Below are 111,449 nucleotides of genomic sequence, written 5' to 3'. Positions count from 1 at the left end.
AGGAGGCCACGGCCGCCCCGTCCATGCACAACGCTCAGCCGTGGAGCTTCCGCTTCGTGACGGCCGAGCGTCTCCTCCTGCTGCGTGCCGACCTCGACCGGGCCATGCACCGGTCCGATCCGGGCAACCGGGCCCTGCACATCGGATGCGGGGCGGCGCTGTTCAATCTGCGTGTCGCCGCCGTGCACGCCCGGCTCGCCCCGCAGGTCGTACTGCTGCCGGACCCCGCGGATCCGCTGCTGCTGGCCGCCGTGCAACTGGCCGGTCCCGGCGCACCGGCCGAGGACGACCTTCGCCCGCTGTATCCGGCGATCGGGCAGCGGCACACCAGCCGCCACCCCTTCGACGAGAAGGACATCCCGGACGATGTGCTGGCCGGGCTGCGGGCGGCGGCCGCCCGGGAGGGCGCCGAACTGCTCTTCCCCGGGCCCTGGCACATCGCCACCCTGCTGGAGCTCGTCCGTGACGCCGAGAGCCGCGACATCCTGGATCCCCGGGGCCGCGAGGACCTCGAGCACTGGACCCGGATCGGCCCGGAAGCGGAATCCGCCACCGACGGAGTGCCCGAGTACGCGTTCGGGCCGCGACCGTCGAGCGGCGAGGCTCCGCTGCGCGACTTCGCCGGACGCCGGGCGGTGGCCGAGCGCGACAGCGCCCCCTTCGAGCAGAACCCCCATCTGGCGCTGCTCAGCACCCACACCGACACGCCCGCCGACTGGCTGGTGGCCGGGCAGGCACTGGAGCGCGTCCTCCTGGGAGCCACCCTGGCCGGTCTGGCCACCGCCCTGACCTCTCACGCCCTGGAGAGCCGCGAGCTGCGCCTCCTGGCCCGCGACCCGGTGTCGGGCACGGGCCACGTCCAGATGGTGCTGCGGCTCGGCTACGGCCCGCCCGGCTCCGCCACACCCCGCCGCCCCGTGCGGGACATCCTCGACATCGCCTAGCGAGTGACTTCCCGGGCAGGGGGAGCCCGGCGTGCCGGGGACGCGTGGCATGCCGGGATCACGACCAGGCCCGCGGCGGATGCGCTAGGGCCATCCGGCCCTCATGGGTCGGAATTGCTGGGCCCAAGCGTCCTGATCTGCCGAGCCGTTTGGCCTAGATCGACCAATCAGGCCCGTGAACGGGCCCGGGACTCGGCTTAATGGATTGCAGCTGTGATGCGTGAGCGACCGCCCGCGCACCTCTGTATTTCCGAGGAGAACCATGCTTTCGCCCGAGTCCGCCGCTGTCGTCCGCGCCACGCTGCCCGCCGTGGGCGGTGCCCTCGACGAGATAACGACGCGCTTCTACGGCATGATGTTCGGCGACCAACCCGAGCTACTGGATGGGATGTTCAACCGGGGCAACCAGGCCAACGGCGAACAGCGGCAGGCTCTGGCGGGGTCCATCGCCGGCTTCGCCCAGGCGCTCCTCGCCGACCCCGACGCCCGCCCGGACGCCCTGCTGTCCCGGATCGCGCACAAACACGCCGCGCTCGGTGTGACCGAGGACCAGTACACGATCGTCCACAAATACCTGTTCCGTGCCATCGCCGACGTCCTCGGTGAGGCGGTCACCCCCGAGGTCGCCGGGGCCTGGGACGAGGTCTACTGGCTGATGGCCGGCGCGCTCATCGCCCGCGAGGCGCGCCTCTACCAGGAGGCCGACGTCGACCCGCGGCACCCCTGGCGGCAGTGGACCGTCGTCGAGCGCCGCGAGGAGACCCCGGACGTGGTCTCCTTCCTGGTGCGCCCGGCCGACGGTTCGCCCGTGCCGCCCTCGCGCGCCGGCCAGTACGTCAGCGTGCGCGTCGAAATGCCCGACGGCATCCACCAGTTGCGCCAGTACAGCCTCTCCGGAGCTCCCGACGGCGAGCTGCGCCGCCTCACCGTCAAGCGCGTCGCGAGCGTGGCCGAGGCTCCTGAGGGCGAGGTCTCCAACCACCTGCACCGCACCGTGAAGGCCGGCGACGAGCTGACCTTGTCGAAGCCGTTCGGCGACGTGGTCCTCGACGACGCGGACGCCCCCCTGCTGCTGGTCTCCGCCGGTATCGGCTGCACCCCGATGGTCGGCATGCTCGAACACCTCGCCGCCACCGACTCCTCCCGGCCGGTCTGGGTACTGCACGCCGACCGCGCCCCGAAGGACCACGCCCTGCGCGCCGACACCCGCCGCCTGGTCGAGCAACTGCCCAACGCCCACGCGGAGTTCTGGTACGAGGAGGACGCGGACGGGGAAGCCGGTGCCCGCACCGGACTGATGATCCTCGACGAGCTCGAGCTGCCCGCCGGCGCCGACGTGTACCTGTGCGGCTCGCTTCCCTTCATGCGCGCCGTCCGCAGCCAGCTGCTCCAGGCCGGCATCCCCGCGCGCCACATCCGCTACGAGGTGTTCGGCCCCGACCTGTGGCTGGCGCACGCCGAGGACTGACAGCCACGCGGTGAGCGGCGCCGCCCATGCCTCCCCGGCTGCTGAACCGGGTCCGCGCCGCCTGCCGCTGGACGACACCGGTCTGTCTCATCGGGCAGGCCGGTGTTGTCATACGCCCGGACGGCGGTCGGGCCGAGGCCCGTCGCAGGAGGGCGCCGTCGTCGCCGTACCCCCTTGTCCGCCTGGGCCGAAAGTCCCGGACCGGGAGACCGGCGGGCCCCGAAATCCGGCCGTATCAGAGCCCTGTGGCCCTTGAACCGGGCCCGTCCGGCCGTGGGCGGCGCCCCGGGCCGTCGGTCAAGCTGGGGGCGACCGAACCGGAGGATCACGTGTACGGATCCAACGGGCGCCGACCCGCTCGGCTTCTCCGGCCAGAGCCGGCGCGCGCCCGCACCGGTTCGGTCACCGTCCGGCCGCCCGCCTTGTCTGCCCTGACTCCCGGGCGGCCGGACCAGAGGCTCGGCGCGGGCCGTACCGAAGCGGCCCACGTCCCGGCGGTCGTCAGGAGAAGCGCATGCACGCATCAGGCATATCGGAGATCGATGCCACCGCCCTGGAGACGCTGTTGGCGGCCGCGACGGCGGCACCCTCGATCCACAACACCCAGCCCTGGCGGTTCCGGCTGGACTCCGCCACCGGTGTGCTGCAGGTCCGCGCCGTAGCGCAGAAGGCGCTCTCGCTGACCGATCCGGAGTTCCGGGCCCAGTATCTGTCGGTGGGCGCGGCGCTGTTCAACCTTCGCGTCGCCGTGGATCACCTGGGTCTGCAGGCGATGGTGCGGCTGCTGCCGGACCCCTCCGACCCCGGGCTGCTGGCCGCCGTATGGCCGTGCGGCCGCTCCGACTTCCTCTCGCTCGCGCAGTGGCGGGAACTCGATCTGTACGGGGCCATCGCGCGGCGCCACACGAGTCGTATGCCGTTCACCGGGCGTCCGGTGCCGGAGTCCGTGGTGGCGCAGATGACCGAGGCCGCCCGGCTCGAAGGCGCGAGACTGCGGGTACCGGACTTCGCCGGGACCCGGCGGCTGCTGCATCTGACCGCGGCGGGAGAGGCGCGCAACCACGCCGACGCGGGGCGTGCGGCCGAGACCAGGGCCTGGATCACCGCACCGGGTGAAGGCCAGTACGGCATTCCGGTGACAGCGCTGGGGCCGCGGGACTCGGCCGGACGGCTACCCATGCGGGACTTCGTCGGCACCCAGCGGTCGCGGCACCTGCCCGGGCTCCGCTTCGAGCGTCACACCCAACTGGCCCTGCTGTGTACCGCTCGGGACCGGCGTGTGGACTGGCTCCGCGCGGGTCAGGCGCTGCAGCGTGTGCTGCTGGTGGCCACCGCGCACGGAGTGCGCACGTCGATGCTGCACCAGGCGCTGGAGTGGCCGGATCTGCGGTGGGCGATGCGCAATGGACCTGAGCGGCGCTGCAGTCCGCAGCTGCTGATCCGCTTCGGATACGGCCCGGAGGGCGGCCGGACCCCGCGTGCACCCGCACGGCCCTGAGGCCACGGCCGCATCGGTTCACTCCGCCGGGTGAGCCGTATCGGATCGGTGAGAGCGAAGGAGCAGACAGGATGGCGCAGGTACCGACTCAGCAGGAGGCAGGGCCGGCACCGGTTCCCGGCCGGGCGTGGCTGATGCTGGCGCTGGCCACGATCGGCTTCGCCGTCAATTTCTGGGCGTGGGCGCTGCTCAGCCCGCTCGGCCCCCGGTTCAAGGAATCCCTGGACCTGACCTCCTTCGAGCAGTCGCTGCTGGTGGCGGTGCCGGTCGTGGTGGGCTCGCTGGGCCGCATTCCGGTCGGGGCGCTCACGGACCGGTTCGGCGGACGGGTGATGTTCCCACTGGTCTCCGCGGCCACCATCGTCCCCGTCCTCTACCTCGGGCTCGCGGGCCACTCCTCCCTGGCAACCCTGCTGGTGGGCGGGTTCTTCCTCGGTATCGGCGGCACCGCCTTCGCCGTCGGCGTGCCCCATGTCAACGCCTGGTTCCCGCCCGAGCGGCGAGGGTTCGCCATCGGGATCTTCGGCATGGGCATGGGCGGCACCGCGATCAGCGCGCTGACCACGGTGAAGCTGGTGGACGCCCATGGCATGGCCACCCCCTTCCTGATCACCGCCGCCGTGCTGGCGGTGTACGCGGTCGTGGCGGCGCTGGTGCTGCGCGACGCCCCCGGACGGGTGGTGCCGACGGAGGCGCTCTCCCGTCGCCTGGCCGCCACGCTCAAGCTCGGCGTCACCTGGCAGGCCGCTGCCCTGTACGCGGTGACCTTCGGCGGATATGTCGCCTTCTCGGTCTATCTGCCGGCGTATCTGAGGACGGCCTACGGGCTGACCCAGGCCGACGCGGCGAACCGGATGGCCGGGTTCGTGCTGCTCGCGGTGGCGATGCGGCCCCTCGGCGGCTGGCTGTCGGACCGCGTGGGGGCGGTGCGCGTCCTCGTCGGGGCGCTGGGCGTGGTGGTCGTCGGCGCGTTCCTGCAGTCCCCGACCCCCTCCCTGGCGCCGGTCGGCACGATCGCCTTCCTCGCCATGGCCGCCGCGCTCGGCGCGGCCAGCGGAGCGGTCTTCGCCCTGGTGGCCCTGCTGGCCCCGGCGAACCAGGTCGGCTCGGTCACCGGAGTCGTCGGCGCGGCCGGCGGGCTGGGCGGATTCCTGCCGCCCCTGGTCATGGGCTCGCTGTACGGCGCCTACGGCTCCTACGCGGTGGGCCTGATCCTGCTCGGTCTGGTCGCCGCCGCCTTGCTGGTGTTCACTGCCACCGTTGTCCGCCACGCCGTCGCCCGGCGCACTCAGGTCGGCCAGCCACAGGAGCGGTAACCGCGTTCCTACCGGATCTGATCGTTCCCCTGGCGCCTCTGCCGGGTGAGGGCAAGAATGCGAACAGGCCTGCGCACTTTGGTGCGGATGTTCCGCATGAGGGAACGCGTGCGGCTTGCTCGGCCACGTGCCGGCTGACAGAGAACACCGTCGGGCTCACGCCCGGAAAGAGGTGAGACGGTGGCCGACCGCACCGGTTCCCGCACCCAACAGACGAGCCCTGCCCACCCGGCGGGGCTGGACGGTGAGCTGACGGAGGCGTTGGTGCGCTCCCGCCGGTACTTCACCCGGGCGGAGGTGTCAGGCGATCTGCGCACGCTGCGCAGAGCCGGCGGCCGCCAGGCGGACGACTTCTACCGGGACCGCTGGTCGCACGACAAGGTCGTGCGCTCCACCCACGGTGTGAACTGCACCGGATCCTGCTCGTGGAAGGTGTACGTCAAGGACGGCATCATCACCTGGGAGGCCCAGCAGACCGACTATCCCTCCGTCGGCCCCGACCGCCCCGAGTACGAGCCCCGCGGCTGCCCGCGCGGCGCGGCCTTCTCCTGGTACACCTACTCGCCGACCCGGGTGCGCTACCCGTATGTGCGCGGCGTGCTGCTCCAGATGTACCGCGAGGCGAAGGCCCGGCTGGGCGACCCGGTCGCGGCCTGGGCGGACATCGTCTCCGACCCCGAGCGCGCCCGGCGCTACAAGTCGGTGCGCGGCAAGGGCGGCCTGGTGCGGGCGAGCTGGGACGAGGCGCTGGAGATGATCGCCGCCGCCCATGTGCACACCATCAAGGAGTACGGCCCCGACCGGCTGGCCGGATTCTCGCCCATCCCGGCGATGTCGATGGTCTCGCACGCCTCCGGCGCCCGCTTCTACTCGCTGCTCGGCGGCGTGATGCTGTCGTTCTACGACTGGTACGCCGATCTGCCGGTCGCCTCTCCGCAGGTCTTCGGCGACCAGACCGACGTACCGGAGTCCGGGGACTGGTGGGACGCCGGCTATCTGATCATGTGGGGCTCGAACCTGCCCGTGACCCGGACCCCGGACGCGCACTGGATGGCCGAGGCCCGCTACCGGGGCCAGAAGGTGGTCGCGGTCTCCCCGGACTACGCGGACAACGTGAAGTTCGCCGACGAGTGGCTGCCCGCCCACCCCGGCACCGACGGGGCGCTGGCCATGGCCATGGGGCATGTGGTCCTCAAGGAGTTCTTCGTCGACCGCCGGACCCCGTACTTCGAGGACTACGTCAAGCGGTTCACCGATCTGCCGTTCCTGGTCACGCTCGACGAGCGCGAGCCGGGCAGCTACGCGCCGGGGAAGTTCCTGACCGCCGCGGACCTCGACGGTGAGCATGCCGCCTTTGAGCACGCGGAGTTCCGCACCGTCCTGCTGGACGCCGCCACCGGCCGACCGACGGTGCCGAACGGCACGCTCGGCGACCGGTTCGGGGAGTCCGGCACCGGAAAGTGGAACCTGGACCTCGACGACGTCGACCCGCTGCTGTCCGCCGACGGCGGGGGCGAGGAGCCGGTGGAGGTGGAACTGCCGTGCTTCGACGCCCCCGACGGCAGCGCACGGCAACTGCGGCGCGGGGTCCCGGTGCGGCGCGTGGCCGGACGGCTGGTGACCACCGTGTACGACCTGCTGCTGGCCCAGTACGGGGTGGCCCGCGACGGCCTGCCCGGCCGGTGGCCCTCCGGCTACGACGACGCGAACGAGCCGTACACCCCCGCCTGGCAGGCCGGGATCACCGGCGTCGATGCGGACCGGGCGGCCCGGATCGCGCGCGAGTTCGCCGCCAACGCCGAGGAGTCCCACGGCCGTTCGATGATCATCATGGGGGCGGGCACCAACCACTGGTTCCACTCCGACACCATCTACCGGGCGTTCCTCACCCTGACGACGCTGACGGGCTGCCAGGGCGTCAACGGCGGCGGCTGGGCGCACTACGTCGGACAGGAGAAGGTCCGCCCCATCACCGGCTACTCGGCGATCGCGACCGCGGCCGACTGGAACCGTCCGGCACGGCAGATGATCCAGACGGCGTACTGGTATCTGCACGCCGACCAGTACCGCTACGACCCGTTCTCCGCCGACACCCTCGCCGCGGCCGGCTCCGGCGGGCCGTTCGCGGGCATGACCACCGCCGATGTCATCGCCGCCTCGGCGCGCATGGGCTGGATGCCCTCCTATCCCACCTTCGACCGCAACCCGCTCGACCTGGCCGACGAGGCCGAGGCCGCCGGCCGGGGCGTCGGCGAGCACGTGGTGGACGAACTGAAGGCCGGACGGCTGCGGTTCGCGGGAGAGGACCCGGACGCACCGGAGAACTTCCCCCGCGTACTGACCATCTGGCGGGCCAACCTGCTCGGCTCCTCGGCCAAGGGCAACGAGTACTTCCTCAAGCACCTCCTCGGCGCCGACTCCTCGGTGAACGCCACGGAGGCCGCGCCCGGGGAACGGCCCCGGGACGTGGTGTGGCGGGAGGAGGCACCGGTGGGCAAGCTGGACCTCCTGCTCACCCTGGACTTCAGGATGACCAGCACCACCGTGTTCTCCGACGTGGTGCTGCCGGCCGCCACCTGGTACGAGAAGCACGACCTGTCCAGCACCGACATGCACCCCTATGTGCACGCGTTCAACCCGGCCATCGCCCCACCGTGGCAGACCCGCACCGACTGGGACACCTTCAACAGCATCGCCAAGGAGTTCAGCCGGCTCGCCGCGGACCACCTGGGAGTGCGCAAGGACGTGGTGGCCGCCCCCCTGCTGCACGACACACCGGACGAACTGGCCAACCCGCACGGCCGCGTGCGGGACTGGAAGGCCGGCGAGTGCGAGCCCGTACCCGGCCGCACCATGCCCAAACTGCTCACCGTCGAGCGTGACTACGGCGCCGTCGCGGAGAAGATGACCGCACTCGGCCCCCTGCTCGACACGCTCGGCGCCACCACCAAGGGCATCACCTTCAAGGTCGACCGGGAACTGGAGTACCTGCGGCACAAGAACGGCACCGCGCGCGGGGGAGTGGCCGACGGCCGCCCGGTGATCGCCCGTGACGTGCACGCCTGCGAGGCGATCCTCGCGCTGTCCGGCACCACCAACGGGCACCTGGCCACACAGGGCTTCCACACCCTCGAATCCCGCACGGGCACCCGGCTCGCGGACCTGGCCGCCGAGCACGAGGGCAAGCAGGTCACCTTCGCCGACACCCAGGCGGCCCCGGTGCCGGTCATCACCAGCCCCGAGTGGTCCGGCTCGGAGACGGGCGGGCGCCGCTACTCGCCGTTCACCGTCAACGTCGAACGCAGCAAACCCTGGCACACCCTCACCGGCCGCCAGCACTTCTACCTCGACCACGACTGGATGAGTGCCCTCGGCGAGCAACTACCGGTCTACCGGCCCCCGTTGAACATGCACGCCCTGTTCGGCGAGCCACGCATCGGGGACACCGGCGAACTCGGCGTGACCGTGCGCTATCTGACCCCGCACAACAAGTGGTCCATCCACTCCGAGTACCAGGACAACCTGTTCATGCTGTCGCTGTCCCGGGGCGGCCCGACGATCTGGATGTCCACCGCCGACGCGGCGAAGATCGGCGTCCACGACAACGACTGGATCGAGGCGGTCAACCGCAACGGCGTCGTCGCCGCCCGCGCCATCGTCTCCCACCGCATGCCCGAGGGCACCGTCTATATGCACCACGCCCAGGACCGGCTCATCGACGTGCCCCGCACCGAGACCACCGGACGGCGCGGCGGCATCCACAACTCCCTCACCCGACTGCTGATCAAACCGAGCCATCTGATCGGCGGCTACGCCCAACTGTCCTACGCCTTCAACTACCTCGGCCCGACCGGCAACCAGCGCGACGAGGTCACCGTCGTCCGCCGCCGCAGCGACCAGGAGGTGACGTACTGATGACCCGCGGCGACAGCTCCATCGGGCGCGTGATGGCCCAGATGGCGATGGTCATGAATCTCGACAAGTGCATCGGCTGCCACACGTGCTCGGTCACCTGCAAACAGGCCTGGACCAACCGCACCGGTGTCGAGTACGTGTGGTTCAACAACGTCGAGACCCGCCCCGGCCAGGGCTACCCGCGCCGATACGAGGACCAGGACACCTGGCAGGGTGGTTGGATCCTCAACAGCCGCGGCCGCCTCACCCTCAAGGCCGGCGGCCGCTTCAAGAAGCTCGCCAGTATCTTCTCCAACCCCAAACTGCCCACGCTCGACGACTATTACGAGCCCTGGACCTACGACTACGCGACGCTGACCAACGCCCCGCTGCAGGAGCACACCCCCGTCGCCCGCCCCAAGTCGCTCATCACCGGCAAGGACATGAAGATCTCCTGGTCGGCCAACTGGGACGACAGCCTCGGCGGCTCGTCCGATCACGGCCGCAAGGACGTGTTGCTGAGCGAGGTCTCGGAGAAGATCAAGCTCGAGTTCGAGCAGACCTTCATGTTCTATCTGCCGCGCATCTGCGAGCACTGCCTCAACCCGTCGTGCGCGGCCTCCTGCCCCTCCGGCGCCATCTACAAGCGCACCGAGGACGGCATCGTCCTCGTCGACCAGGACCGCTGCCGGGGCTGGCGGATGTGCGTGACCGGATGCCCGTACAAGAAGGTCTACTTCAACCACCGCACCGGCAAGGCCGAGAAGTGCACGTTCTGCTTCCCGCGCGTCGAGGTCGGCCTGCCCACCGTCTGCTCCGAGACCTGCGTCGGCCGGCTGCGCTACATCGGACTCGTCCTCTACGACGTCGACCGCGTCCTGGACGCCGCCTGCACCCCCGACGACACCGAGCTGTACGAGGCGCAGCGCGGCGTCTTCCTCGACCCGAACGACCCCGAGGTCATCGCCGCCGCCGAACGCGACGGCATCCCCCGCGACTGGGTCGAGGCCGCCCAGCGGTCACCCATCCACGCACTGATCAACACCTACAAGGTGGCGCTGCCGCTGCACCCCGAGTACCGCACCATGCCCATGGTCTGGTACATCCCGCCGCTCTCCCCGGTCGTCGACGCCGTCCGTGAGACCGGCCACGACAGCGAGAACCACCGCAACCTGTTCGCGGCCGTCGACGCCCTGCGCATCCCCGTCGACTACCTCGCCCAGCTCTTCACCGCGGGCGACCCCGCACCCGTCGACGCCGTGCTCAGACGCCTGGCCGCCATGCGCTCCTACATGCGCGACATCAACCTCGGCCGGGAACCCGACGCCGCCATCCCCGAACAGGTCGGCATGAGCGAGCAGCAGATGTACGACATGTACCGGCTGCTGGCCCTGGCCAAGTACGACGAGCGGTACGTCATCCCGCCCGCCCACGCCGAACAGGCCCACAACCTGGAGGAACTCGCCACCGAGTGCAGCCTGGACTACGAGGGCGGGCCCGGCATGGGAGGCTCCGGCCCCTTCGGCGAGACCTCCGGCGGAGCCGCTCCGATCGCGGTGGAGAACTACCAGGCCCTGCGCGACCGCCAGTCCGCCGACACACCCGCCACCCCCACCGACAAGGCCACCCGCGTCAACCTCCTCAACTGGGACGGCAAGGGCACCCCACCGGGCCTCTTCCCACCATCCAACGGTGGGGCCGCCTCCGGCGGCGAGGAGCCCGATGCGGGCGGGGAGGTCGAACCGAAGCCGTGAGAAAGAAGAACAGAGCCACACCGCGCACCGAGCCCTGGCAGCCGCACGCCTGGCAGACCCAGTCCCTGCTGCTCGCCTACCCCGACGACCAGTTCCCCGCCCGGCTCGAACTGGCCCGCCAGGTCGCCACCCACCTTCCGCGGCCCGTCGCCGAACCCCTCCTGGAGTTCGTGGCACACGCCGACCGGACCGCCCCCGCCGACCTGGCCACCGCCTACGTCGCCACCTTCGACCACCGCAAACGCTGCTGCCCCTACCTCACCTACTACGCCCACGGCGACACCCGCAAACGCGGCCTCGCACTGCTCCGCCTGAAGCAGACGTACGCCGCCGCCGGCTGGCGCCTGGCCGACGACGAACTGCCGGACCACCTCGCCGTCGTCCTCGAGTTCGCCGCCACCGACCCCACCACCGGACTCGGCCTGCTCACCGACCATCGCGCGGGACTGGAACTGCTGCGCCTGGCCCTGCAGGACGAGGGCTCCGCCTGGGCCGACGTCCTGCGGTCCGTCTCCGCCACCCTTCCCCAGCTCGCGGGCGACGACCGTGAGGCAGTCGCCCGCCTCGCCGCCGAAGGCCCGCCCGAAGAACAGGTCGGCCTCGACCCGTACACACCCGCGCAGTACCTGCCCGACCCCGCGGGAGGCCCGCGATGACCGCACCCTCACCCGATCTGACCCTGGCGGCCGAGACCAGTACCGGCGCGATCCTGCTGTGGGTCGTCCTGCCGTACCTGTCCCTCGCCGTCTTCGTCCTGGGCCATATCTGGCGCTACCGCTACGACAAGTTCGGCTGGACCACCCGCTCCTCCCAGCTGTACGAGAACCGGCTGCTACGCATCGGCAGCCCGCTGTTCCACTTCGGCATCCTCCTGGTGCTCGTCGGCCACATCGGAGGGCTGCTCATTCCCAAGAGCTGGACCGAGGCGGCAGGCGTCAGCGAGCACACCTACCATGTCACGGCCGTCACGCTCGGTACCGCGGCGGGCGTGTGCACCCTGGGTGGACTCGCCATCCTCATCTACCGGCGCCGCACCGTCGGCCCGGTCTTCTCCGCCACCACCCGCAACGACAAGGCCATGTACGTCTCGCTCACCGCGACCATCGTGCTCGGCCTGGCGGCCACCGTCGCCGCCAACATCGTCGGCGGCGGCTACGACTACCGCGAGACCATCTCCCCCTGGTTCCGTTCCATCTTCTACGTCCGGCCCGACCCGGCCCTGATGGCGGGAGCGCCGATCCTCTTCCAGCTCCATGCGATCAGCGCCCTGCTGCTCTTCGCCGCCTGGCCCTTCACCCGTCTGGTCCATATGCTCACCGCGCCCCTGGGCTACCTCACCCGCCCCTACATCGTCTACCGCAGCCGCGATGTCGGCCTCGGCGCCCGGGCGCCGCGCCGTGGCTGGGAACGCGTCGGATAGCGAGCCCTGTCGGACACGGGTCCGACCGTCAGCCCTTGGGCCACAGGACGAAGTCGGCGAACGCCCGCCGAGTGGGCTCGGGCCCGACCTCGTCCAGGGCCGCGCGCACGGCGTGCAGGTGGTCCGGGGTCATCTCCAGCGCGGGTTCGTCCGGCTGATAGGTGGTCCGGATCGGATAGTCGACGCCGGGCCGGCGCGTCATCTCGATGTGGCAGCCCAGCACATGCGTGACCGGACGTCGGCCGGCGAATGCGATCATCCGGTCGATCGTCCGCGAGAACGCCGGCCAGTCCTCGATGTACAGCCGACCTCGGTAGACGGTGTCTCCGGTCAGCAGGAACCCGGTCCACGGGTCGTAGAAGGTGATCGCCGCGGCGTCATGGCCCGGTGTCGCGAGCGTCTCCAGGACCCGGCCCCCGAGATCGAGCGGCCGCACCGCGTCCGGGTCGTCGGCGAAGCCGAGGAAGGCCCATGCCGCGTCCCGATCGGCACCGACCACGACAGTGTCCGGCCGATCGAGGAACTGGCCGTCGCCCGCGACGTGATCGCCGTGCGCGTGCGTGTGGAGCACGAGCAGCCGATAGTGACGGCGCGGATGACGAGCCAGCCACGTCTCGACAAGATCATCGACGGTCCGGCGCACCGGAAAGAACTCCGGCGACGCCGTGGCACCGGTGTCGATCAGGACCGCCCGGCGCTCCCCGAACAGCAGATACAGAAACGGCGCCTCGTAGTCGATCGCCTTGTTCTGCCGCAGCACCACCGTGTGCTCGTCGTACCGGTGCACCTGAAGATCCGGATCGGTGTTGTGCTTGGCCGACGGCGACCCGTGAATCCAGTCCACACCCAGCGGCTCCGCGCTGAACCTCCGGCCACCCAACTCGCCCGCACCGGACATGACGCCTCCCGAAGTGCGTCGTCTTGGCGGACCGGGTACGGCGCACATCTCGTCCGGGGAGACACGCGTGTGCGCCTCCGGCTGGACGCTATCACCGCATGTCAGACGCGGGCGAGCACTCTTTGACGGCCGTCAGCTCTGGCGCGGGTTCGGCTTCAGTACGGCGAACACCGCCTGGGCCGGGTCCGCCAGCCAGGCGATACGCCCGACGTCCGGTACGTCCGCGGCCGGCATGAGCACCGTCCCGCCGTTTCCCTGAACCGCGGCGACGACGGCATCCGCATCGGCAACGGCGAAGTACGGCACCCAGCGCGCCACTTCGTGCTCCCCCTGAAGCGGAGCCACGCCGCCGAAGGACCCCTCCTCCTGGTCGCCGTCCCTGATGCTCAGGACCCGGTACGTCATGCCGGGCGCCCGCATCTCCCGAGTACGCCAGCCGAACAGCCCGTGGTAGAAGCGGATGGCCGCTTCCGGGTCCGCGACCTGCAGCTCGACCCACACCAGCGTGTTGTCCTCGGACGTCTTCTCCAGGCCCGCCCCGGCTTCGAACACGGCGAACTCCGCGCCCCGGGGATCGGTGAACTGGGCCAGTCGCCCCTCGCCCACGCTCATCGGCTCGACGCGCACCCGGCCGCCGCCGGTGACCACATCACGGGCGGTGGCCTGGATGTCGTCGCTGCGGAAGTACGTCGTCCAGGCCGGCTGGGCGTCCTCCTCGGTCAGCGGCCCGAGGGCGGCGACGGTCTTCCCGTCCTTCTGGAAGAGCCCGTACCCGCCCGCTTCGGGCCCGAGGGACATGAACCGCCAGCCGAAGACGGCGCTGTAGAAGGCGGCGGCCACGTCCAGGTCCGGGCTGCCGAGGTCGATCCAGACGGGTGACCCGGCGCGGAAGTCGGTGCCGAGCATACGTTTCCTCCTGCGCGTCCGGTGCTGAGCCCTCGTCACTATGCCGCCCCCCCCGGGCGGCGCCCGGCGTAACGGCCCGAATGTCCCGACCCTTTCACCCGGGCTGGGGAACCTGACGTGATGATCGCGGATATGGAGGCCGGCAACACCGCGTCGATCCGTCTGCACGAGGGCTTCGGCTTCCGCCACGTCGGAACCAGGGGGTGCGGGGGCGCGCAGTGCGAGAACGCCACCCTGGATCGCTTCTTGGATGCGCTGGCCGCCTGGATCAACGACGCCCCCGGCTGGTACGGGAACTTCCACCAGGAGATGCCCGAGCACGGCGACTGGACGTTCTTCGCCCGCGCGTTGAGCGCCGCCGTCGTCCACGAGTAACCCGAGCAGCGCGTTCGGGCAGTACTGCTCTCCCGCGACCCCCCAATTGAACGCGTTCAAATTTGGCGGCTACGCTTGTGCCCACCGAAGTCGAGGGGGCGCGATGAAGGTAGTGCTACCCGGGGGAACCGGGCAGGTGGGTACGGTCCTGGACCGTGCGATGACGGCCGCCGGGCATGAGGTCGTGGTGTTGACCCGGCGCCCGGAGCGGGAGCGTGAAATCGGCTGGGACGGGCGCACACCGGGCCCCTGGGCGGAGGCGATCATCACGGTCCCCGAACTGTCCTGGACGCGTTTCGAAGCGGCTTCGGACGTCGTACAGGTCGGCCAGCGCGTTTCCGGTGAGTTCCTTCAGTTCGACACATGGAATCTGGAGGCCAGAATGTCCTTGCGGGCGACGCGGCCGGACCCCTTCCAGACGTTCGCCGACCGCACCGCCGTAGGACAGGAACTACGTGGACGTATAACCAAGTTGGTCCCGTTCGGTGTCTTCGTCCAGGTCGCCGATGGCATCGAGGGACTGGTCCACCTGCGCGAACTCACCCCGGAGCCGGTCGAATACCCGTCGGATGCCGTCCAGTCCGGCGACGAGATCACGGTCGTCGTCGCGGCGATCGACCGGGAGCAACGCAGACTGACCCTCTCGCGGCGACAGGGCCCACCCGCACACCGGTGAGAGCACGACGGTGTCGCCGACTCGGATCTCCGCAGTTCTGGGCGGCGGTGCCTACTTGATGTGCTGTACGGGCCGGGTGGCGAGGTGGAGCAGGTGCTCGAAGGGGCCTCGGCGGAACAGGCGGGTCCACACGGTTGCGAGGAGGGCTGCGGCCCCTATGAAGGCGAGCAGAGCGGGGAGCGCGGCCATCGTGTTGTCCTGGACCGCGGCCACGTACCAGACGTCGGTGAAGAACCAGAGGGCGACGATGTGCAGGACGTAGACCGTCAGCGCCATCATGCCGACCGCCGAGACGGGTGTGGCCAGACGCGTGAGCCGTGGCATCCGGTCCGCGACGGTCAGACAGACGACCACGACCAGCAGGGCGACACCGGTGTTGCCGAGTATGGAGAACGTCGTCTGGCTGTGCGGCGCGGCCACCAGCAGCCAGGCCAGCGGGGCGTGACCGTCGGGTTCGCCCACGGTGTCCGACCACCATGCCGACGCTGCCGAACTGCCCGTGGCGTCCGCGACGGCCGTCAGGGCGTGCGGGACCAGACGCAGGGCCAGCCAGGAGCCGCCGTAGCCGAGGAGGCCGAGCATCGCACCGGTGATGGCCAGTCGGGCCCGGACGCCGGGCCGGGTGATATCGAGTTTGGCCACTGCCATGCCGACGAGCAGGAACGGTATCCAGGTGAGGACCGGATACGCGCCGATGAACATCAGTTCGGTGATGCCGTCGGTGCCGGTCATCCGCGCCAGTGGGTCCCAGGCGGTGACGGTGTCCGCCCAGTTCCCCTCCTCGATCGAATTCCGGATCACATGCAGCGCCTGCGGCAGGATCAGCGCCCCCGCGGCGGCGACGAGCGCCAGCGTTCCCGCCCGCAGCCGGTACAGCGGCAGGACGGTCACGAAGAGCAGCGCGTAGAAGCTGAGGATCACGTCGACGTCGGTGCCCAGCGCGGTCAGGGCGTATCCGAGCACCAGGAGGACGGCGGCACGGATCACGACTCGGCCGACCGCCTGGCGGCCGGCGCGCCCGGTCCGGGAGCGGGGCCGTCCGGTGATGATGACCAGCGAGAACCCGGCGAGCAGCGCGAAGAGCGCGGACGAGCGGCCCCGCGCCGTCTCCAGCAGAAACCCCAGGGGTCCGCCGATCGACACGTCCGGGCCGACATGAGCGGAGTACATGCCGAAGACCGCGAGGCCGCGAGCCAGGTCTATGCCGATCAGTCGTCCGGGCGACAGTCGTCCGCGCGACGGCGCATCGGCCGGGGCGGAGGCGCGCTGCGTCTCGAGCGGACGTGACACCGCCGCCGGTACGTCCGGCGATGCGTTCTGGGCCATGTCTCCAGAGTGTGCCGAATACCGCACCCCGCTCACAGGGCACATATCCGAAGACACCCTCCCGAACGGCCTGAACCACCCCGCCGAGCGACCGAAGCCACCCCGGTCGACCGGCCGGAGCGGCGCCGCCAATCGGCGGGAATCGCCTTCGGCCTGCCGACGAACGGCCCCCGCCGTGGTACGGATCGAACGGGAGTATGCGACGAGCGGAGCGCACGTGATCCGGGTCCTGGTGGTCGACGACGAAGCCCTGGTCCGCGGGGGCTTCACGCACATCCTCAACGCGGCGGACGACATCGAGGTCGTGGCAGCCGTCCCCGGCGGCGAGGCCGTCCGAACGGTGCGCGAGTCACACCCCGACGTCGTTCTGCTGGACATCCGGATGCCGGACGTGGACGGGCTCAGCGTGCTGGCCGACCTGCGCCGTATGCCGGACCCCCCGGTGGTGGCCATGCTCACCACGTTCGACGCCGACGAATACGTGGCGACCGCCCTGCGCTCGGGCGCGGCCGGCTTTCTGCTCAAGGACACCGACCCGGAGCAGCTGCCCTACCTCGTACGAGCCCTGGCCGAGGGCGGGACCGTGCTGTCGTCCAAGGTCACACGTACGGTGGTGGACGCCTACCTCGACAAGGACGTGCGTGAGCCCGCCGTCCACCTCACGGCCCGGCTGACCGAGCGCGAGCGCGCCGTCCTCGTGCTCATGGCCCGGGGCCTGGCCAACACAGACATCGGTGAACGGCTGCACCTGAGCACCGGCACGGTGAAGGGCCATGTCAGCGCCGTACTCAGCAAACTGCGCGTGAGCAGCCGCGTGCAGGCGGTGCTGGTCGCCGAGCGAGCGGGCCTGCTCACGCCGTCGCAGGACGAGGACGCCGGGTGAGCCGCCGAGGGGTGCCGGCTCCGCTGGTGGACGCCGTCCTCGTGCTGCTCGCGCTGGTGGACGCGTGGGGCCGTGTCGGCTTCGACTCGCCGTTGCCCATGGCCTGCGCGTTGCTCGCCGCCGGAGCCCTGTCCCTGCGTCGTCGCGCACCACTGGCAACCTTCGTCCTCACCCTGCCCACGGCCATGCTCTCCGACGCGGTGTTCGCCACGATCGCCGCGCTGTACACGCTCTCCTCGCTCAGCCGCCACCGCGTCCTGCTGGCCGGCTGCGCCCTGACCTACGGGGTCATCGACTTCCTGCCCTGGCCCTGGTCGTCCCTGGAGGCCGCCGAACTCGACCAGATCGACACCCTCCTGCACATCAGTTACACCCTGGCCACCGCGGCGGCACCCGTCTTCCTGGGCCAGCTCGTGCAGGCCCGACGCGACCTGTCCCTGCGGCTCGCCGAGATCACCGAGGCACGCGAGCAGGAACGGCAGCTGGCCGCCCAGAGCATCCTCGCCCAGGAACGCGCCCAACTGGCCCGCGAGATGCACGACGTGGTCTCCCACCAGGTCAGCCTGATCGCCGTACAGGCCGGAGCGCTCCAGGTGGGCAGCCAGGACGCGCAGACCAGAAAGGCCGCGGCCACGATCCGGCAGCTCAGTGTGCAGACGCTCGACGAACTGCGGCACATGGTCAGCGTGCTGCGCGCCTCCGGCAGCCGCCCCACAGAACTCACCCCCCAGCCGTCCCTGGCCGACCTGCAGAGCCTCGTCGACAGCAGCGGTATCGAAACAGAGCTGAAGACGGACCTGCCGACCTCCCTTCCGCCCACCGTCCAGCGCGCCGTCTACCGCACGGTGCAGGAAGCCCTCACCAACGTCCGCAAACACGCTCCCGGCGCCTCGGCAAGCGTCCAGATCCGCCAAGAGGACGGCACCGTCCACACCCTCATCACCAACGATGCACCCACCCGGCCCGTACTCGCCCTGCCCAGCGCCCACCACGGCCTCGCCGGCCTGCGCCAACGCGCCGAACTCCTCGGCGGCCGCGTCACCTCCGGCCCCACGGCCGAGGGCGGCTACGAACTCCACCTGGAACTGCCCGTCGAACAGAACGGGTGACAGGGCCGATCACGCGGGAGGGCCCGGCGCGCTGCAGGCGAAGCTGCTCGGCAGTGGCGGGGTCGACCCGGTGGCGCAGCACGTGATCTTCGGCATCCGGCTGCCCCGGCTCGTCGCCGCACTGGCCATCGGGCTGGCGCTGTCCACAGCGGGCGCCGTTTACCGGGGCATGTTCAAGAACCCGCCGGCCCCTGTCGGAGCCTCCGCGGGCGCCGGTTTTGGAGCAAGTCTGGCCATCACCCTGGGACTCGGCAGCACGGGCATCCAGTCGTTCGCCTTCGCGTGCGGGATGGTGGCGGTCCTGGTGGCCTGGTCGATCGGCCAAGCGCTCAGGCGGGACCAAGTGCTGGGGCTGGTTCTGTCAGGCGTGGTCATCGGGGCCCTGTTCAGTGCCGGGACGAGTCTCCTGAAGTACATGGCCGATCCGGACGACACCCTGCCGGCGATCACCTTCTGGCTGATGGGCGGGCTCAACAGGGTGACCGGGGACCAGGCTGGCCGTCGTCTGGCTGCTGCGCTCCAGGCTGAACGTCCTGACGTTCGGCGACGAGGAGGCCCAGGCCCTGGGCGTGCCGGTGAAGGCGCTGCGGGTCGTCCTTGTCGTCAGTGCGACGTTGCTGACCACCGCCAGCGTCTGCGTGGGCGGACTGATCGGCTGGGTCGGGCTGGTCGTCCCCCATCTCCTGGTGGTCGACGACATCGCACGCCTGCTGCTGGACCGCGAGTCGATCCGAGATACCGACACCGCCACCTCCAGCGTCGGCCACGACGCGTGCCGGCCCCGGGCGACGAAGTGGGTGGAAGGCTTCTGCGGGCAGGCAGCCCCGTACTGGCCGACGGAATTGACGCTGGTTCACATCACGATGGAGTGCTCCGAGGGGAACCGGGCCACGATCGTGCACCCCAACGCTGCCGGCCACGCGAACCTGGCGGCCCACGTCGAGGCCGCCGTCCGCGCGGCACTGTGTCCATGGGGGAAGCCATGGGGCGCACGTCCGCCGGAGTGGTGTACGACGTCCACTTGGTGAGGGCGTCGAGCCCCGCCACGTCGTACCGGCAACTCGTGCGCGACCTGAGTATGTGGCATGAGTAGGTGTGCTCATGCCGTGGGGGCCACCGCTGCGCGAGCATGAAGCCGACGCCGCGAACGCGGTGGACACACAAGGTGATTGACCTGTTTACGGGGGCTGGTTTCATGTCCAGGCGCATCATTGTTTCCGGGCTCGCCGCTGTTGCCGTACTGGGGGCGGCCGGTGCCTACGCCTTCGTGGCGCAGGCGTCCGAGGACGGACCGGTGGTGAAGGACAGCTCCGCCGACTACATGGCGCCGGCCACCGGCCACGACGGCTCGATCTCCTTCACGACCCGGGTGACCGATGACTCGGGAGTGCGGAGCGTGAAGGTTCTGGCCTGGCCGGGGAGTATGAAGCCGGCTCCGACGGCGAAGGAGATGTCCGCCGTCGAGTCCGCCACGTGCACGGCAGCCGGGGACGGAGCCGCTACGTGCCGGTACACCGCGAAGGTCTCCGGCACGGACGCCGCCACAGCACCGCGCGGGTCGTGGCACGTCGCGGTCCTTGTCACCGCGAAGGACGGCGACACGGTGTTCGTGCCCAGGGCGGCGGACTTCACTGTGACTCGCTGAACATCTGTCACGCCCTCCTACCCGACGCCGGAGCGCAGGTGAAGGCCCGGGGCAGGCAGGCGACGGGGGGAGGGTACGCCTGCCTGCCGCGGTGGGTGATACCCCTCCGGGAAGCCAGTGTCGAAAGGGGTACCGCGTGCCCCGTGGCGGGGTCATCCCATACAGCGCAGCACGCGCCGACAGTGTCACTGCGGCGGTCGTCCAACTGCGCAAGGGGCGCCGGCGCCGGGGATGAAGGCCGGGGGGCGGCCGGTTACGGCGTCACCACGGTGCCGCCGAAGGTGACGACGAGGTTGCCGTTCGAGGCGAAGGACCAGCCTCCCAGGTTCCCTCCAGGCCGACCGTCGGCCGAGCGGCAGCGCTGGGCGCGGGGCAGAAGTACCCCGCGCCCAGCCGAGCTTGCCGTGTGCGCTCTCAGATACCGGTGGCGACCTTGCCGGAACCGGAACTGGAACCGGGACCGGGCACATTGCGGAAGCGGAACGGCTCCGGCTCGCGGCCGGCCTGGATGAACCAGCACTCCCCGGTGCCGTCGCCGGTGACGATCCGCAGCACCGTGTCCGCGACGACCTGAGCCGGGATGACCGGCAGTCCCTGCTCGGAGAGCATGTCGCGCAGCGGGTCGATGATCCGCGACTCGGCGAACCCCGGGCAGACGGCGTTGAAGCGCACGTTGTCCGGCGCGAGGGCCGGTCCCAGAGAGCGTGCGAGTCCGACGACGGCGTGCTTGTTGGCCGCATACAGGGGATCGAGCGGCACCGCCGCCAGGCCCGCCAGGGACGCGGTCGCCACGATCGAGCCGCCACCGCGCGCCCGCAGTGCCGGCAGCACCGCGTGGGCACCGAAGACGACGCCGTCGAGGTTGGCGCCCATCGCACGGCGGTAGCGCGCCGGGTCGAAGTCCTCGCCGACCCCGCAGCCGGTCGCCACCCCCGCGTTGAGCAACGCGATGTCGACGCCGCCGTACTGCTCCTGGGCGAAGTCGACCAGGGCGCGGTTGGCGTCGAGGTCCGAGACGTCACAGGCGCGGAACCGGCCGCCGACCAGGTCGGCGACCTCCTGGCCGCCCCGCGCGTCGAGGTCGGCGACGACCACCTGGGCCCCGGCCTCGGCGAGCGCCAGCGCCGAGGCCCGGCCCAGCCCGCTGGCACCGCCGGTGACGATGGCCACCTTGCCCTGGAGCGGGCCGCCGTCCGCCTGTGCGCTCCGTGCGGCGACGGTCGCGCTCTCGCCGGCGGTCACGACAGCTCCAGCACGAGCTTGCCGACGTTCTCGCCGCGGAAGAGCATCTGCAGCGTCTCGGGGAAGTCGTCCAGAGTGCCCCTCACCACGTGTTCCTTGACCTTGATGCGGCCGGCGCCGATCAGGGCGGAGATCTCCTGTGCGGCCTCCGCGTAGCGCTTGGCGTAGTCGAAGACGACGAAGCCCTCCATGCGGGCGCGACGCACCAGCAGCGAGAGGTAGTTGGACGGGCCGTGGACCGGCGTGTCGTTGTTGTACTGGCTGATCGCGCCGCAGACCACGACGCGCGCGTGCATCGCCAGACGGGTCAGGGCGGCGTCGAGGATCTCCCCTCCGACGTTGTCGAAGTAGACGTCGATGCCGTCAGGGGCGTGAAGGCGCAGCGCCTTCCTGACGTCCTCGGCGCGGTAGTCGATCGCCGCGTCGAATCCCAGCTCGTCGGTGAGCAGCGCGCACTTCTCCGGCCCTCCGGCGATGCCCACGACCCGGCAGCCCTTGGCCTTCGCGATCTGACCCACGATGGTTCCCACCGCGCCGGCCGCCCCGGACACCACCACGGTCTCGCCGTCCTTCAGTGCCCCTACGTCCAGCAGGCCGAAATAGGCGGTCATGCCGGGCATGCCCAGCGCCCCCAGATAGGTGGAGGGCGGGGCGAGGGAGGTGTCGATCTTCATGGCGCCCCGGGCGTCGGAGACCACGTACTCCTGGACGCCGAACGTGCCGACCACGTGGTCGCCCGGCTGGTAGTCGGGATGGTTGGACGCGGTGACCTCGATGACCGATCCGGCGCGCATCACCTCACCGATGCCCACCGGCGGCAGATAGGAGGGGCGGTCGTCCAGCCACCCCCGCATGGCCGGGTCCAGGGAGATGACGCGCGTCCGGCCAGCGAACCGCCCCGGGCCCGGTTCCTCGACGAGCCCGGAACAGTGCTCCCAGTCCTCGGGTTTCACGTCACCCACGGGGCGCGCTGCCAGACGGATCTGACGGTTGGTCGCAGACATCCTGCCTCCTGTCGCTCACGGCTCCTGGTGACCATACCGACCAGTAGGTACGTGGCGATGCGTGATCTTCGCCACATCGCCTCGGTGATCTTGTTCTCAGGCGCCCGACCGGATGCCGGATCGAGCCGAAAACGTAACGCCCAACAGGGTTATCAGGCATTCCAACCGGTCGGTAACGTGCGCGGTCACGCCCGCTCTCCCTGCCCGTCCCCACGGATCAGAGCCGTACCGGAAGGCCATGCGATGACATACGCCGACGACCACCGGCATCCGCCACCCGCACCGACGGGCTGGTCGCGGCCGCAGGACCGGTCCCATGGCCACACTCCTCAGCACGAGTCGTATGCGCGGGATCCGTGGCAGCAGTCGTACGGACGCGACGTCCCCCGGTACGACTCGTACGGATACGACGCCCTGCCGTACGACCCGTACGGACGCGCTCCCCGGCAGGAACCGTACGCGCGCGAGACCGGGCGCCAGAACGCCGACCTCGTTGCCCTGCGCTCGGCCTACCGCGTGCTGCGCCGGGTCTCCACGCTGACCGCGCTCGGCTCCTTCGTGCTGTACGTGCTGCTGTCCTGCTTCGCGCCGGACCTGATGGGATCCGCCATCGCCGGAGAGGTGAGCCTGGGCATGGCGCTGGGCGTCTTCCAGCTCGTCGTCACCTTCGCGGCGATCCTCTGGTACGGACGCAGCGCACGACGCTCCGTGGACCCGCTGGCACGGCTCGTCAGGGAACGGACGGACGCGTCGGCGGCCCGGAACGCCGGGGTGGCGCGATGACCGACTTCGGCTCCGGGACGCAGGCCACCGTCCTGATCCTGTTCACCGTCCTGGTCACCCTCACCCTTCTCATGTGCGTGATGGCCGGACCGGACCGCGACGACCTGACGAACTTCTACACCGGCTATCTCTCGCTCACGCCGCTCAGGAACGGCCTGGCGATCGCCGGTGACTACATTTCCGCGGCCACGGTGCTGAGCACCACCGGCATCGTCGCGCTCGCCGGATACGACGGCTATGTCCTGGCGGTCAGCACCGCCATGTCGCTGGTGCTGCTGATGTTCCTGCTGGCCGAACCCCTGCGCAACGCCGGCAAGTTCACCATGGGCGACGTCCTGGCCCGCAACATGCCCGGGCGGGCCGTCCGTATCGCCTCCTGCGTGGTGACCCTGGCGGCGACCCTCCCCTTCCTGGTCGTCCAGCTCTCCGGGGCCGGGTCGCTGCTCACCTTCATCCTGGGCATCCCGCACTCGGGGGGCGCCAGGACGACATGCATCGTCCTCGTCGGCAGCCTGATGATCATTTACGCGGCGATCGGCGGCATGCGCGGCACCGCCCTCATCCAGATGATCAAGATCGTGATCCTGCTGGGCACCAGTCTCGTCGTCGCCGTCCTGGTCCTGAACCGCTTCGACTGGAACCCCGGCGACATCCTCCGGGCCGCCCAGCACGGCAGCGGCGCCGGCTCCGCCTACCTCCAGCAGGGTCTGCAACTGGGCACCTCCGCCGGTGACCGGCTGGACTTCGCCAGTCTCCAGATCACCGTGATCCTCGGCGCGGCCTGCCTGCCGCACATCACGATGCGCCTGTACTCCGCACGCGACGTACCCGCCGTGCGCCGCTCCATGTCGTGGGCGGTCGGCACGGTCACGACCTTCTGCCTGATCGTGATCATCCTGGGGACCGGTGCGGCGGCCCTGGTGGGATCCCGCTACATCACCGCGGCCGACCCGCACGGCAGGACGTCGGTGCTCATACTGTCCCGGATGCTCGGCGGCGGCCCCGGCTCCGCGGGCTCGACGATCCTCTACGCGGCCGTCGCCGGCACGGTGTTCATCACCCTGCTGTCCTCGGTCGCGGGGATGACCCTGGCCGCGGCCTCGTCGCTCGCCCACGACCTGTTCACCCACGCGGCGCGGCGCGGACAGGCGGCGCCGCGTACGGAGATGACGGTGGCGGCCTGGGCGAGCGTGGCCGTGGGAGCCGCCGCCATCGCGCTCTCCACCCTGGTCCAGAACTGGGACGTCGGCGTGCTGACGACACTGGCGATCTGCATCGGGGCGTCGGCCGTGGCCCCCGCGTTGACCTACTCCCTCTTCTGGCGAGGATTCACCCGTACCGGCCTGCTCGCGAGTCTCTACGGAGGCGCTGCCAGCGCCCTCGTGCTGATGGTCTTCTCCAAGGCCGTCTCGGGCACGCCGGCCTCGGTCTTCCCGAACGCGGACTTCGGCTGGTTCCCCATGCAGTCCACCGGCCTGGTCTCCATCCCGGTCGGCTATCTGGCGGGCTGGCTGGGCAGCCGTCTGGACCACCGACGCAACGCCGCCCAGAGCCAGGAGAACCAGCGGCTGTACGAGGAGAACGAGGCACGGCTGCTCGCCGCGGCGGAGTGATCAAGAGGCGGCGGCCAGCCCGCCGCCGCCCGTGGCGACGCCGCCCCGCGGCTCGGGTGCGGTGAACGGGGCCCTGTCCGGACGGCACGTCGCTCCGGCCGGCGGGAGGGTGCCGTCGATGAGGTAGCGGCTCTCGTACGCGTCGACGCAACTGCTGGGATTGAGCATGGTGGTGTGCCCGTACCCGTCGTTGGTGAGCAGGCGGGCGTCGGCCAGATCCTCGGCCATGGCCTGCGCTGCCCGGTAGGGCGTGGCGGGGTCGTATCTGGTGCCGACCACCAGCACCGGGTGGGCCGTCGGCCGGTTCCACGGGCCTCGATAGCGGTTCGTGGCGACCGCCGGCCAGGTGGCACACGGCTCCGCCGCCCAGGTCCAGAAGCGCCCGGCATCGCCCGCGCTGATGGCGGCTGCCTCCTCCAGTGCGTGGTAGACACCGGGGTCGCGTGGATTGGGGCTGTCGGAGCAGAGCACGGCACCACCCTGTTCCTCGCCCAGGTACGGGACCGGTACGGGCGGTGCGGGCTGGGGCGCGGACGGCTTCGGTACGCGTCCCTGCCACAGGTCCTGCAACTTGCCGGCGAGCTCCGTCCAGCCGGGGTGGACGACGTTGAGGGCGCTCACCACGTCACCGATCGACCGGCCGTAGGTCCACGCGCCCACGGGATGTGTCCGAAGACGCCGCGTCAGCTCGTCGAACTTGTCCCGCGTCGCTCTGGGGCTGCCGGCCGAGAAGGCGCAGCCGTCGGTGGTGGTCGATCCGCACAGGGTGAGGAACTGGTCCAGGGTTGCCGCCGCGCCGCGGTCCGAACCCATGCGCAGGAACACCGGTAGTTCGGGTTCCTCGTCGGAGGCGTGGTTCGTCCAGGCCTGCGGATCGATGTTGCTGTCGAGAACCATGGCGCGGACCTGGCCGGGAAAGAGGTTGGCATAAGTGGCGCCGAGGAACGTGCCGTAGGAGATGCCCAGGTAGGTCAGTTGTGGTTCACCCACCGCCCGGCGCAGCTGGTCGAGGTCGCGGGCGCTGTCCGCGGTCGACACATGGCGCAGAAGCTCGGGGTCGCGCTGCCGGCAGCGCCGGGACAGATCCTTGTACGCGGCGATCCAGGCCGCCCGCTGCCGCTCGCCCACGGGGAAGCCGGCCGGCCTGCCCGACATCCAGGCCTTGGCTGCCTCGGGACTCGCGAAGCAGTTCACGGCGGTGCTGTTGCCGACTCCGCGTGGATCCCAGCTGACGATGTCGAACCGCTCCCGTATCTCCTGCGGGAAGAACTGGTAGTTCTGCGGCATCTCCACCGTTCCGGGGCCGCCGGGACCGCCGGGGTTGAAGAACAGGGTGCCGATACGCCGGCCGTGGCCGGTCGCCTTCCGCTTGACGACCGCCAGTTCGATGGTGCGACGACCGGGGTGGAGGTAGTCCAGCGGCACCTTCACGGTCGCGCAGTCGAACTCCGGGCCCCGAGCGCAGGGTTTCCACTCCAACCGCGGAGGCACCGACGGCGCCGGTCCGTCGGCCGCGCTGACGTTCTGTGCGGTGCCTACGACCGCCAAGCAGCTCACCGCCGTGGCGACGGCAGCGGCACGACGCGCTCGGACGGCTATGGAGCCGGATATGGCCATGCTCAGTCCTTCAGCTCTGTCCCTCAGCTCCGCCCCGCGCAGCCAAGCGCCTCACGTCACCAGCGCCCCTTGTGCCGTTGCGCATCCGCTTCAACAACACCGTGGTCGGACACGGCACGCCAGCTCATGACGGCCGAACGGACCAAGCCCCTTCCGGCATGAAGGCCGCGCCGACGGAGCTCGTCCCGCGGCCTGCTCGAGAGCCGTGCGAAGAGTGACGGGCCTGGGCGCGGCCGGCCCTGCCTACGGACTACGGACGGGACCGGTGATCTTCAGGGGGTCGTTGTCGGCCTTGCAGCCGCATCCGTGTTCGTTCCTGGCCGCGGACCCGCAAGAGCATGCGGAGCGGCGTCGGCCGAACCACCACGTGGCCCCGGCCAGCGCGGCCAGAGCGAGGGCGAGAGCGGGCAGCGGGCCCACGACGGCGGAGGCCCCGGCGCCTACCACTCCCGCCGTTATCAGGACGGGCAGCAGACAACAGGCCAGGCAGGCCAGCCCGGCGAGGCCCGCCAACGTCTTCGGTGTCCGGCGGACGCGCGGGTCAGCAACAGGGTCCGGCATGACGATGCTCCTCGGCGAGGTCGGTGAAGGGGATGGGACAGTGAGCACTGTCGGCGCACGCGGTCAGGTCGTCACAGCCCGCGTCGACGGCGGTGGTCAGGGCCGTGCGGATGGTGGTCAGGTCCGCGATCTTCGCGTCGACCTCGGCGATCTTCGCCTTCGCGCGCTCCTGCAGCCCGGCTACGGGTCGGCCGTGGCGGTGGCGGCCGGTCTCCAGCAACTCGGCGACCTCGTCCAGGGTGAAGCCGAGGCGCTGGGCTGCCTTGATCACGCGCAGCGCGGTGACCGCGTCGTCGCCGTACAGCCGGTGTCCGCCGGGACTGCGCTGCGGCTCGGCCAGCAGGCCGCGACGTTCGTAATAACGCAGGGTCTGGATGTTCACACCGGCAGCCTCGGCGACCTGACCGCTGCGCAGCTCCTCGCTCACGCCTGTTCCCCCGCTCCGGCCAGGGCTCCGGTCCGGTCGGCGAGTGCGTCCAGGACCGGCGCGTGCACCTGATCCACCGCGATGTCCAAGCGCACTCGGGAGCCTTCGCCCGCAACGCTGAACGTGAAGAACGAGCAGCAGCCGCTTTCCCGCTCGGCCAGGTCGCGGACCCGCTCCTGAACACCGCCGCCTGACAACTCCAGGCGCAGGAGCAACGGCTCAGGCCGGGACACGTCCGTCAGCCGCTCGCCGAACAGCGTGTCCCACTCCGCCACCCGCAGGGGCCGCTCCGTCGTCGGCAGAGTGCAGGACCGGGGCACCCATCCCAGATCGGTCATCGCGCTCACTCCCGTCACAGCGTCCCCGAGCAACCGCAGCCCGGGACACCACTGACGGTAAACCTGTACCCAGGTACCGGATGCAAGCTCCCCTCGGCGCCGGGCGAGACCGGCGCCGACCTGGCAGGTCGAGTCAGCTGCCGCCGATGCCCACGGCGGTGAGCAGGACCAGAACGAGGGTCACCACGGCGAACAGCCCATGGGCCAGCACCACCGGCAGCGGGAAGTGCCGCTCGGCGGGGACGTCCACCTCGGCGCCGTAAGCCGCCGCGGCACGCTCGCGATGGACGGGGATCCAGCGGGCCAGCATCACGAAGCCCAGCAGGGCGACCGGTAGCAGCAGACCGAACGCGGTCCAGGCCAGGGCGCTCTTGTCGGCCACGACATAGATGATCCACACCACCAGGCCGACCGCGGCCAGGGCGAAGTGTCCGAAGACCACCGGCGCGGGCATACGGCTGCTGCCGGACTGCTGCTGCCGGATTCCGCCTCGTTGGATCCAGGTGCCGAGCATGTAGAAGCCACCGGAGGCGGTGACCACCCAGGCGATCAATGCGGCGATGTCCATGGGGAACTCCCGAGTGAGGACGAGATCGATGTCAGCCGGACGACGTCGGGCGACGTGGGCCGGGCGTGAATCCCTCGGCCTGGGTGCTCTCGTCGGCGACCCGTACGCCGTAGCGGTAGGCGAGCTTGCCGCCCAGAAATCCCGAGACGCCCAGGACCGCCAGGCTGACCGCGGACAGGACGAGCCTGCCGACGCCGACACTCCCGCCGTCGGCGTAGTCGCTGTACCGCCACAGGAAGTTGACGACGTAGGCGGCGGTCACCAGCAGGTTCAGCGTCATATGGACCAGGGCCGTACGAAAGGCCCTGCTGCCGACGGGAATCGCGAACAGGTCGAGGAACCCGACCATGGCCGCCAGCAGGGCACCGATCACCCCCACCGCGATCAACCACTCCGAGCCCTGGGTCAGGAACCCCGGCCGGTGGACGAAACGGGAAGCGATGTCGAAGACCAGACTGGCCACCCACGCACCGATCGGCACCGTCACCAGGATCGGGTGGAACGGGTGGCCGTACGGTCCGGCGAGCGCGGCAGTGACCGGTCGCTTCGCCTGGAGCTGAGACTCAGTGGCCATTGCAACCTCCCACCGGTTTCACCAACAATACTTGGACTTATTGATGACGCGCGTCAAGGCATGCAGGACAGAAGACCAGAAAGAATGGTTGTGCCCATCCAAGCTGGAGTTACCGTGTTCTCGTGACTCCTGACTCGACTCCGCAGGTCGGCGCGGCTGGCGCCGCCATAGACTCCGTCAGCGTCCTGAGCGAGGACTCACGGCGGCGCATGTTCATGTTCATCCGGCGTGCCCGCCGCGCCGTCACCCGCGACGAGGCCGCCGCCAGCGTCGGCATCTCGCGCAAGCTCGCGGCCTTCCACCTCGACAAGCTCGTCGAAGCCGGCCTGCTGTGCGCGCGGTACGAAACTCCGGGCGGGATCCGCAAGGTCGGCAGACAGCCGAAGGTGTACGAACCCACTGACGCCCAGATCAGCGTCAGCATCCCCGAGCGGCGCCATGAACTCCTGGCGGACCTTCTCCTGGATGCCGTGCTGACCGAGCGTGCGGACGAGAACGCCGCGCAGGCAGCGGTACGGACCGCCGAGCAGCGAGGCCGACGGATGGGGGAGGCCGCGCGGGAGGAGACCCGCCCGGGGCGCCTCGGCCCGGAGCGCGGGTTGACCGCCTGTGAGCGCCTGCTGGACGGGTACGGCTACGAGCCCGTTCGTGAAACCCCGACCCGCCTTCGACTGCGCAACTGTCCCTTCCACCCGCTGGCAGAGAAGGCCCCCGACCTGGTGTGCGGCATGAACCAGGCCTTTCTCAGCGGCTATCTGAACGGCCTTGAGGTCAACGGAGTCCAAGCCGTACTGGCCCCCGAGCCGGGGGAGTGCTGCGTCCGGCTCGGTCCCAGCAGCAGCGCAGACGACGACCAGGCGGCCGAAGACTGCTGACCTCCACGAGCCGAGCTCGCCGGAGCACGACGGTCAGGGGCAGTCGTATGTGAGGTGGGTGGCGACCGTGCGGTGTGTGGGGGAGAGGATGAGTAGTTCGGCCCGTGCCCGGTAGTGGCCCATGCCCTGGAAGGTCCACAGGAGGTGCAGCCGTGCGCGCTTCTGGCCTCGGACCACCGTTTCGCGCAGGACGCCCGAAGTGGTGCCGTCGCTGCGGATCCAGCGGTAGGAGAGCTTGCCCGGTCGGCCGTTCGTGGTGACGACGCCGACGACGTCCGCGGTGTCGTCGCACCCGACAGCCGTCGGCCGAGCCGTGACCGCCACCGTGCGCACCTCCACCGACGGACCGAGGCGCTGCCAGAGCAGGAACGCGACGACGCAGATCAGCACCAGTGCCGGCAGGGCGTGTCTGCGCAGGCGGCGCCGCCGAGGCGTCGTCGGGGCCTGTGGCACGGCGGGCAGCGTTCTGTGCGTGCGATGGGCGACAGCGGCCGTCACTCCCGGGCCGAAACGCAGCACGGTCCCCTCGACACGGTCCGGTTGCGCCGGTGCGGTCGACGCCGTCTTCGTAACGGTCGGCTCCGGCTCCACGAGGGTGGCGGTGTTCTCGGCGAGGGTCTTGGTGTCGTCGCGTTCGGGCCGCTGGATCCAGTGGCTGCCGAGGACGGTGGCGCTGTACTCGGCGTCGGCCGGGCCGGGTTCGTCGGCCGGTGGGCGTTCCCCGGTGGCGGGGAGGTGGACGGTCGGGGCGTGCTCGTCGCCGGAGCCGAGCACGCGCGTGGGCTCGCTGTCCTCGGCGGGCGCGGGGGTGCTGTCGTCGCGTGTGGTCATCGGAGCTCACACTGCCTGGTCAGTAGCTGCTGAGAGGCGCCGCCGTCGGCGGAGGCCGGGGCCGTCGTGGCCCGCACCGCCCAGTAGCAGCCCGTGCTCTGGAAGGTGTGGTCGACGGGGATCGTGTAGTGGGTGGCGCCATTGCGCTGGAAGGTCTGGGACGCGCCGTCCGGGGCGCCGAGCGCGCCTGGGACATTGCTCGTGAACCACGAGACGGTGATGGAGACCGGCCCGGTGCCGTCCGTGGTGATGTCGACCGTCGCCGTGCCCGTGGACGGACCCGTCTGCCGGAAGGCCGACACGGCGACGTCCTTGACGGCGGGAGCGGCCGGCGGGGCGGGGGAGGTGGTCGTCGGCGCCGGATCGGTGGTCGTCCCGCCGGTCGTCGTCGCCTCGGACGGAGCCGTGGTGGCCGATGCCGAGGGGTTGTCGGTGCCGGGGGTCCCCGAGGTCTCCGCGTCCGAGGGCGACGCACTGGAGGATGTGGTGGGCGTCGGGGACGAGGACGGATGGGCCGGCGAAGTCGGTGCGGTGGGCCCGGGCGATGTCATGCCGGGCCGGGCGCTGGTGGTGGCCAGCGCCTGCGCCGCCTGCTGCGGATCCGGTGCCGCGGTGTGCTGGGCGCCGTAGGCCAGGAGGATGCCCAGGAGCACCGCCGCGGCGGTCACCAGCATCCCGGGCCGGCCGGGGAGCCACGACCCGATCCGGCCGTGGTGGCCCGCCTCTTGAGCCAGGACCGTGCGTGCGATGTCCGTGGTGGTGTGCGGGGTGTGGCGCGCGGAGGGCAGCAGCAGCGGCAGCAGTGCCACCAGGGCGGCGAGCCGGCCGCGGCCGCGTTCCTCCCAGTCCGGCCCATAGGCGGCGTCGGCGGCCGCCTCCAGTTCCGAGACGAACGCCTCGGCGTGGGTGGGCCGTTCCCCCGGGTCCTTGGCCAGTCCGCGCCGTACCAGTTCCCGTACCGCCTCGGGGACCTCGTCCGTGGGGATGGGCGCGTCCACGTGCCGCAGGGCGAGTTCGGCGAGGTTGTCACCCGCGTACGGCTTGTGGCCCGTCAGGCACTCGAAGAACGTGGCCGTGGCCGCGTACACATCGGCGGTGGGCGAGGCGGGGGCGCCGGTCCACTGTTCCGGAGCCATGTAGGAAGGGGTGCCCGCGATGCCGACACTCGTGCCGGTGTCCACGGCGATCCCGAAGTCGACGAGCTTGGACGATCCGTCCGGTACGACCAGGACGTTCTCCGGCTTGTAGTCGCGGTGCACGACGCCGACGTGGTGCGCGTCGGCCAGGCCGAGCAGCGATCCCTTGAGGACGACGAGCGCGGCCTCGGGATCCAGCGGACCCTCCCTGGTCAGCAGGGTCCGCAACGAGACTCCGTCCACCAGCTCCATCACGATGGCGGCGCCGTCCGGGCTCTCGACGTATTCATACAGTTCGGCGACGTACGGGCTTTCCAGTCCGCCGAGCAGTCGCGCCTCAGCCCTGAACTCGTGTACGAAGTCCGGTCGGGTGCGCAGTGAGTCGCTGAGGTACTTCACCGCGACCGGAACGCCGGTCTCCTCGTGCACGGCCAGTACGACCCGTCCGCTCGCCCCCGAACCGAGCTCCAGCGACTCGGTGTATCCGGGCACCGCCCATGCGTTCATTCCGTCCCCCCCCGATCCGCCGTGCCACCGGAATCCCGTTCACTCCAAGGCTTCGGGCACGCTTTGAGAGACACATTTTCGGCCACCACGGTTGCGGTGCGGTGCCGGGGCCGTCACGGGTTCGCCATTCCGGCCGGTAAGTACGCGGGGTGGGGCCGCTCGCAGGCTGTCGTGGGCGAGTCGGTCCCACCCGGGGTCAGGCTGCCTGGGACGGGATGCTCAGCGGCCGGGAGTCGGGGACGGAGTCGAGGACGTCATCGCCGTACAGGTCCTCCACCCAGGCGGTCTGGTAGATGGTCTCCAGATACCGCTCACCAAGATCCGGGGCGATGGCCACCGCGGTCAGTTCCCGCTCCTCCTGACGAGCCAGCCAGGCCATCGCGCCGCTGACCACGGTGCCGGTGGAACCCCCGAACAGAAACCCACGCCTGGCCAGCCGGTGGCAGGCCCGAACGGTGTCGGCCTCCGCCACACGCACCACATCGTCGACATACGACTCGTCCAGCAACGGCGGGCGCCTGCTGGTGCCCAGACCGGGAATCATCCGTCGGCCAGGTGCGCCGCCGAAGGTCACCGAGCCGATGGCGTCGACGGCCACGATGCGCACCGGCCGGTGCCACTCGCGGAAATAGCGTGCGCAGCCCATCAGCGTCCCGGTGGTCCCGGCCCCGACGAACAGCACTTCCAGGTCCGGGAACTGCCGGGCGATCGCCGGGGCTGTCCTTCGGTAGTGGGCCGTGCCGTTGCTGGGGTTGGCGTACTGGTTGAGCCATACATACCGGTCGTCGGACTCGCACAGTTCGTGGACGTGTCCGATGCGTGCGCCGAGCAGGCCGCCGACCGGATCGGGCTCGGTGACGATGTGGACCTGGCTGCCCAGGGCCTCCATCATCATCCGGGTCGCCAGGTTGCAGCGGGAGTCGGTCACGCACACGAACCGGTATCCCTTGTTGGCCGCGATCATGCTCAGGGCCACGCCCAGGTTGCCCGAGGACGACTCCACCAGAATCGAGTCCGGCGTCAGCCGGCCGTCGCGTTCGGCGGCCTCGACCATTTCGGTGGCGGCCTTGAGTTTGATCGAGCCCGCGAAATTGAATCCCTCGCATTTGAGGAACAAGGGGTGCTCGAAGATTCCCTCGAGGTCGACGTAGAGGTCGTCCTGATTGAAGGCCTGGGGGGCGGATATGACAGGCATGCTCGTCTCCTCGATCAGGGGAGGCCTTCAGGCCGCTGATCCGTCTCGGTGCCGCAGGGGGGAGGGGAATTCGGCGGTGAGTTTCGACTCGCCGGAACGTCTCCAGTACGCCCAATTCGGAGCGGTTGTGTCATGCCACCGAAATTCGGGGCTTGACATGCGCTTCGTGTGCGCGTAGGCGGCGCCGCTGGGGCGGGGGAGCGGTCGAGTAACAAGACCGGCGTTCGGTGTCAAGACCCGAAATTCAGGGACGGGACAGGAATTCCCCGCTCGGGCCTACTGGAGAGGCGGGCGTCACGAATCCGTACGCACCGATCGACACGCACCGAATCGACTTCGAGGAGCCATCGTGCTGGATAGAACCGCGGGCGTATGTGCGGCCGCTCCGAGTGACGTCTCCACTGGTGGATACACCGGCAGATCTACCGGTACCTCGACCGGCATGACGACCGTCATGGAGAGGCTTCTGGCCGAGGTGCTGGCCGGCGTCGTACAAGTCGAGCAGGTGGCGGCCGACAGTCACTTCTTCAACGACCTGGGCGCCGATTCCATGGTGATGGCGCGGTTCTGTGCGCGGGTGAGGAAGCGGGAGGATCTGCCGACGGTGTCCATGAAGGACATCTACCGGTACCCCACTATCCGGAGCCTGGCCGTCGCACTCTCCGACACCGCGCCCGCTTCCGTCCCGTCCCAGCCGCCGCCGGAGGAATCGACAGCACAGGCACAGGCACGTCCGCCGGCCGACGCGGGGACCGCGGCCGCCACCCGGCGATTCGTCGTCTGCGGAATGGTGCAGTTCCTGGTCTTCCTGGCCTATTCCTGCCTCGCCGCCTTCGCTGTCGCCGAAGGCTATGACTGGATCTCCGCAGGCTCGGGGCTGTTCGACCTCTACCTGCGGTCGGTCCTGTTCGCTGCCGTGGCCTTTCTCGGCCTGTGCACCTTCCCGATCGTGGCGAAGTGGACACTCGTCGGCCGTTGGCGATGCGGCGAGTTTCCCTTGTGGGGCACGGCCTATCTGCGCTTCTGGATCGTCAAGACCCTGATCCGCACCAGCCCCGTGCGCCTGTTCGTCGGTTCACCGCTCTACGTGCTCTACCTCAGGGCGCTGGGTGCGCGGATCGGCAGGGGCGTCACGATCCTCACGCGTACGGCCCCGGTCTGTACTGATCTGTTCACGGTCGGGGACGGCACGGTCATCCGCAAGGACGTGCAGTTGTCCTGCTACCGCGCACGCGGCGGCCTGATCCAGACCGGCCGGGTCACGCTCGGCAGCAAGGTGCTCGTCAGCGAGCACACGGTCCTCGACATCGACACCTCGATGGGCGACGGCTCCCAGCTGGGCCACGCCTCCTCGCTGCACGCCGGCCAGGCAGTGCCCGCCGGCGCGCGTTGGCACGGCTCCCCGGCGCAGCCGGCCGACGTGGACTACCGGACCGTCGGCCCCGCCGACTGCCCCACCCGCACGAGGACCGCATACGGCGCCATGCAGTTGCTGAGCCTGCTGGTGGTGTGGCTGCCGTTGACGATGGGCGGCGCGAGCGCCCTGCTGGCCGGCGTCCCGGAGCTGCACGCATTCCTGGAGCCCCGGCCGGTGGGCAGCCCGGCTTTCTACGTCGAAGCGCTGACCGCGTCCCTGGTGGTCTTCTTCGGCTCCCTCCTCGCCGGCCTCCTCGTCGTGGGCACCGTGCCGCGCGTCCTCAACCGGGCCATCAAGCCCGGCAAGGTCTATCCGCTGTACGGCTTCCACTACGGCATCCACCGGGCGATCGCGCTGATGACCAACAGGAAGTTCTTCACCGCGCTCTTCGGCGACAGCTCCGCCATCGTGCACTACCTGCGCTACCTCGGATACGACCTGTCGCGAGTCGAGCAGACCGGGTCCAACTTCGGCACCGAAGTACAGCACGACAACCCCTACCTGAGCTCTGTCGGCACCGGCACCATGATCGCCGACGGACTGTCCCTCATGAACGCCGACTTCTCCAGCACGTCCTTCCGTGTGTCCCGCACGTCGATCGGCCCCCGGAACTTCCTCGGGAACCGCATCGCCTACCCCTCCCAGGGCAAGACCGGCGACAACTGTCTGCTCGCCACGAAGGTCATGGTCCCGATCGACGGTCCGGTGCGTGAGGGCGTGGGCCTGCTGGGCTCACCCAGTTTCGAGATCCCGCGCACGGTGATGCGGGACAACAGGTTCAGCCACCTGGAGACCGGCGACGAACGGCGCCGCCGCCTGGCCGCCAAGAACAGGCACAATGCCGTGACCGCCGGCCTGTACCTGTCGGCGCGGTTCCTCCACCTCTTCGTGATCACCCTCATCACCATGGGCGCGGCCGGCCTCTATCCCTCGCTCGGCGCACCGGCGATCGCCCTGGCCGGTGTCCTCACGCTCACGTTCACCGTCGTCTACTTCGCGCTGATCGAACGGGCCTCCACCGGATTCAGGACACAGAAGCCGCTGTACTGCTCGATCTACGAGCCCCCTTTCTGGCGCCACGAGCGCTTCTGGAAGCTGGCCTCGGTCGACTACATCCAGGTGTTCGACGGCACCCCCTTCAAGAGCATGATCTGGCGGCTCCTGGGAGCCCGGATCGGCAAGCGGGTCTTCGACGACGGCTGCTTCTTCCCTGAGCGCACCCTCGTGACCATCGGCGACGACACCACGCTGAACGCCGGGACCGTGGTCCAGTGCCACTCGCAGGAGGACGGCGCCTTCAAGTCCGACCGCAGCACCCTCGGCAGCGGCTGCACCCTCGGGGTCGGTGCCTTCGTCCACTACGGCGTGACGATCGGCGACGGTGCCGTGCTCGCCCCCGACTCCTTCCTCATGAAGGGCGAGGAAGTCTCCCCGCACGCCCAGTGGGCCGGCAACCCGGCCCGGGACATGCCCGGCCCCAAGACCCAGCCCGAGAGCCGCCGGGAGACCGACGCCGCCCTCGCCGCCGGAGCCTGCGGCGACTGATCCCACGACACCGACACCGGCAACAAGCAGAGGAAATGACCCGATGACAACGCATCCGAACCACACCCGCGACGGCCTGGAGTACTGGCGCGGCGTGTTGACAGCCGGCGGATTCACCCCCGCACCACGCTGGACCCCTCACCCGACGCCCGGCGTCGGCCAGTACGAGGCACAAGCCCCCGACGGTACCGTGGCCGGGCTGCGCCGACTGGCGGACGAACTGGCGGTACCGATCGATTCGCTTCTGCTGGCGGCGCACGCCAAGGTCCTCGCGGCACTGTCCGCGGAGCGCGAGATCACCACCGGCTACGTCACCGAGAACGGCCGCCCGCTGCCGTGCCGGCTCACCACGGTACCCGCCTCCTGGTGGGAACTGGCGCACATAAGCCATCAGACGGTCGCTGCACTGCGGGCGCACCAGGCCGTTCCGGCCGAGGACCTCGACCAGCTGCGGCGCGAACTCCGCCTCACCGGGCCGGTGTTCGAGACCGTCCTCGATCTCACCGCGGTCGACGGGGACCTCACCGAGGACACCGCGCTGCGCGTGGGCATCCGGCACCACGGCGGCCGGCTCGTGCTGCGACTGCGTTACCGCACCGACATGCTCGACTCCACGAGCGCCGCCCGCATCGCCGGCTACCACCTGACCGCGCTGGCGCTGATGACCGCCGACCCCGATGCCGAACACGCCCGCCAGAGCCTGCTGTCCGCCGCGGAAAAACGCCTTCAGTTGGAGCAACTCGCAGGACCCGAACGAGAGTTGCCGAACGCGAGGGTGCATGAGCTGTTCGAGGAACGGGTGCGGATGCATCCGGATGCCGTCGCCGCCGTGCACGCCGGCCGGCAGTGGACCTATGCGGAGCTCAACGCCCGGGCGAACCGGGTGGCCCGCGCCCTTGCCGCCCGTGGGCAGGTTCGCGAAGGCGTCGTCGCGGTGGTGACCGAACGCAACCTGGACTGGCTGACTGCGGTCCTCGCGGTCTTCAAGTCCGGAGCTGCCTACCTGCCCATCGAGCCGCACTTCCCGGCCGAACGCATCGCCGCCATGCTCTCCCGCGCCGACTGCGCCCTGGCGCTGACCGAACCCGGCAGCACCACCACCCTCGACCGGGCCGTCGACTCGCTGCCCGGAGTCGAGAGGCTCTTCGTCGAGGCGGCGTACGAGGAAGACCACGCGGACGACGATCTCGGCATCCCGGTCACGCCCGGCCAACTGGCCTACATCTACTTCACCTCCGGCTCCACCGGTGAGCCGAAAGGCGCCATGTGTGAACACGCCGGTCTGCTCAACCACCTCTACGCCAAGATCGACGACCTCGAGATCGGTGAAGGACATGTGGTGGCCCAGACCGCGCCGCAGTGCTTCGACATCTCCCTGTGGCAACTGCTCTGCGCCCTGCTGACCGGTGGGCGAGCCCTGCTGGTCGAGCAGGACGCCATCCTTGACGTCCCCCGATTCCTCGACACCGTCACCGAGGGCAGGGCCACCGTCGTCCAGGTCGTGCCGTCCTACCTCGAAGCCGTTCTTACCGAGCTCGAACAGCGCCCCCGCGCGCTGCCCGATCTGCGGTACGTGTCCGTCACCGGGGAAGCGCTGAAGAAGGAACTCGCCGAGCGCTGGTTCACCGCCCAGCCCCGGATCAGGCTGGTCAACGCCTACGGGCTCACCGAGACCTCGGACGACACCAACCACGAGATCATGCACCGGGCACCGGAACGCATCCTGCTCGGCCGGGCGGTCAACAACGTGCGCATCTACGTCGTCGACGAACACCTCGCACCGGTGCCACTCGGTGCGCCGGGCCTGATCGCGTTCTCCGGAGTGTGTGTCGGCCGCGGCTACATCAACGATCCCGAACGCACCCGAGCGGCCTATCTCGACGATCCGCACCGGACCGGCACACGGCTCTATCTCGGCGGTGACTACGGCCGCTGGCATCCTTCGGGCAAGCTGGAGTTCCTCGGCCGACGCGATGCGCAGGTCAAGATCCGCGGGTTCCGGATCGAGATCGGCGAGATCGAGAACGCCCTGCTGGGCCTGCCCGGTGTCCGCGACGGCGCGGTGGTGGTCACCGAGCGCGCCGATCGCGGCAAGCACCTGGTCGCCTTCTACTCCGCTCAGAACCCCGTCGACTCCGGGAGCCTCGCCGACCGGCTGGGTGCCTCGCTGCCCGCCTACATGGTCCCGGCCGCCTTCCACTGGTGCGAAAGCCTTCCGCTGACCGCCAACAGCAAGATCGACAAGAAGGCGCTGACGGTGCTCGCCACCGAGTGCGCCGGCAGCGAGGACGCTCACGAGCCACCGGCCACTCCGACCGAGCAGCGGCTGGCCGCCGCCTGGGGCCATGTCCTCGGCGTGCCGGAAGAGCGCATCGGACGCCGCGACCACTTCTTCGACCGCGGCGGCAACTCCCTCTCGGCGGTGAAGCTCGCCATAGCCCTGGACCGCACCGTGTCCCTCAAGGACGTCATGGCACACCCGGTCCTCACCGACCTGGCCGCCCTGGTCGACGACCGAACCGAGCGCCAAGCGCCCGAACCGATGACCGCTTGCTGAACCACATCGAACCGAACCACATCAACATGAACCACATCCACATGAGCCACATCGAAAGGAAAGCCACCATGTCCTACGCGACGCCGGCGTCCCTCCTCAAGGTGGACCTGAACCCCGGCAAGCCCCCGGTCCTGTACGTGGACACCCCCGGCGACGCCCCGGCGTGGGCGGCCGACCACCGTCACGCACTGCGCACCCTGGTCACCGAACACGGCGCGGTCCTCGTCCGTGGCCTGCGCCTGCGTGACGCGAACCAGGCCGGCGTCGTCCTCCACCGGCTGGCCCCGGCCCTGATGACCGACAGGGAGTCCTTCGCTCCCCGCAGGACGTACGCCCCGGGCGTGTACTCCTCCTCGGCCTGGCCACCGACCCAGCCGATGTGCATGCACCACGAACTCAGCTACACACTCCGGCCGCCTGGCCTGATGCTGTTCGCCTGTCTGACCGCACCCGCCACCGGCGGAGCCACCGCCATCGCCGATGCCTGCGCCGTCCTGGAGGCGCTGCCGGACGAACTGGTCGAGCGCTTCGAGCGGGAAGGCTGGCTGCTCACCCGTACCTACAACGACGAGATCGGCGCCCCCTACAGCGAGGCCTTCGGCACCGATGACCGCGGTGCCGTCGAGGACTACTGCCGCAGCGCCGGCATCGCGTTCGCCTGGCAAACCGACGGCAGTCTGCGCACGCGACAGCGCCGCCCCGCCGTGACGGTCCACCCGGTCACCGGCCGCCGCTGCTGGTTCAACCAGATCGCCTTCCTCAACGAATGGACGATCGAACCCGAGATCCGCGACTACCTCATCGACGTCCACGGCGCCGACTCGCTGCCGTTCAACACCCGCTTCGGAAGCGGCGACCCCATCGGCCCGGACATCGTCCAGCTCCTCAACGACATCTACGCCGCCCACACGGCCCGCGCGCCGTGGCGGGCCGGCGACCTCATGCTCGTCGACAATGTGCGCACGGCACACAGCAGGGAGGCATTCCAGGGACCACGTGACGTACTCGTCGCCATGGCCGAGCCGCTCACGCCGGCCCCGTGCGCGCCGCCCGCCGAGATGAGCAGCCGATGACCAACGCCCCTTCCACGGCAATGGAGCCCGCCATGTCCCAGCCGTACACCGTGCCATCGTTCGCAGTGATCGCCGGAGCACAGGTCCAGCACGCCCTGCGGGGCCGGGAACCGCAGATCGTGGACCTCGTCGAGGCCACCTATCTGCTGCACGCCGCCGGAGAGTCGGTCAACCCGCCGTCCTACTTCCTGCGGTTCCCCGACCGCCCCACCTCCCGGATCATCGCCCTGCCCGCCTCGATCGGCGGGCAGGACCGGGTGGACGGCCTCAAATGGATCTCCAGTTTCCCCGACAACGTCCAGGCGGGTATCCCCAGGGCCTCCGCCGTCCTGATCCTCAACGATCACGACACCGGCTATCCCTTCGCCTGCCTGGAAAGCTCCATCATCAGCGCCACCAGAACCGCCGCGTCCGCGGCACTGGCGGCCGACCACCTCACCCGCAACCGGCAACGGCCCACCCGCATCGGGTTCTTCGGCACGGGCCTGATCGCCCGCTACATCCACACCTTCCTGACCGCCGTGGGCTGGTCCTTCGACGAGACCGGCGTCCATGACCTGTCCCAGCAGAGCGCCGCGGGGTTCGGGGACCACCTTCGACGGACCGGCAGCGCCGGACAGATCACCGTGCACGACGACCCCGAGGAACTCATCCGCTCCAGTGACCTCGTCGTGTTCGCCACCATCGCGGGCGAGCCGCACGTCAGCGACCCGGCTTGGTTCCACCACAATCCGCTGGTCCTGCATGTGTCCCTGCGCGACCTGGCGCCCCGGATCATCCTCGCCTCGACCAACATCGTCGACGACGTCGACCACTGCCTCAAGGCCGACACCTCCCCGCATCTGGCCGAACAGCTCACCGGCAACCGAGACTTCCTGCACGGCACACTCGCCGACGTCATGACCGGACGCGTGACGCCCCCCACCGACCGGCCTGTGGTGTTCTCGCCGTTCGGCCTCGGCGTACTCGACCTCGCCGTCGGCAAGTACGTGTACGACGAGACGGCGCGCTCCGGGCAACTCCATGTCGTCGAGGACTTCTTCCACGACCTGCGCCGGCACGGGTGACCGTACCGACGCCGCTGTGACCTGTGCCGTCACCCAGGAGTGCGGGAACCACTGCTGGTTGGTGCCGCCGTTGCAGGTCCAGATCACCAGATGGGTCCCGTCGGTCGTGGACGACCCCGGAGCCTCGAGGCACTTGCCGGACTGCTCCGAGACCAGTCGGCCCCCGGCGCCCTGCGTCCAGCGCTGGTTCGCACCGCCGGTGCAGGTCCACAGCACCACCGGGGTGCCGTCGGGTGCGGCGGTCCCGTACTGGGCGGCGCTGGAATTGCACGTCCACAGATCGGCCTCGGTGCCGTTGACCCCCGAACCGCCGTAGGCGTCCAGGCACTTGCCGGACAGCCCGAAGGACACGTAGCCGGACAGACCGCCGGGCTGGTGACGGTTGAGTGCCGCGACGAGGGCGTGTCCCGGGAAGTCGGTCATGACGATGCCGGTGCGGGCGGAAAGGCCTGCGCCGAGGAAGTCCAGCGTGCGTTGGTTCAGCCCGGTGCCACCGCCGTATCCGCTGGCCATGTCGGCCGGAGTCGCCCCGGACGGCGCGCAGTTGGCCGAGGTGTACGACACGTACATCGCGCCCGACGAGTCGGATGCCGCCTCGGTCAGGTTGTCCCGGACCCCGTTCCACTTGGTGCCGAGATCGCACTGGCTCCAGTCGTCGGTGATGTAGTGGCCCCAGTCTCCGCTCGTCAACGCGGCGGAGCCGGGAGCCGGCACGCCGAGCGCGGCGCCCGTCAGGGCGAGGGCAACGGTGAGGGCGGCCCGGCGTCGAAGCCGTGCGGGGTTGTCTGACCGGAACATGCCAGCAATATAGGGCCGGTGTTCTCGAGCAGGTCCCCAGACCAGGAAGCGGTGGGTCCGGGCCCCCGGCACGCGTACTGCCGGGGGCGGGGCGTGTGTTCTTGTTCAGGCGCAGGTCAGCTGTGGTGCTGCCCAGTCGGCGTGGTCGTAGTCGACGCCGTCTCCGGAGTCGGTGACGGAGAGGCGGAGTTCCAGCCCTCCGGTGAGGTCCGCGGAGAGCGTCCTGGCCGCGTCCGCGCCCGTCATGCGGCCGCTGGCCGCGACGAGCGTGTCATCCCGGTAGAGGCGGAAGACGACGGACCCGTTGCTCCCGCCGGCCTCGTCGTCCACGCCCACGTTCACGGTCAGGTGTGAGCAGGTGCGGCCGAGGTAGTACGTCACCTCGCTCGTCGCGTGGGTGCCGAGGCCCTTGGCGTAGGTGGTGCCGTCGATGGTGAGGGTGTGGCCGTCTCCGGCGGCCTGTTCGCCGTTGCTGCGGTCGCGCTCGACCGGGCCCCAGCCGTTGGTCGCCGAGGCCCACGTCAGGTCACTGAGCGCGTGCGTGCCGGCCGTCGGGCCGCTGCCGCACGCGAGCCGGGCATCGGCCCAGTCCGCGTGGTCGTAGTCGATCCCGTCGCCGCCGTCGGTCACGACGAGCCGCAGCGTCGTCCCGCCGGTCAGATCCGCCGTGAGGCGCAGCGGCGGGTCGGCGGCCGTCCGTACGCCGCTGTCGGCGACCTCGGTCGTGTCCCGGTAGATCCGGAAGGCGACGGACCCGCCCGCCGTCGACTCGTCGTCGACACCGACGTCCACGCGCAGGGACTCGCAGGTGCCGCCCAGGTGGTACGTGATGTCGCCGCTCGCGTGGGTGCCGAGGCCCTTGGCGTAGGTGGTGCCGTCGATGGTGAGGGTGCGGCCGTCGCCGGCGGCCTGTTCGCCGTTGCTGCGGTCGCGCTCGACCGGGCCCCAGCCGTTCACCGCCGAGGTCCACGGCAGGTCGCTGAGCTGATGGATGCCCGTCGGCGGCGGAACCGGCGTGCCGGGCGTCACGCGGTACATCACCGTGCCGTGTGCGGGCACGGACGCGCTGATCGCACCGGTCGTGGTGGACCGCTGCTTGGACCAGAGGTCCTTGAGGGAGTACGACGTCGAACCGCCCAGGCCGACGGCCTCCGCGGTCGTCGACACCGTTCGTGCGGTCGTGTTCTCGTTCGTCAGTGTCACCGACCGTCCGCCGTCGGCAAGCGGCTTGGACATCACGACGAGACCGCCGGACGAGGACACCACCGTGCCCTGTCGCCCGAGCGGGTCCTGGTCGACGCCGATGACGTCGGTGTTCTTCAGGATGTCCAGCGAGGCCGACGACACGCTGCGCAGATCCGTGCCGATCAGGAGCGGCGCCGCCATCTGCGCCCAGAGGCTGAAGTGGGTGCGGTATTCGGTGTCGGTCATGCCGCCGTTGCCGACCTCCAGCATGTCGGGGTCGTTCCAGCCCCCCGGCGCGGCGTACGGGGCCAGGGACTGGTTCTTGTGGGCGATTCCGATCATGCTGGACCAGGAGTCGGAGATGTCCCCGGTCGTACGCCATGAATTCCCGTACTGCGCCGCCCAGTTCCAGGGCTGGTTCTCGCCCCACTCGCAGATGCTGTAGAGGATCGGGCGGCCGGTGGCCTTGAGCGCGTCTCCCATGGCCTTGTACCGCTGCTTGGCATCCACGGCGTTGTTGTTGCAGTTGTCGTACTTGAGGTAGTCCACCCCCCAGGAGGCCCACAGGTCGGCGTCCTGCCGCTCGTGTCCGAGCCCGCCGGGAAAGCCCTGTGTGTCGCAGGTCTTGGTGCCGGCGCTGGAGTAGAGCCCGAACTTGAGGCCCTTGGAGTGGACGTAGTCCGCGACGGCCTTGATCCCGTGCGGGAACCGGACCGGGTCGGGCACGAGGTTGCCGTTCGTGTCCCGGTTCGGCAGTGCCCAGCAGTCGTCGATGTTGACATATGTGTAGCCCGCGTCCTTGAGTCCCAGGGACACGAAGGAATCGGCGATGCCCTCGACCATGTCCTCGTTGAACTCGGCCCGGCAGTGCGTCGAGTTCCAGTTGTTGAAGCCCATCGGCGGGGTGCGGGCGAGACCGTTGTCCACGGCGGGTCCGGCGACCGGTATCGTCACCGTGCCCGACGCGGGCCCGGCCGCGACAAGGGCCGGGACGGCCAGGCCCAGGGCGGCCATGGCCACGGCGAACTGCTTTCTGCGAAGGCGTCGTTCGACAGACACGTGCGGCTCCCAGGAGGGTGAGTGGTGCACACGATCAAACGCGGGCGAACGAAAGTCACCACATCCCAGCGGCCTGTCTGGAGCATGTCAATACCCGTGCCACCGTCGGCCGGGTCCGCTTTTGTGCTCCAAGGTTCGGATGCGCTTTCTCCTCATGCGTGCCACCGCACGGCTTCACCCTGGGCCGGGACGTGAAGCGCCTTCTCCTCGGCGTCCACCGGCCGGAGGAGCGTCGGTGGCAGCGCCGGTTCGATGACTCCTCGATGACTCCCAGTGGCACCCGGAACACATGCGGCCACCCTCGCACGGCGAGTGAGAGTCATCGACTTGTCGATGTTCCGCCGGTGCGGGACGCCCATGGAGTGGGATGCTGATCGGACAGGACGGAAACGTCCCGACGTGGTGACCGGTGCGGCCGGGCGCGGAGCAGACGTGGTGCCGAGGCGATGCGACGAGGAGATGCCTGATGGGGAAGTACACGGATGTCCACCGCCGAAGCCTGACCGACCCGGAGGGGTTCTGGCTGGAGGCGGCCGAGGCCATCGAATGGTCCCGCAAACCGACCAGGGCCCTGGATGCCTCGCGGGCGCCGTTGTACGGCTGGTTCCCCGACGGTGAACTGAACACGGCCCACAACGCCCTGGACCGGCACGTGGCTTCCGGGCGCGGCGCGCAGACGGCACTCGTCCACGACTCTCCGGTGACCGGCACCAAGACGTCGTACACCTACACCGAACTGCGTGATGCCGTGGCCGTCTTCGCCGGGGCGCTGTCCGCGCTCGGCGTCACCAAGGGCGACCGCGTGATCATCTACATGCCGATGGTGCCGGAAGCCGTCATCGCCATGCTCGCCTGCGCGCGCATCGGCGCCGTTCACTCGGTCGTGTTCGGCGGATTCGCACCCAAGGAACTCGCCGCCCGCATCGAGGACGCCCAGCCGAAGGTGATCGTGGCGGCGTCCTGCGGAATCGAACCGACCCGTGTCATCGACTACAAGGCGATCATCGACCAGGCGCTGCAGATGACCCGGCACCAGCCGGAGCACACCGTGATCCTGCAACGCGACGTCGCACGGGCCGAGTTGAACGACCGGGACCTCGACTGGCACGAGCTGGTCGCCACCGCGAAGCCGGTCGACCCCGTGCCCGTGTCGGCAACCGATCCGCTCTACATCCTCTACACGTCCGGAACCACCGGCAGGCCCAAAGGCGTACTGCGCGACAACGGCGGTCACGCTGTCGCGCTGGCCTGGTCGATGAGCAACATCTACGGCATCGGTCCCGGCGACACCTGGTGGGCGGCGTCCGACGTCGGCTGGGTCGTCGGCCACTCCTACATCGTCTACGCGCCACTGCTGATCGGCGCGACCACGGTCCTGTACGAAGGCAAACCCGTCGGGACACCGGATGCCGGCGCGTTCTGGCGAGTGATCTCCGAGTACGGAGTGAAAGCACTGTTCACCGCACCGACCGCGCTACGGGCCATCCGCAAGGCCGACCCGGATGCCACCGAGCTGTCGCGATACGACCTCTCCGCGTTCGACGCCCTCTTCCTCGCCGGAGAGCGCCTCGACCCGGACACCTACCGCTGGGCCCACGACACCCTGGGCGTGCCCGTCATCGACCACTGGTGGCAGACCGAGACGGGCTGGCCCATCGCGGCCAACCTGCGCGGACTGGAACTGATGCCCGCCAAACCCGGGTCGGCCACCATGCCCGTACCCGGGTTCGACGTCCAGGTCCTGGACCCGGCCACCAGCGAGCGGATGCCCCAGGGGCAGGAGGGAGCGGTCGTCGTCCGGCTTCCGCTGCCACCCGGCTCGCTGCCCACGCTCTGGGGCGACGACCAGCGGTACATCGACGCCTACCTGGCCGAGCACGACGGCTACTACACCACGGGCGACTCCGGCTTCTTCGACGAGGACGGCTATCTCTTCGTGATGGGCCGCACCGACGACGTCATCAATGTCGCCGGGCACCGCTTGTCCACCGGCGCGATCGAAGCCGTGCTCGCGGCGCATCCCGCGGTCGCCGAATGCGCGGTGATCGGTGTCCACGACGAGGTGAAGGGCCAACTGCCGCGCGGACTGGTCGTGCTCAAGTCCGGTATGCATCCGGACGAAGCCACTCTCCGTGAAGAGCTTGTCGCAGCGGTACGCAGAGACATCGGACCGGTGGCGGCCTTCCGCGACGTGACCGTGGTCGACGCCCTGCCCAAGACCCGCTCCGGCAAGATCCTCCGCAAGGCGATGCGCGGCATCGCCGACGGCCGGGACGTGCCGATGCCCTCCACCATCGAAGACCCCGGGGCGCTCGACAACCTCCGGACGATTCTGCGGCCGCGGTAGGCGGCAGGGGCAGGCGGCGATTTAGCGGGCTCGGCAGCCGTGGACGTGCCCCTTGGGCGATCAGCGGCGCCGCAGTGACGGGTCGAGCAGCGCGGGCGGGGTGTCGTACTTCTCGTGCGGGGCCAGGTCGGTGCCGGGGGCGACGATGGCGTCGATCGCGTCGAGTACGTCTGCGGAGAGCACGGTGTCCGCGGCGGCGAGTTGGGAGTGCAGGTGGTCTAGCGTGCGGGGACCGATGAGCGCGCTGGTCACGGCGGGGTGCGCGGTCACGAATCCGAGCGCGAGCTGGATCATCGTGAGACCGGCCTCGTCGGCGACTCCGGCCAGCCGCTCGACCGCGTCGAGCCTGGTCCGGTTGGACGGGATGGTGAGGTCGAAGCGCTCCGGCAGCAACGCCGAGCGGTTGGTGGCGACTTCCTGTCCCGCGCGGATCGCACCCGACAGCCAGCCCGAGGCCAGCGGGCTCCACACCAGCACACCGAGACCGTACTCCTCGGTCACGGGCAGCACGTGCGTCTCGATGGCGCGCTGCAGGATCGAGTAGCCGGGCTGTTCTGTGGCGTAACGGCTCAGGTGGTGTTCGCGGGCGGCCCACTGGGCCTGAACGATGCGGTAGGCGGGGAAGGTCGAGGAGCCGAAGTAGCGTATCTTTCCCGCGCGTTGCAGGTCGGTCAACGCCGACAGCGTCTCCTCGTCGCTGGTGCTCGGGTCCCACCGGTGGATCTGGTAGAGGTCGACATGGTCGACACCGAGACGGCGCAGGCTGTTGTCCAGCTCGGTGATCAGCCAACGGCGCGAGCTGCCCTGATGGTTGCGCTCGTCGCCCATGGGCATGGATGCCTTCGTGGCCAGCACGATGTCGTCGCGGCGGCCGGCGATGGCTTTGCCGACCATCTCTTCCGACTCGCCCTCGCTGTACCTGTCGGCGGTGTCGATGACGTTGATGCCGGCCTCGAGAGCGGCATCGACGATGGCGGTGGCCTCGTCCTGGGTGGTGCGCCCGATCTTGCCGAAGTTCATCGCGCCGAGCGCGAGCGAGCTGACCTGCACACCGGTGCGGCCCAAGGTGCGGTACTGCATGACCGTGTTCCTCCATTGCGGGTGAAACGTGGTGACAATGCGTGAAGTAGGTGCCGGGTTCGCCGCTCTGGCATGATGAGCAAACGGAACCTTGTTCCGGTAACGATACGGAACCCTGTTCCGTTTTTGCAAGCCCGACAACGGAGGAATGGTGCGATGAGCGACGGCGACGAGGGCGCAGGGCACGCGGCCCCGGCCCAGCGGAAGGACGCCCGGCGCAACAAGGAGACCCTGCTCGACGCGGCTGCCGCGGTCTTCGTCGCGTCAGGCGTGGAAGCGCCGGTACGCGACATCGCGGCCGAGGCAGGCGTCGGGCTCGGCACGATCTACCGGCATTTCCCGACGCGAGCGGATCTCATCATCGCCGTCTACCGGCACCAGGTCGACGCCTGCGCCGAGGCGGGTCCGGCGCTACTGGCTGCCGGCCCAACTCCCTACGCGGCACTGGGCCGATGGATCAACCGCTTCGTCGACTTCCTCGTCACCAAGCACGGACTCGCCGCCGTGCTGCAGTCCGACAACGTCGGCTTCGACGCCCTGCACGCCTACTTCCTCGACCGCCTCCTGCCCGTGTGCACCCAACTGCTCGAAGCAGCGGCCGCCACCGGCGAGATCCGCTCCGACCTGAAGGCCTACGAGCTCATGCGTGGCGTCGGCAACCTCTGCATCGGCGCGGAGAACGACCCCCACTACGACGCACGCCGACTGGTCGACATCCTCATCACGGGGCTGCGCCGGTCCCACTGACCATCGGCAAGGCAGCTGATGCGGGAGCGCAACTGCCGCGCCGGCAAACCTGGTCGACGCGTGGCGGCCAGACTCATGGTCTCCGCCTGTGACTGATCCCAGCGAGTCGGAAGGCGCGTTCAGGAATCGGTGCGCGAACACCGCGCGGGTGCTCGCGCCGCTCGTCGGCTACTTCATCAGCCGGATCTCGTTCGAGGCATTCGACGAGGACGACTCGCCGGAGATCACGCTCAGGGAAGGGCCGTCGAAGCCCGATGTCGTGATCTCCCTCTCCGGCCTCTCTTACGCCACGGTGTCCAAGCCCCCGGAGATCTCCGGCTGCTCATCGACGAGATTTCCCTGACGTACCTGCCGAGGGCGCCACACCCCTGGCCCGAGGGGGCAGCCGGCGGAGTCGGCCGATTCGACGGATTGAGTGAGTTGGCGTGGCTGCAGATCATCGGCCCGGTCGAGGCGGACGTCATCGCATCGATCGTGACCGTCTACACCGCAATGAGCGACGACGAAGCCTCGGCGGACGAGCGGGTGTGAGAAAAGAAGGGCGGTACCGGACTCCGACTCACCGGCCTTCCTGCCCGGGGTCATCCGGACCGAGAGGGCGTGCGCAGGCGATGAGCAGGGCTACGTCGTCGGGGGCGCCGGGGTGGCGGAGGCGGTGGAGGAGGCGGTCGCAGGTGTCCTCCAGTGGGCCTGGTTCCTCGAGGAGGTGCAGGAGGGTGTCGAGGCGCTCGTCGATGGGGTGGTCGCGGGTCTCGACCAGTCCGTCGGTGTACAGCACCAGTTGATCGTGGGGGGCGAGTTCGATGGCGGTGCTCTCGAACGGGACGCCGCCCACTCCCAGAGGAGCGCCGGTGGGCAGGTCGAGGAGCGCGGGGCGTCGACCGACGCGTACGAGGACCGGGGGCAGATGTCCGGCGCTGGCGATGCGGCATTCACCGCGGTGGGGGTCGTACACGGCGTAGAGGCACGTGGCGATGTACTGCTCCAGCCGGCCGGTGATCGCGTCGAGGTGCTGCAGAACCTGGGCGGGTTCGAGGTCCAGGTCGGCGTAGGCCGCGGTGGCGGTGCGCAGGCGGCCCATCGTGGCGGCGGCGTCGATGCCGCTGCCCATGACGTCGCCCACGACGAGCGCCGTCCTGGCATTGTGCAGCGGCAGCACGTCGTACCAGTCACCGCCGATCTCGTACGCGGCCTGCGCGGGCCGGTAACGCGCGGCGACCTGCAGACCGGGAAGATCCGTCGGCAGGTCGGGGAGCAGACTGCGCTGCAGGGTCTCGGCGGCGCTGCGCACGCTCTGGTGCGTGCGGGCGTTGTCGATGCACACCCCGGTGCGGGAGGCAAGTTCCACGGCGATGGCGAGGTCGTCCTCGTCGAAGGGACGTGGGTCGCGGGCACGGGTGAGGCCGAGGAAGCCGAGCGTGTTGCCGCGGGCGGTGAGCGGAACGGCGAGGTACGAGTGCACCCCTGCGCGCGCCAGCAGAGTGGCCGCGTGGTCGTCACGGGCCATGCGCCTGAGGTCACCGCCCTCGGCGTGGCTGACCAGGATGGGGCGGCCCGTGCGCACGCACTGCGTGGCCAGCCGGTCGGCACCGTACGCCGCGAGCTCACCGGGTGGGTCGGCGGCCAGCTCGGCGTCGGTGGGATAGGCCACCTTCACCGCCAGGGCACGGAAGACCTCCGGACCGGTATGGGACCGGGGGCGGTGCTCGTCCAGGACCGAGTCGAGTACGTCGACGGAGACCACGTCGGCGAAGTCGGGCACGGTGACGTCAGCCAGCTCCCGGGCCGTCTGGTCGACCTCCAACGTCGTGCCGATGCGGATGGAACCGGCGGCGATGAGAGCCAGACGCCGGCGTGTCTCGGTGGCCGCCAGCGCGGATTCGTAGCGCTCGGTGACGTCGACCACCCACTCGGCCACCCCGAGAACCTGGCCCCGGGTGTCCTCCAGCCGGTACACCGAGATCGACCACGCATGCGTGCGCCCGGGGTCGGAAGGTGTGCGCCCGACGACGGTCGACTCCTCCACCAGCGGGATCCCGGTCTCCAGGACCCGCCGCATCGCCGCCTCGGCCGTCTCGAACTCCGAGGACTTCAGGACCTCGCGGTAGTGGCGCCCGAGGTGATGCTTCGCGGCAAGTCCGTGCATGCGCTCCAGAGCCGGGTTGACGGTCACGTACCGCAGGTCGGTGTCCAGGATGGCCACGCCGATGGGGGACTGGGAGACCAGCCGCGTGGACAGGGCGACGTTCTTCTCGAGCTCGCGCAGCGTGGGGGAGTCGGCGCCCAGGCCAAGGGCGTAGAAGTCGCCGTGGTCGTTGAGCAGGCGCATGTTGCGCAGCTCCACCAGACGTGTGCCGCCGTCCGCACAACGGATGGGGAACGTGCCCGCCCAGGGCTGGCCCGTCTCCATGACCTCGGCGAATGTCTTGATCACCCAGTCCCAGTTGTCTTCGTGGACGAGCAGCTGTGCCGCGAACTGGCCGAGTGCTTGCTCGGCGGTGTAGCCGTAGAGCGCCTCGGCCTGCGGACTCCACAGGACGATGCGGCCCTCGGCGTCCAGCAGCACCGCGGCGACACCCAGCAGGTCCATCAACCCGCTCGGCGCCGGCGTTCGGTCCTCCGGCCGGCCGCTGTTCTCCAGTCCGAGGTCGGCAGGAGGCTGCCCGGATGAGCTGGCGCTCATCGCCGGCCCTCCTTCCAGCCGATGGTGCCGTACGACCCGCTCCCGGGACCGGGCCGAAACCCGGCCGCGACCGCACGTACCCCCGCCTCCAGGTACCCCGCCTCCAGGTACCCCGCCTCCATGGTCTCTCCCGGCGGCGGGACGGGGCACCTCGGTGGCAGTCCCATTGCTGCCGACGATCGCGGGGTCAGGGGCCGTCCGGCTCCTCCGGCGCTTCCGGCTCTTCGTGCCTCTCCGGCAGCAACGACCGCAGCGCCATGTCCGTCACCGCGGCCTCCACGGTCTCCCGGTCGGAGACCACTGCCGCACGGAAGGAACGGCCCGCCAAGAGCGAGATGAGCCACCAGGCCGCGGTGTGCGGGTCGATGTCGTGGCGGATGTCGCCCGCGTCCTGGCCGCGGCGGAGCAGGTCGGCGAGCAAGTCGGCGAAGTGCTGGTGGACCTGGCGGAGGGCGTCTCCGAGTTCCGGGTCGTGGGACAGGGCCGTGGCGTCGGCGAAGAGGAACCCGTGGGATCCGGGCTGGTGGAAGCGGTCCATGTGGGCCGGATCGAGGAAGGCCGCCAGGACCTCGGGGACCGGGCGTCCGGCGTCGGCGGCCCGGTTGAGGAGTTCGGACACTGCTGAGGTGGCGTGGTCGAGGGCCGCCCGGTACAGCGCGGCCTTGGATCCGAAGTTCTGGAACACCACCGGCTCGGTGACGCCGACGCGCCTGGCGATGTCGGAGACCTTGCCCCGCTGGTAGCCGGTCTCGGAGAAGACCTCCGTGGCGGCCATGAGGATGGACGCGCGCCGCTGCGCCGCGGGCAGGCGCGTCCGGGTACGGGCTCGGGGCTCGGTCACGCCCGTCATCCTATGCCGCCCCTTGCCGTTTCTCTTAGTTGCGACTAAGTTAGGAGCGGTACTTAGTCGCGACTAAGTTATGGAGGAGGGTCCATGTCCCTCGGTCACCTCATGCAAGGCAAGCCGCGCCCGGACACACCTGGCGTGACGATCGCAACCCCGCGCGCGTACGAAGTCTTCGGCGCCCTGTGCTTCGCCGGTCGCCGTAACCGCGCTTTCACCCGCCTCGCCGAGCTCAGCGGAGCCGAGCCCGGTGACCGCGTCCTGGACGTGGGCTGCGGCACCGGCTACCTCACCCGGCACATGGCCACGCGGGTCGGCCCCGAGGGCGCGGTGACCGGTGTCGACGCGTCACCGCCGGTCCTCGACTACGCCCGCAGGCGCAAGCCACGGCCGGGCAGTGCCGCCTGCACCTATCGGGAGGGCATCGCCGAGTCCCTCGACCTGCCCGATGCCGCCTTCGACACGGTCGTCACCAGCCTGATGCTGCACCACCTGCCGGAGGAGATCCGGCCTGCCGCACTGCGTGAGATGCGCCGGGTTCTGCGGCCCGGCGGGCGCCTGCTGGTCGTCGAGTTCCGCCCGCCGAAGTCCAGGCTCGGCCGCCACCTGGTGCATGGCGGGGCGGGCCACGCCATGGCACACCATCGCGTGGACCTGCTGGAGGGACTGATCACCGACGCGGGCTTCGAGGTGCGCGGCAGCGGCGACGTACGGCCGTGGCTGCGCCATGTGCAGGCGGTGCGGCCGACGTGATCCGAGACCGCGAAGGCGTGACATGAGGGCACAACTGCCTCACCCGGCCTGACGGCGAACCGCATTTCGCGGCTCCCCGCGTGGTCGTGGGCGCCCTCCGGGTGCGGGCATCCCCCGGACGGCCGATGGTGGGAGGTGGGGACCGGCCCGTTACCTGTGCGGATGATCACGGAGGTGTCGCACATGTCCACGATCGAGAACCAGATCGACGTTGCTGTACCCGCCGAGGTGGCCTGGGACTACCTGCACAGCGTGGAGAGCCTTCCGCAGTTCGTGGACGGCGTCCGGGAAGCGCGACCAGAGGGCAAGCGCCGAGCACATCTGGCCCTGGAATCGGCGGCGGGACCGCGAGAACTCGATGCCGAGTTCACCGACCGTGCCAAGGGCGGTGCGCAGGGCAGCGTGATGATGTGGCACACCGCCAAGGGTGAGGGCGCCGATCTCAAGGGCGCGTTCACCGTACGGGCGATCGACGACGAGCACACGCAGATACAGCTTCGCGTCGAGTACGACCCGGAGAAGACCCGCGAGACCTTCGGCGGCCCCAAAGGGTTCGCCCAGTCCGACAGGATCCAGCATCTGATCCAGCAGGATCTCGAACAGTTCAAGGACTTTGTCGAAGGCCAACGCTGAGCTCACACGCCGAGGCCCGTCCCCGGATCAGGTACGTACGACGCGAGTTGCACCCTGCCATGGAGCGACTCCTCGCTCGTGACCGGCTGGTGCGACGGAACGCGCAGTTGGCGCAGGCTGGGGTGGGCGGCCAGCGAGGAAATGTCCACGGCCCGGGCGGCGGCTGCTGTGCTCGACGAGCGTACGTGCGACAAATGTCGAGCGCTGGGTGAAGAAATGGAGAATGTGCACGCACGCCGTTGCCAAGAGGGCGTCGTGGAGTTGGGCGGCGTCGGCGGACAGGTCGCGCGTAGCGTCCGGTCCCGCGGCCTTCAATGCCTGGAGCAGCGCCTGCGGGCCCATCTGAACGGCCTGTACGTCGTCCATCTCCAGCTCGCCGAGATGCATCAGGGTCCGGGCCAGGGCCGGCGCGACCGCATCCTCCTCGTCCGGCGCGACGGGCCGCTCACCGACGGGGGCGGACCCCATCGCACTGCGGAGCAGGGCCCGGGTGAGCTTGTGCAGGTCCGCGTCCGTCAGCCGACGCTTCTCACCGGTGAACGACACCAGCGAGGAGATCCGCACAGGCCGGTCGACGAGGCCGGCCCCCGGACCTTCGCTGACGAACATCTTCTTGACCAAGGGGGTGATGACACCAGAGGCGAGGCGAGTCGCGATCGCACCAGCATCCATCGTCCCCCCAGACAGCCGCACGTTCCCCGGTGCACTCAGCTGATTCTTGCCCCAACGGGGGCCGTCCATCCGGGACTTCGCTCCGGACGTGCGGTCCCGGATCGGCAGGCTGCCGCCGGCGCTGTTGGTGCCAGGCAGGGAGGAGGCCGGTGAGGGTCTCTGTATCCCAGCAGTACAGCCGCGGTTGGGTGGCCGGTCGGCGCTTCGGTCAACGACCATCGGTCCACAGTGGCACTCGCCGTACAGCTGCCGCCGGCGGGGCCCTCGACAGGCACCTGGACCTGCGCGCCGATGGGTGCTGACGTGCGTCGGAGTGTGTGGGGCAGGGCCCGCATGAAGGTATCGAGGACCATGGCCAGGGCACCCGGCTCCGGGTCGGTGCTGTGGCCGATGGCATGGCGGATCTGCTGCCGGTGAGTCCAGTGCTCGGAGGCGTCTACCGGATCGGGGCCTGAGCAACGCAGTCCCCCTGCTATGGTGCGCCGATGTCATCGATCAAGAAGTTCCAAGTCACCTTCGACTGCGCGGAACCTGAGCGCGTCGCCCGCTTCTGGTGCGAGGTGTTGGGGTACGTCGTACCGCCGCCACCGGAGGGGTTTGCCACGTGGGACGATTTCGATCGCTCGCTGCCCCCTGAGCGGCAGGGGGCGGCGTTCGCCTGCAGTGATCCCTCAGGCGTGGGCCCGCGGCTGTACTTCCAGCGCGTTCCCGAAGGGAAGGTCGTCAAGAATCGGGTGCATCTTGACGTGCGGGTCGGCACCGGGCTCGTGGGTGAAGAGCGCCTCGCCACGCTCGAGGCCGAGTGCGCACGGCTGATCGCGCTCGGCGCGGTACGCGTGCAACTGCTGCTCGCCGATGACGACAACGAGTCGTGCATCGTGATGCAGGACGTCGAGGGCAACGAGTTCTGTCTCGACTGAGCATCCTCCGACCAGGCCGGTGCCCCGGTACCCACCGTCCGCGATGACTGGGAAAGGCAACCTTCGGCATGGCTGTCATCCATCACACCGAGCTCAAGCCCACCAAGCTGGAGCTGCTCACCTCCTGGCTGCCCTCCCGTCCGTGGTACCGCGGTGGCTCGGCCGAACCGAAGTTGGCCAAGGCCGGCGGCTTCCGGCTGGACGATCCTCAGGGCGAGGTCGGGATCGAGTTCATCGTGGTCGCCGATGTCTTTGGCCCTCACCCGACCACCTACCTGGTGCCGCTCACCTATCGCGGTGCTCCACTCGACGGGGCGGAGCACGCCCTCGTCGGCACCATGGAGCACGGCGTGCTGGGTCGGCGTTGGGCCTATGACGGCTGCCACGACGCTGTGCTGGTGGCCCAGTTGCTGGCTCTCATCGAGGGCAGGGTCCAGGCCCAGGACCAAAACACCAGCGACGTCCCCGACCTTGAGGTGATCAGCTCTTTCACCGGTGAGGGCTCCGCCTGCACAGACTTCACCAGCGCCGGCACCAGCACCACCATCACCACTGACGATCAAGACGGCACCGAACTCAGACTGTCTGCGCCGCAGAGCACGACCCTCCGCCTGCAGCGGGTCCTGCGGCCTGCCCCTGAAAGCCCGTCTCTCCCTCCGCTTCGAGCGACCGGCCACGTCGCCGGATCCTGGCTCGCGCCGGACGGCACCCGCGGCCGGGGGCTGTTCGCCGTCCTGCAGCACACCGGCCACCGGGCTTAGCCACCACGCCCGCGGCCGGCGTCAGGCACTCGTGAGGTGACGAGTTGTCGGGTCGCCCGGGTCATCGCGACATAACGGTCGACCGCTCCTTCGATGCCCTCGCCGAACCCCTCCGGGGCGACGAGGACGACCAAGTCGAACTCGAGTCCCTTCGACATTTCCGGGGTCAGCGACTGGACACGGGGTGTTCGCGGAATGCGGGACCGCCGATGACGCAGGCGATCCCGTCGGCATGAGAGGCGAGCCAGGTGTCGAGGATCGAGATCAGGTCCGAAGCGGATCCGTGTACGACGAGGATGCCGTTGCTGCGGATCGAGGTCGGCACATTGGCGTCCGGGAGTACGGCACGACGGGAGTCCGACCGCAGCGGATTCGCCGCCCTGGACGCGGCGACCGGCAAGGTGCGGTGGACCCGCCGCAAGTCCGGGCTGCACCGGGTCGCCGCCGTCGGGGCGACTGTGCTGCTCTGGAACGACACCAGTGACGAACGAGGGAAGAGCGCCGGTTTTGACGCGCTCACCGGCGAGCCCCTGTGGGAAGACGAGTTCGAGCGGATCAGGGGCCTGCTGGTGTGCGGGGACCGGGTGACCCTGGACGCCGGGGGCCACCGCGCCCAGGACGCCCGTACCGGCGACGAACTCCGGCACCAGCAGTACGGCACCCTGCTCGGCCAGGGCGTGCCGGGCGACGCGGAGTTCTTCCAGAGCTGGAACGACGGCTCCTGCCCCGAACTGTCCCTGCGCTCCTCCGACACCGGCAGACAACTGACCACGACCCGCTTCCCGAAGCGGGCGCTGAAGCATTTCTTCGGGCCGCCCGCACCGGCCGACGGTGGCCGGGTGGTGTTCGGCAGGGCTTTCGAGCGGCGTGTGCAGATCTTCGCCCATGGCGGGCGGGAACAGGCCGAATCACTGGCCGGCCGGCGGCTCGGACGATGGCGCTTCACCTCTTTCAGGGAGCGGCCGGTCTGCGTCGGCGACTGGGTGTACGCGGTCACTTGGCGCAACAGGCTCCACGCGGCCGAGATCGGCGGGCGGCGCGGCCTGCGGCGGCTGACGGTGACTGCCCCGGACGGCCGGGCCGTGCGGAGGCCGACGGAGATCGCCGCCGGACCGGAGCACTTGTTCGTTGCCGACGGCGACACCGTCGCGGCGGTCCGCGCCGGCCGAGTGCTCTGGGCGGCGGCGACGCTCCCGTACGACGAGTCACCGGTGCCGCTCGGCACCGACCGCGTACTGTTCCGCTCCCGAAGCCGGGACCGGAAGGAAGTCCGGCTGCACTGCGCGGACGCGGAGACGGGTCGTCGCCTTCTTTGACGGAGCGGACAGCGCGGTGGTGAAGTCGTCCAGGGCCGCAAGGTTGTGGGCGCTGACGACGGCGTCGCAGTAGGGCAGTGCCGCGGCCATGCCGGCCACGAGTGGACGGTAACGAGGGCTGGCCGTGCGCGGGTTGACCCATACGACGCGGTAGGCGACCCGGGAGAGTCGCGCCATGTGGGCGGCGAGGTCGGTCGGCGTGCCGGTGTCCCAGCCGTCGGAGATGATGGCGACCACGGCGCCGTGCGCCATGCCGCGCCGGCCGAACCGTTCGTTGAACTCCGCCAGGCACTCCGCGATCCGGGTCCCCCCGGACCAGTCCGGAGCCGCCCGTCCGGCCCGTGCGAGGGCGTCGTCCGGCCCGGCCCGCCGGAGGACGGGTGTGAGGCGGGTGAGACGGGTGGCGAAGGTGAAGACCTCGGCGTGGGTGGCGCGGGCGGCACAGTAGAGCAGTTGCAGCATCGCGCGGGCGTACGGCTCCATCGAGCCGGAGATGTCGCAGAGCACGACGAGGTCGCGGGGGCGGGTGCGGGGCACGAAACGGCGCAGTCGCAGCGGGTATCCGCAGGTGCGCCGGCTGTCGGAGAGGGTGCGGCGTACGTCGACGCGCGCACCGTGGTGTGCGGTCCGGCGTCGGCGGGAGGGCCGGGTCGGGGTGCGGAGCACCAGGGTGCGCATCATTTCGGAGAGCCGCGCCAGTTCCTCGGCGGACAGGTCCGCGAAGTCGCGGGTGGCGAGACGGTCGAGCGGACTGGCGGCGAGGGGGACAGGCGCCTCCCTCGGCTGTCCGTCGGCCTCCTGGCCAGGTCTGTCCGCCATCGCCTGCCGGGCGCCCGGGACGCGGCCAGGAATGGTCTTCGGGAGCGATCGGGCCGGGTCACCGGGCTGCCCGCGCTGCGCTCCACGGTCGGCCTGGCCGCCGAAGACCTCGTGGAAGACCGCGTCGAACGCCTCGATCTGCTCCCGGTCGGACACCAGGGTGGCGAGGGCACAGTGCCGCAACTCGCGCGTCGTCGCCGGGGCGAGCAGGGTGAGTGCCCGGGCGAAGCTCCGGGTACGGTCGGGGCCCACCGGGATCCCCGCGTCGTGCAGGGCGGCGGTGAACGAGGCGGCCAGCTCCGGCAGATCAGGCATCGGAGCCCGCCTCCGCGTCGATCAGCTCCGCCAAACCGGCCCGGCGCACGGCCTCCAGATCCTCGGCGTACTTGAGTACCGCCCCCAGGGTGCGGTCGGCGGCGTCGGCGTCGAGGACGGTCAGGCCCAGGGTGTGCAGCGCGCCGGCCCAGTCGATCGCCTCGGCGATGCCGGGCGGCTTGGTGAGCTCCTGCCGGGCGCGCAGGCGGGCCACCCCGCGTGCCACGTGCGGGGCCAGCCACTCGGCCGACTCCGGCACCCGTCTGCGGATGATCGCGGCGACTCGTGCCGTGTCCGGGTAGTCGATCCAGTGGTAGAGGCAGCGGCGTTTGAGCGCGTCGTGCAGATCCCGGGTGCGGTTGGAGGTCAGTACGGCCACCGGTGGCACCGCGGCCGTCCGCGTGCCCAGTTCGGGGATGGTGACCGCGGCGTCGGCGAGCAACTCCAGCAGGAAGGCCTCGAATTCGTCGTCCGCGCGGTCCACCTCGTCGATGAGCAGTACCGCGGGCCGCGGACCGGGGTGGCAGATCGCGGCGAGCAGCGGACGTGGCAGCAGGTAGTCCTCGGTGAACAGGTCGGCGTCCCGCAAGGGCTCCCCGCGGGACTCGGCCAGCCGGATGGCCAGCAGCTGCCGTGGATAGTTCCACTCGTAGAGAGCCTCGGCCGAGGACAGCCCCTCGTAGCACTGGAGCCGGATCAGCGGGGTCTCGAGCACGGTGGCGAGCGCGCGGGCCGCCTCGGTCTTGCCGACCCCGGGCTCGCCCTCCAGCAGGATCGGCTGCCGCATGCGCACGGCCAGCAGCAGCGCCGTGGCCAGGGCGTCGTCGGCCAGATAGCCGACGGTGTCCAGCCGGGAGCGCAGGGCGGAGACATCGGGTACGAGGGCGGCGAGGTCAGGCATGCGCGTACCGGGAGGGATCGTCGGCGAAGGCGTGCTGGCACCCGGGCCCGCAGAAGTACACCGTGGTGCCGGCCCGGTCCAGGCAGAGGGTGGCGGGCGTGATCGGTACCGTCATGCCGCACACGGGGTCCACGTCCTCGGCCACGGCCTGCGGCGCGGCGGTGGCGGTTCCGGGGCGCGCGGCTCGGGCCGTCTGCGGCCGCAGGGCGATGATCTCGGCGTACACCGACAACGCGATCTCCGCCGGGGTCCGGGCGCCGATGTCCAGTCCGGCCGGGGTGTGGACGCGCACGCGTTGTTCCTCGGTGAGATCCAGCCCGGCGAGCACCGCCGCACCCCGCTTCGGACTGGCCACCAGCCCGATGTACGGGACCCCGGCGCGCGCGGCCTCGATCAGTACCGTCTCCTCGTCGCGGCCGTGCGTGGCGATGACGACGACGCCCAGATCGGGTGGCAGCGGCTCCCCGGGCGAGGCGGGCCGGGCGTCGAGGCCGAGGACGCGACCGACGTCGAGCAGAGCGCGGGCGATGGGGGCGTGTCCGTAGACGTACGCCAGCGCCGGGGGGAGGTTGGCCTCCAGGAAGATGTCGAGCGTCCCGCCCGACAGGCAAGGGTTGGCCACCGTGACCAGGCCTTCGACGGACTCCTGCGTGCCTTCGGGGCCGGTGTCCACGCCGGGCGTGATCCTGAGCAGCAGCGACTCGCCGGTCTGCAGCACCCGCAGGCCCTGCAACTGCACTGTCGTCTCGGCGCATGTGCCGCCCACGAAGCCCTCGATGGTGCCGTCGGGCAGCACCAGCGCGCTGTCCCCGGGCTTGGCGCTCGTGGGCCGTTCCGCGTGGACGACGGTGGCCAGGACGAACGGGGTCCGGCCGTGCCGGAGCACGTCCGCCCGGGTCAGCAGTTCGGTGTTCGTCATCGCGGGCGCCTCAGGTGATCGCCAGGTCCGTGCGCAGCGGCCGGCCCTGCGCGGCCCGCCACACCGCGGCGGGCGTCAGCGGCATGTCGACATGGCGTACGCCGAGCGGCTTCAGCGCGTCGACCACGGCGTTGACCACCGCGGCGGGCGAGCCCACCGTGGCGGACTCGCCGACGCCCTTGGCTCCGATGGGGTGGTGCGGGGAGGGGGTGACGGTCTCGCCGAGTTCCCAGGACGGGCACTCGACCGAGGTGGGCAGGAGATAGTCCATGAACGAGCCGCCGAGGCAGTTGCCGTCCTCGTCGAAGGCGATCACCTGCATGAGCGCCATGCCCAGGCCGTCGGCGAGTCCGCCGTGCACCTGACCCTCGACGATCATGGGGTTGATCCGGTTGCCGCAGTCGTCCACGGCGATGAACCGGCGGACCTTCACCTGACCGGTGTTCGCGTCCACGTCGGTGACACATATGTATGCGCCGAAGGGGAAGGTGAGGTTCGGCGGGTTGTAGACGCAGGTCGCGTCCAAGTGGCCTTCGACGCCCTCGGGCAGCTCCAGGTTGGAGTGTGCGGCGAGCGCGATCTCGGCCATGGTCCGTCCCTGGTCGGGGTCGCCCGTGACGAACCAGCGGCCCTTCTCCCATTCCAGGTCGTCCGGACTCACTTCGAGCATCGCGGAGGCGACGATCTTCGCGCGTTCGCGCACCTTGCGGGCGACCATCGCGGCCGCCGCTCCGGACACCGGCGTCGAGCGCGACCCGTAGGTGCCGAGCCCGAACGGAGTCTGGTCGGTGTCGCCGTGCACCACCTCGACATCCTCGGGCGGGATACCCAGCTCCTCCGCCACGATCTGCGCGAAGGTCGTCTCATGACCCTGACCCTGGGTCTGCACGGAGATCCGCAGGACGGCCTTCCCCGTCGGGTGCACGCGCAGCTCGGCACCGTCGGCCATGCCCAGTCCCAGGATGTCCATGTGCTTCCGCGGGCCCGCGCCGACGGCCTCGGTGAAGAAGCTGACCCCGATGCCCATCAGCTCGCCGCGCTCACGCTTGTCGGCCTGCTCCCGGCGCAGGTCCTCGTAGTGCGCGATGTCCATCGCCAGCCGCAGGGCGCGCGGGTAGTCACCGGAGTCGTACTCCCACCCGGTCTGTGTCCGGTACGGGAACTGCCCGGGCCGCAGCAGATTGCGCATCCGCAACTCGGCCGGGTCCACGCCGAGTTCGGCGGCGAGCACGTCGACCATGCGCTCGACCAGGTACACGGCCTCGGTGACGCGGAACGAGCAGGCGTAGGCGACGCCGCCGGGTGCCTTGTTGGTGTAGACGCCGGTCACGGCGCAGTGCGCGGCGGCCAGGTCGTACGAGCCGGTGAACACGCCGAAGAAGCCGGCCGGGAACTGCGTCGGCTGTGCGGTGGCGTTGAACGCGCCGTGATCGGCGGTCACCTGGACGCGCAGGCCCAGGAACTTCCCGTCCCTCGTCGCCGCGATCTCGCCGTGCATGTGGTAGTCGCGGGCGAACGACGTGCTCATCAGGTTCTCCGAGCGGTCCTCCACCCACTTGACCGGCTTGCCGGTGACGATCGAACCGACGACCGCGCACACATAACCCGGGTAGATGCCCACCTTGTTGCCGAAACCGCCTCCGATGTCCGGGGAGATGATGCGTATCTTGTGCTCCGGGATGCCGGCCACCATCGCGTAGAGCGTGCGGTGGGCGTGCGGGGCCTGCGTGGTGGACCACACCGTCAGCTTGCCGGTGATGGCGTCCATGTCCGCGACGGTGCCACAGGTCTCCAGCGGCGCCGGGTGCACCCGCGGGTACAGCATGTCCTGCGCCACCACGACCTCGGCGCCCGCGAACACCTCGTCGGTGCGCTCCTTGTCGCCCGCCGACCAGTCGAAGATGTGGTTGTCGCGCTGGCCCTCCTTGTCGTCGCGGATCAGCGGCGCGTCCGGCTCCATCGCCCGCAGGGCGTCGACGACCGGCGGCAGCGGCTCGTACTCCACATCGATCAGCTCGAGAGCGTCCCGCGCGGCGTAGCGGTCCTCGGCGACGACGAAGGCGACCTCCTGGCCCTGGAAGCGCACCTTGTCGGTGGCCAGCACCGCCTGGGTGTCGTACGAGATCGTGGGCATCCAGGCCAGCCCGAGACCGGCCAGGGTCTCGCCGGTGATCACGGCCTTGACCTTCGGGTGCGCCTCGGCGGCGGTGGTGTCGATCGACACGATCCGGGCGTGCGCCAGCGGACTGCGCAGAACGGCGCCGTGCAGCATCCCGGGCAGCCGTACGTCGTCGACGTAGGTTCCGTGGCCGCGGACGAACCGCGCGTCCTCCTTGCGGGTCATCCGTCCGAAGCCGACCGGCCGTTCCTCGGTGGTCGTCATGCCCGCACCTCCTCGCGGCCGGGCGCGGGCTCTTCGCGAGCGGGCGCCGGCTCGGTGCCCGCGTCCGCGGTCCGCGCCCCGCCGCCGTGCTCGGCGGCCCAGCGGATGGAGCGCACGATGTTCTCGTATCCGGTGCAGCGGCACATCTGTCCGGAGATCGCCTCGCGGATGTCCTCCTCGGACGGATCCGCGTTGTGGTCGAGCAGCCAGCGGGCGGTCATCATCATCCCCGGCGTGCAGAAGCCGCACTGCAACCCGTGGCAGGCGATGAATCCCTGCTGCACCGGGTCGAGTTCGGCCCCGTGCGCCAGGCCCTCGACGGTCCGCACCTCATGGCCGTCGGCCATGACCGCGAGCACGGTGCACGACTTGACCGGCGTTCCGTCCAGCCATACGGCGCACACCCCGCAGTTGGAGGTGTCGCAGCCCCAGTGGGTGCCGGTGAGCCCGAGTTCGTCACGCAGGAAGTGGACGAGGAGCAGCCTGGGCTCCACGTCCCTCGTGTGCTGCTCGCCGTTGACGGTCACGGTGATCCGCATGTCACGCCTCCTGCCCCTGGGCGCGTGCGGCGGCGGCGCGCAGCGCCCGGGTGGTGAGCTCAGCGGCCAGATGCCGCTTGTAGTCGGCGGGGCCGCGCTGGTCCGCCGTCGGCCGGCACTCCTGCGAGGCGATCCGGCCCGCCTCCGCGAAGGCCTCGTCGTCCGGGCGTCCGCCGCGCAGGAACTCCTCGGCCTGCTCGGCCACGAACCGCGGGGCGCCCACCGCCGTCAGCCCGATCCCGGCCTCTGTGATGACCCCCTCGGAGATCTCCAGCACCGCGCCCGCCGCGGCGACCGCCCAGTCGCCGACCCGGCGCTCGACCTTGCGGTAGGCGCTGGCGTGCGAACGGATGGGCACGCGGACCTCCACCAGCAGCTCCGCCTCTTCCAGCGCGGTCTCGTACGGCCCGAGGAAGAACTCCCTGATCCCGATGGTGCGCCTGCCACGGGGGCCCTGGGCGACAAGGGTCGCGCGCAGCGCAGAGAACGCCGCGGACAGGTCCTCCGACGGATCGGCCTGGCACAGGGAGCCGCCCACGGTGCCGCGGTTGCGTACGAGCGGATCGGCGATGACCCGTTCCGCGTCCCGCAGGATGGGGAAGTGCTCGCCGACGACCGGCGAGGCGAGCAGCTCGGCGTGACGGACCATGGCCCCGAGTGACAGGTCGTGCCCGTCCACCCGGATCAACGCCAGCTCCCCGAGGCCGTTGATGTCGATCAGGGCTTCGGGCTGGGCCAGCCGCAGCTTCATCATCGGCAGCAGGCTGTGTCCGCCCGCCACCACCCGGGCCTCGCTGCCGTACCGGGCGAGCAGCTCGATCGCATGCTCGAGGCTGGAGGCCGTCTCGTACTGGAAAGCAGCCGGAACCTGCATCAGGCCCTCCTGGAACACTGTGCCCTCCGCTGTGCAGCGATGCTGCGCTCTTCCTCACCCGCCATGCAATGGGTCGATAAGCATTCACTTATCCCGTCGAACGCGGGAAAATCGGATGGTGACCGTCACCCAGCTCAGCACCTTCGTGCTCGTGGCCCGGCTCGGTTCGGTGAGTGCCGCGGCGCGGACGCTGGACGTGAGCGAGTCCGCGGTGTCACAGGCGCTCACCGCGCTGCGCACCCACTTCGGCGATCCGCTCATCCAGCGCACCGGCGGCGGTGGAATGCGTCTGACGCCCGCGGGGGCGCGACTGCTGCCGGTCGCGTCCCGGATGGTCGCGCTGAGCGCCGACGCCGAGACGGCGGTGCGGGCGGCACGGGGCGCGCCCGACGAGCTACGGGTCGTGGCGACCAGCACGCTGGCGGAATTCGTCCTCCCGTCGCTGGTGGAGGCCTTCGCCGACCGCTCCGGGCGCAGGACCGAGACCTCGTTCGGGGTGGCCGCCGGCAACGAGATCCGGGTGCTGGTGGAGAACCGGCTGGCCGATGTCGCGCTCGGACCGTATCTCGGCGCCGCCCGCAGGGGCGACCTGGTCAGCGAGCCGCTGTTCCGCACCCAACTCGTCGTGGTGACCGGCGCCAGGTCGCCACGCCCGCCCGGTCCACCGCCGCGGTGGTCGTGGCTGGTCGACTCCTCCGGAACCGATCCGGACGCGGACTCCGGGCGGCTGCTGCGTCGCCTCGGTGTGGCCGAGGGGCATGTGTGGGTGTTCCCCAACCAGGCCGCGACCTGGGCTGCCGCAGCCGAGGGCGCGGGCGTGGCACCCGCGCCGGCCCATCTGGTGTCGCCCCGCATCCGCCGCGACGACCTGCGCATCCTGGAGACCCCGGCCACGCCCTGGGACGCCACCTGGCACGCCACCGTCCTGCCGCCCGAGCACCGCTCCCCGGCCACCGACGCGTTCCTGCACTTCCTGCACACCCCCGCGGCAACCCGCATCATGCGCGCACCCGGTGCGGGCGTCCCACCGTCCCGGTTCCGGCCGCCGGTGTATGTCACGTTGTGGGGCGGGTGAGGGGAGGTCACGCCCCGCTTCAGGAGCGATCCGCAAGCGGCCACAAGCGACCGAAGCGGTGGCGCGGTCCGGTCATGCGAACCGACAAGCTCGCGATCACCGACCGGACCGCCCCCACCTCGCCGCCGACCCCGATTCGGCCCGGCGATGCCGTCGCTTGGTTCAGCGGTCGACCACTCAGGCCGAATCAGCGGGCAAAGAGCCCGCTGTGAGGATGTGGTCGACGATCCTGAATGCCTCAGCGACGAACACGGTGTCCGGATGAGTCGGCCAGCCATGTCTCAAGCCGGCCTGCGCATATCCTTTCCCGAAGGGTCGCCGGAGCGGAGTCGTCGCCGAACCTCCAGGACTCCATCGGCGTCATCTTTGGCAGATGCCGCGCGTGTAGTCGTACGTGGCTGTTGCCCGGGAGTAGGTCCACTGGGGGTCGAGCAGATTCGTCTTGAGCTGTCCGGCAGCTGTGGGGCTTTCCACGATGTAGCCGAAGTCCTGCAGCCACGCCGGGTACAGGTTCTTGGACCCGATGTAGAAGGCCGAGCCGTCCACGGACACCAGCTTGTGGTGCTGTGCGTACGGCTTTCCGTCGGCCCATGTGGCGCTGTCGGAGGAACGGCTGCTGGCGAGTTGCAGGTTGGCACACATGGCTGCCTCGGCCTGCGGCAGGCCCCCGGTGACCAGCTCGAGCCGCTTGCGGAGCACGTCGCTGATCTCGTTCAGCGACTTGATCTGGGAGTAGCCGCCACTGCCGATGGCTCCGCGGTTGGCGGGGTCGCTGACCACGATGCGGACCTTCACACCGTCGGCCAACTTCCCCGCGAGGGCGTCGTACAGACGGATGTCGTAGCGCGGCAGCGGCGGACAGGTGGCGTTCATGTCCTGCTGGGAGATCTCGACATGGTCCTCGGCGCTGCCGATGAGCGCGCGCAGGGCGCTCTCTTCGGGGTTCACCGTGTCGTAGTCGCGGTCGGCATTGGTGTAATCGTGCACGCCGACCAGGCACTTGGTGTCGGAAGCGGTGGGGAGAGCCGGCCGGAACGAGGACGACGGGTCGACGTTCTTGATGCCGACTCCGAGGCCGCCCACCGCCATCACCGGAACATCCCCGTTCGCGACGCCCGGGTGCACGTCGCCGTCCAACGACGGCATGCAGTCGGCGCCTTGGGACGAGGCGAACCACACCTTGCTGGAGTTGCTCCGGTTGTCGCAGGTCCAGGACCACAGCTGATCCAGGTACCGGCTCGCGGAGCGGGCGGCGGGGCCGGACAGGGCCAGATCGACGTCGGACACCGGGTGGGTGGTGTCGACGTAGTCGTTCTTCCAGTTGTTGATGCCCCCGGTGATCACCGACTGGCCGTCCACGACGAGGAGCTTGGAGTGGTTCCATGAGAACCCGGTCTTCGAGGTCGTCATCGACGCGACGTTCAGCGTCACGTTGTTCGCGGCATCGCCGAGTTCGGTGCGCAGTTCGTCGCGGTATTTCGACGGCACCACGTTCACGTGGTAGATCGGTGCGGCTCCCACGAGGACGCGCACCTTGAGTCTGTTGCCCGCCTCGGCCGACTTCTTCAGGCCTGCGACGATCGCGTCCTGGAACGCGCCGTCGGGGAACGGTGCCAGAGACGATATGTCGACGGTCCGAGTGGCCTTGGAGATGTTCTCTTCCATCTTGGCGAGCAGCTTCCGCGTACCGGGCCGCTGTGCGCAGGCGGCGTCATCCCAGCAACCCGGGGTCTGCAACAGCCAGTCGGACGGATCACCGCCACCCGCGTCGAGCGTGTTCCCGTTCGTACGCTCCCAGACCTGCCCCTCCAGGCCCGGCGAGACCTCACGAAGGGCGCTCTCGACGCTGTCGAGATGGGGAGTCGGCGAGTCGGCCAGGGCCGGGGTCGTGGGCAGCGTCGCGCTGATGAACACGGAGAGCGTGGCGGTTCCCACGAGATGGTCTAAACGGCGACGGGGCCGGGTGCGAGCCAAAGTCTGAGTCCTTGTCGAAACGGCATGGTGCTTCGCGGACGCCGGCGGTTCGGAGCGCAGACGACGTCCGTCCGCCGAGCCGCAGGTCAGGGCCCACGAATGATCAAGTGAATGTATCAACCGGGGATGCCGTAGCGACTCCCGCCCAGATCAGTTCGGGCCACGGTCCCTGCGGGGAGACGCCTCAGTCCACTCTTTGCCGCGCAGGAGGAGGCACGGCGCCAGAACTTACCTGAGCAACTGATGCGAGATGGTCGACGCCCACCCACCCCAACCACGTCTCCTGCAGGGCGTTTCAGGCGTCGGCGGCCGAGCTGAGCATCTCGTAGGCGACAGTGAACAACAGATTGCGGTGGGCGACGAACGGCTCGGTGCGTCTCGGTGAGAACCCCTTCGTCACACGCCGATGATCAGGGCGAGCCCATAGCCCGCCACCGCCAGGCACGCCCCGAAGCACAGCGCCGCTGCCGCGGTGGAGGCCGTCCGGATGGCGCGGGTGCGTGCTCCGCCCTCGCCGTCGTCACGGGACCAGGCGGCGATGCCCAGCGAGAACAACACGACCGTGAGCAGCGTGATGCCGAGGCTCACGGCGAACACGCCGCCGAAGGCGCCCCAGTCGATGTTCATCGCCGTACTTCCTTTCACTGACGGACGGGACGGCCGCCCGGCTCTCACGCCACGGTCTGCTCCGCGTGCTCGGAGACCCGGGCGGGCAGTTCGTTGACGTTGTCCGGGGTCACGGCGCGGCGGCGCGACAGGGCCCAGAACCCGGCCGCCGCGGCCGCGGCGGCGGCGGCCACCAGGGCCACGCCCGCCGTGCCGTGGTCGGCGATCCAGGCGGCCACACCGCCGATGGCCGCCGCCGAGGGCAGCGTGAGCAGCCAGGACGCGGCGATGCGCCCGGCCACGCCCCACCGCACCTGGGCCAGTTTGCGACCCAGGCCCGCGCCCAGGATGCTGCCGGTGCACACCTGCGTGGTGGACAGCGGGAAGCCCATGTGGGACGAGGCCAGAATGACGGTCGTCGCGCTGGTCTCGGCCGCGAAGCCCTGCGGTGCCTCGATGTCGGTGAGCCCCTTGCCCATGGTGCGGATGATCCGCCAGCCGCCCGTGTAGGTGCCGAGCGCGATCGCCAGCCCGGAGGTGAGCACCACCCACCAGGGCGGCCCGGAACCGTGGGTGAGCACCCCGGCGGAGATGAGGGCCAGGGTGATGACGCCCATGGTCTTCTGCGCGTCATTGGTGCCGTGTGCCAGCGCGACCAGCGACGCCGAACCGATCTGGCCCCTGCGGAATCCGCTGCGCGCCTGACCGGGAGCCGTGCGCCGCGTGATGATGTACGCGAAGTAGGTCGCCAGCACTGCCACGACACAGGCGACGATCGGGGACAGGACGGCAGGGATCAAGATCTTCTCGACGATCGCCCCGAATTGCACCGCGGATCCCCCGGCGCCCACCCACACAGCGCCGATCAGCCCCCCGAACAGCGCGTGCGACGAACTCGACGGCAGTCCGGCGAGCCAGGTCATGAGGTTCCAGAGGACCGCGCCGACGAGTCCGGCGAAGATCATCACCAGGGACACCTTGGCGTCGTCCACGATGCCGCCGGAGATGGTCTTGGCGACCTCCGTGGACAGGAACGCGCCCGCCAGATTGAGCACCCCCGCGATGATGACGGCCACACGGGGTTGCAGGGCCCCCGTGGCGATCGATGTCGCCATCGAGTTGGCCGTGTCGTGGAAGCCGTTGGTGAAGTCGAAGGCCAGTGCCGTCAGAATGACTACGACGAGGAGAAACGAGACGGTACCCACTGGGAAACCTCCCGAGGCAGGCCGGACCCGCGCCCGCCCGCCGTCTCAGCTCGGACGCGTCTTGTCTTCCACGCTAAGCGGCGTCCTACCGGCCCGCGACCGTGAGGGGCAGCTCACGCCTGGGGTTCAGCTCATGGGGTGAAGAGGACTCGTGGGGTGAAGAGGAAGGGCAGGGCCGCCCGACGGGACAGCCCTGCCTCCGGCCCTTCGGTGTGGGTCACCCCGAGGGATCGAGTACGACAGGCAGCTCCGCGAGGCCACGGAAGGCCGGGAAGGGAACCTCCAACCACCGTGCCTCGCCGAGGGGTTCGGCCGGCCTCACGCCGGGGAACCGGTCGAACAGGATGGTGAGGGCCAGCTGCGTCTCGAGCCGGGCCAGCGGGGCACCCAGGCAGTAGTGGCTGCCGTGCCCGAACCCCAGATGGGCATCCTGCGCGTTTCCCGGCCGCAGCACATCCAGCCTGTCCGGGTCGTCGAACTTCAGCGGATCGCGGTTGGCCGAACTGATCGCGATCTGCACCAGGGCACCCTTCGGGATCCGTGTCTCGCCGTACTCCACGTCCTCGGTCGCGTAACGGAACGTCGCGGTCTCCACGGAGCCGTCGTAGCGCACCAGTTCCTCGACCGCCGCCCGGATCAGATCCGGGTTCTCCCGCACGGCGCGGAGCTGGTCGGGGTGGGACAGCAGGTGGTGGACCGAGTTGCCGATCAGGTACGCGGTCGTCTTGTGACCCGCGAACATCAGCAGGAACGCCGTGGAGACCAGCTCGCTCTCGGTGAGCCCGCCGTCGTCGTCCCGGGCTGCGATGAGCGCACTCAGCAGATCGTCACCCGGGCGGCTCCGCTTGGCGGCGATGAGCTCCGTGAAGCACGCGTGCAGATCTTCCTCGGCCTGCTGCTGGGCCCGCTTGGCCTCCTCGTCGAATCCGCTCTGCGCCACCGTGGAGGACAGATTCTGCATCCGCGACCGCTCCTGCGGCGGCACACCGAGCAGATCGCAGATCACGATGATCGGCAGCGGGAACGCGAACGCCGGCAGCAGGTCGAAGGGCTTGCTGGCCGGGCAATCATCGAGCAGGCTCCCGACGATCTCCTGGATCTTCGGCCGAAGAGCCTCCACGCGCCGCGGGGTAAACGCGGAGTTGACCAGTCGGCGCAGCCGCGTGTGCTTGGGCGCGTCGGAGTTGAGCATGTTGTCGTCCAGCGCGACGGACGAGTCCCCGAAGATCCTCCTGTAGGCGTCCATGGCCCCGTACATGTCCTTGCTCAACCGCGGATCCGACAGCGCCGCCCGTGCGTCCTCGTACCGGGTGATCAGGTACGTCTCGTTGCCGTGCGGCGGTCTCATGGGGCAGACCGGCGCCGTGTCGCGCAGCAGGGCGTAGACCGAGTGAGGATCGCGCCGGAACTCCGGGGTGCAGCGTTCGGCCGCGGTGACGGCGTCTTGCGTGGTGGTCACGGACGGCTCCTGAGGTCGAAGACATCCTCGGCGTTGCCGCCGAGGATGAGCTGCTGGGACGCCTTGTCGACCGGCAGCTTCTCGATCATGCGGATGAGCTCCTCCAGCGGCGCGGCCAACGGTGGTGAATCGGTGCCGAACAGCATCCGCTCGGGCCCCAGCACCTCCGCGTTCAGGCTCAGATGCGCGGAACTGAACGGGCTTGTGTCGACGTACATGCGCTGCAGTGCCGCGGCCGGATCCGCCGTCGGCTCAATGGCCGTCAGCCCCTTGGCCAGCGGCGGAGCGGGGGCCGCCCCGGGGCGGCCGGCGGGCGGCGCGCCCCCGCCCCAGTGCCGGGGGCGCGCCGCCGTTTGCAGGCGCTCCGGCAGCAGCGCCATCGCGCCGCCGCCGGTCGCGCCGATCAGCCGTAGTTCCGGGTACTTGTCCAGCCATCCCGCGAACGCGATCATGGCCATGCCGACGGTGACGTCGCCGAACCGGCCGATCTGCTCGACGAAGCCGATCTCGTCGACCCGTTCCGTGCCGACCGGTTCGGCCGGGGCATGGACCAGGACCGGCACCCGCGCCTCTGCGGCCAGCGCGAAGAAGGAGTCGGCACGCGGGGAGCCGAGCAGCTCCCCGCGGACGCTGGACGTGGTGATCAGGCCGACGAAGGCCGGGTCCGCGAGAGTCTCCCGCACCCCTTCGAGGTGATCGTCGTCACCGAACGGGTTGGCGTACACATAGCCGCGCAACTGGTCCGGGAACCTGGCGATCAGCCCCGACATCCAGGCGTGGAAACTGCGCAGCCGGTCTCGTGGTTGCGCGTAGTTGTCCACGCCCGGAACCCGCGCCATCGCTCCGGCGCCGACAGGGCTGCCGATGATGGTGAGGTCGATCCCGGCCTCGGCTCGAGCGGCGAGCATGCCGTCGACGTCGGTCAGGCTCGGGGGCATGGGGAAGCGTTTGGCCGCCTCCGGCGGGGAGAGATGCCCGTGGATGTCAATGATCACGTTTCGTGTCCCGGTTTCGGTGTGAGTGCGCGGGTGACCGCGGCACAGTCCTGGTCGCCCAGTCCTTGCTCGGCGGCGCGGACGTGGGTCTCTGCCGCGGCGGTCACCAGCGGCAGGCTCAGGCCGGCTGCTGCTGCCTGCTTGGAAGCGAGCATGAGGTCTTTCGCCATCAGCCGCAGCCGGAAGTCCGGCTCCTCGAAGCGGCCGGAGACCAGGCGCCGGGACTTGAACGCCATGACCGGCGAGGCAAAACCGCTGCCCGCGATCGTCTTGAGGACCAGCTGCCGGTCGAGCCCGGAGGCCGCCGCCAGTTCGGTGGCCTCGGCCAGGGCCTGCACCTCGATGCCCATGAGCAGGTTGAGGCACAGTTTCATCCGCATGCCGGACCCGAGTTCGCCCAGATGGACGACCTCCTTGCCCAGCATCTTCAGCAGCGGGCGGCAGGCGTCGTACGTGCTCTCCTCGCCGCCGACGAACAGCCGCAGCTCTCCGTCGCGGGCGTGGTCGGCGTTGCCGAGCATGCCGACGTCCAGAACCGAGGGGATGTCCCCGGCGACTTGGACGATCTCTTCGGGCGCGACGGTGCTGGTGCAGATCAGGACACCGGGGTAGGGCCCCTCGGCCAGCACGCCGTCCGGACCGTGGAGCACGGTGCCGAGGGCTTCGCTGTCGGCGACGGCGCAGATGGCCGCGGTCGTACCCTCGATGGCGTCGGCGGGGTGGTCGGCGACGTGGGCGCCCGCCTCGGCGAGCGGACCGGCCCGCTCGGCGGTACGGTTCCAGACCCGGACCCGTATGCCCTGTTCGAGGAGGCGGGTGGCGAGGCCGGAACCCATCGTGCCGAGACCGAGGACGGCGACGGGGCCGTTGGCGATACGCGTCATGACATCGCTCCCTTGGTCTCCTTGACGACCCGGAACCGCAGCGACTGCGTCGAGTCGACCCACTGGCGCAGCGGAGCCACCAGCTCGCGGTGCTCCTTGCTCTGCTGCCACTTGAAGAAGTCCTCGGCGGTCTTCCACTCGCTGGTGATGACCCACTGACGGGAGTCGTCGACGGGCGCTCCCAGCCTCTCGACGATGTGGCCGGGAGTGCTGGCCACGGACTTGCGGATCTGGTCGTACAGATCCAGGAAGCCCTGCTCGCCGCCCTCGATCACACGGACCGTGAAAACGACGCACAGCTTGTCGGCCGAGTGGCCCTTCTGCCTCGTGTCCATGTCTCCTCCTGACGGTGAGATCCGGTGGGACACGACACCCACGGACTCATGTCCCCCGTGCGGACGCAACTCCGAATGGGGGACAAGCCAGTTGGGACAAGGGGTTTACGCTCCGCAGTAGGGCCGTTCGGGTGAGTGATGAGGGGCTCCGAACTTCCCGGCCGCCAGACGCGGATGGCCGCGTCCGAATGGGTACCTCTACCCCCCGTCCGAATTACTCGGACTGCACCGGATCGGCAGGGTCGGCTATCTCCGTCGGGTGACGTCTCCCGCATCCGTGCCGAGGACCGAAGCGGTGAAGTCCGCCAACTGCTCTCGCAGTTCCTCGCGGGACGCGCCCTTCTCGCCGGCCAGGTACGCGACGAGGTCGGCCCGGGTGGCGGCGAGCAGTGCGTGGGCGGTGAAGTCGGCGAAGCCGGCGCCGCCCCGCCCCGGGGTCTGCTCCAGCAGGTCCCGGAGCAGGGCGTGCCAGCGCTCGTAGTGCTCGGTGCGGTAGGGGCTGTCCGCGCCGGTCTGCTCCAGGGCCAGGGCGAGGTGGCGGTTGTCGAGCTTGAAGCACAGGACGGCGTCGAGCAGGGCCGGTACGCGAACAGGAGGCGCAGTGGCGGGCCCCAGGGGCGGCGGGCCCTCTTCGACGGCGTTCCGGATCGGTTCGAGCCGTGCCTCGTACAGCGCGCGGATCAGCCCGGTGCGATCGCCGAAGGCACGGAAGAGCGTTCCCTTGCCGACGCCCGCCGCTGCCGCGATGTCGGCCATGGTGACTTCCTCGGGACTCCGGCACCGGGTGAAGAGGGTGTCGGCGGCCTCGAAGACGGCCGCCCGGTTACGGGCCGCGTCCTTGCGTGGCTTGCGGTCGGGCATGGGTACCTCCGATTGCAATCCGGACCGCCGGTCCGTATCTTTCACTGAAACGGACCAGCGGTCCGTATCGTACGGGATGGAGAGCCTCATGCCCGAAAGCACCTCACCAGCAGATCTCTACCGCCACAGCCTGCGCCTGCTCCTGGACAAGGACATTCCCGCCTGGGTCGGCCTGTGGGCCGAGCACGGCGTCATGGAATTCCCCTTCGCGCCCCCGGGCCTGCCCCAGCGGTTGGAGGGCCGACAATCCATCGCCGCCCATATGCGCGACCACCCCGACCACATCGACCTGCACGACTTCCCCGACCTGCGGATCCACCAGACCACCGACCCCGGGACCATCGTGGTGGAAATGCGCGGCGTGGGCCGCTGGGTCGCGACAGGCGGGCCCTTCGACATGACCTACATCGCTGTCGTGACCGTCGAGGACGGACGCTTCACCTCCTACCGCGACTACTGGAACCCTCTCGCCGTCCAGGAATCCGGCACGGACTTCACCGGGAGCAGCGCCCGATGACCGCCACCCGCACCACCCTTGTCATCGGAGCGACCGGCACCACCGGCAGCCGAACCGCCGCTCGGCTGATCGCCGCGGGCCACCGCGTCAAGGCCGCCAGTCGTCGCGCCGGCCCGCTCCCGGGCGCGGAACCGGTCCGCTTCGACTGGTACGACCCCACCACCTACGCCGACGCCCTCACCGGAGCCGACCGCCTCTACCTCGTCCCGCCGGTCGGTGACACGAACCCGGCCGCGGTCATGCTCCCCTTCCTGCGACAGGCCCGCGCCGCCGGCGCGCACCGCGCCGTACTCCTCAGCTCCTCGGCCGTCCCCGAAGGGGGCCCGGGAGTCGGAGCGGTGCACCAGGCCCTGCGCGGTCTGTTCCACCAGTGGGCGGTGCTACGGCCCTCCTGGTTCATGCAGAACTTCACCGGCACCCACGTCCACGGCCGCAGCATCCGTGAACACGGCACCATCCTGACCGCGGCCGGGTCAGGCAGAGTCGGGTTCGTCGACGCCGACGACATCGCCGCCGTCGCCGTACGTGCCCTGGACGACGACCCGGCACCCGACACCGACCTGGTGCTGACCGGGCCGGAGGCGCTCAGCCACGACGATGTCGCCGCCGTCGTCACCGAAGTCACCGGCCGCCCCGTGGCCCACCACAACCTGACATACGAACAACTGCGTGACCGCCTGGCCGCATCCATACCGCTGGAGTTCGCTGCCATGCTGGCCGACATGGACCGCGCCATCTCCCGCGGAGCCGAGGACAGAACGACCGACACCGTTGGGCGCCTGACCGGCCGCCCGCCACACAGCTTCCGTGCGGTCGCGGAACGGGAGTTGACACGGGGCGGGTGAGTGCGCCGACACCCGGTCAGGGTGACAGATCCACCCGCACTTCGCCGTTTCCGCCCCTGAGGATGACGTGTGCCGGCCTGAACGGCAGACCGCGCAGAGTCGGCTCCATGACCTTGAAGAGGGCGTCGGCATCGGGACCGTAGGCGTACACCACGGCCTCACCGCCTCCGAACTCATTGCCGTCAACCTCCCCGATGCCGGCCTCTTCGGCCGCTGTCGCCATCGCCTCCTCGGCCTCGTAGACCAACTCGCGCTGGTAGGCGTCGCCGAAGCCGTCATCGGCAAGCCGGAAGTATGCGATGACGGCGTGCTCCTCATCCCCGTTGTCGGGCGCTGCGGGTGTCTCCATGCCGGACAGACTCTCATCGGGGTCTGACATCACCCCTGCCCTACGCATCCGCAACGCAACCGGACTCCCTGCCTCCTCGGCTGTGAGTCACATGTTGCCCGCATGACTGTTACCTATGGGTAATCCCAGATGGTTTGATGTGCGGCGCCACTCAACCCCCTTCACCCACAGGGAGATCCAGTGACGCGATTCGTACCCCGCCGTGTTCTCGGGGCGGCCGTGCTCGCCCTCGCGCTGCCCACGGCGGCACTTGCGGGTTCCGCACCGGCGGCGGCTGCCGGACCGGCGCCGGCGCTGAAGGTTCTGACGTACAACGTCTTCCTCATGAGCAAGAACCTGTACCCGAACTGGGGCCAGGACCACCGGGCAGCCGAGATCCCGAAGACGTCGTTCTTCCACGGCAACGACGTGGTCGTGCTGCAGGAAGCCTTCGACAACTCCTCGTCCGACGCGCTCAAGAGTGCCGCCGCGACGGAATACCCGTACCAGACACCGGTGGTGGGCCGCAGCAAGAGCGGCTGGGACGCGACCGGCGGGGCGTACTCGGCCGTCACGCCCGAGGACGGCGGCGTCACCGTGCTGAGCAAGTGGCCGATCCTGCACAAGGAGCAGTACGTCTACAAGGACGCGTGCGGTGCGGACTGGTGGTCCAACAAGGGCTTCGCATATGTCGTCCTGAACGTGAACGGCACCAAGGTGCACGTGGTCGGTACGCACGCGCAGTCCACGGATCCAGGTTGCGACGCGGGGGAAGCGGCGATGATGCGCAGCCGCCAGTTCAAGGCCATCGACGCCTTCCTGGACGCGAAGAACATCCCCGCCGACGAAGAGGTGCTGGTCGCCGGCGACCTCAACGTCGACTCGCGCAGCGCGGAGTACACGTCACTGCTGAACGACGCCGGCGTCGTCGGTGCCGACGCGCGCACGGGGCACCCGTACTCCTTCGACACGCAGGACAACTCCATCGCCCGCTACCGCTACCCGGACGACCCGCGTGAGGACCTCGACTACGTGCTCAACCGCGCCGGTCATGCCCGCCCGGCAGGCTGGCACAACGAGGTCGTCAAGGAGCAGTCGGCGCCCTGGACGGTCACGAGCTGGGGGACGTCGTACACGTACACGAACCTCTCGGACCACTACCCGCTGCGGGCGTACGCCGGATAGGAGTCCGTAGGAGCGCTGCCGCCGGCGGGCTCGTGGCCCCGCGCACGGTCGAGCCGAGTACCGAGTGCCGAGACCAGGGCCATGCCGGCGGCGGTCAGCGTTGGTACGTGCCCATCAGCGTGCCGCTCGCCAGCTCTCTGCCCTTCACGGCGCGATGTACCGCGTCGGCTGTCGGCCGGCCGTGCAGGGGGAGTGCCTCCGACAGGGCCCACAGACGGAAGAAGTAGCGGTGCTCTCCGTGCCCGGGTGGAGGCATCGGACCGCCCCAGCCCGTCCGGCCGAAACCGTTGGGCCACTCCTGGCCGCCGGGAGGCGGCTCCCCCTCAGCCGTACCCGTACTCCCCGGATCGATACCGGTGACCAGCCAGTGCAGGAACGTGCCGCTCGGGGCGTCGGGGTCCTCGCAGAGCAGAACCAACTCTGTTGTTCCGTCCGGTACCCCCGACCAGGTCAATGGTGGCGAGACGTCGTCGCCTTCCCCGCTGTGGTGTCGAGGGATTGCCGTATGGTCGCCGAAAGCCGCGCTCGTGAACTCGATTCCACTCATGCGCGCGGCCCTACCCGCAACAGCCTGGCCGGCAACAGCCCGGCCGGGCCGAACACCCCATTGGCCGAGTATGCCGACGAGAATCCTGCTAGAGGGACGCCCGGGCACGGGCAAGACAACCGTTGTCCGCCGATTGGCCGCGCTACTGCGCACCCGCAGGGCCGTCGGCTTCATCACGGAGGAGATCCGGCACGGCGGTACCCGGAGCGGTTTCGCGCTGGAAACGCTGGAGGGCGGTCTGCGAGCCGTGTTCGCCCATGTCGACTTCCCGGGACCACCACGGGTGGGACGGTACGGCGTCGATCTGGGTGTCCTGGAGCGGCTCGCGCTGCCGCCGCTCAGGTCAGCGGCATCGGATCCTGCCCATGGAGATCTTGTGCTGATCGACGAGCTCGGGCGAATGGAATTGGCATCCGACGCGTTCCTGGACACGGTCCGGGACGTGTTCGCGTCCGACATCGACGTCGTCGCCACGGTGCACGCGCACAGCGATCCGTTCACGGACACCCTCAAACGGCGCCCTGACATCGCGCTCGTCCAGGTGACCCGGTCCAATAGGGACTCCCTCCCCGGGGAACTGGCAGCACGGCTTGAAGGGCCATGACGCGGGCCCACCACGACGGCCGGGATTTCCATATCTGCCCTGTCTGCCACGTCAGCCCGTAACCCCCGCTCAGACGGCCGGTTGAGTGGGGTATGGATGATCTACTGGCTGATGTCTCCGACCTGCCGGATCGCATCGAGCCCCGTCTGCCCTTGCTGACCGAGTCCGAGGCGTACCAACTGGTCGAGGTGCTGCAGCATTTCGGCACGATGGACCATGACTGGGGTGCGCGGGCCCGGCACTTCGCGGCGGAGCTCGCCGCCCGTGCTCCGTCGCCTGACATGTAGTCCTGGAGCTGCCATCGGCCCGCGGTGTTCGTGCCCCCACCGCCGTGACGGCGGCCCCCGCCACGGCAGGGGCGACCGTCACGGCGGGGACGATCGGCAGTGGGTGCGGGCCGGTCAGCAGCCGCCGCAGTTGTAGTAGAGGACGTCCCAGTGGCTGCCCTCGTCGGCGTAGATGTTTCCGGAGCCGGAGCGCCACTGTGGGGCGCCGTCGCCGCGCAGGCCGATGTAGGTGAAGTTGTTCTTGATGTAGTTCCCGACGCAGGCGTACTTGCTGTAGTCGAGCTTGTAGCCGTTCCAGTGGGAGTACGTGCCGGAGGCGTGACCGGTTTCCGTGCCGCCGGTGATGTTGAGGGCGCAGCCGCTGGCGCGCTTGAGGGTCTGGGCGCCCTGGGCGGTGGCGAGGTTGAGCTGCTCGAAGGACGTACACGCCGGGTTGTTGCGGTCGGAGCAGTTGCCCGAGGACGACCATGTGATGCCGACCTGGCGGAACATCTGGGTGGCGGTGGCGTGGCTGATCTTGGTGACGGCGAAGGCATCGGTGGCGGTGCCGAGGACGGCGACACCGGGGGCTACGACGAGGGTGAGTGCGGTCAGGGCGGCGCGGGCTTTCGTGATCCGGCTGGCCTTCATGGGAACCCTTCCTGCGATTGGCCGTGCTTCCTCTGGAGCGGCTGGGCAGGCGGTGCAGGGAGATGGTGCCCGAGGTCTACGCGTGTCCGCCAGAGGGCGGTACGGGTTGTGGGGTGGCGGTGGCGACGGGCGTTCCCGTAGGGGGTGCAGGGGTGGTGGAGGCCGGAGCCGGGCCGCCGGGGACGAAGGTGACGGGCAGGTGCTCGGGGCCGCGCAGGCCACCGGGCCGCCAGTGGGGTTCGCCGTGGCGGCACGGCCGGTTCAAGACGGGGGAGGCGGCGCAGGACGGCGGCGATGGCGACCTGTCCCTCCAGCCGGGCCGGCGGTGCCCCCAGGCAGTAGTGGATGCCGTGTCCGAACGCGAGGTGTGCGTTGTCCCGGCGGCCGATGTCCAGGCGGTCGGGATCGGGGAACCGCTCCGGATCGCGGTCGGCGATGGCGGAGGCGACCAGTACGGTCGCTCCGCGCGATATCGTCACGCCCGCGATCTCGATGTCCTCGCGCGCGAACCGGGCGATGCCGGGGTTGACCGGCCCGTCGTAGCGGAGGAACTCCTCGATCGCGTCCGGCAGCAGCGCCGGATCGTCCCGCAGCATCCGCAGCTGGTCGGGGTGGGCGAGCAGCGCGGCGATGCCGCCGCCGATCAGATTGACCGTGGTGACGTATCCCGCCACCAGCAGCAGGAACGCCATGGCGATGAGCTCGTCCTCGTCCAACCGCTGCTCCTCGTCGCGGGCGACGATCAACGCGCTGAGCAGGTCGTCGCCCGGCCGGGCTCGTTTGGCCGCCAGTAGCTCGGTGAGGTACGAGCGCATGTGCCGCCAGGCTCCGTCCACGATGGCCGGGTCCGGCGGTTCCACGGCGCGCCTGGTCATGTCGTCGGTCCAGTGCTGGAAGTCGTGCCGGTCCGCCACGGGTACCCCGAGGAGCTCAGTGATCACGGTGCCCGGCAGCGGCATTGCGAAGTCCTCGACCAGCAGGTCGACATCGGTGAGATAGCCGCCGAGTTTCTTGAAGTCCTCGCGCACCGCGTCCAGTTGCGCCGACGGGCTCGGGAAGTCCGGCAGGGCCGGCCGCCCCGGCGGGGCGATCAGCGCGCCCGCGACTGCTGGGCGCCCTGGACGCTGACCAACTGGTGCAGCAGGGGCGCGGTGCGGTCGACGTCCGCCTAGCCCGCGGCCACCTTGCCGCCGTTCGCGACATAGGCCGCGGCGGCGAGGTACAGCGCACCCGAGTCGGAGGACTTTGGGTCGGTGCTCGCGACGTACAGCGTGCCGGTCAACTCGCCATGGGCAAAGGCCCCCTTGAGCTGCTGCCAGGTGCGGTTGTGCCGGGCGGCATCGAGATACGCGCCCATCTTCAGCGTGCCCCGGCTCTTCCCGTCGAGCACGGCCAGGCCGTTGGCCGCGAGCACGTCGGGCGCGCTGCGATGGGAGTAGAACGGCCGGGGCAGCGGCTGCTGCTGCACGTGATACTTGGCGGCCAGCTGGTCGGCGGGCGCCTTGCTGGACGGGAACGCGAAGTCGTACCCCTTGAGGTTCAGGCCCTCCATGGCCCAGGACCCGGACGCCTCCGCCTTCACGGTGAAGCCCTTGGCGGCCAGGGCCTTCACCACGTCGGGATCGGCGAAGAACTCGGCCTTCTCCGATCCGATCACTCCACGCACGGTCTTCGTTGCCGTGCCCTTGTCCTCACCATGCCGCCCCGCGACGACGGCGGCCACCACGCCACCGATCAGCAGGACCGCGAGGACTATGCCCGCGATTCGTCTCACGCGGGGGAGCGTGCTCCCAAAATCCCACGTTCCCCGGTTCCTCAGGTGAACAGAAGGTGACCGACCGTTCCCGGTATGCAACCGGAGAGTGTGCCTCCGGTGCTTGGGCGTGGAATGGGCGCGGGCACGCGCTCAGCGGGCGGCGGCGCCGAACCACTTGGGCAGCTCGCCGAGCAGATCCTGCTGATCCTCACCGACCCACGCCACATGGCCGTCCGGCCGCAGCAGAACCGCCGGCACGTCCAGGTCCTCGCTGACGTCGACGACGTGGTCGACGCGATCCGCCCAGCCCGCCACCGAGAGCCGACCGGTCTGGTCCAGCAGCAGTCCGCGGCCGCCGTGCATCAGGGCGTACAGGCGCCCCCGCTTCAGCTCCATGTCCCGCATCCGCCGACCGAGCAGGTCATGGCCCTCGCCGAAGTCGTAGCGGACCCCGATCGCAGTGATCTTCTCGATGAGGTACCGGTTCACCTCCTCGAAGTCCATCAGTTCCGACAGCAGTCGGCGCACTGCCCGGGGACCCGGCTCGGGGGACAGCAGCTCCATCTGCGCGCGGGTGTTGGCCAGCACGTCGGCGGCCACCGGGTGCCGTTCGGTGTGGTAGCTGTCCAGCAGCCCCTCCGGTGCCCAGCCGCCCACCTCGGCGGCCAGTTTCCAGCCGAGGTTGAACGCGTCCTGGATGCCGAGGTTGAGCCCCTGCCCGCCGGTCGGCGGGTGGATGTGCGCCGCGTCGCCGGCCAGTAGCACCCGGCCGACCCGGTAGCGCTCCGCCAGCCGAGTGGCGTCACCGAAGCGGGACAGCCAGCGCGGTGAGTGCACACCGAAGTCGGTGCCCGCGTATGCCCGCAGCTGGTGCTTGAACTCCTCGAGTGTCGGCGGGACCGAGCGGTCCTCGGCCGGCCCGTCGGCGGGTACGACGACGCGGTACACACCCTCCCCGAAGGGCCCGAGACCGAACCGCTTGTGAGTCTCGCGGACCTCGGCCACCACGGCGGCGACCTCCTCCGGCGGTACGCCCACCTCCATCTCGCCCAGCAGCGTCTCGACCTTGGTCGGCTCGCCGGGGAAGCCGACGCCGAGCAGCTTGCGCACCGTGCTGCGGCCGCCGTCGCAGCCGACGAGGAAGCGCGAGCGCAGCCGCGTGCCGTCGGCCAGCTCGACACTCACCCCGTGCTCGTCCTGGCTCAGCCCGACCAGCTCGCAGCCGCGCCGGATCTCGGCGCCGACAGCGACGGCGTGCTCGGCCAGCAGGCGATCGGTGACGGTCTGCGGGATGCCGAGAACGTAGCCGTGCATGGTGTCCAGCTGTTCGGGCGCGGGCTTGACCATGGCGGCGAAGAAGCCGCCGACCCCGTACTGCTTGCCGTGCGCGAGGAACCGCTCCAGCAGACCGCGCTGATCCATCACCTCGATGCTGCGCACATGCAGGCCCAGCGCCCGGACATACGGGGCCGGCTCTGCTTCCTTCTCCAGCACGAGCACCTTCACCCCGTGCAGCCGCAGCTCTCCGGCCAGCATCAAGCCGGTCGGTCCGCCACCGGCAACGATCACGTCGATCATCAAGTCCCCCATGTCCGCAGGTTCTGGCTTCGGCCGGAGATTGTGCGGCACGACCGGGGCCTTGCCGCAAGGCCCCCTGAGCGCTATACGTTGAGAGTGGCAAGGAGTGGGTGACCTCCTTGCCTTTGTCTTTGCCTCCCGCCGAACACACCTGGGGCTCGTCCCCGGTCGGAACCGCCTGCGGGCCTACCCGAGATCCGCTTGCGCTCCCGATGACGGGCCTTCAGACAGACGCCGGACCGTTCGCCATCGCGACGCCTCGTCGTCAGGGACGTCCGGGGAGGCGAAGTGGAACGGTACGCCGAGGAGGTGGGCCAGTTCCCGTCCTGCCCTGTCGGCGGCGGCCCCGGCCGAGGCCCGTCGGTGCGGTGGTGGACGGTCGCCAGGTGGCCTTTCCCGGACGGGTCCTCGAGGACCGCGACCAGGAGTACGAACCAGTTGTGGACAGTGTCGCCGTCCCGGAGGGCCTCGATCGCGCCCACCCGGCCCGGGTGGGCGGCAGCACGGGCCGCGAGTGAGGTGACGTCGAGCGGATCGGGCTGTGTGTGCCTCACGCGATCGCCGAGGACCTCGTAGCGCGGGTGGACCACCCGTTCCGCGTCGATCACGCCCAGCCCGAGCGGGCGCAGGGTGTCCCACACGGCCTTGACCGCGACCAGCCGACGGTCGCGCAGCACATGCGCATCGACCTTCAGGCGGGTCTGATCCTCCAGGTAGGACCACCAGCCGCTCACCGGGCCACCGGTGATTCCGTGAAGAGCGTCATGGGCCGAACGTACGCCCCGGCACGAACCGAGGCCCGTACGGGGGTCGGCCGAGGGCGCGACCGCGGCCTGCTGCATTGGCAGCACCGACGTCACCGGGTCGGGGGACTGCGCCTTCGGCTGCCGGGCCGGATAACCCGGATAAGTGTGATCATCACCTTAAGGTGACGTGGGGACTCCCGACCGTCACCACGGCTGGCAGGAGGACCAATCGATGAATCTCACTCTCAAGCGCCTGTTCGGCGCTGCCGCGGCGGTGGCCATGGGCGCGACGGCCCTGCTCGGCACCAGTGCCGGCACCGCCAACGCCACCGGCAGGGCGTACTGCGACCGCGCCGAACGGGACATGTGGCACGAGGGGCCCGGCACCGACGTGATCGGCCACAACTGCAGCATCCCGAACAACAAGCGCCGCTGGTACAGCATCGAGATCGACACCCTCGTGGAGACCTATTACAAGTCGGAGCATCTGGACGAAGGCGTTGCCCGGACCAAGACCCTGCACGACAGCACCGTCAGGTGCATGGGCTACACCTCCCACAACGACACGGTCCACTGGTTCGGCTGCCCGCCCTCCTGAAGCGGTGTAGCGAGTTGGTCCGGATCAGTCGGCTCGCCATGAACACAGGTGAAGGGCCCTGTGCGTAGCCCCGCTCAGCACCAACACAGTTGGTAGGCGAGTGGTATGTCGTGGTCGTACACAAGGCCTACGACCACGACTACCTACCCGATGATCTCGCCGAAGCGGCTCGCTGCTGCCCGTACGGCACGACAACGGCGCATGTGCCTTACGTGGTGATGGGTCAGGCCGGGGCGTCGGTGTCCTGAGTGGAGGCCGCGAACGTCTTGGGGCCCTGCTCCGCCGCCGCCGGGTCCATCCACATGACCTGCCAGCCGTGGCCGTCGAGGTCGAAGAAGCTGCGTGAGTACATGAAGCCGTAGTCCTCGGCGCCATCCGCCTCGGAGCCGCCCGCCGCGAGCGCAGCGGCGCTGACCGTATCGACCTCGTCGCGGGATGACACGCTGAAGCAGTACAGCGCCAGCGTGTGCGTGGTGGGATCGGCCATCGGCAGCTTCGCGAACTCCGCGAACTTCTCACGGCTGAGCAGCATGACGAAGGCGTGCTCGCCGACCAGCATGCAGGCGGAGGTCTCGTCGGTGAACATCGGGTTGAAGCTGAACCCGAGCTTGGCGAAGAATGCCTTGCTGAGCTCGAGGTCCGCTACGGGGATGTTCACGAACAGCATGCGGCCGGGGTGTGCGGGTCTGGTCATGGTGGGTCTCCAGTCGGCGTCTCGATGGCGTACGTCCGGTAGACCTGCCCGGTCGGCGGAACTCATCGGTGGTCTTCGCTGACCATCCGAACAGCGGACGCGTTCCCTGCCCCCACCTCCTCACACTGGTTCCGAGGCGAGGTTCCGGCCCCGGCGAGCGTAGCCTCCTCTGCATGCTGGATGGTCCTGACGTGTCGGTGGTACTGGGCGGCGGGGTGACCGGCCGCTCGGAGGCCTGGGGCTTCGTGCGCCGGTTCGTCGGGGAGTGGATCGGCCGCCCTCTGCAGTCCGAAGACGGCTGCTCCGTGGACGAGTTGAGAGCCGCGGAGAGCGACCTCGGCTTCGAACTCCCCGCTGCCCTGTGGGAGGGATACGCACTTCTGGGTCGTCGAGACGACCTGACCCGACAGCAGGACCCCTTGGTACCTCCGGCCGGGCTCTACGTCGACGACGCCTTGGGAGGCGTCCTGGTCTTCCGCCGCGAGAATCAGGATTGCGCGTCGTGGGCGATTCCCCTCGCTCAGATCGAGGAGGACGACCCTCCGGTGGTGGTGGAATCGCACCAGGGCTGGATGCCCTTCCTCGACCGGATGTCCCTGGCGTGGGTCGAGATGGTGCTGAGCGAGTCGCTCTTCGGACACGACACCCTGTACGACGCCTGCGAGCTACCGGACGCGCTGGTGCCGCGCCTCCACGCTCGCTACGCCCGGGTCGAACTGCCTGACTATGCGATGTGGGCGAGCGAGGAGGACTCACCCGTACGCTGGTATGCGGCCCCTGGCCGATTGCTGCGCCGGGATGGCCTGCAGGACCACTGCTGGGTCCACGCACGCGGGTGCGCGGTTGGCGACCTTGAGGTCATCCGTGCGGACCTCCCCGGTTCCTGGGTTTGCTGACTGCTTGCCCGCCGCTGATGGCGGACGTCGGCAAGTCTGGTGATCGGGGTATTGGGGAATCTGGTGTCCGAGTGTCGAGAGATGATATCGACAACGAAGTGCTATTTGCTGGTCGGTAAGTATTCGGCGCGTCACTTTCGTTGAAAAAGGATTGCCCCGCCCGACTGTGCCACTACGCTTTAGGGACGTGGTGCGGAACGGGGGATGTCATCATGCAAGTGTTTCGGACACGGCAGACGCAGACGGCACGTATCGAACAGCCGACGTGGCGAGGCGTGACGCGGCATGTGTCGGTGCCCAAGGGCACGTCCCACGAGCCGTCGTCCATGGACACCCACGCACGTCAGGTCCCGGGCGGGCGTCAAGAGGCGCTGCGGCAGGAGGCCGCGACGCGGTGGCCCGAACCCTACTTCGAGCGGCCTCGGATCGAATCGTCCTCCCCGGGTGGGTCCGTGAACATCACCATCCACGGCTCGGTGGACAACACCATCTGGGCCATCAACAACAGGGACGTCACGCAGACGCAGACGCAGGCGCAGGCGCAGACGGATTTCAAGAGCGAAATCGAGGAAGCGGCCAGCAAGTTCCGTGAAGAACTCATGGCTGATCGGGACGCATTCCTGCGTGCGAACTTCCCGGGCTGGGAGCGGCGAACGGGCGTGCCTGAGGCGCATGTTCAATCCGCGAATTACCAGTTTGCCTCGAGCCCCACGGCGCAGCAGATCAAGGCTGCTTGTCAAGCAGTACGGTCTGCCATGGCCACGCTCGAAGCCGAACTCCCCGAAATGCAGCTCGGCAGCACGGCCGAGGACGAGATCAGGCGAACGGTCGCGGCGATCAACCATGAACTGGGCTGCACGTCCCCCGACCGGGCTCGTATCGGGGCGGCTCTGGACGGCATCATCGCCGTGCTGCACGGGTCCAGGTACCCGCAGGACTCGCCGGCCGGCAGGAAGACATCGGCCGCGGTCGAACAACTCAAGTCCGCACGGCTCCAGTTGGACACCCTCGACGTAGCCTGAGGAGGCACGATGGCCGGGACGGGCGGGCCGCAGTTCTTCGGGCCGGTCAGCGGAAGTCAGTTCGCCATCGGCAACCGTGATGTGGTGCAGCACCAGTACATCACGGGTGGCGAGCCCGTGCCGCAGTTGGCGGACACGATGCGAGCGCTGCTGACGGGTCTGGAGCGCCTGGGGCTTTCCCCCGAGGGCGAGGGGACGGTACGTCAGGACGCCGAGGCAATCCTTGACGAGGTGGCGAACGGGCAGCCCGACGAGGGGCGCCTGCGCGTCTTGGTGTCCCGTATCAGGAACGCGCTGTCCGTCATCGCCGTCGGAGCGGTCACCGGGGCCGCGGCCGGCGCGGGAAGCGGAGCGGCCGAGCTGGCCCGGAGCATGCTGGTGGATCTTCAGCGGGCGCTGCCCTGACAGAGCGCTCCCCGTGGAGCTGTCTGACCACGGCCGGGTCATCGGCCCAGAAGTGACCGAACGGTCGATCACCATCGCTTCGACCAGCCGCGCCGTATTCGCGCCGTGATCCTTCCGGCCGACGGCGCGGAGCGGGCCGCCACCGCCGCCGCAGCCCTGGAGACCGGCCTCTTCGTCATCGATACCGCCGACCGCCGACTGCCGCCTCGGACGACCCGGACGAGCGTCGTCCGGCTCGCGGCTGTCGTGGATTCGGGCACCGTAGCCACCCGATTCGGTTGGCAGGAGATGGCGATCATGCCATTCGCAATGCGTTGACCTGCACGAACCCCATCCGGTGCGCACACCCAATCGGGCAATATCCACGAAGGAACGGGCGCCTCACCCGGTGAAGTACGGCGATATAAATCCATGGCCGAAACAAACGGGCCATGTTCGCCCGAACGGGAACACCAGGGAGGTGCTTGCGCGTGAAAGCCGAAGAGCGACAGCATCGGATCCTGGCTCTCGCCCGCCGAAGCGGAAGAGTGGAGGTGTCCGCCCTGGCCGCCGACTTCCGGGTGGCGCCGGAGACGATCCGCAGGGATCTGAACGAACTCGCGCGGGGCGGTCTGGTCCGCAGGAGCCACGGCGGTGCCTACCCGGTGGAGAGCGCCGGGTTCGAGACCTCGCTGGCCCAGCGTGAGACTCACCATGTGGAGGACAAGCGCCGTATCGCCGCCGCCGCCGTGCACCTGTTCGGCGAGGCGGAGACGGTGTTCATCGACGAGGGCTACACCCACCGCCTCATCGCCGACCTGCTGCCCTCCGACCGGAATCTGACCGTGGTGACCGCCTCCCTGCCCACCGCAGCGGCGGTGGCGGAAGCCTCCCAGGCCACGGTGCTGCTGCTCGGCGGCAAGGTCCGCGGCCGCACCCTGGCCACCGTCGGATCCTGGACCAACCAGATGCTGTCCGGCTTCGTCATCGACCTGGCGATCCTGGGAGCCAACGGCATTTCCCGCGACGCCGGCCTCACCACACCCGACCCGGTGGTGGCCGACGTCAAAGCCCAGGCGATCCGCAGTTCCCATCGCCGGATGCTGGTCGGAATCCACACTAAATTCGGAGCGCAGAGCTTCTGCCGATTCGCCAGGATCGGCGACTTCGAAACCATCATCACCGACACCGGCCTGCCCGTCGCCGAAGCTCATCGCTACTCCCTGCACGGACCCAACGTCATCCGGGTCTGAGCTCCTGCCCGAACCACCAAGCCCGAGGCCTTTGCCTCGCGGGCTCCCTCAAGCACGCCGTCATGCCTAGGCGTAAGACCCTTCCCAGCTCGTTGTTCTCCCCCAAGAAAGGTGCTCCCATGCACTACAGACCCACCAGGGCCAGACTGACGACGGCGGCCCTGACCGGCCTCACCTGTACCGCCCTGCTCACCGGCTGTGCCGGTGCGGGAGGCAGCGGCGGGGGCGACGGTGACAAGACCGTGAACGTGCTCATGGTCAACAACCCTCAGATGCTCGACCTCCAGAAGCTGACCAAGGATCAGTTCACCAAGAAGACCGGCATCAAGGTCAACTTCACCGTGCTGCCGGAGAACGAGGTGCGGGACAAGATCACGCAGGATGTCGCAACGCAGGCGGGCGGCTATGACGTGGTCACGGTCGGCGCCTATGAGGTCCCGCTGTGGGCCAAGAACGGCTGGCTGTCACCGCTGGACAACACGGTCGCCCAGGACCCCTCCTTCAAGCAGGACGATGTCTTCGCGTCCATGACGGACGGGCTGCGCGGCCAGGACGGCAAGCTCTACGCCGAGCCCTTCTACGGCGAGTCATCCTTCCTGATGTACCGCAAGGACATCTTCGACGCCAAGCACCTGACCATGCCGGACCGCCCGACCTGGAAGCAGGTCGCCGACCTGGCCGCCAAGGCGGACGGTGCCGAGAAGGGCATGAAGGGCATCTGCCTGCGGGGCAAGCCGGGTTGGGGTGAGCTCGGAGCCGCCCTGACCACCGTGGTCAACACCGAGGGCGGCACCTGGTTCACCAAGGACTGGAAGGCCCAGGTCGACGGCGAAGGCTTCACCAAGGCGACCGAGGACTACGTCGATCTCGTCCGCAAGCACGGCGAGGCCGGCGCCCCGCAGGCCGGATTCGCCGAGTGCCTCAACAACTTCACGCAGTCCAAGACCGCCATGTGGATGGACGCCACATCGGCAGCCGGCCTGTTGGAAGACCCCAGTTCGCCCGTCGCCGGCAAGGTCGGCTACGCGCAGGCGCCGGTGACCGACACCAAGGCCTCCGGATGGCTGTGGACCTGGGCCCTGGCCCAGCCGAAGGCGGGCAAGCACCAGGACGCCGGCGCCCAGTTCGTCAAGTGGGCCGCGAGCCAGGACTACGAGAAGCTCGTCGGTGACAAGCTCGGCTGGTCCCGGGTCCCGGCCGGCAAGCGGAAGTCGACCTATGACAACCGGGACTACCAGAAGGCCGCGGCGCCCTTCTACCAGGCCACGTTGACCGCCATCAGCGAAGCCGATCCGAAGAACCCCGGGACACAGCCCCGCCCCACGGTCGGCGTGCAGTACGTGACCATTCCCGAGTTCCAGGACCTGGGCACCAAGGTCACCCAGGAAGTGTCCGCCGCGATCGCCGGACGCCAGTCGGTCAAGCAGGCCCTCGACAAGGGACAGAAGCTGGCCGAGCAGGTTGCCTCCAAGTACCGGAACAACTGACCGCATTCCCCATGCCCCTTGTGCGGCCCCCCTTCCCCTCGCACAGGGGCAAGGGGGCCCCACGGAGCGGAGAAACACAAGTGAGTAGTGCCCTGATGCAGAAAGCAAGACGTCCCGCCGGGTCACATACGGCCGCGGCATCTCGGCAACCGTCGGGCCGCGCAAGGGCCTGGGCCAGGCGCGCCCCGATGATGCCGGCGCTGGTGTACATGGTGATCGTCACCCAGCTGCCGTTCGTCGCCACACTGGTGATCTCCTTCATGAACTGGGACGCGCTGCGGCCCGAGGAACGCGGCTGGGCAGGGTTCACCAACTACAAACTGGTCTTCCGTGACCCGGACATGCGCGCCTCGGTGATCACCACGGTGTGGCTGACCGCCGGTGTGGTGCTGCTGAGCCTGCTGCTCGGCCTGGGTGTGGCGCTCCTGCTCGACCACAAGTTCCGCGGGCGCGGAGCGGTACGAACCATGATGATCGCCCCGTTCCTCGTCGTCCCCGTCGCGGCAGCGCTGCTGTGGAAGCACGCGCTCTACAACCCCGAGTACGGGCTCCTCAACGGCGCCCTGACCTGGATCTGGTCGCTGTTCGGCTCGGACAACCCGCCACAGCCCGACTGGATCAGCTCCTCACCCCTGGCCGCCGTTGCCGTCTCCCTGATCTGGCAGTGGACGCCCTTCATGATGCTGATCCTGCTCGCCGGACTGCAGAGCCGCCCACTGGAGATCATCGAGGCGGCCCGGGTGGACGGCGCCAACGCCTTCCAGATATTCCGCCATCTGACCCTGCCTCATCTGCGCCGATACCTGGAGCTGGCGGCACTGCTCGGGTCCGTCTACATCGTGCAGAACTTCGACGCGGTCTTCACCATCACCTCGGGTGGGCTCGGTACCGCGAACCTTCCCTACACCATCTACCAGACCTTCTATCAGGCACATGACTACGGTCGTGCCTCCGCAGCCGGCGTCATCGTCGTGCTGGGCACCATCGTGGTGGCCACCTTCGCACTGCGTACGGTGTCGACGCTCCTGCGGGAGGAGAAGACCTCATGAGCACCACCCTTGCCCGGCCCCGCGGGCACCGCGACCCCTTCCTCAGACACCACTCCAAGGCCGTCGTAGGACTGGCCGGCTGGATCGTGGGCCTGCTCTTCTTCGCGCCGTTCGCCTGGATGGTCCTGACCTCCTTCCACAGTGAGGCGGACGCAGCCACCAATCCGCCCTCCGTCGCCGCGCACCTGACCCTGCACGGGTACCGTGAGTTCTTCGGCGCCTCGACAGGGGCCAGCCCCTGGCCGGCTCTGATCAACTCCGCGACCGCAAGCGTGTTCTCGACCCTGCTCGTCCTCGCGCTGTCCATTCCCGCGGCCTACGCACTGTCGATCAAACCGGTGCGCAAGTGGTCCGACGTGATGTTCTTCTTCCTGTCCACCAAGATGCTTCCCGTGGTCGCCGGCCTGCTTCCGGTCTACCTGGCGGCCCAGAACCTCGGGATGCTGGACAACATCTGGCTCCTGGTCATCCTCTACACGACCATGAACCTGCCGATCGCCGTATGGATGATGCGGTCCTTCCTCGCGGAGATCCCCGTGGCGATCCTGGAGGCCGCCGCGATCGACGGTGCCGGCCTGCCGACCGTCTTCCGCAGGATCATCATCCCGATGGCGGCGCCCGGCATCGCCGCCACCTCACTGATCTGCTTCATCTTCAGCTGGAACGAGATGCTGTTCGCCCAGGTGCTCACCGGGGTCCAGGCTTCGACCGGGCCGGTCTTCCTGACCAGCTTCGTCACGAGTCAGGGTCTGTTCCTGGCCAAGGTCTGTGCCGCGGCCGTCGCTGTGTCCATCCCGGTTCTCATCGCCGGATTCGCCGCTCAGGACCGCCTGGTCCAGGGTCTGACCATGGGAGCCGTGAAATGAAGGCCGCACTCATCACCGAGCAGGGGACCATCGAGATGGTCACCGTGGAGGATCCCACGCCCGGCCCCCGAGAGGTCGTCGTCGCCGTGGCGGCCTGCGGCCTGTGCGGCACGGACCTGCACATCCTGCAAGGCGAATTCGCCCCCGAGCTGCCCATCGTCCCCGGCCACGAATTCGCCGGTGAGGTGGTCGCCATCGGCCGCGACGTCACCGAACTGGCCGTGGGCGCCCGCGTCGCCGTCGACCCCTCACTGAGCTGCAACGAGTGCTACTACTGCCGCCTCGGCAGGAACAACCTGTGTGAGCGCTGGGCGGCCATCGGCGTCACGACCGCGGGCGGTGCGGCGGAATACGCCGTAGCCCCGGTCGCCAACTGCGTCGTCCTGCCCGACCACGTCTCCACCCACGACGCCGCCCTGATCGAACCGCTGGCCTGCGCGATACGCGGGTACGACGTCCTGCGCAGCAATCTGGCCAATCACGTGCTCATCTACGGCTCGGGCACGATGGGCCTGATGATGCTGGAGCTGGCCAAGCGCACGGGCGCCGCCAGTGTCGACGTCATCGACATCAATTCCGCCCGCCTGGAAACCGCGCGGACGCTGGGGTGCAGCAACGCCGTGACATCCGCAGACAAGATCGACATGCCCCGCGGCTGGGATCTCGTCATCGACGCCACGGGGAACGAGAACGCGATCCAGGACGCCCTGGGCCGGGTGGGCAAGGGCGGCACCTATCTGCAGTTCGGCGTCTCCGACTACGCCGCCCGGGCGACGATCGAGCCCTACCGGATCTACAACCAGGAGATAACCATCACCGGCTCGATGGCGGTTCTGCACAGCTTCGAACGCGCCGCGGAACTCTTCGCCGCCGGCGTGCTGGACCCGGAGATCTTCATCAGCGACCGCCTGCCGCTCGCCTCCTACAGCGAGGCACTCAAGCGATTCCAGGCAGGGGAGGGCCGCAAGATACAGGTGCAGCCGGGCCTGGGGGCCTGATCACCCAGGTTTCGGCAGAGGGGACACAAGAAGCCGCCACGCCCAGTCGTTCAATGGGCCACGGTCACGCCAACGCACTGGTCGCGCACACACTGGCCGGCCACGGCAGGTAAGCCCCCGACGCATGCCCTCGACGCTCAAGACGCCGACCGCCCTCCCGCGCCATGCCGTCCGGCTGCCTGGGCCGGGAGCAGCCCTGCTCCCGGCCCGACTGCCGGCTAGAGGAGGCCGAGATCGCCGAGTTCCTTGTGCCGGTGCGCGCGGGGATCGTCGGTATCCACCTGTAGGTCGCGGCGAGCGGCCGTCCCAGGCAGTCGGCGACTGCGGCGCGCGAGGTGGGGGAAGGCGGGAGGGCGAAGGCGAAGGCGGTCCTGGCGGACCTGTTCCCCGGCCCGCTGCCCGACCCCCGCCCGCTGTACGCGAGCCTTCCCCGCCCCCAGCAGCGGCTTCTGTATGCCCTCGCCGACCTCGGCGAAGGATGGTGGAACACGGCGGGTGACATCGGCCAGGACCTGACCACTTACGGCCTTCCGGCCACTCACGCAGGGCTGCGTGCGTACATCGGGCTCCCCGCGGCAGGTTGCGGATCTGCGGCATCCCCATATCTCGCCGATCGACGAGAAGAACTGTGAGCAAGCGCTTAGTAGGATGGTCGGTGAGTAGTCCATGTGGCAGGGAGGGACAGTCATGTCGATGTCGCAGGTCGAGGCCTTCTACGAGCGGGAGGCCGACGACCGGTTCCTTCCCAGTGCCTATACCCGTGGCCCCTGGGACGCCGACTCCCAGCACGCCGGGCCGCCGGCCGCCTTGCTCGCCCTGGCCGTCGAGGAACGGCCGGGCGGACGGCCGGACATGCGGGTCGCCCGGCTCACGTACGAGATCATGCGCCCGGTTCCGATACGGCCGCTGACCGTGGCCACGCGCGTCCTGCGTGCCGGGCGCAGTGTCGAGCTCGTGGAGGTGGCTGTGACACCCGACGGCGGCGGCCAGGAGGTGATGCGGGCGACGGCGTTGCTGATGAAGACAGCGCCGGACTCGGTACCGCAGGTGTCGCCGGGCCGGCAGGTGCCCGGGCCCGGGACCGTACCCACGAAGGCGTTCTTCCCGGTGCCCTGGGACCAGGGCTACCACACGGCCATGGAAATACGTTTCGCGGGCGGCTCGTTCCTGGAGCCAGGGCCGGCCACGGCGTGGATGCGGATGCGGGTCCCCCTGGTCGCCGGAGAGGAGATCACACCGCTCAGCAGGGTGCTGACGGCCGCCGATTCGGGCAACGGCGTCAGTGCCGCGCTCGACTTCCACCGCTACGTGTTCATCAACGCCGACCTCAGCGTCAATCTGCACCGCCATCCCGAGGGCGAATGGGTCTGCCTGGACGCCCGGACGATGGTGGACGGCGCGGGCATCGGCCTTGCCGAGTCCGCCCTGCACGACGAGAAGGGCCCGCTCGGCCGCAGTACCCAGAGCCTGTACGTGGCCGCGCGTACCTGAGCCGAGCAGGGTCTCATCGACTTGTCCGTCAGGACCTCAACCCCGCATGCGCCCGTGGGAAATCACGGTGCGGCCGGCCTTGAGCGCGGCCGTGGTGTCGACGACACGGCGAGTCTGGTGGCGGGCCGCCTGCAGGGCCACTTCACCGGGCGGGCCGTCGCCGGCCACATGGGAGGTGCCGTAGGGGTTGCCCGACTGGAACTGGATGGGGTCGGTGTACCCAGGAGGCACGATGATGCCGCCCCAGTGGCAGAACGTGTTCGCCAGCGCCAGGAGGGTCGATTCCTGCCCGCCGTGGGCGGTGTTGGACGCCGTGAAGGCCGAGTACACCTTGTCCGCGAGCTTGCCTTGGAACCACAGGGGGCCGGTGGCGTCGATGAAGGCCCTGAGCTGGCCCGCCGGGTTGCCGAAGCGGGTGGGGGTACCGAACAGCACCGCGTCGGCCCATTCCAGGTCGTCGTGGCCGGCCTCGGCGACATCGGCGGTGTCCTGCAGATGTCGGGCCCACTCCGGCCTCGCGCTGATCGCATCCGGCGGGGCCGTTTCGGCAACCTTGCGCAGTCGCACGGTGGCGCCGGCCTTCTCCGCGCCCTCGGCAGCGCCTTGCGCCAAGGTATGTACGGTGCCGGTGGAGCTGTAGTAGATGATCGCGACGTTCACGGGTTCCATGCTCGGTTTCCCTCCTGTGCGGGTCTGATCGGTACGACGACACAGCCCCGCGAGATGTGTGGTGACGTGCCGGCCTCACATTTCGCTGCGACGGATCGTCGTGAGGAGTGAGGTGGGGCGTCCGAGGGAGTCGGTGACACGATGAGCAACCCGTCCGAGCCAGGACACGGCCGGCCCGAACCGGGGCTGAGCGCGATCATGAGTGAGCGGCGCCGGCTGACCAATCTCGCGTACCGGCTGCTGGGTTCCCTGGCCGATGCCGAGGATGTCGTACAGGAGACGTACGCCCGCTGGTACGCCATGTCCCCGCAGCGCCAGGAAGCCATCGACTCACCCGGAGCCTGGCTGACGACCGTCGCCGGCCGAATCTGCCTCGACCTGCTCGGCTCGGCGCGTGCCAGGCGCGAGCGTTACGTGGGCCAATGGATCCCGGAGCCGCTGCCCGACCGCACGGAGTGGATCAGCGGGCGGCCGGGCGCAGGCACCGTCGACCCGGCCGACCGGGTCACCCTCGACGAGTCGGTCAGCATGGCCTTCCTCGTCGTACTCGACGCGATGACTCCGGCCGAGCGCGTCGCGTTCATCCTGCACGACGTCTTCCGGTACCCCTTCGCCGAGGTGGCCGAGATCGTCGGCCGGACCCCGGCCGCCTGCCGCCAGTTGGCCGCTTCGGCGCGACGGCGAGTCCGAACTCCACAGCCTGACGCGGCTTCGGCAGCCCGGCGCGCCGAGATCGTCAGAGACTTCAAGCAGGCATGGGAGGCCAAGGACATCGACGCCCTCATCGGCCTGCTGGACCCTGAGGTCACGGCGACCGGCGACGGTGGCGGACTCGCCAATGCCGCGCCGCACCCGATCGAGGGCGCCGGGCAGGTCGCACGCTTCTTCGTCGACCGGTCCGTCGCGGGGGCCGGCGTGGCGCTCGTCGAGCGTACGGTCAACGGTCAGCCAGGTCTGGTCGCTCGACTGGACGGTGTCACCGTGTCGGTGATGGCGTTCGACGTCACGGGCAACCGGATCCAGCACATCTGGGCAGTGCTCAACCCCGACAAGCTCCGCTCCTGGACGGCCGGCTGAACGTCAGCAGGGCAGGTCGAGCGTGACCGCGGTCCCCTGCCCGGTGTTCTCGGCGTACGCGGTGCCGCCGTGGGCGGTGGCGACCGCGTGTACGAAGGCGAGTCCGAGGCCTGAGCCCTCGCTCGTGCGGCTCGCTTCGGCGCGGGCGAAGCGGTCGAAGGCCCGGGGCAGGAACTCGGGCGGGAAGCCGGGTCCGGTGTCCGTGATGCGCAGCCGCAGTCTGCTGCCCTGGACGGTGGCCGTGAGGTGGACGTTGCCGTGGCCGTGGCGCAGGGCGTTGTCGACGAGGTTGCCGATGGCGGGTCTCAGCCATCGGGCATCGACGTCGACGGTCGTGTCGGCTGCCTCGACGGTCAGGTCGCGCCCGGCGCGTTCGGCGGGGCGCAGATGCGGGGCGACAGCGGTGTCGACGAGATCGGCGAGCCGTACGGGGGCTCGGGTGACGTGGTCGGTGCTGCCGAGTTCCTCCAGGTCGAGGAGCGCGTTGGAGAGGTCGATCAAGTGCTGGACCTCGGTGTCCACGGAGCGCAGGGTCTCGGTGAGTTCCCCGGCGGAGCGGGGGCGGTGCAGGGCGACGTCGAGTTCGGCGCGCATCACGGTGAGCGGGGTGCGCAGTTCGTGGCTGGCGTCCGCGACGAATCTGCGTTCGCGTTCGGCGGACGCTTCGAGGCGGTCGAGCATGTGGTTGAGGGTGTGGCCGAGGCGGGTGATCTCGTCGTCCCGGTCGCCGGGTACGTCGAGGCGCAGGTTCTGGGTGCCGTCGGCGAGGGTGGCGGCCCCGCCGCGGTAGCGCTCGACGGGGCGCAGGGCGGCGCGGGCGGTGCGGTAGCCGACGTAGGAGGCGGCGACGAGGGTCAGGCCGGAGGCGAGCGCGAGCTGGGCGAGCAGTTCGCGCAGGGCTTCGTCGCGGTGGCCGCGCCGCACGGCGGCGATCACGATACGGGGCTGTCCGTCCGCGGTGACGCGCTTGGCCTGGAGGCGCAGGGTGTCCGCGGTGATCGGCAGCAGGGAGCCGATGTCGCACCGTAGCGTGGCTCCTCGCGTGACGGCGCCGAGTTCGGCGGGGGTCAGGAGCAGCTGGTGTCGTACGGCGTCACTGGAGTGCAGCACGCGGCCGTGCGCGTCCAAGACCTGTTGGAGACTGCCGCTGGGGCCCGGAGGAAGCTGCGCCCCGGTGCGTACAGCATGGTCGAGACTGCGCCGGTAGGTGGTGAGGTCGTCGTTCAGCTGCTGGTCCAAGGCGGTCCTGACCCGCCAGTAGACCAGGCCCGCCGTGCCTGCCAGGACCAGCGACATGGTGATGGCGACGGCCAGCACGAGGCGGGTGACGACGGGCAGCCGCCGGAACCAGGTCCGCGGCCGGCCGGTCGGGTTCACGGGGCGGTCTCCAGCCGGTAGCCGCGTCCGCGCAGGGTCGTGATGGTCGTACGGTCGAAGGCCCGGTCGACCTTGGCGCGCACCTTGGAGACGTGCACGTCGATGGCATTGCTGCGCAGGTCGGTCTCGCCGTCCCAGACCTCGTCGAGCAACTGCGTGCGGGTGACCACGCGCCCGGCGTTCTCCATGAGCACCCGCAGGACGTCGAACTCCCGCCGGGAGAGGTCGAGTTCGGCGTTGGCACGCCAGGCCCGCTGCTGCTCGGGGTCGAGGACCAGGTCGCCGACCTGGACACGGCCGGAGCAGTCGGGGCGGCGCCGGGATATCGCGCGCAGTCGGGCCAGCAGTTCCTCCATGGCGAACGGTTTGACCACGTAGTCGTCGGCGCCGGCGTCGAGACCGGCGACCCGCTCGGTGATCGCGCCGCGCGCGGTGAGCAGAATCACCGGGACGTCGACGCCCTCGGCACGCAGGGTCCGGCACACCTCCAGGCCGTCCAGGCCGGGCAGCATCACGTCGAGGACGACGGCGTCCAGGCGCGGGTCGCGGGCGGCGGCAAGGCCGGAGGGCCCGTCGTAGCGGCCCTCGGCGGTGTGGCCGGACTCGGTCAGGTAGTGGACAACCAAGTCCGTGAGGCGGGTCTCGTCGTCGACGACCAGGTAGTGCATGCCGGTCAGGCTAGCCGCCCGCCGGGTGCCGGGATTCCTGGCGGGAGGCTTCATGGTCTGTTCATGTGACATCCCTACCGTCGTTCATGTCGCGGCGCTCCGCGGGCCGCGACCGGTCCGCCGTCCTACGCGCCGGGACGGAAGGGACAGACATGTATACAGCGGTCACGATGCTCGCCGCCAAGGGCATCACCGACCACATCGCGCCCACCGATCTGATGACCCGCGGCGGCCTGGACGTCATAGCCCTGCTGGTCCTGGTCGGCCGGCTCTACCGGCGCCGCCCCAGCGCACCGGCGATGCCGTTCGTGCTGACCGCGCTGAACATCGGCCTGTTCGCCGCGATGAGCACGATCAGCTCCGGGAAGTTCCCGGCAGGGGTCGGCTTCGGCCTGTTCGGCATCCTGTCCCTCGTCCGGCTGCGCAGTGCGGCGTTCACCCTACGCGACGTCGCGTACACCTTCGTCACCCTGGTCATCGCCCTGTGCACCGGCCTGCCGCAGCGCCAGGTCTGGCTTGTGGCCGTGCTGGGCCTGGCGGTTCTGGTGGCGGTGCTGCTGGTCGACGACCCCGGCAGGTACGAGCCGCCGACCCGGACCGTGAAGCTGACCCTCGACCGGATCTACCCCGAGCCCGGGCTCATCGCCCAGGACGTGGCGTTCCGCTTCGGCCAGGCTCCGGTGTCCGTGGAGGTGGACGAGGTGGACTACGTACGCGAGACCACGCGCGTCTCCGCCCGCTACCCGGCCGGGCCCGACGAGCCCGCAACGGCCATAGACGCCGAACCGCACGAGCCGGTGGTGGTCCCATGACCTCCACGTCCGCCTTCGAGGAGCGACTGGGTCTTTCGGCCCTGCGCGGCGCCACGCTCGCCGAGGTCGACGCGGTCGCCGCCCTCCAGCACCGCACCGACCGCAAGTATCTGCTCCCGCTCGACCGCGCCCGCGCCTTCGTGGGCCGGCTGGCGGACAGCCACCACGTCCTCGACCTGGACGGCCGGCGTACGACCAGCTACCTCAGCACCTACTTCGACACCCCGCAACTGGGCGCCTGGCACGCCCACATCCAGCGCCGTCGGCGACGCTGGAAGGTCCGCACCCGCCTGTACGCGGAGGACGGGCTGTGCCGGGTGGAGGTGAAGACCAAGGACGGACGCGGCGCCACGGTCAAGCACGCCCTGAAGGCCGAGCCGCACACGTACGGCCAACTCGGCACCGAAGCCGCCGAGTTCATCGACGAGGTGCTGCACCGGGCCGCCGTTCCGGTCACCGCGGCCGACCTGGGGCCCGTGGCCGAGATCCGTTACGTCCGTGCGGCCCTCGCCGACCTCCACCACGGCAGCCGCGTCACCCTCGACGGCACCCTCACCTGCCATCACGGACACCGCACGGCCGTCCTGGACCCGCAGACGGTCCTCGTCGAGACCAAGGGCGGCATCCGCCCCGCCCCCGCCGACCGGCTGCTCCTGCGCCTCGGCGCCCGCCCGGTCTCGCTCAGCAAGTACATCGTCGGCCAGTCCCTGCTCACCCCCGGTCTGCCCGACAACGACGTCCGCCGTGTCCTCCGCACCCACTTCCAGACGGTTCCGCACCTCGAAAGGACCCGTGCCGCATGAACGCCCCGCGCCGCATCTCATGGCCGTACGCCGTCATCGCTCTCCTCGCGGTCGCAGCCGCCGCCTTCGGCGTGCTCCGGTCGCAGACCAGCCCGGCAGCCGCGTCGACCACCGCGAAGAAGAAGCCCGGAGCCACCGAACGCATCAAGCAGAACCCGCCCCCGAAGCTCTTCACCGACGCCGCCATCGGCCCGATCGGCAAGCAGGCCGCCGCCCAGCGCAAGAAGGCCGACGCCGTCTTCGCCCAGTGGAAGGCCGAGCACGGCACCGCCCGCGACGACAAGGCGTTCGCCGCCTGGGCCGCCCAGCAGGTCCCCGCCCCGCCCATCGCCGCCGAGCGCGCCGCCGAACTGCGCCAGGTCCAGCAGCTCGCCAAGACCCGTACCGCCGCCGGCAAGAAGGCCGCCACCTGGCTGGAGCTCTACGGCAAGAAGGACATCTGGAAGCTGTACCTCCACGACCAGCGCGAGCTCATCCCCGCCCAGCAGGGCACCGCGGAGAAGGCCGAGCTGAAGTCGGCACTGAAGCTGGCCAAGACGGTCAGCGACGACCTCGCCGCCAAGGACAAGCAGCCCGCCCCCTTCGTCCTCGACCCCAGCCTGCGCCCGGACAAGCACATCAAGCCCGGCGCCAAGGGCCCGTACTCCTACCCCTCCCGCCACGCCGCCCGCGCCGCCACCGCGGTCACGATCCTCGGCGCCCTCTCCGCCCACCGCGCCGAGGACTACCGGTGGATGCAGGACGAGGTCATCTACTCCCGCCTCTACATGGCCGGTCACGTCCCGAGCGACCTCACTGCCGGCACCTTCCTCGGTGACCTGATCGGCGACTACGAAGTCGCGGTCAACGGAAACTGACTCCGCGTCCGGCGGACGGGACCCCGGCACGGCCATGATGGTTTCGGCACGGCCCCGACGGTTTCCGGGCCGACTTTGCGATCACGGCCGTGTGGACGGGAATCCGGTGTTCGGCGGGGCCGGGGCCGAGCCCCTGGACGTGCTCGAGGTGGCGCCGACGGGCCGGACGGCGGTGGCCTGGCTGCCGCCGCGGGAGCTCTGGCCGGTGATTCAGGACATCCGTTGGGAACACGATCCGCAGGTGCGGCGGTGGCCGCCGCATGTGAATCTGCTGTTCGGCTTCGTGCCGGAGGAGGAGTTCGCGCGGGCGGTCCCGCTGCTGGCCGCAGGGGCGACGCAGAGCGCGGCGTTCACGGCGCGTCTGGCCGGGGTGCGGTACTTCCGGCACCGGAAGTACGCGACGGTATGGCTCGACCCGGCCGCGGCGGACCCGGCGCCGTGGACCCGTCTCCAGCGTGAGCTGCACCTGCGGTTCCCGCTCTGCCAGGGGCGCGGCGGCCGTTTTACCCCGCATCTGTCCCTCGGCCGCACCCAGGATCCCAAGCGTCTGGCCGCCGAGTGCGATGTGCGGCTCGGCGCGCTGTCGGCGGCGGTCGAGGAGGTGGTCCTGCTCTCCCGGCGCGGCGAGGGGCCCATGCGGCCGCGGGCCGTGATCACACTCGGCACGGGCGAGGTCAGCCGACCACGGGAAGGCGGTTGAGCGGTCGACGCCGATCGCTCGACCGCCGCTCTGCACGTCCCGAAGGGCAGCGCGTGCCTCCTGCCGCGCAGGCCGGCCACCCGCATACGTGCCTACGCGAACGGACCCTCTACCGTGAACCGGCGCAGATGGCGGGCGAACGTCTCGGCCTCACCCGGCGGCCATGACGACAGGCCGGCCATGATGTGGGCGGCCAGTCGCTCACGCAGCTCCGCCACCGTCGACCGGCCCCGCTCGGTGAGAACGAGCAGGTGCGCACGCCGGTCATCAGGGTCCGCCTCACGGCGGATGAGTCCGGCGGCCTCCAGCCGGGATGCGCGCCGGGTGACACCGGAGCGGTCGACTCCGGCGTCGGGAGCCAGGTCGGCCGCGCTGCGGGGTCCGGTCCGGGCCAGTGCGCTGAGCACCGGGTACGTCAGTTCGTCCACCGCCTCGCCCATGCCCTCGGTGAGTTTGCTGTGCAGTTGTGTGCGCGTGGTGCGCCTGAGCAGGATGCCCAGCGCGTCCGCGATCTCGTGTCCTACGTCGTTCTCCACACCACAAGAATAGCGTGCGCTGCGCACGCATTGGGTGCTATGGTTCAAGAAATGCGTGCGTGGCGCACGCATTATCCTCTCCATGCTCCTGCCTGAAAGGAACTCCCATGACTCGCACGGGAATCAAGACCGCCCTCACCGACCTGCTCTTCAACCGGGACCTCACCGTGCGGGAGGCAGTGGACCGCCACTTCGCCCCGCAGTACCGCCAGCGCACGGACGGGCAGTGGGCCGACCGCGCCGACTTCCTCGAGCACATCACCCACCTGCGTGACGTGGTTGCCGACGGCCACGTCGAGGTTCACGAAGAGCTGTACGACGGCAGCAGGTACGCCGACCGGCACACCGCCCACATCACGAAGAAGGACGGCTCGGCCGTGAGCATGGAGGTCTATGTGTTCGCCGACCTCGCGCCGGACGGCCGATTCAGCCGTATCGAAGAGACGACGTTGATGCTCCAGGGCGACGAGGCCGACCGCAACATCGGCAGCGCCCGCTAGAAGCGGCGCGATCGCACCCGTTCACGCGATCGCACCCCTTCATACGAGTCCGCCGTCGGGACCGGGCCTCTGAGTCAGCGTCGGCACCGCGCCGCATTCCGCCCAAGTGATGTCGACCCCTGGGAGAACCCTGCTCCACCTGTCGGTGGTCTCGGCCAGACCTGCCGCGTCGGGCGGGGCGAGGCCGAGTCCGATCGCGTACCGGGCCGAGCGCGGGCCGGCGTCGAAGGGGTGGGGCCAGGCGTGCGCGTCGGTCGTCCCGGCCTCTTCGAGGGCGCTGACCAGACCCCGGACCCGGCCCCGGAAACGGCCGAGGGTCTCCTCGAACTCCTCGCCACGGTACGGGCGTACGGCGAGGATCGCCCATGCCGCGTGCCGGCGGTGCAGCGGTGGGGGCGACAGCAGTTCGGGCCAGGGGGTGCCGCCCGTCCCGGCCGCCTTCTCCAGGGTCTCCCAGGCCTGGTAGAGCTCCTGGGTCAGCAGGTCCCGGATGCCCGCGGTGACCTGTTCGGTGCACGAGCGGACCGGTGCGGTGGGTGTCATGACCGTCACTGCGGCGTGCGGTGCCGGTGCGGGGGTCGCCTCGGGTGACAGGGAGATCGGCTCTCGCCAGTCCCAGGCGGCCCAGGTGGCGAAGAAGCGGCGGAGCAGGTCGGCGGCGGACAGGGGCCCCGCCTCACGTGCCGTACGCGCCGCCATGACCGTCCAGGCCAGGCCGGGCAGTCCGCCGAACGGCGCCGAGTCCAGACCGCGGGCCTTCGCCCACGCCTTCACCTGCCGGGCCAGCCGGGCGAACGACGGCCGGGCATCGCCGATCGCCGCAAGGACGGCGTCGGCGTCGCTCACCGCGCTCAGGGCGACAGCGCGCGCCTCGCCCAGCTCGGTCCGGCGATCCACCGCCTCACCACCGGGCACCGGCCCGGCGGAGACCACCACCACATCGACGTCCAGCCCTCCGACGGTGAGCCTCAGGCCCGGCACCCTGGCGCCGTTGACCCGGCGTACGCGGGTGACGTTCGGCAGAGCCACCGCCACGTGCTCGGTCACCTCCGCCATGTCGACGGGGTCGGGCATGACCGCTACGAGATCGAGGTCGGCCCCCGCCAAGTGGCAGCCCATGCGCCGGGATCCGACGACATGCACGGCACCTTCGGCCAGCGCCTGGGCGATGCGCCGCGCCGTCCGCCCGGCGTCGGCATCGCGCCACGCGTCCTCCGTGGCCGGATCTTCAGCACCCGTGCCTCCGATGCCGCGCACCGCGCCTGTCTCGGGCAGCCAGCGGACCTCTCCCGTGCCCAGGGCGACGGTGGCCCGCTCCCGCATCGGCTCGTCGCCGCGGCGAGACAGCAGTACCAGCTCCCCGACCTCGGCCGTCATGCTCTCGAGCCGGGCCGCACAGAGGGCGGCCAGCCGCTGAGGGTCCTGGGTGCGGCCCAGCGTCAGGTGCGGGGTGAAACCCTCGGCCCGGCCCCGGCAGCGGGGGAAGCGCCGCTCAAGGGCGCGGACGAGCGCCGTCCAGGGGGCCTCGCCGTCCGCCGCCGGGTCGAGCCAGACGGTGGCGTCCTCCCGGTGCCCGAACGTGTGCACGCCGTCCAGCCGTGCGGTGAAGGCCGGAATCTCCTCGGCCGCGGCGGCCAGCAGCGGTGCGGCCCGCTCGAAGTGCGACTCCGGTACGAAGCCGAAGAGCAGGTTGACGTGCGGTGGCCAGCGGTGGACCTGCGGATCGTGCTGCCGGCGCAGTTCCTGGATCTGCGGCCACAACCGCCGGGGCGGGAGCCACGCCACCGCCGTACGGGCGGTCGGCGGCACGCCGAGGACGTCGCTGCCACCGGGCCGCGTACCGGCGGGGGAATCGGGGGAGTTGTCCGACCCCAGGACGACCTCCACGCCGTAGTGGTCCGACAGGTACAGGCCTTCCCGGGTGGGAGAGTCTCCCCGCAGGACCGCCCCGGCCACGCACAGTGCGTCGCCGCGCACCAGTACCCGGTCCAGGCGGGAGACGCGGCCGGACAGAGAGGAGACGGCGGCCAGCGGATTGACGACGGGATCGAAAGTGGGGGTGGCGTCGTCCGGCCCGTGCACATCGGTCCAGGCGTCGCGCATCCCGAGTACGGCGGCCGGTCCGTCGTGCCCGTTGCCGCCGTCGTTGAAGTCGCCCAGCAGGATCAGATCGCAGTCCACACCCGCCAGTCCTTCGGCCAGCTGGGCCAGTTCGGCCTGCCGTCGGGCCGGACCGTTGTCGGAATGGTCGCTGCTGAGATGGGTGGCGGCCACCACCAGCGGACCGGACGCGGTGTCCACGGTGAGAGCCGTGACTGCTTTGTGCGGGCCAAGGACGTGCCGCCCCGCTTCCCGCACCGGCAGCCGGCTCAGCAGCAACAGCCCACTGTCGTCGACGTCCTTGCCCTCCGGATCGGTGTCCAGGGTGTAGTGGGCACGGACCCAGTCGGCGTTCAGGAGCATGTCGAGCAGCTGCGGCTCGACCTCCTGCAGCGCGATGACGTCCGCGTCGGCGTTCTCGAGAGCGTCGAGAAGCAGGGGACGGCGGCGTGCCGTGTCGATCAGGTCACTGTCGTAGCGGTCCCACAAGGTGTTCCAGGTCAGTACGCGGATCGTGCCCGCCCCGCTCGGCGAAGACGCAGAGGGAGCATCGGTCACGGGGCACCACCCGACCCCTTCCTGCCAGGCGTACGGCGTGCCGGCGGTGAAGAACGGAGGCCTCAGCAGGCGCGGCCGCCGTACCCGCCCCGCGTCGCAGTCGTCGAGACGGTCCGTGCCCGTCGCCCGGTCCCACACCAGCTCGCCGTCCGCCTCCACGAACAGCACCCGGTGCCAGGGGATCTCACCGCCGGGCGTGAAGGAGGGCAGCGGGACGCGCTTGACGCCGGCCCCGCGCTGATGAATACCCAGCACGAACCGGGCCGGATCGAACCGGGCATCCCAGCGGACCTTGTGGTAGATCTCCTCGCTGGTGCGCATCACGCCTCCTCTCCCTCCAGGGTGCTCTCCAGGGCACCCGCGATGTCGTCGACCGATCCACCCGGGCCGACATACCAGGTGCGGTGCGCCTGACCCGGGTAGGGCGGGTCGAACCGGCGCAGCTGAGCGTTGAGCACCTCCGCCGGCACCGGGTGCGTCCGGTCGGCGTTGCGCCGCGCGGTCTCGTCCTCATCGACGAGGACGACCGCGTGGGTCACCAGCGCATCACGGCGCCGCGCCACCGCCAGCACCAGGGAACGCTGCTGACGGCTGAGGGAGGTGGCGTCCCACACGACGGTGCCGCCCCCCGTCAGCGCGGCATCCAGCCTGCCCAGGCCCTCACGCAGTACGTCCGCGTTGGCGCTCTGGTCCGCCCGAGAGCCACGCGCCTGACGCAGGTCGTCCAGGCAGACGAGAGCATCGACACCGGACAGGCCCGCGCCGAACGTGCTCTTGCCGCTGCCGGACGGCCCGACGAGGTGGATCAGCCGGGGAAACACCCCCGACCGCCAGCGCCTCCTCGACGCTGACGATCCGCCCCTGGGCACACATCTCCCGCGCCTGCGCCCAGCAGCGGTCGGCGGCGTCGGCGTCGAGGTCCGTCAGCGCCTCGCGCAGGCCGCTGCGCAGGGGTTCGAGTGGTGTCCGGCCGAGCAGCCCGGCCTCCTCGGCGTGCAGCGCGGACCACTCCACCTGCTCGCGTGCCTCGGCGGCCGCCACGTCCCCGCGTCCGGCCAGCACGGCGCTCGCCACCGCGTGCAGCACCCCCAGATCGACCGCCGTGGTCATGCGTATCAGCCCGCCGCGGCGCTCCTCGTCGGGGAACGGGCGGTGCAGCCCGGTGTGCAGCCCGACCAGGTCGCCGACGCGGCGGGTCAGCGGCATGCCCAGCGGAACCGCGAGCCGTGCCATCAGCCGGGCCCGTGGGCGGCGGTGCAGCAGCGCGGCCAGCACACCGGCCAGCCGTGCGTCCCCCAGCCGCCCCAGCAGATCGAGTCGCGCGGCCGCCTCGGCCACGGCCGCCTCGACGGCCACGGGTTCGGCAGCGGGTTCTGCAGCGGTTTCGGCAGCGGGGGAGGAGCCGTACTCCGGCACGCCGACCGCGGCCAGCAACGACGGAACGTCGGGCGCGGCGCCGGAACGCACGGCCCACAGCGCCGCGCCCGGACCAAGTCCGTTCTCCACGACGGACGCGTGCATCCAGTGCGTATCGGTCTGCACGTGTCCCGGGCGCACCCACTTGGCCACCCGCTGCCCGAACTCCGCGCGCTGGAAACCGTCCACGGCCCGTACGACGTACCCCTCCTGCCGCGCGGCATCCAGCCGCAGCGCCCGCACGGCCCGCTCGTCGAACACGCCGCGCCACAGCACGCGCGGGACGGGCACTCCGAGCCTCCGCAGGAACCGCACGGTGTCGTCCCAGTCCAGGCACCGCTCGCCGGCCCAGACCGAGAAGCCGTAGAACCAGCTCTCCAGGCCCTCGTAGGCGATCGAGTGGCGGGCGTAGAGGTTCTCTCCGCATACGCGCCACCCCGCCGGAATCCCCGGTCCGATCCGCCCCTGAAGGGCCTTGACCCAGGCTCTGGACGGATGGTGCCCCGAATCCAGTGACCGAGCGTGCAGCCCGTCCGGGTAGAGGGTGGTGTTCTCCCCGTCCAGCTTCTCGGTGACCACGACCTCCCGGCCCCTGAGCCCCGTCAGATCACCGGCCCGCACATCGTCGGGCGTCGCACCCGGGGACCATGGCAGATGCGGTGTGCGCGGATAGTGCGTCCGCATGATCCGAGAGCCTCCCCGTGGCGATGTCGTGCCTGGCCACTGTAGGGATCGGGCCCGGACGGAGCCACGCAATATCCACCCCGCCGGTGGCAGTCGCGGCACCGCCTGGCTGCGCCGACGGGCCAACTGCTCGCAATCCGGGGTCGGATGAGGCGCACGGCCGCCGAAGACGTGGATGCCGGAGTTGTCACGGCTGCGCGGTCCGGTCCCGGGCCGGAGGCGGGCTTTCGAGGCGATGGGCCAGGGTCGGCTCCTGGGCCGCGACGGCACCCGCGCTGATGCTGATCGCGACGGCGACACAGACCACGATCAGCCACGACAGCATGATGAACACCGAGCCGAGGGGGCCGTATTCGGCGAGGGCGTGGTTGAGCGCCCGCGGCAGATACAGGCGGGCGGTCCCGGTCAGCGCGGTGAGGGCGACCGCCGTGATCACCGCTCCGGGCAGCAGCGGCTTCCAGCCGATCAGACCGCCGAGCAGCAGGTGCTGGGTCCACCACCACAGACCTGTCAGACCCACCAGGTTCAGCGGGATCCCCAGCCAGGCTCCTGCGCCGAACCCGTCACGCAGGGGGCCTTGCACCATCAGTGCCCCCAGCCACAGTGCGAGCCAGGCCAGCCAGCGCCAGGGGGCGATTCTGGTCCCGGCCCGGGGAATCTCCCAGGCACGCTTGCACAGCCGCTGCATCGCCCTGCTCACCGCGGTGGCCGAGAGCAGCACCATCAGGCCACCCACCACGCCGGTCGCCTGCCGCAGATTGCCCGTCGTGGGACTGAGCGCGTGTACGAGCTGGGCGTCCGCGGCACCCGTGAGCCCGAAGACGGTACGGGCAGACGTGATGAGCTCGTGTCTCACCGGGGGCGGAGCGTACGCCCCGATCACGAAGAGCAGCGGAACCGCGGTCAGGAAGCACTCCGCCGCCAGGCGCGTCGCGGAATCGAAGATGTTGACCGACACCATGCGGTCCACGAGGTGGGTGAGCACCGGAAACCGGGTCGCCGCCCGCGTGTGCGCGGACCGGGCGGAGGCGACCAGCCGAAGGGTCCATCTCTGCCGGCGGGACGGGTCGACGGGCTCGCGCTGTGAACGGAGCATGCCCGTGGGCGGCACCTTTCCGGTACGGGGCATGTCGTTGCTCCTTCCTCCCACCAGGGTGGGGGACGGGGCGCCGCGCGGCACGTCAGGCACGTCCCTCCGACGGAGGACCGCGCGGGCCACGAGATGCCGCAGACCGTCCGGGTCAGCTCACCCGGTCGCCGGTACGGGCACAGGCGCGAGGCATCCGGTGCGGTGCAGTCGCGCCACCAGCCCGGCGCACACGAGCCCGGTGCCGGCCAGCACCGCCCAGGGCAGCCACCGCACACCCGTGTCGAACAGTGCCCCGACCGCGAGGTTCCCGAGGGAGATCGCGATGCCGCAGACGGTGTTGTAGGCGCCGTAATAGGTCGCGATGAGCCGGTCGCCGGCGAGACGGACCACGGTGTCCATCTCGAACGGGTACAGCAGGGCACCGCCCCAGGCCAGCAGCGCGGCGCAGAGCACGAGCGCGAGGACGCCCGCCGTCAGGCCCACCGCTCCGTCGTACGGACCCGGCAGAACCAGCAGGAAGGCGGCGCTCATCACCACCAGTCCGTACGCAATGGCCTGTGGCCCGGGCAGAGTTCGTTTCGCCCACGCGGTCAGCTTCAGCTGCCCCGACAGGGCGGCGAGCGCGGAGACGGCGAAGACCGCCGCGGTCACCGGTCCCGTTCGTTCACCGAAGAGTTCCCGGGCCCGCAGGGGGAGGGCCAAATAGACCTGGAAGCCCAGGACGTAAGAGCCCGTCATGGCGGCGGTGAACAGGAGGAAGGGCCGGTTGGCGGCGACGGAGCGCCAGTCGGCGGCCACGGCACGCCAAGCGGGCTCGGCACTCCGGCCGACCGGAGGGCGGCCCGGCAGGGCCCGGGCCTGGAGTACGGCAAGGACGGCGAAGATGAGCGCCGAGACCGTACACACCGCACTGAAGTCCCAGATCAGCAGGGCCAGCCCCGCCAGTGGGCCGATCAGGATGCCTGCCTGGTAGAAGACGTTGAAGGCGGCGAAGGCCTCGACGCGGCGCTCCTCGCCCGCGTCGGCGGCCAGATACGCCCGCACGGCCGGGTTGAACAGCGCACCTGCCAGCCCGGTCAGGGCGGAGGCCAGGACCAGCGCGGGCAGCGTGTCCGCCACCGCGAGAGTCGCGAAGGCGACCGTCCGCAGGGTGCATCCGATGAGAATCATCGGCTTGCAGCCGTAGCGGTCGGCGAGGGTGCCCCCGATGAGGAACAGACCCTGCTGGGAGAGGTTGCGCACGCCGAGGACCAGTCCGACCGTCCAGGCCGCGAGACCGAGGCCGTGGGCCAGATGATCGGCCAGGTAGGGCATGAGCATGTAGAAGCCGAGGTTGATGGCGAACTGGTTGACCATCAGCAGCCGCGCCGGGCGGTCGAAGGAGGCCAGTCGGGCCCGCAGCTGCCTCATCGAACGCCCGCCTCGGCAGGCTCCGCGGTCGTACGGCCGAGCGGGTCACGGACCGTGCCGCACCGGGTCCAGCCGGTCACCTCGCACTCGTCGGGCTCGGCGATCTCGTCGGGTTCCGGCGGCGGTTCCTGGCCCAGAAGCCGCCTGCGGCGGCACCATGCGTCGTTGTAGACGGTGTCCAGGTAGCGGTGCGGGCCGTCGGGGAAGACCGCTGCGACGCGGGTGCCGGCGGGATACGTCCGCGCGACCCACCCCGCGACGAGCGCGACCGCCCCGACACTCCAGCCGCCCGTCGCGAAGTGGCGGCGGCCCAACTGGCGGCAGGCCCACACGGCCTCGGCCGGCGCCACCCAGTGAACCTCGGCGAAGGCCGCGTAGTCGACGTTGCCCGGATGGATGCTGGAGCCGAGGCCGCGCATCAGCCTCGGCCGGGCGGGCTGCCCGAAGATCGTGGAGCCCACTGCGTCCACGCCGACCAGGGTCAGGGCGGGGAAGGACTCGCGCAGCACGCGGGAGACGCCGGCGGAGTGACCTCCGGTGCCCACCGACGCCACGAGGACGTCGACACGGCCCAGTTGCGCGATCAGCTCGGTGGCCAGCGGCCGGTAGGCGGCCGTGTTGTCGGGGTTGTGGTACTGGTCGGGGCAGTAGGCCCCCGGCGTACGGGCCAGCAGTTCGGCGACGCGCCGACGGCGGGCCTGCTGCCAGCCGCCGTCCGCATCCGGAGCCGCCACCTGGTCGATGTGTGCGCCGAGCGTGGTCAGCAGCCGCAGCACCGACGGCTCCATGCCGGGGTCGGTCACCACGGTGACCGGATGACCGAAGGTCAGCCCGGCCAGCGCGAGGCCCAGAGCGAAGGTGCCGCTGGAGGACTCGACGATCGGGGTCCCGGGCGCGAGCTCCCCGCGTCGGCGGGCCTCACGGATCATGTGCAGACCGGGACGGTCCTTGATGCCGCCGGGGTTCGCGCCTTCGAGCTTGGCGTAGAAACCGCGGCCGGGCGGGGCGAAGGGTTCGTCGATCCACAGGACCGGGGTGCGGCCGACCAGCTGTGCGGGGCGGTGGGCAACAGCGGGGAGTGAAGCGCGGGATCCAAGGGTTTCGGGCAGCGGGAAGTTCATGGGTGTACGGCTCCTTCACACCGCGCAGGGCAGGGTGCGGTGCGGTCGTCATGGGTCATGGGCGTGCGAGCACGTCCCTGCCAACGCGATTCGGGCGGGGCCGGGGCGTGCGGGTGGCGCTCAGAGACGCCAGACGCAATGGAGCGCGAAGGCAGGGGAGCCGCCGGTGGCGGAGGCGGCGGTGTCGACCGGGCGCCCCCAGCTGGTGGGCATGACCGCGAAGCCCGCCGCTGCGGACGAGCCGGCTGCCGGATCGGCCTGGTCGCACTCGGCGACCGCTTCGTCCGCCGTGGTCCTGGGACGGTCGGCCGCGTGATCGATGTGGCCCCCGGCGCTGTGCCGGTGCGTGGGGGCCGGTTCGTGACCGCGCCCGGCGTCAGCCTGCGGCTGAGCAATCGTGGCGGCCTCGACCGTCATATGCGGCCCCGTGAAGGAGGAGGCATGAACGGTACCCGCGAGGTGGGCGGTGATCAGGAGGACGAGGCCGAGGAAGAGCCCCACCCGGCCCGGCCGCATTGCAGCCCGTCGTAACACCCGCACTCCGATCACGTACACACGGTATTTGACCGACTACTGAATGCGTTGAAGGACGGGGCGGCGGCCGGGCGACCCTGGCCTACGCGGCCGGCACCCACATCACCGCCGTCTACGACGAGATCACCCGCTACCAGCTCTACGCGCTCATCGCCCTCGGCCTGCTGGCCGCCGGGCTCCTCGCCCGGCATGTGCTGCGGCGCAGACAGCAGAACTGAAGCCGTCCTCGCGTCCGTTCACGTGTCTGCCCCGGGTTTGAGTACGGCCGACGCCGAGCGGCGGTGAACGAACGCGATCACCGCGCCCGTCCCGATCACAGCCGCGAGTGCTCCGAAGCCGTGGGTGAGCGTGGTGAGCGAGGCGACGGCAGCGACGAGGAGGGGCCCGCCCGCATCGCCGAGTTCGCGGCCGAGTTCGGCGGCGCCCATGGTCTGGCCGAGGCGCTCGGTGGGGGTGTTCGCGGCCAGGGCGGCGAAGCCGAGCGGCGTGATCAGTCCCGTGCCGATGCCGATCAGGGTCGCGCCGAGGAGGATGCCGGTCAGGCCCGGCAGCATCGCGCAGGCCAGGCCAACGGCGGTGGCCAGCAGTCCCGCGGCCAGGCCGGTACGAGTCGTGAGGCGCCCGTCGTCCAGAGCGCGCCCCGCTCGCGGCTGGACGACGGCGGCACAGCCGGCGAGCACCGACACCGCCGCACCGGTCGCGACCGTGCCCAGCCCGGCGGCGCGGCCGGAGACCGGAAGGAAGCCGACTCCGACCGACAAGGCCGCGGTCGCCGCCGCGAGCGCGGCCGTCGGGGCGAGGAAGGCCGGGTCCGCCAGGCGGCGGGCCAGATCCAGCACCGTCTGCCGGGCCTTGGGCAGCGGGGGTACGACGGGAACGGCGACGGCGGCCCAGACGGCGACCGCCGCGCCGAGCACAGCGAGAACGGCGAACAGCAACCGCAGGCCCCCGGCCCACACCAGGACGCCGCCGAGCAGCGGACCGAGGGTGTAGCCGATGGACTTGTAGAAGCCGTAACTGCCGAACGCGCGGCCGTGCTTGGCGGCCGGATTGAGGCGGGCGACCAGTGCCGAGGCGGACGGGGAGAACGCGGAGGCCGCGGCGCCCTGCCCGAGCCGGGCGGCCCACAGCCAGCCCGGGCTGTCCGCCATGACATACAGCGCGGACGCGGCGGCGAACGCGACGAGCCCGCCGAGCAGGACGGGGCGGGCCCCGATGCGGTCGGCGAGGGTGCCGAAGAGCGGTTTGAGGACCACCTCGGCGCCGTCATACAGGGCGAGCAGTCCGCCGAGGACAAGCAGCGAGGTGACCGCGTCCTCGGAGTTGCCGCCGAGGGTCGCGGCGATGCCGTGCGCGCCGAAGGCGGTGGTGAACCCGGCCGCGTACAGCGGCCACATCTGCCGTGCTGGAGCAGTCTGCGCCGTCATTGTTCCCCCTCCGGAGTCTGGTGCAGTGCGGCGAAGACCCGCTCGGCGTAGTCCTCGCAGGCCGCGGCACATTCCTTGAGCCGCCGGCCTGCCTCGGCCGCCTCCGGAGCGCCGAACACGTCCCGCGCGGTCAGGTCACGGTGCCAGCGCCGCAACCGCTCCAGTGACTGCTCCTCTTCCTCCAGCTCGGCCAGCGTGAACTTGGCGATGCGGATCTCCTTGGCCAGCTCCCGTTCGAACTTGCCGCAGTCGGCCAGGAACTCCGTCCAGTCCGCGGACCGGGCGGCGGTGAACAGCGCCCGGAACCGGGACGCGTCCTCGGCACTGCGCCCGTAGGCGTTCAAGGTCACGGCCTGCCCGCCGGC

The 111,449-nt window shown here is 70.1% G+C and carries 105 protein-coding genes, 8 pseudogenes and 1 riboswitch (2 of these 114 running past the window's edge); of the genes and pseudogenes, 55 read left to right on the top strand and 58 right to left on the bottom strand.

The annotated features are described in order from the left end of the window. The 8 genes from N8I87_RS02480 to narI all read left to right on the top strand — a co-directional run. On the top strand, positions 1 to 944 hold the 3' portion of the coding sequence (locus tag N8I87_RS02480; RefSeq protein WP_263205054.1) for an Acg family FMN-binding oxidoreductase. Its footprint begins 40 nt before the window's first position; the window shows 944 of its 984 coding nt (coding positions 41–984); the start codon falls outside the window, past its left edge; it ends in the stop codon at positions 942 to 944. 262 nt (positions 945 to 1,206) lie between these two features. Continuing rightward, positions 1,207 to 2,412, top strand: a complete 1,206-nt coding sequence (locus N8I87_RS02475) for a globin domain-containing protein (RefSeq protein WP_263205053.1) — start codon at positions 1,207 to 1,209, stop codon at positions 2,410 to 2,412. A gap of 514 nt (positions 2,413 to 2,926) precedes the next feature. Then, positions 2,927 to 3,910 carry an Acg family FMN-binding oxidoreductase gene (locus N8I87_RS02470; protein WP_263205051.1) on the top strand — a complete coding sequence of 328 codons (984 nt, stop codon included), beginning with the start codon at positions 2,927 to 2,929 and terminating at the stop codon, positions 3,908 to 3,910. Positions 3,911 to 3,981: 71 nt separating this feature from the next. Beyond that, positions 3,982 to 5,226 carry an MFS transporter gene (locus N8I87_RS02465; RefSeq protein ID WP_317633440.1) on the top strand — a complete coding sequence of 415 codons (1,245 nt, stop codon included), beginning with the start codon at positions 3,982 to 3,984 and terminating at the stop codon, positions 5,224 to 5,226. Between the two features lie 180 nt (positions 5,227 to 5,406). Then, positions 5,407 to 9,141, top strand: coding sequence for a nitrate reductase subunit alpha (locus N8I87_RS02460; protein WP_411577182.1), 3,735 nt, complete (start codon positions 5,407 to 5,409; stop codon positions 9,139 to 9,141). Then, positions 9,141 to 10,874: a nitrate reductase subunit beta gene (narH, locus tag N8I87_RS02455; protein WP_263205050.1), complete on the top strand. Its 1,734-nt coding sequence runs from the start codon at positions 9,141 to 9,143 to the stop codon at positions 10,872 to 10,874. Before N8I87_RS02460 ends, narH begins: the two co-directional genes overlap by 1 nt. Beyond that, a complete protein-coding gene (gene narJ, locus N8I87_RS02450) occupies positions 10,871 to 11,530 on the top strand; it encodes a nitrate reductase molybdenum cofactor assembly chaperone (protein WP_263205048.1) in 660 nt (219 codons plus the stop codon). Before narH ends, narJ begins: the two co-directional genes overlap by 4 nt. Next, a complete protein-coding gene (narI, locus tag N8I87_RS02445) occupies positions 11,527 to 12,294 on the top strand; it encodes a respiratory nitrate reductase subunit gamma (protein ID WP_263205047.1) in 768 nt (255 codons plus the stop codon). The genes narJ and narI overlap by 4 nt, the downstream gene beginning before the upstream one ends. A gap of 28 nt (positions 12,295 to 12,322) precedes the next feature. On the opposite strand, the gene N8I87_RS02440 is transcribed toward narI, so the two are convergent. Both N8I87_RS02440 and N8I87_RS02435 read right to left on the bottom strand, forming a co-directional pair. Then, positions 12,323 to 13,192, bottom strand: coding sequence for an MBL fold metallo-hydrolase (locus N8I87_RS02440; RefSeq protein ID WP_263205046.1), 870 nt, complete (start codon positions 13,190 to 13,192; stop codon positions 12,323 to 12,325). A 12-nt stretch (positions 13,193 to 13,204) separates the two neighbouring features. Beyond that, positions 13,205 to 13,273, bottom strand: a riboswitch (guanidine-III (ykkC-III) riboswitch). 51 nt (positions 13,274 to 13,324) lie between these two features. Beyond that, on the bottom strand, positions 13,325 to 14,098 hold the full coding sequence (locus N8I87_RS02435) for a VOC family protein (RefSeq protein ID WP_263205044.1): 774 nt from the start codon (positions 14,096 to 14,098) through the stop codon (positions 13,325 to 13,327). Between the two features lie 120 nt (positions 14,099 to 14,218). Here N8I87_RS02435 and N8I87_RS02430 point away from each other — a divergent pair, with 120 nt between their 5' ends. Both N8I87_RS02430 and N8I87_RS02425 read left to right on the top strand, forming a co-directional pair. Then, positions 14,219 to 14,473: a DUF7660 family protein gene (locus tag N8I87_RS02430; RefSeq protein WP_263216277.1), complete on the top strand. Its 255-nt coding sequence runs from the start codon at positions 14,219 to 14,221 to the stop codon at positions 14,471 to 14,473. A gap of 103 nt (positions 14,474 to 14,576) precedes the next feature. After that, the gene (locus tag N8I87_RS02425) at positions 14,577 to 15,149 is read left to right on the top strand and encodes a S1 RNA-binding domain-containing protein (protein ID WP_263205043.1); all 573 of its coding nucleotides are present in this window, start codon (positions 14,577 to 14,579) and stop codon (positions 15,147 to 15,149) included. Positions 15,150 to 15,200: 51 nt separating this feature from the next. On the opposite strand, the gene N8I87_RS02420 is transcribed toward N8I87_RS02425, so the two are convergent. After that, positions 15,201 to 16,475, bottom strand: coding sequence for a DUF418 domain-containing protein (locus N8I87_RS02420; protein ID WP_263205042.1), 1,275 nt, complete (start codon positions 16,473 to 16,475; stop codon positions 15,201 to 15,203). Positions 16,476 to 16,692: 217 nt separating this feature from the next. On the opposite strand from N8I87_RS02420, the gene N8I87_RS02415 reads away from it, so the two are divergent. From N8I87_RS02415 to N8I87_RS02400, 5 genes and pseudogenes are all read left to right on the top strand, one after another. Continuing rightward, positions 16,693 to 17,358 carry a response regulator gene (locus N8I87_RS02415; RefSeq protein ID WP_263205041.1) on the top strand — a complete coding sequence of 222 codons (666 nt, stop codon included), beginning with the start codon at positions 16,693 to 16,695 and terminating at the stop codon, positions 17,356 to 17,358. Continuing rightward, the gene (locus N8I87_RS02410) at positions 17,355 to 18,467 is read left to right on the top strand and encodes a sensor histidine kinase (protein WP_263205040.1); all 1,113 of its coding nucleotides are present in this window, start codon (positions 17,355 to 17,357) and stop codon (positions 18,465 to 18,467) included. The genes N8I87_RS02415 and N8I87_RS02410 overlap by 4 nt, the downstream gene beginning before the upstream one ends. Before the next feature lie 70 nt (positions 18,468 to 18,537). Beyond that, a pseudogene (locus N8I87_RS44255) lies at positions 18,538 to 18,945 on the top strand (iron chelate uptake ABC transporter family permease subunit); the annotation flags it as partial. A gap of 16 nt (positions 18,946 to 18,961) precedes the next feature. Beyond that, positions 18,962 to 19,495 carry an iron chelate uptake ABC transporter family permease subunit gene (locus tag N8I87_RS02405; RefSeq protein ID WP_263216275.1) on the top strand — a complete coding sequence of 178 codons (534 nt, stop codon included), beginning with the start codon at positions 18,962 to 18,964 and terminating at the stop codon, positions 19,493 to 19,495. Between the two features lie 167 nt (positions 19,496 to 19,662). Then, positions 19,663 to 20,112 carry a DUF5707 domain-containing protein gene (locus tag N8I87_RS02400; protein ID WP_263205038.1) on the top strand — a complete coding sequence of 150 codons (450 nt, stop codon included), beginning with the start codon at positions 19,663 to 19,665 and terminating at the stop codon, positions 20,110 to 20,112. A 414-nt stretch (positions 20,113 to 20,526) separates the two neighbouring features. Here the strand turns inward: N8I87_RS02400 and N8I87_RS02395 are convergent, their stop codons facing one another. After that, complete coding sequence (locus N8I87_RS02395; RefSeq protein WP_263205037.1) at positions 20,527 to 21,354, bottom strand: SDR family NAD(P)-dependent oxidoreductase; 828 nt, start codon at positions 21,352 to 21,354, stop codon at positions 20,527 to 20,529. Further along, complete coding sequence (locus N8I87_RS02390) at positions 21,351 to 22,358, bottom strand: NADP-dependent oxidoreductase (RefSeq protein ID WP_263205036.1); 1,008 nt, start codon at positions 22,356 to 22,358, stop codon at positions 21,351 to 21,353. Before N8I87_RS02390 ends, N8I87_RS02395 begins: the two co-directional genes overlap by 4 nt. Before the next feature lie 243 nt (positions 22,359 to 22,601). Here N8I87_RS02390 and N8I87_RS02385 point away from each other — a divergent pair, with 243 nt between their 5' ends. Continuing rightward, positions 22,602 to 23,141, top strand: a complete 540-nt coding sequence (locus N8I87_RS02385) for a DUF485 domain-containing protein (RefSeq protein WP_263205035.1) — start codon at positions 22,602 to 22,604, stop codon at positions 23,139 to 23,141. Further along, positions 23,138 to 24,754 (top strand): sodium/solute symporter, encoded by a 1,617-nt coding sequence (locus N8I87_RS02380; RefSeq protein WP_263205034.1) that lies wholly within the window; start codon positions 23,138 to 23,140, stop codon positions 24,752 to 24,754. The genes N8I87_RS02385 and N8I87_RS02380 overlap by 4 nt, the downstream gene beginning before the upstream one ends. Here the strand turns inward: N8I87_RS02380 and N8I87_RS02375 are convergent, their stop codons facing one another. The 6 genes from N8I87_RS02375 to N8I87_RS02350 all read right to left on the bottom strand — a co-directional run bounded on the left by N8I87_RS02375 (position 24,755) and on the right by N8I87_RS02350 (position 28,839). After that, positions 24,755 to 26,371, bottom strand: a complete 1,617-nt coding sequence (locus tag N8I87_RS02375; protein ID WP_263205033.1) for an alpha/beta hydrolase — start codon at positions 26,369 to 26,371, stop codon at positions 24,755 to 24,757. A 243-nt stretch (positions 26,372 to 26,614) separates the two neighbouring features. Further along, positions 26,615 to 26,932 carry a hypothetical protein gene (locus N8I87_RS02370; RefSeq protein ID WP_263205032.1) on the bottom strand — a complete coding sequence of 106 codons (318 nt, stop codon included), beginning with the start codon at positions 26,930 to 26,932 and terminating at the stop codon, positions 26,615 to 26,617. Further along, on the bottom strand, positions 26,913 to 27,359 hold the full coding sequence (locus tag N8I87_RS02365) for a MerR family transcriptional regulator (RefSeq protein ID WP_263205031.1): 447 nt from the start codon (positions 27,357 to 27,359) through the stop codon (positions 26,913 to 26,915). The genes N8I87_RS02370 and N8I87_RS02365 overlap by 20 nt, the downstream gene beginning before the upstream one ends. Further along, a complete protein-coding gene (locus tag N8I87_RS02360; RefSeq protein ID WP_263205030.1) occupies positions 27,356 to 27,697 on the bottom strand; it encodes a hypothetical protein in 342 nt (113 codons plus the stop codon). The genes N8I87_RS02365 and N8I87_RS02360 overlap by 4 nt, the downstream gene beginning before the upstream one ends. A gap of 133 nt (positions 27,698 to 27,830) precedes the next feature. Beyond that, positions 27,831 to 28,265: a hypothetical protein gene (locus tag N8I87_RS02355; protein ID WP_263205029.1), complete on the bottom strand. Its 435-nt coding sequence runs from the start codon at positions 28,263 to 28,265 to the stop codon at positions 27,831 to 27,833. A gap of 31 nt (positions 28,266 to 28,296) precedes the next feature. Further along, positions 28,297 to 28,839 carry a DUF2231 domain-containing protein gene (locus tag N8I87_RS02350; RefSeq protein ID WP_263205028.1) on the bottom strand — a complete coding sequence of 181 codons (543 nt, stop codon included), beginning with the start codon at positions 28,837 to 28,839 and terminating at the stop codon, positions 28,297 to 28,299. Positions 28,840 to 29,048: 209 nt separating this feature from the next. Between N8I87_RS02350 and N8I87_RS02345 the strand changes: the two genes are divergently transcribed. Then, on the top strand, positions 29,049 to 29,714 hold the full coding sequence (locus tag N8I87_RS02345; protein WP_263205027.1) for a helix-turn-helix transcriptional regulator: 666 nt from the start codon (positions 29,049 to 29,051) through the stop codon (positions 29,712 to 29,714). A 33-nt stretch (positions 29,715 to 29,747) separates the two neighbouring features. Here N8I87_RS02345 and N8I87_RS02340 read toward each other — a convergent pair whose 3' ends face one another. The 3 genes from N8I87_RS02340 to sbnA all read right to left on the bottom strand — a co-directional run bounded on the left by N8I87_RS02340 (position 29,748) and on the right by sbnA (position 33,383). Further along, complete coding sequence (locus N8I87_RS02340) at positions 29,748 to 30,545, bottom strand: hypothetical protein (RefSeq protein ID WP_263205026.1); 798 nt, start codon at positions 30,543 to 30,545, stop codon at positions 29,748 to 29,750. Next, on the bottom strand, positions 30,542 to 32,188 hold the full coding sequence (locus N8I87_RS02335; protein ID WP_263205025.1) for a serine/threonine-protein kinase: 1,647 nt from the start codon (positions 32,186 to 32,188) through the stop codon (positions 30,542 to 30,544). Before N8I87_RS02335 ends, N8I87_RS02340 begins: the two co-directional genes overlap by 4 nt. A 196-nt stretch (positions 32,189 to 32,384) precedes the next feature. After that, a complete protein-coding gene (gene sbnA / locus N8I87_RS02330; RefSeq protein ID WP_263205024.1) occupies positions 32,385 to 33,383 on the bottom strand; it encodes a 2,3-diaminopropionate biosynthesis protein SbnA in 999 nt (332 codons plus the stop codon). 442 nt (positions 33,384 to 33,825) lie between these two features. Here sbnA and N8I87_RS02325 point away from each other — a divergent pair, with 442 nt between their 5' ends. The 4 genes from N8I87_RS02325 (at position 33,826) to sbnB (ending at position 41,042) form a co-directional block, all read left to right on the top strand. Continuing rightward, positions 33,826 to 36,345 (top strand): Pls/PosA family non-ribosomal peptide synthetase, encoded by a 2,520-nt coding sequence (locus tag N8I87_RS02325; RefSeq protein ID WP_263205023.1) that lies wholly within the window; start codon positions 33,826 to 33,828, stop codon positions 36,343 to 36,345. Between the two features lie 43 nt (positions 36,346 to 36,388). Continuing rightward, on the top strand, positions 36,389 to 38,902 hold the full coding sequence (locus N8I87_RS02320) for a non-ribosomal peptide synthetase (RefSeq protein WP_411577181.1): 2,514 nt from the start codon (positions 36,389 to 36,391) through the stop codon (positions 38,900 to 38,902). 68 nt (positions 38,903 to 38,970) lie between these two features. After that, on the top strand, positions 38,971 to 39,975 hold the full coding sequence (locus N8I87_RS02315; protein ID WP_263205022.1) for a TauD/TfdA family dioxygenase: 1,005 nt from the start codon (positions 38,971 to 38,973) through the stop codon (positions 39,973 to 39,975). 32 nt (positions 39,976 to 40,007) lie between these two features. Continuing rightward, complete coding sequence (gene sbnB, locus N8I87_RS02310) at positions 40,008 to 41,042, top strand: 2,3-diaminopropionate biosynthesis protein SbnB (protein WP_411577180.1); 1,035 nt, start codon at positions 40,008 to 40,010, stop codon at positions 41,040 to 41,042. A 54-nt stretch (positions 41,043 to 41,096) separates the two neighbouring features. Here sbnB and N8I87_RS44250 read toward each other — a convergent pair. Further along, positions 41,097 to 41,465 (bottom strand): annotated as a pseudogene (locus tag N8I87_RS44250) (ricin-type beta-trefoil lectin domain protein); the annotation flags it as partial. 46 nt (positions 41,466 to 41,511) lie between these two features. On the opposite strand from N8I87_RS44250, the gene N8I87_RS02305 reads away from it, so the two are divergent. Further along, positions 41,512 to 41,709 carry a hypothetical protein gene (locus tag N8I87_RS02305; protein WP_263205019.1) on the top strand — a complete coding sequence of 66 codons (198 nt, stop codon included), beginning with the start codon at positions 41,512 to 41,514 and terminating at the stop codon, positions 41,707 to 41,709. 236 nt (positions 41,710 to 41,945) lie between these two features. On the opposite strand, the pseudogene N8I87_RS02300 reads toward N8I87_RS02305, so the two are convergent. Then, positions 41,946 to 42,371 (bottom strand): annotated as a pseudogene (locus N8I87_RS02300) (NPCBM/NEW2 domain-containing protein); the annotation flags it as partial. A 33-nt stretch (positions 42,372 to 42,404) separates the two neighbouring features. After that, a pseudogene (locus tag N8I87_RS02295) lies at positions 42,405 to 44,039 on the bottom strand (NPCBM/NEW2 domain-containing protein); the annotation flags it as partial. Between the two features lie 511 nt (positions 44,040 to 44,550). Between N8I87_RS02295 and N8I87_RS02290 the strand changes: the two are divergent. Then, positions 44,551 to 46,431: a propionyl-CoA synthetase gene (locus tag N8I87_RS02290; protein WP_263205018.1), complete on the top strand. Its 1,881-nt coding sequence runs from the start codon at positions 44,551 to 44,553 to the stop codon at positions 46,429 to 46,431. 60 nt (positions 46,432 to 46,491) lie between these two features. Here N8I87_RS02290 and N8I87_RS02285 read toward each other — a convergent pair whose 3' ends face one another. Then, positions 46,492 to 47,511: an aldo/keto reductase gene (locus N8I87_RS02285; RefSeq protein WP_263205017.1), complete on the bottom strand. Its 1,020-nt coding sequence runs from the start codon at positions 47,509 to 47,511 to the stop codon at positions 46,492 to 46,494. Between the two features lie 156 nt (positions 47,512 to 47,667). Here N8I87_RS02285 and N8I87_RS02280 point away from each other — a divergent pair, with 156 nt between their 5' ends. Both N8I87_RS02280 and N8I87_RS02275 read left to right on the top strand, forming a co-directional pair. Beyond that, on the top strand, positions 47,668 to 48,258 hold the full coding sequence (locus N8I87_RS02280) for a TetR/AcrR family transcriptional regulator (RefSeq protein WP_263205016.1): 591 nt from the start codon (positions 47,668 to 47,670) through the stop codon (positions 48,256 to 48,258). A gap of 88 nt (positions 48,259 to 48,346) precedes the next feature. Continuing rightward, positions 48,347 to 48,601 carry a hypothetical protein gene (locus tag N8I87_RS02275; RefSeq protein WP_263205015.1) on the top strand — a complete coding sequence of 85 codons (255 nt, stop codon included), beginning with the start codon at positions 48,347 to 48,349 and terminating at the stop codon, positions 48,599 to 48,601. Between the two features lie 216 nt (positions 48,602 to 48,817). On the opposite strand, the gene N8I87_RS02270 is transcribed toward N8I87_RS02275, so the two are convergent. The 3 genes from N8I87_RS02270 to N8I87_RS02260 all read right to left on the bottom strand — a co-directional run bounded on the left by N8I87_RS02270 (position 48,818) and on the right by N8I87_RS02260 (position 51,782). Further along, positions 48,818 to 50,941: a SpoIIE family protein phosphatase gene (locus N8I87_RS02270; protein WP_263205013.1), complete on the bottom strand. Its 2,124-nt coding sequence runs from the start codon at positions 50,939 to 50,941 to the stop codon at positions 48,818 to 48,820. After that, positions 50,938 to 51,063 (bottom strand): hypothetical protein, encoded by a 126-nt coding sequence (locus N8I87_RS02265; protein WP_263205011.1) that lies wholly within the window; start codon positions 51,061 to 51,063, stop codon positions 50,938 to 50,940. Before N8I87_RS02265 ends, N8I87_RS02270 begins: the two co-directional genes overlap by 4 nt. 65 nt (positions 51,064 to 51,128) lie before the next feature. Further along, positions 51,129 to 51,782: a TetR/AcrR family transcriptional regulator gene (locus tag N8I87_RS02260; protein WP_263205009.1), complete on the bottom strand. Its 654-nt coding sequence runs from the start codon at positions 51,780 to 51,782 to the stop codon at positions 51,129 to 51,131. A gap of 144 nt (positions 51,783 to 51,926) precedes the next feature. Here N8I87_RS02260 and N8I87_RS02255 point away from each other — a divergent pair, with 144 nt between their 5' ends. Then, positions 51,927 to 52,538 carry a class I SAM-dependent methyltransferase gene (locus tag N8I87_RS02255; protein ID WP_263205008.1) on the top strand — a complete coding sequence of 204 codons (612 nt, stop codon included), beginning with the start codon at positions 51,927 to 51,929 and terminating at the stop codon, positions 52,536 to 52,538. Positions 52,539 to 52,721: 183 nt separating this feature from the next. After that, positions 52,722 to 53,171 (top strand): SRPBCC family protein, encoded by a 450-nt coding sequence (locus N8I87_RS02250; RefSeq protein ID WP_263205006.1) that lies wholly within the window; start codon positions 52,722 to 52,724, stop codon positions 53,169 to 53,171. Positions 53,172 to 53,198: 27 nt separating this feature from the next. Here N8I87_RS02250 and N8I87_RS02245 read toward each other — a convergent pair whose 3' ends face one another. Then, entirely contained in the window at positions 53,199 to 53,843 is a 645-nt protein-coding gene (locus N8I87_RS02245; RefSeq protein WP_411577179.1) for an NACHT N-terminal Helical domain 1-containing protein, read from the bottom strand. 485 nt (positions 53,844 to 54,328) lie between these two features. On the opposite strand from N8I87_RS02245, the gene N8I87_RS02235 reads away from it, so the two are divergent. Beyond that, complete coding sequence (locus tag N8I87_RS02235; RefSeq protein WP_263205005.1) at positions 54,329 to 54,763, top strand: VOC family protein; 435 nt, start codon at positions 54,329 to 54,331, stop codon at positions 54,761 to 54,763. 68 nt (positions 54,764 to 54,831) lie between these two features. Then, a complete protein-coding gene (locus N8I87_RS02230) occupies positions 54,832 to 55,524 on the top strand; it encodes a maltokinase N-terminal cap-like domain-containing protein (protein ID WP_263205003.1) in 693 nt (230 codons plus the stop codon). Here N8I87_RS02230 and N8I87_RS02225 read toward each other — a convergent pair. Next, a pseudogene (locus N8I87_RS02225) lies at positions 55,521 to 55,873 on the bottom strand (AAA family ATPase); the annotation flags it as partial. The gene N8I87_RS02230 and the pseudogene N8I87_RS02225 sit on opposite strands and share 4 nt — an antisense overlap. Here N8I87_RS02225 and N8I87_RS02220 point away from each other — a divergent pair. Next, positions 55,821 to 56,840 (top strand): outer membrane protein assembly factor BamB family protein, encoded by a 1,020-nt coding sequence (locus N8I87_RS02220; RefSeq protein ID WP_263205001.1) that lies wholly within the window; start codon positions 55,821 to 55,823, stop codon positions 56,838 to 56,840. The pseudogene N8I87_RS02225 and the gene N8I87_RS02220 overlap by 53 nt on opposite strands. Here N8I87_RS02220 and N8I87_RS02215 read toward each other — a convergent pair. Genes N8I87_RS02215 through N8I87_RS02190 form a run of 6 tightly spaced genes read right to left on the bottom strand, consistent with a single transcriptional unit; the run spans position 56,730 to position 63,590 of the window. Beyond that, a complete protein-coding gene (locus N8I87_RS02215) occupies positions 56,730 to 57,974 on the bottom strand; it encodes a vWA domain-containing protein (protein WP_263205000.1) in 1,245 nt (414 codons plus the stop codon). The two genes, N8I87_RS02220 and N8I87_RS02215, sit on opposite strands and share 111 nt — an antisense overlap. Continuing rightward, a complete protein-coding gene (locus tag N8I87_RS02210) occupies positions 57,967 to 58,875 on the bottom strand; it encodes an AAA family ATPase (protein WP_263204999.1) in 909 nt (302 codons plus the stop codon). Before N8I87_RS02210 ends, N8I87_RS02215 begins: the two co-directional genes overlap by 8 nt. After that, positions 58,868 to 59,794 (bottom strand): XdhC family protein, encoded by a 927-nt coding sequence (locus N8I87_RS02205; protein WP_263204998.1) that lies wholly within the window; start codon positions 59,792 to 59,794, stop codon positions 58,868 to 58,870. The genes N8I87_RS02210 and N8I87_RS02205 overlap by 8 nt, the downstream gene beginning before the upstream one ends. Positions 59,795 to 59,804: 10 nt before the next feature. Continuing rightward, positions 59,805 to 62,177: an aerobic carbon-monoxide dehydrogenase large subunit gene (locus tag N8I87_RS02200; RefSeq protein ID WP_263204997.1), complete on the bottom strand. Its 2,373-nt coding sequence runs from the start codon at positions 62,175 to 62,177 to the stop codon at positions 59,805 to 59,807. Next, positions 62,174 to 62,716, bottom strand: a complete 543-nt coding sequence (locus N8I87_RS02195) for a (2Fe-2S)-binding protein (RefSeq protein WP_263204996.1) — start codon at positions 62,714 to 62,716, stop codon at positions 62,174 to 62,176. Before N8I87_RS02195 ends, N8I87_RS02200 begins: the two co-directional genes overlap by 4 nt. A gap of 1 nt (position 62,717) precedes the next feature. Further along, positions 62,718 to 63,590 carry an FAD binding domain-containing protein gene (locus N8I87_RS02190; protein ID WP_263204995.1) on the bottom strand — a complete coding sequence of 291 codons (873 nt, stop codon included), beginning with the start codon at positions 63,588 to 63,590 and terminating at the stop codon, positions 62,718 to 62,720. Between the two features lie 115 nt (positions 63,591 to 63,705). Between N8I87_RS02190 and N8I87_RS02185 the strand changes: the two genes are divergently transcribed. Next, positions 63,706 to 64,665, top strand: coding sequence for a LysR family transcriptional regulator (locus tag N8I87_RS02185; RefSeq protein WP_263204994.1), 960 nt, complete (start codon positions 63,706 to 63,708; stop codon positions 64,663 to 64,665). 360 nt (positions 64,666 to 65,025) lie between these two features. Here N8I87_RS02185 and N8I87_RS02180 read toward each other — a convergent pair whose 3' ends face one another. The 9 genes and pseudogenes from N8I87_RS02180 to N8I87_RS02140 all read right to left on the bottom strand — a co-directional run bounded on the left by N8I87_RS02180 (position 65,026) and on the right by N8I87_RS02140 (position 72,984). Then, positions 65,026 to 66,600 (bottom strand): phospholipase D-like domain-containing protein, encoded by a 1,575-nt coding sequence (locus N8I87_RS02180; protein WP_263204992.1) that lies wholly within the window; start codon positions 66,598 to 66,600, stop codon positions 65,026 to 65,028. Between the two features lie 337 nt (positions 66,601 to 66,937). Continuing rightward, a pseudogene (locus N8I87_RS44245) lies at positions 66,938 to 67,096 on the bottom strand (RNA polymerase subunit sigma-24); the annotation flags it as partial. Beyond that, entirely contained in the window at positions 67,036 to 67,266 is a 231-nt protein-coding gene (locus tag N8I87_RS02170; protein WP_263204990.1) for a hypothetical protein, read from the bottom strand. The gene N8I87_RS02170 and the pseudogene N8I87_RS44245, both read right to left, overlap by 61 nt. A 44-nt stretch (positions 67,267 to 67,310) precedes the next feature. Further along, complete coding sequence (locus N8I87_RS02165; RefSeq protein ID WP_263204989.1) at positions 67,311 to 68,450, bottom strand: inorganic phosphate transporter; 1,140 nt, start codon at positions 68,448 to 68,450, stop codon at positions 67,311 to 67,313. A 217-nt stretch (positions 68,451 to 68,667) separates the two neighbouring features. Further along, entirely contained in the window at positions 68,668 to 69,909 is a 1,242-nt protein-coding gene (locus N8I87_RS02160; RefSeq protein ID WP_263204988.1) for a cytochrome P450 family protein, read from the bottom strand. Further along, the gene (locus tag N8I87_RS02155) at positions 69,906 to 70,904 is read right to left on the bottom strand and encodes an amidohydrolase family protein (RefSeq protein WP_263204987.1); all 999 of its coding nucleotides are present in this window, start codon (positions 70,902 to 70,904) and stop codon (positions 69,906 to 69,908) included. The genes N8I87_RS02160 and N8I87_RS02155 overlap by 4 nt, the downstream gene beginning before the upstream one ends. Beyond that, complete coding sequence (locus N8I87_RS02150) at positions 70,901 to 71,788, bottom strand: NAD(P)-dependent oxidoreductase (RefSeq protein WP_263204986.1); 888 nt, start codon at positions 71,786 to 71,788, stop codon at positions 70,901 to 70,903. The genes N8I87_RS02155 and N8I87_RS02150 overlap by 4 nt, the downstream gene beginning before the upstream one ends. Next, a complete protein-coding gene (locus tag N8I87_RS02145; RefSeq protein ID WP_263204985.1) occupies positions 71,785 to 72,123 on the bottom strand; it encodes an antibiotic biosynthesis monooxygenase family protein in 339 nt (112 codons plus the stop codon). Before N8I87_RS02145 ends, N8I87_RS02150 begins: the two co-directional genes overlap by 4 nt. A gap of 246 nt (positions 72,124 to 72,369) precedes the next feature. Beyond that, the gene (locus N8I87_RS02140; RefSeq protein WP_263204983.1) at positions 72,370 to 72,984 is read right to left on the bottom strand and encodes a TetR/AcrR family transcriptional regulator; all 615 of its coding nucleotides are present in this window, start codon (positions 72,982 to 72,984) and stop codon (positions 72,370 to 72,372) included. Between the two features lie 88 nt (positions 72,985 to 73,072). On the opposite strand from N8I87_RS02140, the gene N8I87_RS02135 reads away from it, so the two are divergent. Beyond that, a complete protein-coding gene (locus tag N8I87_RS02135) occupies positions 73,073 to 73,501 on the top strand; it encodes a nuclear transport factor 2 family protein (protein ID WP_263204982.1) in 429 nt (142 codons plus the stop codon). After that, positions 73,498 to 74,346 carry an NmrA family NAD(P)-binding protein gene (locus N8I87_RS02130; protein WP_263204981.1) on the top strand — a complete coding sequence of 283 codons (849 nt, stop codon included), beginning with the start codon at positions 73,498 to 73,500 and terminating at the stop codon, positions 74,344 to 74,346. Before N8I87_RS02135 ends, N8I87_RS02130 begins: the two co-directional genes overlap by 4 nt. 16 nt (positions 74,347 to 74,362) lie before the next feature. Here the strand turns inward: N8I87_RS02130 and N8I87_RS02125 are convergent, their stop codons facing one another. After that, entirely contained in the window at positions 74,363 to 74,695 is a 333-nt protein-coding gene (locus N8I87_RS02125; protein ID WP_263204980.1) for a hypothetical protein, read from the bottom strand. A 180-nt stretch (positions 74,696 to 74,875) separates the two neighbouring features. Here N8I87_RS02125 and sph point away from each other — a divergent pair, with 180 nt between their 5' ends. Further along, a complete protein-coding gene (sph, locus tag N8I87_RS02120; RefSeq protein WP_263204979.1) occupies positions 74,876 to 75,859 on the top strand; it encodes a sphingomyelin phosphodiesterase in 984 nt (327 codons plus the stop codon). A 94-nt stretch (positions 75,860 to 75,953) separates the two neighbouring features. Here the strand turns inward: sph and N8I87_RS02115 are convergent, their stop codons facing one another. Continuing rightward, positions 75,954 to 76,406, bottom strand: a complete 453-nt coding sequence (locus N8I87_RS02115) for a YbhB/YbcL family Raf kinase inhibitor-like protein (RefSeq protein WP_263204978.1) — start codon at positions 76,404 to 76,406, stop codon at positions 75,954 to 75,956. A gap of 70 nt (positions 76,407 to 76,476) precedes the next feature. On the opposite strand from N8I87_RS02115, the gene N8I87_RS02110 reads away from it, so the two are divergent. Together N8I87_RS02110 and N8I87_RS02105 are read left to right on the top strand one after the other, a co-directional pair. Then, on the top strand, positions 76,477 to 77,010 hold the full coding sequence (locus N8I87_RS02110; RefSeq protein WP_263204977.1) for an NTPase: 534 nt from the start codon (positions 76,477 to 76,479) through the stop codon (positions 77,008 to 77,010). A 92-nt stretch (positions 77,011 to 77,102) separates the two neighbouring features. Then, a complete protein-coding gene (locus N8I87_RS02105) occupies positions 77,103 to 77,297 on the top strand; it encodes a hypothetical protein (protein ID WP_263204976.1) in 195 nt (64 codons plus the stop codon). A 114-nt stretch (positions 77,298 to 77,411) separates the two neighbouring features. Here the strand turns inward: N8I87_RS02105 and N8I87_RS02100 are convergent, their stop codons facing one another. The 5 genes and pseudogenes from N8I87_RS02100 to N8I87_RS02080 form a co-directional block, all read right to left on the bottom strand. Next, positions 77,412 to 77,927, bottom strand: a complete 516-nt coding sequence (locus N8I87_RS02100; RefSeq protein ID WP_263204975.1) for a hypothetical protein — start codon at positions 77,925 to 77,927, stop codon at positions 77,412 to 77,414. Next, on the bottom strand, positions 77,924 to 78,955 hold the full coding sequence (locus tag N8I87_RS02095) for a cytochrome P450 (protein WP_263204974.1): 1,032 nt from the start codon (positions 78,953 to 78,955) through the stop codon (positions 77,924 to 77,926). The genes N8I87_RS02100 and N8I87_RS02095 overlap by 4 nt, the downstream gene beginning before the upstream one ends. Positions 78,956 to 79,029: 74 nt before the next feature. Continuing rightward, positions 79,030 to 79,701: pseudogene (locus tag N8I87_RS02090) on the bottom strand (hypothetical protein); the annotation flags it as partial. Positions 79,702 to 79,833: 132 nt separating this feature from the next. After that, positions 79,834 to 81,261, bottom strand: a complete 1,428-nt coding sequence (rox, locus tag N8I87_RS02085; RefSeq protein WP_263216273.1) for a rifampin monooxygenase — start codon at positions 81,259 to 81,261, stop codon at positions 79,834 to 79,836. Between the two features lie 83 nt (positions 81,262 to 81,344). Further along, a complete protein-coding gene (locus tag N8I87_RS02080) occupies positions 81,345 to 81,995 on the bottom strand; it encodes a hypothetical protein (protein ID WP_263204973.1) in 651 nt (216 codons plus the stop codon). 244 nt (positions 81,996 to 82,239) lie between these two features. Between N8I87_RS02080 and N8I87_RS02075 the strand changes: the two genes are divergently transcribed. Continuing rightward, positions 82,240 to 82,605: a hypothetical protein gene (locus N8I87_RS02075; protein WP_263204972.1), complete on the top strand. Its 366-nt coding sequence runs from the start codon at positions 82,240 to 82,242 to the stop codon at positions 82,603 to 82,605. Between the two features lie 223 nt (positions 82,606 to 82,828). On the opposite strand, the gene N8I87_RS02070 is transcribed toward N8I87_RS02075, so the two are convergent. After that, complete coding sequence (locus N8I87_RS02070; protein ID WP_263204971.1) at positions 82,829 to 83,299, bottom strand: VOC family protein; 471 nt, start codon at positions 83,297 to 83,299, stop codon at positions 82,829 to 82,831. A 173-nt stretch (positions 83,300 to 83,472) separates the two neighbouring features. On the opposite strand from N8I87_RS02070, the gene N8I87_RS02065 reads away from it, so the two are divergent. The 11 genes from N8I87_RS02065 (at position 83,473) to N8I87_RS02015 (ending at position 92,745) form a co-directional block, all read left to right on the top strand. Next, positions 83,473 to 84,195: an SMI1/KNR4 family protein gene (locus N8I87_RS02065; protein ID WP_263204970.1), complete on the top strand. Its 723-nt coding sequence runs from the start codon at positions 83,473 to 83,475 to the stop codon at positions 84,193 to 84,195. 452 nt (positions 84,196 to 84,647) lie between these two features. Continuing rightward, positions 84,648 to 85,217: a hypothetical protein gene (locus N8I87_RS02060; RefSeq protein WP_263204969.1), complete on the top strand. Its 570-nt coding sequence runs from the start codon at positions 84,648 to 84,650 to the stop codon at positions 85,215 to 85,217. A 9-nt stretch (positions 85,218 to 85,226) separates the two neighbouring features. After that, on the top strand, positions 85,227 to 85,622 hold the full coding sequence (locus N8I87_RS02055) for a hypothetical protein (RefSeq protein ID WP_263204968.1): 396 nt from the start codon (positions 85,227 to 85,229) through the stop codon (positions 85,620 to 85,622). A 105-nt stretch (positions 85,623 to 85,727) separates the two neighbouring features. After that, entirely contained in the window at positions 85,728 to 85,940 is a 213-nt protein-coding gene (locus tag N8I87_RS02050; RefSeq protein ID WP_263204967.1) for a hypothetical protein, read from the top strand. A 152-nt stretch (positions 85,941 to 86,092) separates the two neighbouring features. Beyond that, complete coding sequence (locus tag N8I87_RS02045) at positions 86,093 to 86,854, top strand: DeoR/GlpR family DNA-binding transcription regulator (RefSeq protein WP_263204966.1); 762 nt, start codon at positions 86,093 to 86,095, stop codon at positions 86,852 to 86,854. Between the two features lie 119 nt (positions 86,855 to 86,973). Next, entirely contained in the window at positions 86,974 to 88,341 is a 1,368-nt protein-coding gene (locus tag N8I87_RS02040) for an ABC transporter substrate-binding protein (RefSeq protein ID WP_263204965.1), read from the top strand. A gap of 95 nt (positions 88,342 to 88,436) precedes the next feature. Continuing rightward, positions 88,437 to 89,390 (top strand): carbohydrate ABC transporter permease, encoded by a 954-nt coding sequence (locus N8I87_RS02035; protein ID WP_411577178.1) that lies wholly within the window; start codon positions 88,437 to 88,439, stop codon positions 89,388 to 89,390. Then, a complete protein-coding gene (locus N8I87_RS02030) occupies positions 89,387 to 90,256 on the top strand; it encodes a carbohydrate ABC transporter permease (RefSeq protein WP_263204962.1) in 870 nt (289 codons plus the stop codon). The genes N8I87_RS02035 and N8I87_RS02030 overlap by 4 nt, the downstream gene beginning before the upstream one ends. Beyond that, a complete protein-coding gene (locus tag N8I87_RS02025; RefSeq protein WP_263204961.1) occupies positions 90,253 to 91,254 on the top strand; it encodes a zinc-dependent alcohol dehydrogenase family protein in 1,002 nt (333 codons plus the stop codon). Before N8I87_RS02030 ends, N8I87_RS02025 begins: the two co-directional genes overlap by 4 nt. Positions 91,255 to 91,418: 164 nt before the next feature. Continuing rightward, entirely contained in the window at positions 91,419 to 91,541 is a 123-nt protein-coding gene (locus N8I87_RS02020) for a basic helix-loop-helix domain-containing protein (protein WP_263204960.1), read from the top strand. A gap of 400 nt (positions 91,542 to 91,941) precedes the next feature. After that, positions 91,942 to 92,745, top strand: coding sequence for a thioesterase family protein (locus N8I87_RS02015; protein ID WP_263204959.1), 804 nt, complete (start codon positions 91,942 to 91,944; stop codon positions 92,743 to 92,745). 36 nt (positions 92,746 to 92,781) lie between these two features. On the opposite strand, the gene wrbA is transcribed toward N8I87_RS02015, so the two are convergent. Further along, positions 92,782 to 93,414 carry an NAD(P)H:quinone oxidoreductase gene (wrbA, locus tag N8I87_RS02010; protein ID WP_263204958.1) on the bottom strand — a complete coding sequence of 211 codons (633 nt, stop codon included), beginning with the start codon at positions 93,412 to 93,414 and terminating at the stop codon, positions 92,782 to 92,784. Between the two features lie 141 nt (positions 93,415 to 93,555). On the opposite strand from wrbA, the gene sigJ reads away from it, so the two are divergent. Continuing rightward, a complete protein-coding gene (gene sigJ / locus N8I87_RS02005) occupies positions 93,556 to 94,491 on the top strand; it encodes an RNA polymerase sigma factor SigJ (RefSeq protein ID WP_263204956.1) in 936 nt (311 codons plus the stop codon). A gap of 3 nt (positions 94,492 to 94,494) precedes the next feature. Here sigJ and N8I87_RS02000 read toward each other — a convergent pair whose 3' ends face one another. Both N8I87_RS02000 and N8I87_RS01995 read right to left on the bottom strand, forming a co-directional pair. After that, positions 94,495 to 95,868, bottom strand: coding sequence for a HAMP domain-containing sensor histidine kinase (locus N8I87_RS02000; RefSeq protein WP_263204954.1), 1,374 nt, complete (start codon positions 95,866 to 95,868; stop codon positions 94,495 to 94,497). Next, complete coding sequence (locus N8I87_RS01995; RefSeq protein ID WP_263204953.1) at positions 95,865 to 96,536, bottom strand: response regulator transcription factor; 672 nt, start codon at positions 96,534 to 96,536, stop codon at positions 95,865 to 95,867. The genes N8I87_RS02000 and N8I87_RS01995 overlap by 4 nt, the downstream gene beginning before the upstream one ends. 152 nt (positions 96,537 to 96,688) lie before the next feature. Between N8I87_RS01995 and N8I87_RS01990 the strand changes: the two genes are divergently transcribed. The 4 genes from N8I87_RS01990 to N8I87_RS01975 all read left to right on the top strand — a co-directional run bounded on the left by N8I87_RS01990 (position 96,689) and on the right by N8I87_RS01975 (position 99,708). Then, a complete protein-coding gene (locus N8I87_RS01990) occupies positions 96,689 to 97,348 on the top strand; it encodes a DUF4956 domain-containing protein (protein WP_263204952.1) in 660 nt (219 codons plus the stop codon). Further along, positions 97,345 to 98,151 carry a polyphosphate polymerase domain-containing protein gene (locus N8I87_RS01985; protein WP_263204951.1) on the top strand — a complete coding sequence of 269 codons (807 nt, stop codon included), beginning with the start codon at positions 97,345 to 97,347 and terminating at the stop codon, positions 98,149 to 98,151. The genes N8I87_RS01990 and N8I87_RS01985 overlap by 4 nt, the downstream gene beginning before the upstream one ends. Continuing rightward, on the top strand, positions 98,148 to 99,008 hold the full coding sequence (locus tag N8I87_RS01980; protein WP_263204950.1) for a phosphatase PAP2 family protein: 861 nt from the start codon (positions 98,148 to 98,150) through the stop codon (positions 99,006 to 99,008). Before N8I87_RS01985 ends, N8I87_RS01980 begins: the two co-directional genes overlap by 4 nt. Positions 99,009 to 99,099: 91 nt before the next feature. Further along, positions 99,100 to 99,708, top strand: a complete 609-nt coding sequence (locus tag N8I87_RS01975) for a 2'-5' RNA ligase family protein (protein ID WP_263204949.1) — start codon at positions 99,100 to 99,102, stop codon at positions 99,706 to 99,708. A 92-nt stretch (positions 99,709 to 99,800) separates the two neighbouring features. Here the strand turns inward: N8I87_RS01975 and N8I87_RS01970 are convergent, their stop codons facing one another. Continuing rightward, a complete protein-coding gene (locus N8I87_RS01970; RefSeq protein ID WP_263204948.1) occupies positions 99,801 to 100,244 on the bottom strand; it encodes a MarR family winged helix-turn-helix transcriptional regulator in 444 nt (147 codons plus the stop codon). A 107-nt stretch (positions 100,245 to 100,351) separates the two neighbouring features. On the opposite strand from N8I87_RS01970, the gene N8I87_RS01965 reads away from it, so the two are divergent. Then, positions 100,352 to 100,744, top strand: coding sequence for a nuclear transport factor 2 family protein (locus N8I87_RS01965; protein WP_263204947.1), 393 nt, complete (start codon positions 100,352 to 100,354; stop codon positions 100,742 to 100,744). Between the two features lie 39 nt (positions 100,745 to 100,783). On the opposite strand, the gene N8I87_RS01960 is transcribed toward N8I87_RS01965, so the two are convergent. The 8 genes and pseudogenes from N8I87_RS01960 to N8I87_RS01925 form a co-directional block, all read right to left on the bottom strand. Further along, the gene (locus N8I87_RS01960; RefSeq protein ID WP_263204946.1) at positions 100,784 to 103,723 is read right to left on the bottom strand and encodes a poly(A) polymerase; all 2,940 of its coding nucleotides are present in this window, start codon (positions 103,721 to 103,723) and stop codon (positions 100,784 to 100,786) included. Next, positions 103,723 to 105,502, bottom strand: a pseudogene (locus N8I87_RS01955) (RNA ligase family protein). Before N8I87_RS01955 ends, N8I87_RS01960 begins: the two are co-directional and overlap by 1 nt. A gap of 187 nt (positions 105,503 to 105,689) precedes the next feature. Further along, positions 105,690 to 106,631 carry a YhjD/YihY/BrkB family envelope integrity protein gene (locus N8I87_RS01950; RefSeq protein WP_263204945.1) on the bottom strand — a complete coding sequence of 314 codons (942 nt, stop codon included), beginning with the start codon at positions 106,629 to 106,631 and terminating at the stop codon, positions 105,690 to 105,692. Between the two features lie 117 nt (positions 106,632 to 106,748). Next, a complete protein-coding gene (locus tag N8I87_RS01945; protein WP_263204944.1) occupies positions 106,749 to 108,002 on the bottom strand; it encodes an MDR family MFS transporter in 1,254 nt (417 codons plus the stop codon). Continuing rightward, positions 107,999 to 109,123: a PLP-dependent cysteine synthase family protein gene (locus N8I87_RS01940; protein ID WP_263204943.1), complete on the bottom strand. Its 1,125-nt coding sequence runs from the start codon at positions 109,121 to 109,123 to the stop codon at positions 107,999 to 108,001. Before N8I87_RS01940 ends, N8I87_RS01945 begins: the two co-directional genes overlap by 4 nt. A gap of 120 nt (positions 109,124 to 109,243) precedes the next feature. Further along, positions 109,244 to 109,672 carry a hypothetical protein gene (locus N8I87_RS01935; protein WP_263204942.1) on the bottom strand — a complete coding sequence of 143 codons (429 nt, stop codon included), beginning with the start codon at positions 109,670 to 109,672 and terminating at the stop codon, positions 109,244 to 109,246. Positions 109,673 to 109,893: 221 nt separating this feature from the next. Next, positions 109,894 to 111,054 carry an MFS transporter gene (locus tag N8I87_RS01930; protein WP_263216271.1) on the bottom strand — a complete coding sequence of 387 codons (1,161 nt, stop codon included), beginning with the start codon at positions 111,052 to 111,054 and terminating at the stop codon, positions 109,894 to 109,896. Positions 111,055 to 111,080: 26 nt separating this feature from the next. After that, on the bottom strand, positions 111,081 to 111,449 hold the 3' portion of the coding sequence (locus tag N8I87_RS01925) for a Chromate resistance protein ChrB (RefSeq protein ID WP_263204941.1). Its footprint extends 189 nt past the window's final position; the window shows 369 of its 558 coding nt (coding positions 190–558); its start codon lies beyond the right edge, outside the window; its stop codon occupies positions 111,081 to 111,083.

It is taken from the genome of Streptomyces sp. HUAS 15-9, from assembly GCF_025642155.1.
In the GTDB taxonomy this organism is placed as follows: domain Bacteria; phylum Actinomycetota; class Actinomycetes; order Streptomycetales; family Streptomycetaceae; genus Streptomyces.
Note: the sequence above shows the minus strand (reverse complement) of the source record. Positions and strands in the feature narration are given on the sequence as shown.

What these genes read in the sequence shown, in the direction of transcription:
- N8I87_RS02370 (WP_263205032.1), bottom strand. Translation starts at nt 26,932, where the DNA reads ATGCCGGACCCTGTTGCTGACCCGCGCGTCCGCCGGACACCGAAGACG.
- N8I87_RS02065 (WP_263204970.1), top strand. Translation starts at nt 83,473, where the DNA reads ATGCTGGATGGTCCTGACGTGTCGGTGGTACTGGGCGGCGGGGTGACC.
- N8I87_RS02440 (WP_263205046.1), bottom strand. Translation starts at nt 13,192, where the DNA reads ATGTCCGGTGCGGGCGAGTTGGGTGGCCGGAGGTTCAGCGCGGAGCCG.
- narH (WP_263205050.1), top strand. Translation starts at nt 9,141, where the DNA reads ATGACCCGCGGCGACAGCTCCATCGGGCGCGTGATGGCCCAGATGGCG.
- N8I87_RS02290 (WP_263205018.1), top strand. Translation starts at nt 44,551, where the DNA reads ATGGGGAAGTACACGGATGTCCACCGCCGAAGCCTGACCGACCCGGAG.
- N8I87_RS02235 (WP_263205005.1), top strand. Translation starts at nt 54,329, where the DNA reads ATGTCATCGATCAAGAAGTTCCAAGTCACCTTCGACTGCGCGGAACCT.
- N8I87_RS02140 (WP_263204983.1), bottom strand. Translation starts at nt 72,984, where the DNA reads ATGCCCGACCGCAAGCCACGCAAGGACGCGGCCCGTAACCGGGCGGCC.
- N8I87_RS02170 (WP_263204990.1), bottom strand. Translation starts at nt 67,266, where the DNA reads ATGAACATCGACTGGGGCGCCTTCGGCGGCGTGTTCGCCGTGAGCCTC.
- N8I87_RS02270 (WP_263205013.1), bottom strand. Translation starts at nt 50,941, where the DNA reads ATGAGCGCCAGCTCATCCGGGCAGCCTCCTGCCGACCTCGGACTGGAG.
- N8I87_RS02150 (WP_263204986.1), bottom strand. Translation starts at nt 71,788, where the DNA reads ATGACGCGTATCGCCAACGGCCCCGTCGCCGTCCTCGGTCTCGGCACG.
- N8I87_RS02355 (WP_263205029.1), bottom strand. Translation starts at nt 28,265, where the DNA reads ATGGACATCGCCGCATTGATCGCCTGGGTGGTCACCGCCTCCGGTGGC.
- N8I87_RS02315 (WP_263205022.1), top strand. Translation starts at nt 38,971, where the DNA reads ATGTCCTACGCGACGCCGGCGTCCCTCCTCAAGGTGGACCTGAACCCC.
- N8I87_RS02015 (WP_263204959.1), top strand. Translation starts at nt 91,942, where the DNA reads ATGTCGATGTCGCAGGTCGAGGCCTTCTACGAGCGGGAGGCCGACGAC.
- N8I87_RS02335 (WP_263205025.1), bottom strand. Translation starts at nt 32,188, where the DNA reads ATGAACGCATGGGCGGTGCCCGGATACACCGAGTCGCTGGAGCTCGGT.
- N8I87_RS02040 (WP_263204965.1), top strand. Translation starts at nt 86,974, where the DNA reads ATGCACTACAGACCCACCAGGGCCAGACTGACGACGGCGGCCCTGACC.
- N8I87_RS02400 (WP_263205038.1), top strand. Translation starts at nt 19,663, where the DNA reads ATGTCCAGGCGCATCATTGTTTCCGGGCTCGCCGCTGTTGCCGTACTG.
- N8I87_RS01980 (WP_263204950.1), top strand. Translation starts at nt 98,148, where the DNA reads ATGAACGCCCCGCGCCGCATCTCATGGCCGTACGCCGTCATCGCTCTC.
- N8I87_RS02245 (WP_411577179.1), bottom strand. Translation starts at nt 53,843, where the DNA reads ATGGATGCTGGTGCGATCGCGACTCGCCTCGCCTCTGGTGTCATCACC.
- N8I87_RS02340 (WP_263205026.1), bottom strand. Translation starts at nt 30,545, where the DNA reads ATGACCACACGCGACGACAGCACCCCCGCGCCCGCCGAGGACAGCGAG.
- N8I87_RS02110 (WP_263204977.1), top strand. Translation starts at nt 76,477, where the DNA reads ATGCCGACGAGAATCCTGCTAGAGGGACGCCCGGGCACGGGCAAGACA.
- N8I87_RS02055 (WP_263204968.1), top strand. Translation starts at nt 85,227, where the DNA reads ATGGCCGGGACGGGCGGGCCGCAGTTCTTCGGGCCGGTCAGCGGAAGT.
- N8I87_RS02265 (WP_263205011.1), bottom strand. Translation starts at nt 51,063, where the DNA reads ATGGAGGCGGGGTACCTGGAGGCGGGGTACCTGGAGGCGGGGGTACGT.
- N8I87_RS02280 (WP_263205016.1), top strand. Translation starts at nt 47,668, where the DNA reads ATGAGCGACGGCGACGAGGGCGCAGGGCACGCGGCCCCGGCCCAGCGG.
- N8I87_RS02320 (WP_411577181.1), top strand. Translation starts at nt 36,389, where the DNA reads ATGACAACGCATCCGAACCACACCCGCGACGGCCTGGAGTACTGGCGC.
- N8I87_RS02185 (WP_263204994.1), top strand. Translation starts at nt 63,706, where the DNA reads ATGGTGACCGTCACCCAGCTCAGCACCTTCGTGCTCGTGGCCCGGCTC.
- N8I87_RS02105 (WP_263204976.1), top strand. Translation starts at nt 77,103, where the DNA reads ATGGATGATCTACTGGCTGATGTCTCCGACCTGCCGGATCGCATCGAG.
- sigJ (WP_263204956.1), top strand. Translation starts at nt 93,556, where the DNA reads ATGAGCAACCCGTCCGAGCCAGGACACGGCCGGCCCGAACCGGGGCTG.
- rox (WP_263216273.1), bottom strand. Translation starts at nt 81,261, where the DNA reads ATGATCGACGTGATCGTTGCCGGTGGCGGACCGACCGGCTTGATGCTG.
- N8I87_RS02070 (WP_263204971.1), bottom strand. Translation starts at nt 83,299, where the DNA reads ATGACCAGACCCGCACACCCCGGCCGCATGCTGTTCGTGAACATCCCC.
- N8I87_RS02475 (WP_263205053.1), top strand. Translation starts at nt 1,207, where the DNA reads ATGCTTTCGCCCGAGTCCGCCGCTGTCGTCCGCGCCACGCTGCCCGCC.
- N8I87_RS01945 (WP_263204944.1), bottom strand. Translation starts at nt 108,002, where the DNA reads ATGAGGCAGCTGCGGGCCCGACTGGCCTCCTTCGACCGCCCGGCGCGG.
- N8I87_RS01930 (WP_263216271.1), bottom strand. Translation starts at nt 111,054, where the DNA reads ATGTGGCCGCTGTACGCGGCCGGGTTCACCACCGCCTTCGGCGCGCAC.
- N8I87_RS01950 (WP_263204945.1), bottom strand. Translation starts at nt 106,631, where the DNA reads ATGCCCCGTACCGGAAAGGTGCCGCCCACGGGCATGCTCCGTTCACAG.
- wrbA (WP_263204958.1), bottom strand. Translation starts at nt 93,414, where the DNA reads ATGGAACCCGTGAACGTCGCGATCATCTACTACAGCTCCACCGGCACC.
- N8I87_RS02030 (WP_263204962.1), top strand. Translation starts at nt 89,387, where the DNA reads ATGAGCACCACCCTTGCCCGGCCCCGCGGGCACCGCGACCCCTTCCTC.
- N8I87_RS02430 (WP_263216277.1), top strand. Translation starts at nt 14,219, where the DNA reads ATGATCGCGGATATGGAGGCCGGCAACACCGCGTCGATCCGTCTGCAC.
- N8I87_RS02220 (WP_263205001.1), top strand. Translation starts at nt 55,821, where the DNA reads ATGCCGTTGCTGCGGATCGAGGTCGGCACATTGGCGTCCGGGAGTACG.
- sbnB (WP_411577180.1), top strand. Translation starts at nt 40,008, where the DNA reads ATGTCCCAGCCGTACACCGTGCCATCGTTCGCAGTGATCGCCGGAGCA.
- N8I87_RS01995 (WP_263204953.1), bottom strand. Translation starts at nt 96,536, where the DNA reads ATGCACTACCTGGTCGTCGACGACGAGACCCGCCTCACGGACTTGGTT.
- N8I87_RS02210 (WP_263204999.1), bottom strand. Translation starts at nt 58,875, where the DNA reads ATGCCTGACCTCGCCGCCCTCGTACCCGATGTCTCCGCCCTGCGCTCC.
- N8I87_RS02205 (WP_263204998.1), bottom strand. Translation starts at nt 59,794, where the DNA reads ATGACGAACACCGAACTGCTGACCCGGGCGGACGTGCTCCGGCACGGC.
- N8I87_RS02250 (WP_263205006.1), top strand. Translation starts at nt 52,722, where the DNA reads ATGTCCACGATCGAGAACCAGATCGACGTTGCTGTACCCGCCGAGGTG.
- N8I87_RS01990 (WP_263204952.1), top strand. Translation starts at nt 96,689, where the DNA reads ATGTATACAGCGGTCACGATGCTCGCCGCCAAGGGCATCACCGACCAC.
- N8I87_RS02035 (WP_411577178.1), top strand. Translation starts at nt 88,437, where the DNA reads ATGCAGAAAGCAAGACGTCCCGCCGGGTCACATACGGCCGCGGCATCT.
- N8I87_RS02075 (WP_263204972.1), top strand. Translation starts at nt 82,240, where the DNA reads ATGAATCTCACTCTCAAGCGCCTGTTCGGCGCTGCCGCGGCGGTGGCC.
- N8I87_RS02195 (WP_263204996.1), bottom strand. Translation starts at nt 62,716, where the DNA reads ATGCGGATCACCGTGACCGTCAACGGCGAGCAGCACACGAGGGACGTG.
- N8I87_RS02145 (WP_263204985.1), bottom strand. Translation starts at nt 72,123, where the DNA reads ATGGACACGAGGCAGAAGGGCCACTCGGCCGACAAGCTGTGCGTCGTT.
- N8I87_RS02325 (WP_263205023.1), top strand. Translation starts at nt 33,826, where the DNA reads ATGACGACCGTCATGGAGAGGCTTCTGGCCGAGGTGCTGGCCGGCGTC.
- N8I87_RS02390 (WP_263205036.1), bottom strand. Translation starts at nt 22,358, where the DNA reads ATGTCTGCGACCAACCGTCAGATCCGTCTGGCAGCGCGCCCCGTGGGT.
- N8I87_RS02230 (WP_263205003.1), top strand. Translation starts at nt 54,832, where the DNA reads ATGGCTGTCATCCATCACACCGAGCTCAAGCCCACCAAGCTGGAGCTG.
- N8I87_RS01965 (WP_263204947.1), top strand. Translation starts at nt 100,352, where the DNA reads ATGACTCGCACGGGAATCAAGACCGCCCTCACCGACCTGCTCTTCAAC.
- N8I87_RS02025 (WP_263204961.1), top strand. Translation starts at nt 90,253, where the DNA reads ATGAAGGCCGCACTCATCACCGAGCAGGGGACCATCGAGATGGTCACC.
- N8I87_RS01940 (WP_263204943.1), bottom strand. Translation starts at nt 109,123, where the DNA reads ATGAACTTCCCGCTGCCCGAAACCCTTGGATCCCGCGCTTCACTCCCC.
- N8I87_RS02285 (WP_263205017.1), bottom strand. Translation starts at nt 47,511, where the DNA reads ATGCAGTACCGCACCTTGGGCCGCACCGGTGTGCAGGTCAGCTCGCTC.
- N8I87_RS02420 (WP_263205042.1), bottom strand. Translation starts at nt 16,475, where the DNA reads ATGGCCCAGAACGCATCGCCGGACGTACCGGCGGCGGTGTCACGTCCG.
- N8I87_RS02375 (WP_263205033.1), bottom strand. Translation starts at nt 26,371, where the DNA reads ATGGCCATATCCGGCTCCATAGCCGTCCGAGCGCGTCGTGCCGCTGCC.
- N8I87_RS02135 (WP_263204982.1), top strand. Translation starts at nt 73,073, where the DNA reads ATGCCCGAAAGCACCTCACCAGCAGATCTCTACCGCCACAGCCTGCGC.
- N8I87_RS02115 (WP_263204978.1), bottom strand. Translation starts at nt 76,406, where the DNA reads ATGAGTGGAATCGAGTTCACGAGCGCGGCTTTCGGCGACCATACGGCA.
- N8I87_RS02130 (WP_263204981.1), top strand. Translation starts at nt 73,498, where the DNA reads ATGACCGCCACCCGCACCACCCTTGTCATCGGAGCGACCGGCACCACC.
- N8I87_RS01985 (WP_263204951.1), top strand. Translation starts at nt 97,345, where the DNA reads ATGACCTCCACGTCCGCCTTCGAGGAGCGACTGGGTCTTTCGGCCCTG.
- N8I87_RS02190 (WP_263204995.1), bottom strand. Translation starts at nt 63,590, where the DNA reads ATGCAGGTTCCGGCTGCTTTCCAGTACGAGACGGCCTCCAGCCTCGAG.
- N8I87_RS02385 (WP_263205035.1), top strand. Translation starts at nt 22,602, where the DNA reads ATGACATACGCCGACGACCACCGGCATCCGCCACCCGCACCGACGGGC.
- N8I87_RS02125 (WP_263204980.1), bottom strand. Translation starts at nt 74,695, where the DNA reads ATGGAGACACCCGCAGCGCCCGACAACGGGGATGAGGAGCACGCCGTC.
- N8I87_RS02215 (WP_263205000.1), bottom strand. Translation starts at nt 57,974, where the DNA reads ATGCCTGATCTGCCGGAGCTGGCCGCCTCGTTCACCGCCGCCCTGCAC.
- N8I87_RS02360 (WP_263205030.1), bottom strand. Translation starts at nt 27,697, where the DNA reads ATGACCGATCTGGGATGGGTGCCCCGGTCCTGCACTCTGCCGACGACG.
- N8I87_RS02425 (WP_263205043.1), top strand. Translation starts at nt 14,577, where the DNA reads ATGAAGGTAGTGCTACCCGGGGGAACCGGGCAGGTGGGTACGGTCCTG.
- N8I87_RS02345 (WP_263205027.1), top strand. Translation starts at nt 29,049, where the DNA reads ATGTTCATGTTCATCCGGCGTGCCCGCCGCGCCGTCACCCGCGACGAG.
- N8I87_RS02435 (WP_263205044.1), bottom strand. Translation starts at nt 14,098, where the DNA reads ATGCTCGGCACCGACTTCCGCGCCGGGTCACCCGTCTGGATCGACCTC.
- N8I87_RS02465 (WP_317633440.1), top strand. Translation starts at nt 3,982, where the DNA reads ATGGCGCAGGTACCGACTCAGCAGGAGGCAGGGCCGGCACCGGTTCCC.
- N8I87_RS02380 (WP_263205034.1), top strand. Translation starts at nt 23,138, where the DNA reads ATGACCGACTTCGGCTCCGGGACGCAGGCCACCGTCCTGATCCTGTTC.
- narI (WP_263205047.1), top strand. Translation starts at nt 11,527, where the DNA reads ATGACCGCACCCTCACCCGATCTGACCCTGGCGGCCGAGACCAGTACC.
- N8I87_RS02020 (WP_263204960.1), top strand. Translation starts at nt 91,419, where the DNA reads ATGCCGTCCGGCTGCCTGGGCCGGGAGCAGCCCTGCTCCCGGCCCGAC.
- N8I87_RS02100 (WP_263204975.1), bottom strand. Translation starts at nt 77,927, where the DNA reads ATGAAGGCCAGCCGGATCACGAAAGCCCGCGCCGCCCTGACCGCACTC.
- N8I87_RS02470 (WP_263205051.1), top strand. Translation starts at nt 2,927, where the DNA reads ATGCACGCATCAGGCATATCGGAGATCGATGCCACCGCCCTGGAGACG.
- N8I87_RS02200 (WP_263204997.1), bottom strand. Translation starts at nt 62,177, where the DNA reads ATGACGACCACCGAGGAACGGCCGGTCGGCTTCGGACGGATGACCCGC.
- sbnA (WP_263205024.1), bottom strand. Translation starts at nt 33,383, where the DNA reads ATGCCTGTCATATCCGCCCCCCAGGCCTTCAATCAGGACGACCTCTAC.
- N8I87_RS02350 (WP_263205028.1), bottom strand. Translation starts at nt 28,839, where the DNA reads ATGGCCACTGAGTCTCAGCTCCAGGCGAAGCGACCGGTCACTGCCGCG.
- N8I87_RS01960 (WP_263204946.1), bottom strand. Translation starts at nt 103,723, where the DNA reads ATGCGCACCAGCGAGGAGATCTACCACAAGGTCCGCTGGGATGCCCGG.